This window comes from Pseudoduganella flava (assembly GCF_007830495.1).
GTDB classification, from domain to species: domain Bacteria; phylum Pseudomonadota; class Gammaproteobacteria; order Burkholderiales; family Burkholderiaceae_D; genus Rugamonas; species Rugamonas flava.
Map to the genome: position 1 here is coordinate 56547 of NZ_VLKW01000011.1, position 114019 is coordinate 170565.

The following is a 114019-nucleotide window of genomic DNA, read 5'->3' on the forward strand; positions in this document are numbered from 1 at the left end:
GAGGCGCGCTACCTGTCGACGGTGCGCCAGCAATACGACTTCAGCTGCGGTTCCGCCGCTGTCGCCACGCTGCTGACGCACCACTACGGCTACCCGCTCAGCGAACAGCAGGCATTTGCCGGCATGTTCGCGCGCGGCGACCAGGCACGCATCCGGCGCGAAGGGTTTTCGATGCTGGACATGAAAACCTTCCTCGCCGGGCACGGCTTCATTGCCGACGGGTTCCAGCAACCGCTGGACAACCTCGTCAAGGCCGGCTTTCCCGCCATCGTGCTGGTGGCGGAGCACGGTTACCACCATTTCGTCGTCGTCAAGGGCGTGCGGGATGGGCGCGTGCTGCTGGGCGATCCGTCCGGCGGCACGCGGGCGCTGCCGCACGCGGCGTTCGAAGCAGCGTGGGTGGACCACCTGCTGTTCGTGATCCACGACCGGCCCGGCACGCCGCGCTTCAACGACCCGGCGGACTGGGCGGTGGCGCCGCGCATGCGCCCCGGCGACGCGCTCGAGCGCGACAGCCTGCAGCGCGTCACGCTGCCGAAGCTGGGCGCCGGCGAATTTTAAGGAGGAGTGATGACGAAGCCGTATCGAACCGTGGCCGCCGCGCCGCTATGGCTGGCGCTGCTGCTGGCCGTGCCGCACGCTGCGCCGCGAGCGGAACCGGCGCCGGCCATGCCGGTGGCGGCGCATCCGTTCGATGGCCAGCCGGCCGTCGACGACAGCATGCTGGCTGCGGCGCGCGGCGGCTTCGATGCGGGCAACGGCTTGCTCGTGTCGCTGTCCATCGACCGGCTGCTGAGCCTGAACGGCGATCCCGTCGCCAGCAGCAGCCTGGCGCTGCGCGACGTGGGCGCCGCCGTGCATGGCGGCCTGCCGGCCGTTGTTGGCGGGCAGGCAGCTGGTGCCGCCCAGCTGTGGCAGACGGCGTCCGGCCAGTTGCCGGCGCTGGTGCTGCAGAACGCGGCGAACGGCCAGCTGATCCGCAGCCTGACGACGATCGATGCCGCCGTCAACAGCCTGCCCGCATTGAAGAACCTGAATTTCGGCGACAGCCTGCGCCAGTCGCTGTCGACCGCCGTGATGCCGCGCTGAGCGGCTTACCTCGATTCGAAGGAGAAGAGCATGTGCGTGTCGGGAGCATTCGGGGCGGCATTCGGGGCAGGATTCGGGGCAGGATTCGGCCCCGCGCTGCGCGCCGGTTCCGCCGGCCTGTCGCTGTTCATGCTGAGCGCGCTGGCGCAGGAGTTGCCGCTACCTCAGGATGGCAGCGGTGGCGCGCAGCTGTCCGCCGAGCTGGAACAGCTGAAGCAGGAACTGGCCGAGCAGCGCGCATTGCTGCGCCAGCTGCGCGAGGAGCTGGCCGCGCAGCGCGCCGCGACGGGGCAGGGCAGGTTGACGGCTGCGGCTAATGTGCCGGACGTGCCGGACGTGCCGGCCGACTGGCCACAACGCTCGCTGGCGGGCGCCACGCCGGCGGTGGGCGTCGCGCTGCTCGACGCCGCCCGTGGCACGGGCCCGGACGCCCAATCCCAGCCGCAGCCGCAGCTGCCGCAACCGCAGTTGCCACCGCATCCGCCGCAGCCACCGGCGGCGCCCGCCGGCCGGGCCGCGGCGCGCGACTCGCGCCCGCCGGAGGTGGCGCCGCTGTTCGAAGCCCCCGGCGTGCTGACGCCGCGGGGCCGTATCGTGCTGGAGCCGTCGTTCCAGTTCGGTTACTCGTCCAGCAACCGGGTGGCGCTGGTGGGCTATTCGATCATTCCGGCGCTGCTCATCGGCCTCATCGACGTGCGCGAAGTGAAGCGCAATATCTTCACTGCCGCGCTGACGGGCCGGTACGGCGTGACCAACCGTACCGAAGTGGAGCTGCGCGTGCCGTATGTGTACCGGTCCGATGCGACCGTCAGCCGCGAACTGGGTACGGGCACGGCTGTCGAGCGGGTATTCGACACGAGCGGCAAGGCGGTCGGCGACGTCGAACTGTCGCTGCGCCACCAGCTGAACGACGGCGGCGCCGACAAGCCTTACTATGTGGCCGGCCTGCGCATCAAGACCCGCACGGGGCGCGATCCGTTCGAGGTGGTCACGGATTGCCAGAAGCGCTGTGTCGGCGAAAACGTCACGGGCACGGGGCTGCCGATGGACTTGCCGACCGGCTCCGGCTTCTACGCCGTGCAGCCGAACGTGACGTGGCTGTTCCCGTCCGATCCGGCGATCTTCTTCGGCAGCGTCAGCTACCTGTACAACGTCAAGCGCAGCAATGTTTCGCGGCGTGTGCGGGACGGGGAGTCCGAGCCGTTGGGCGAGGTGAAACCGGGTGCGGCGCTGGGCTTCAACTTCGGCATCGGGCTGGCGCTGAACGAGAAGGCGTCGCTGAGCCTCGGCTACGACCACAGCTCGCTGGGCCGGACCAAGCAGAACGGCATCACGGTGCCGGGCTCCGTGCGCACGCAGTTGGGCACGCTGCTGATGGGGCTGTCCTACCGGGTGAACGACCAGCGCACCATCAGCGTGACGGTCGGCGCCGGGCTGACGCGGGATACGCCGGACGTGTCGCTGTCCGTGCGCGTGCCGCTGAATCTGTAGGTGCCGCTGGACCTTCAAGTGCGGCGCCGAACCGGCGCATGCATCACATCTGGCGGCGGCGCTGGGCCTGTGGCTGCCGCATATGTGATGCGGCGGCGCGGGCGCTGGCCACGGACGGATATCGGCGCCGAATGGGAGACGGCAGAGTTGCCTTGTTTCGGTTAATCTTACGTTCCCAGGAAACATCAGAAAAGGAAAACAACGATGTCCAAATTATTCACGCTGCGCCGCACCGCGCTGGCTGCCGCGCTGTCCGTCGCCGCGAGCGCCGCGTTCGCGGCTGCCCCGATGGTCAAGACCCAGGCTCCCGGCTTCTACCGCACGATGGTCGGCGATTTCGAAGTGACGGTGCTGTCCGACGGCACGACCGACCTGCCGATGGATAAGCTGCTGCATGACAAGGGTGGTCGCGTGCAGCAGGCGCTGGCAAAAAACTTCCTGAAGTCGCCCGTTGAAACGTCGTTCAATGCGTTCCTGATCAATACGGGCAGCAAGCTCGTGCTGGTCGACACGGGCGCCGGCAACCTGTTCGGGCCCACGCTGGGCAAGCTCGTCACGAGCTTGAAGGCGGCCGGCTATCAGCCGGAGCAGGTCGACGAGATCTACATCACGCACATGCACCCGGACCACGTTGGTGGCCTGGGGAGCGCCGACAAGGCCGCCTTCTCGAACGCCATCGTGCGCGCCGACAAGCATGACGCCGATTACTGGCTGAGCAAGGCGAAGATGGAGACGGCACCGGAGGACAAGAAGGGCTTCTTCCAGGGCGCGCAAGCTGCCGTGGCCTCGTATGCGGGCGCGAACAGGTTCCAGCCGTTCGACGGCAATACGGAACTGGTGCCGGGCATCCGCGCCACGTCCAGCTACGGCCACACGCCGGGCCACACGAGCTATGTGGTGGAGAGCCGCGGCCAGAAGCTGGTGCTGATCGGCGACCTGATGCACGCGCAATTCATCCAGTTCGACGACCCGTCCGTGACGATCGCGTTCGACAGCGACGAGAAAGCCGCGCTGGCCTCCCGCAAGGCGGCATTCGCGGACGCGGCAAAGCAGGGCTACCTGATCGGCGCCGCCCACCTGCCGTTCCCGGCAATGGGCCACCTGCGCAGCAGCGGCAAGGGCTACCAGTTCGTGCCGGTCAATTATTCAGTGCCGCGCTAAGGCTGCGGCAGGCACAAAAAACCCGGGCACTGCAAGGTGCCCGGGTTTTTTTATGCGCCAACAGCCGAGCTCGTGTCCACTTCTCTCTACCTGGGGGCAGACCCGGACACCGGACACGGGCTCGGCTGTATCAGCGCCTAAATTGATGAGCTCGTGTCCTGTCCGGGTCTGACCCCAGAGGGTAAAAAAGGGACACGAGCTGGTCAGTTGGGCAGGGCGATCAGGCCAGTGCCGGATAGTCCGTATAGCCTTCGGGGCCCGAACCGTAGAACAGCTCGGGGCGCTGCGGGTTCAGCGGGGCGCCCTGGCGCAGGCGTTCCGGCAGGTCGGGGTTGGCGATGAAGTCCTTGCCCCAGGCGATCGCGTCGGCCGTGCCGTTGTTCAAGGCGGCTTGGGCTTCTTCCAGGCTGAACTTCTCGTTGGCGATGAAGACGCCGCCGAATTCCTTCTTCAGCAGGGGGCTGATGCTGTCCGGGCCGAGCGCTTCGCGGGCGAACAGGAAGGCGATCTTGCGCTTGCCCAGCTCGCGGGCCACATAGCCGAATGTGCCTGCCAGGTCGGAGTCGCCCATGTCGTGCGAGTCCGCGCGCGGTGCCAGGTGGACGCCGACACGGTCGGCGCCCCAGACGTCGATCGCCGCATCCGTTACTTCGAGCAGCAGGCGTGCGCGGTTTTCCACCGGGCCGCCGTACTGGTCGGTGCGCTGGTTCGTGCTGTCTTGCAGGAACTGGTCCAGCAGGTAGCCGTTCGCGCCGTGGATCTCGACGCCGTCGAAGCCCGCTTTCCTGGCGTTTTCCGCGCCGAGGCGGTAGGCGGCGATGACGCCGGGGATTTCATCCGTTGCCAGTGCGCGCGGCGTCGGATACGGGCGCATCGGGCGCAGCAGGCTGACGTGACCGTTGGCCGGGATCGCGCTCGGCGCCACCGGCGCTTCGCCGTTCAGCAGGCTCGGGTCGGAGATGCGGCCCACGTGCCACAGCTGCAGGAAGATCTTGCCGCCTTTCGCGTGCACGGCATCGGTGACGAGCTTCCAGCCCGCCACCTGCTCGTCGGACCAGATGCCCGGCGTGTTTTCGTAGCCGACACCTTGCGGCGTGACGGACGTCGCTTCCGACAGGATCAGGCCGGCGCCAGAGCGTTGCGCGTAGTACTCGGCCATCAGGGCGTTCGGTACGCGGTTGTCGACGGCACGGGCGCGCGTCAGCGGCGCCATCACGATGCGGTTTTTCAGCGTCAGGTCGCCAATGGTGATGGGGTCGAATAATGTGGTCATGGTGTTTTCCTGTTGAGAGTGCGGCCGGGCTCGGTGCCCAGGTCGGCTTGCAGTTGGTCGAGGAAGCGCGCAATGACCTCTTCGTTACGCTTGAACATATTCCACTGTCCAAGGCGCGTCACCGTGACGAGTCCCGCTTTTTGCAGGATCGCCAGGTGACCCGACACCGTCGATTGCGACAGCCCGCAGCGTTCGTCGATCTTGCCGGCACACACGCCCAGGCTGAGCGGGTGCAGCTGATCGGCGAAAAACCGCTCCGGCTCCTTCAGCCACGCGAGGATCTCGCGGCGGACCGGATTGGCAAGTGCCTTGTGGATGGCGTCGATGTCGAGTTCAGTCATATTCGGTTTCTACGATGCGTTAATCGCGTTGTTCCGATGCGCATATCGGTATTCTACGATATAAGTTCAAGCCTTGCAGGGAACGCTTCAACAGGAGAAAAAACGGCACGGTTTCGCTTTAAAAACAATGCGCGCTTGCAATGATATACTTCGGCTGCCCGAGGGGACGACCCCTTTTCGCCAGCGTTACGCGGGCGGCGGGCTTGTGCAGCGGCGGGGACGACCTTGCCATATTGTGGAGTTCTGACAATGTCGTGGATCGTCCTGTTGATTGCCGGCCTGCTGGAAGTGGGCTGGGCCATCGGCTTGAAATACACTGCCGGTTTCACCCGGCTCATTCCGAGCGCGCTGACCCTGGCCGCGATGGCCGGCAGCGTCGGCCTGCTGGGCCTGGCGCTGCGCGACCTGCCGCTGGGCACCGCCTATGCCGTCTGGACGGGCATCGGCACCGTCGGCACCGCCATCTACGGCATCGCCGTGCTCGGCGAGCCGGCCGAAGCCGCGCGGCTCGTCTGCATCACGCTGATCGTTGCGGGCATCCTTGGCCTCAAGATCCTCTCGCCACACTAGAACGTCTGGTTGACGCGGGCGATGTAGTACCACTCGTTGTTCGCCTTCGCGGCACTGTCCGGGAACAGGATCACGCCGTCCGCTTCGGCCAATACCGGCGTGCCATCGGCGCGGCGGCCGATCTCTTCGCCCTGGCGCACCCGGTCGAAGCTGGACCACGCACGGCTGAACGTGTCGCCGTCGTGCTGTTTGTCGTGCACTTCGGCCATCGACAGCACTTCCATCCGCTCGCGCGGCACGGGCTCCGGCCGCAGCGCATCGATCAGGCCCAGGTGCGCCAGCGTGTTCATGATGGCCCGGTACGCCACTTCCGGCGCCTGCGGGTCGGCGTGCTGGCCGCATTCGAGCGTCAGCGCGTAGCCGCCCGTCGAGCGCATGTATTCCGTCGTGCCCACGCCATAGCGCAGCACCGTTTCCAGCTGGCTGTCGTTCTTCAGCCGCCGCCGCACGCCCGCGCCATACGTGCGCAGCCAGCCGTCGACAAAGCGCCGCACGCCCAGCACGCGGGCCAGCGCGCGTTCCTCGCGCTCGTGGGCGAACGGCTCGAGCGGGCCGTCGTTGTCGCGCGGGCCCACCATCACGAACGGCTCGCTTTGCGCATTGAACGAGTGCAGGTCCAGCAGCACGTCGTGCGCGGCCAGCAGGGGGCACAGCCAGTTGGCGACGCGGTCTTCGAAGTCCTGCGGCGCATCGTTCGGGAACAGGTTGCGGTTCAGGTTACGCTCGCCCGCGCGGGTGCCTTGTGCATAGGCGAGGGGATTGGTGGCGGGGACGAAGGTCACGGTGCCGGCCGCGATCGCCAGTTCGCCGCGGTCCAGCTGCGCCATCACGCGCTCGATGCCGCGCGTGCCGGCCGTTTCGTTGCCGTGAACGGCTCCCGTGACGATCAGGCGCGGCCCGGCGCCCTGGCCGGTATACGTGACGGAGCGGAAGTGCAGGTGGCGGGTCATGCGGGTCCTCGGCAGTCGGTGATGGGCGCTATTCTAAAGCCAAGGCCCCGCCTGCCGGGCGGGTACAATGCGCCCCATGCACAGAACCTCCTCCCGCCAGTGCGGCCTCGACACGCTGCGCGCGTTCGCGATCGTGCTGGTGTTCGCCAACCATTACATGGGCTTCGTCACGCAGCGGCCCACGTTCGGCTTCGTCAGCGAAATCGGCTGGGCGGGCGTGGACCTGTTCTTCGCGCTGTCCGGCTACCTGATCGGCAACCAGATCCTGGCCGGCCTGCGTACCGGCACGTTCTCGCTGCCGCGCTTCGCCGCCCGCCGGCTGCTGCGCACGCTGCCGAACTACTACGTCGTGCTGGCGCTGTATGCGTTCTGGCCGCCGTTCGCGGACAGCGGCCGCCACGCGCCGTGGTGGCAGTACCTGACGTTCACGCTGAACCTCGACCTGAAGCCCGGCACGCGCTTTTCGCACGCGTGGTCGCTGTGCGTGGAGGAGCAGTTTTATTTCGCGCTGCCGCTGCTCGCCGTGCTGGTCGCGCGGCTGCGCGGCGCCGTCACCGCCGGCTGGCTGCTGCTGGCGGCAGGGCTCGCGGCCGGCATGCTGCTGCGGCACCAGGGCTGGCAGGCGGCGCATCCGCCCGCGTGGGGCAACGGCGCGTTCTACACGGAGGTGTACTACGCCACGCTGTGCCGCTTCGACGAGCTGCTGGCCGGCGTCGCGCTGGCCATGCTGCGCCAGTGCCATGCGCCGCTGTGGGCACGGCTGACGGCGTACGGCAACTGGACGCTGGCCGCCGGCATCGCCGTCACGGCATTCGCGTTCCGCCTGTTCCTCGACGATCATTTCGGCCATGCCGTCACCGTGTTCGGCTATCCGCTGCTGGCGGCAGGTTGCGCGCTGCTCGTGCTGGCCGCATTGAGCCCCGCCTCGCTGCTGGCGCGCGTGCGTGTGCCCGGTGCCGCCAGCATCGCCGTGTGGTCGTATGCGATCTACCTGACGCACAAGCAGCTGTGCATCCTGCTGGCAAAGTCGGGGATCGACGCGAATGCGCCATCGGGCATCGCGCTGCTGGCCGGCGCCAGCGTGCTGGCGGGGTGGCTGCTGTATCGCGTCGTCGAGACGCCGTTCATGCTGCTGCGCGAGCGCTATGTGCCGGCAGTGAAGGCGCAGCCGCTGCCGGTGGCGCAGGCTGCCTGACAAGCTTTCAGCGCATGTCGATGACGTCGAACGGCGCCGGCGTGTTTTCCAGGAAGTCGAGCAGGGCCTGCACCCGCACGGGTGCTTCCTCGTGCACCGTGGCGGCGATGGCATTGGCGAGACCGGGCATCGCTTCGACGATCTGCGGGCTGCGGTAAGCCTGGATCAGCAGCGCGGCCAGTTGCGCGGCTTCGCGCCGATGGCCGAGGCGCAGGCGCTGTTCCAGCACGCCGAACAGCGCGCGCTGCATGCGCGGCGTGGGGTTCACGATGTGGGCGAAGACGAGCGGGGTGTTGGCGATCGCGTCGCAGATGCGGCGCTCGATCTCGTCCGGCGGCACGTTCGACGCGATGTCGAAGTAGGCGGGGTTCCAGCGCGTGCGGGCGTGCACGTGGCCGGGCGGGAAGGAGTCGGCCGTGTCGAGCCCGAGGGCCCGGCTCAGCCGTTTGAACAGGTCGATCAGCGTGGTCATGCCGGCATTCTAGCGTGACCACGCCGGTTCGATGCAAGACGCGTCAGGCGTGGGCTTCCTCGCCCAAGAGGCCAGCGCGGAAGTCCTGCACGGCCTGGTGAATCTCTTCCTGCGTGTTCATCACGAACGGGCCGTATTGCGCGATCGGCTCGTTCAGCGGCTGGCCGGCGATCAGGATGAAGCGTGCCGGCGCTTCCGTGCGCACTTCGACACCATCCGCTTCCTTGTCGTTGGCCAGGATCGCCATGCTGCGCTCCTGCACCGCCTTGCCGGCCACCGTCACGCTGCCCCGGTATGGATACAGGAAGGCGTTATGGCCGGCGGGCAGCGCCTGCGTGAACACGGCGCCGGCGGGCAGTTCGACGTCGATGTAAATCGGCTGCGTGACGTCGCGCTGCACGGCACCGGCCACGCCGTGGCTGCTGCCGGCGATCACCCGCACGGTGGCGCCATCGACCGTCGTGAACGACGGGATCTCGGCCGCCTTGAAGTCCTTGTACCAGGGCTTCATCAGCTTGTCCTTCGCGGGCAGGTTCAGCCACAGCTGGAAGCCTTCCATCAAGCCTTCTTCCTGCTCCGGCATCTCGGAGTGGATCACGCCGCGGCCGGCCGTCATCCACTGCACGCCGCCATTTTCCAGCAAGCCTTCGTTGCCGGCGCTGTCGCGGTGGCGCATGCGGCCTTCCAGCATGTACGTTACGGTCTCGAAGCCGCGGTGAGGGTGGTCCGGGAAGCCGGCGAGGTAGTCGCTGGCTTCTTCGGAACCGAAATTGTCCAGCATTAGGAACGGATCGAGGCGGCGTTGCAGCGGCTGGGTCAGCACGCGGTTGATCTTCACGCCGGCGCCATCCATCACGGCCTGGCCCTGGATCACGCGCTCCACGGTACGGGAGCGGGTTACGGTATCTGCGTTCATACGTTTCTCCTCGCTGGTGCCGCTCAGGCCGCCACGTCGGCGAGCACGGCGTTGATCTGTTCATCCGCATCGGCGCGGGCGCGGGCCACCGCGTCCGGACCCAGGCCATGGCCCTCGGAAAACACGAACTGTACATCAGTCAGGCCGACGAAACCGAGGAAGGTCTTCAGGTGCGGCAGCTGCGTATCCGTCGGGCCATCCTTGTGCATGCCGCCGCGGGTCACGGCCACGATCACTTTCTTGCCGGTCAACAGGCCGACCGGGCCCGTCGCCGTGTACTTGAACGTGACGCCGGCGCGGGCAATCGCGTCGAACCAGCTTTTCAGTTGCACGGTGATGCCGAAGTTGTACATCGGTGCGCCGATCACGATCACGTCGGCCGCCTGGGCCTGGGCGATCAGCGCGTCATCCAATGCCACGCGGGCCGCCTGTTCCGGCGTGCGTTGCTCGGCCGGGGTGAACAGGGCCTGCAGCGCCGTTTCGTCCAGTACCGGGTGCGGTTGTGCGGCCAGGTCGCGGCGCACGACGGTGGCGTTGCCGTCCGCGTTCAGCTTGGCGACGATCGCGTCGGCCAGGCGGGTGGATTCGGAACCGTTGCTGCGGGCGCTGGAATTGATTTGCAGGATGTTCATGGTGTGCTCCTTGTTGTCGGTTGATTGCTGCGATGGGTGTACTTTACGCGTTCCATTTCGAACTAAAAAGCCAGTAAAATGGATAACATTCGTCCATCAATGGAACAATCAAGAAAATCATGGAACTCGATCCCGCCGACCTGCTGCTGTTTGCCCGTATCGTCGAGACGGGCAGCTTCAGCCAGGCCGCCGAACGGCTGAAACTGCCGAAGTCGACCGTGTCACGCCGGCTGTCGCAGCTGGAAGGGGCGCTTGGCGAGCGGTTGCTGCAGCGGACCACGCGGCGCCTGGTGCTGACGGAATTCGGCGCCAGCCTGCTCGAGCATGCCCGCAAGGTGGCGGAGGAAACGGAAGCGGCCGGCGCGCTGGCCCAGCACCGGCAACTGGCGCCCAGCGGCCTGTTGAAGGTGTCGATGCCTGCCGATTTCGCCAACGAGGCGATGGGCAGCCTGCTGCCGGCCTTCATGGCGAAGTACCCGGCGATCTCGGTGCAGTTCGACCTGTCGCCGCGCCGCGTCGACCTGCTGGCCGAAGGCTTCGACCTGGCGATCCGGATGGGCGCGCTGCCGGACGATGCCACCCTGGCGGCCCGCCCCGTCGTGCACAGCACGTGGTCGCTGTATGCGGCGCCGAGCTACGCGGCACTGCGCGGCTTGCCATCGCACCCGGACGAGCTGTTCCGGCACGACCTGCTGAGCCTGAACCGGACGCCGTCCGGCATGACCATGTGGAAGCTGCTGCGTGCGAAGAGCACGTGGGAACGCGAGTTGCCCGTGCGGATGACGGCCAATTCGCCGGAGCTGCTGGCGCGGCTGGCGGCAACGGGCGCCGGCATCGCGAGCTGCACGGACCGCTTTGCGGCACCGTGGGTGCAGACGGGAACGCTGGTGAAGGTCCTGCCCGAATGGCATTTCCCGGCCGTGACGGGGTGGGCGGTGTTTCCGGGGCGGCGGCTGATGCCGGCCAAGACGCGGGCGTTCCTCGACCTGCTCGAGGAACACTACAACCGGACTATCGCTTCGTTGCCATCGGCTCGCCCAGCCTGACGGGGCCGGCCGGCTGCCAGGCCGGATTGAAGGTGAGGGTGTTTTGCGGGAACAGCATGACGACCGTGGAGCCCAGCAGGAAGCGGCCCAGTTCCTCGCCTTTTTTCAGCACGATGTCGCGGTCCTCATACGTCCATTCGCAGATATTGGGCTGGCGCGGCGGGTTGACGACGCCGTGCCACACGGTGGCCATGCTGCCGACGATCGTTGCACCGACCAGCGTCATCACGAACGGGCCGTGCGCCGTGTCGAACACGCACACGACGCGCTCGTTGCGGGCGAACAGGCCAGGGATACCGCGCGCCGTCGTCGGATTCACGGAGAACAGGCTGCCGGGGATGTAGATCATCCGCGTCAGCTTGCCGTCGCACGGCATGTGGATGCGGTGGTAGTCGCGTGGCGACAGGTACAGGTTGGCGAAGTGGCCGTGGCGGAACTGGTCCGCCAGCGCGCGGTCGCCGCCCACCAGCGCCGTCGTCGTGAAGCTGTGGCCCTTGGCCTGGAAGATCTGGTCATCCTCGATCGCGCCGAACTGGCTGATGCGGCCATCGACGGGGCAGACGAAGTCCGTGTCCGCGATCGGGCGCGCGCCCGGTTTCAGCGCGCGCGTGAAGAATTCGTTGAAGCTGTGGTAGCTGGCGATGTCGGAATTCGCCGCCTCGTCCATGTTGACGTCGTATTTCCCGACGAACCAGCGGATCAGCCAGGTCGTCTTCGCGCCGCCTTTCGCGCCCGCCACGCGGCCGGCGAAATTGGTCAGCGCCCCCTTCGGGAGCAGGTATTGCGGCAGCACGGCAAGACGATCGGACACGGTGGTGATTCCCTTTCAATTATTTGGCTGCATTATAGCCGTGCGGGACGGCTGGCAGGGAGCATGAATATTTCTGCTGAGCTAACACATCAGGGGCGGATACAGGCAAAATAGCGCTATCATTTTTTCCATTGCCACGATGTCACCACGTCTTACCGCTGTCGCCGGCGCTTTGCTGGCCACGTTCTCCGCCCGCGCCGAACCACCCACCACGGCCACCGAAACGGCTCCCGCGCCGTTGCAAACCGTCGAGATCAAGGGCGCCGCCACCGCCTACGACCCGCGCCGCGACGACACGGCCAGCAAGATCGTCGTCTCGAGCGAGGAGATCCGCCGCTATGGCGATACCTCCGTCAACGACGTGCTGAAACGCCTGCCCGGCATCACCGTGAGCGGCGCGGCGGGGCGCAGCGGCGGCGAGATCCGCATGCGCGGCCTGGGCAGCGGCTATACGCAGATCCTGCTGAACGGCGAACGGGCGCCGGCCGGCTTCTCGATCGATACGCTGGCGCCGGACGTCATCGAACGCATCGAGATCGTGCGCGCCGCCAGCGCCGAGTTCTCCACGCAATCGATCGCCGGCACGATCAACATCGTGCTGAAGAAGGCCGTCAGGACGGCGCAGCGCGAAGTGAAGATCGGCGCGGCGAAGAGCGCGGACGCGAACAATCCGAACGCCAGCGTGCAGCTGTCCGACAAGGATGGCCGCATGTCGTATTCGCTGGGCGCGAATTTCTGGCGGGGCACCTATGCGCGCGAATCGCCGACGATCGAGACACAGGTCGATCCGCTTGGCGCCTTGCGGATGCTGCGCGCCAGCTCGCAGCGCGACGACGGCCGCTGGGAAGGCATGAACATCGCCCCGCGCATCAACTGGAACCTGGCCGATGGCGACACGCTGACGTCGCAGACGTTCGTCAACGTCAACCGCAACCGCTATCACGGCTACCAGGAAATCGACACGCAGCTGGGCAGCCCGCCGCGCTTCGACGTGCGCGACATGCGCCAGACCAACCGCAACGCGTTCGGCCGCACGGACCTGAACTGGGTGACGCAGCTGACTGGCGGCGCGAAGCTGGACGTCAAGGCCGGCATCAGCGGCATGCGCGCGGAGGGCACGTGGCATGAACTCGACTACCGGGCCGGCACGCTGGGCCGCGATGCGACGATCACCAGCGAAACGACGGAACAGGGCTTCTCCACGCAGGGCAAATACGCGGTGCCGTGGCTGGCCGACCATGCGCTGGCGCTGGGCTGGGATGCCGGCGCCACGCGGCGCGACGACAGCCGCGTCGAACGCGATGCAAACCTGCCGGGCAGCGTGCCGGAAAACACGGACGAAGGCTACGACGCGAAGGTCAACCGCCTGGCGCTGTATGCGCAGGACGAGTGGAATATCACGCCGCGCTGGTCGGTCTACGCGGGCCTGCGCTGGGAAGGGCTGGAGACGACCAGCTCGGGCAACACGTTCGACACCGTGACGCGCACGAACAGCGTCTTCAGCCCGCTGGCGCAGACGCTGTACAAGCTGCCCGGCAGCCGCGACCAGCTGCGCCTCGCGCTGACGCGCACCTACAAGGCGCCGAGTGCCGCGAACCTGGTGCCGCGCCGCTTCACGTCGACGAACAACAGCCAGACGGAGCCCGACCGCCGCGGCAACCCGGACCTGCAGCCGGAGCTGGCCTCGGGCATCGACGCATCATACGAGCACTACTGGGGCAAGGAGGGCGCCGGCGCGCTGCTGTCGGCAGCGGCATCGATGCGGCGCATCAGCGGCTATACGCGGCAGGGCCTGCTCCTGGAAGCGGGGCGCTGGATCGCGACGCCCGTCAACGACGGCAGCGCCGTCACGCGCAGCGTGGAGCTGGAGGCGAAATTCCCGTTGGAGGCCGTGCTGGCGGGCGCGCCGGCGGTGGACCTGCGCGCCAGCGTGTCGCGCAACTGGTCGCGGGTCGACGCGGTGCCGGGGCCGGATAACCGCCTGGACCAGCAAACCCCGCTGTCGGCGACGCTGGGCGCCGATTACAAATCGCGCGACGGCAAGCTGACGACGGGCGCCAGTTTCGCATTCAAGAACGGCGGCCCGGTGCGCATCGACGTCAACCAGACCGGCTACCAGAGCGTGCGGCGCGACCTGGATGTGTATGCGCTGTGGAAGTTCAATCCCCGCTACCAGTTGCGCGTGGCCGTGTCGAACCTGCTCGGCCAGGATTATGTTTCGGACAGCGCATATCTTGACAATAGCGTCGACAACAGCGTCGGCAAAAGCGTGGACGAAAGTGGTACGCGCCGCCGTACCAGCATCTACCCTGGATATACGCAGGGCAGGGCGACCCTGGAAATGCGTTTCTGACGGCATCCCCGCCGGCCGCCGCGATCGATGCACCGTGGCGGCAATCCTCTCCGAAATTCTTCAGTTCGAATATATCCACCTGGCTGCCGGTGCTGCCGGCATTCGCCGGAGTGGACCGCTTTGTTGGGCCGGCCCCATTGCCGGCGTTCCTCCGGTATTCGGCGTCCGCCATTAAGCGTGACGAAATTTATTCTCGCGTAAGTTTTCGCGACATTTATTGCGAATAAATGTGGAATCCCTTGCGGGTCTTATGGTAAATTGGCGGAACATTGAATTCTCACAGATTGTAACACCCGATTTTTCACTTGCGAAGGACAAGAGATGACGACTTACCAGGAATACCAGGCAAAGATCGCCGAATTGCAGAAGCAGGCCGAACTGGCCCGTAAAAACGAAATCGCCCAGGCCAAGGAACAAATCGCCAACATCATGCGCGAATTCGGCCTGAGCATCGCCGACCTGGGCCCGGCCGTTAAAGCGGCCAAGCCCGTCAAGCCGCGCGCACCCGTGCCGATGAAATACCGCGACGACAAGACTGGCCAGACCTGGACCGGCCGCGGCCGTGCGCCGAAATGGCTGGAAGGCCGCAAAAAGGAAGACTTCCTGATCAAGCAATAAATGGGTGGCCGCGGCGGCACTGCCGTCCGCGCGCGTGGGGCTTATTTGCATTTGCAGCATGAGTCCGCGCACACCCTTGCCCATGCATCGATCCCGCAGCCGCTCCCGCACCCTTAGCGCCCTTAGCGCTCCATAGGACTTAAAGACGGCGCGCCTCTTCGCAGCGCGCCGATTATGTCGGACATGCTGTCCGATGTGTTGTCGGGGCGGATTCGGGAGAGCATGATGCTATTGGCCGATACCGATCCCCACGCGCGCCGGCACGCAGCCGATAGCGCCGCCAGCCAACTTGCGCTGGTCTTTCCTATCCCTGTGGCATTCGGTCCCGCTATCTTGCCCGATATCCGCCGTATTAGCAGCGCCACGCGTTGCTTTCCGCCGACATTCATCCTGCTGCCAGCCTCGTCAACGAATGCATGCCAGTGAGCGTACTCGCTTGCAATGGCATGCGTATCCCTGCGCTTTAGCGCGCGTTTAGCTTTCCGGTACTCCGGCTATTTCGACTTGCCGGCGCTTATTTACAGCCGATAAGACGGCGCTTTGTCGCTGCGATTGCACAGGTTTAGCGCGCATCCCCTGTATGATGTTGCTTTTTGAACACAGGGAGGTGTCATGCACGCAACACTGATCCGTCGGGCGGCCGGAGCGGCGGCTGCCTTGCTGTGCGCCGTCGCGTGGTCCGCGCCGGTGCTGCTGGTGCCCGAGCGCGTCTGGACGGGGGAAGGCCGGCCGCACGCCGGCTGGGCCGTGCTGGTGGATGACGGCAAGGTGCAGGCGGCCGGTCCGCTGGCGCAGGTGCCGGCGCGGGCCGACGTGGAGCGCATCGCGCTGCCGGGCCGAACGTTGATCCCCGGCCTGATCGACATGCACTCGCACGTGCTGCTGCACCCGTATAACGAAACGAGCTGGGACGACCAGGTGCTGAAGGAAAGCGTCGAGTACCGCGTGCTGCTGGCGGCCCGCCATGCGGCGGCCCAGCTGCAATCGGGCTTCACGACGTTGCGCGACCTGGGCAGCGAAGGCGCCGGCTATGCGGACGTGGCGATCAGGAAGGCGATCGACGATGGCGTGATACCGGGCCCGCGGCTGTTCGTGGCCACGCGGGCGATCGTCGCGTCGTCCAGCTACGGCCCGAACGTGCGCGCCTACCGGCCGGACATGGTGCTGCCGGGCGGCGCGCAGGAGGCGACCGGCGTCGACGAGGTCGTCAAGGCCGTGCGCGAGCAGTCCGCCCGCGGCGCCGACTGGATCAAGGTATATGCCGACTACCGCACCGGCCCGGACAACGCCGCGCATGCGACGTTCACGCAGGAAGAGTTGAATGCGCTCGTGAAGGCGGCCCACGAGTCGGGCCGCAAGGTGGCGTCGCACGCCAGCACGGACGAAGGGATGCGCCGCTCGGTGCTGGCGGGCGTCGACACGATCGAGCACGGCTACGGCGGCAGCGAAGCGACGTTTCGGCTGATGGCCGAGCGCAAGGTCGCGTACTTCCCCACGCTGACGGCACCGGAAGCCAGCGGAGAGTACTTCCAGAAGCACGTGCGCGGCGGCCCGCCGACGCCGGCGATGCAGGCGGCCGCGCGCGCGTTCGCGCTGGCGCGCAAGGCAGGCGTAACGATCGGCCTGGGCAGCGATGTCGGCGTGTTCGCACACGGCACCAGCGCGCGCGAGGCGCAGTGGCTCGTCAAGCTGGGCATGACGCCGCTGGAAGCATTGCGCGCGGCCACCGTCGTCAATGCGGCGGTACTGGACCGGGCCGGGCAGCTGGGGCAGGTGAAGCCCGGCTTGCTGGCGGACCTGGTGGCCGTCGACGGCGACCCCACCGAGGACATCGGCGCGCTGGGCCGCGTGGCGTTCGTGATGAAGGGCGGCGTGGTCCATCGCCGGCCCTGACAGCCCGGCGGCATGGGGGCGCCGGGGCGGCGCGATGTATGCGAAGATGGGCGCATGACTCCACTGTTCCCGCTAAATACCGTGTTGTTCCCGGACGGCCGGCTCGCGCTGCAGGTGTTCGAGGTGCGCTACCTGGACATGGTGAAGCGTTGCATCGCCAATGCCGAGGAGTTCGGCGTCGTCGCGCTGGCGCACGGCGACGAGGTGCGCAAACCGGGCCAGCACGAAGCGATCGCGCCGATCGGCACGTTGGCCCGCGTCGTCGACTGGACGGCGCCGCTGCCAGGGCTGATGCACGTGACCTGCATCGGCACGCAGCGCTTCCGCGTCGAGTCGGCCGAGCAGTTGAAGCATGGCCTGTGGATGGCCGACATCGAACGCCTGCCGGACGACTTGGCCGTGCCGGTGCCGGCGGACCAGCAGGACGTGGCCAATGCGCTCGGCGCGTTGATCCGCTCGCTGCAGGAGCGCGGCGTGACGCCCGCGCAGATGCCGATGCAGGCGCCGTACCGGCTCGACGAAAGCGGCTGGGTCGCCAACCGCTGGTGCGAGCTGCTGGAGCTGGACCTGCCGCAGAAGCAGCTGCTGCTGGCGCAGGACAATCCCGTGCTGCGCCTCGAGCTGGTGCAGGATGCGCTGGACGACAGCGGCTACCTCAATTAGCGGTTCCATCCTGGTGGTTCCATCCTGGTGGTTCCATCGCGACGGGCGGCGCTGGCTCTGTGACGGAGCCACGCGCGCCGCTACACTGGCTCCACGCCACCTTGGGGAGCCATGCATGTACACGCCATCCACCTTCGCCGAAGACCGCCTCGACGTGCAGCATGCGCTGATCCGCGCCCATCCGCTCGCGACGTTGATCGTGGCCGGCAGCATGGAACTGACGGCCGACCTGATGCCGTTCGCGCTGTACCCGGATGAGGGGCCGCACGGCACCCTGCGCGCCCACGTGGGGCGGGCCAATCCGCTGTGGCGCGAGCTGCGCGCCGGGGCCGAATGCCTGCTTGTGTTCCAGGGACCGGAAGCGTACGTGAGCCCCAGCTGGTATGCCAGCAAGGCCGAGACGCACAAGGTCGTCCCCACGTGGAACTACGTGGTGGTGCAGGTGCGCGGGCCGGCGCGCGTGACGGAGGATGGTGCATGGCTGCACCGCCAGCTGCGCGACCTGACCGATGCGCACGAGGGCCGGATGGCCACGCCGTGGCGCGTCGACGATGCGCCGGCGGAGTTCATCGATGGATTGACCCGCGCGCTGGTCGGCATCGAGGTGCCGATCGCCCACATCGCCGCGAAATGGAAGGTCAGCCAGAACCGCGGCGAGGCGGATCGCGCCGGCGTGGCACGCGGCCTGGACGCCGCGGCGCCGGCGATGGCGCAGCTGGTGCGGGAAGCCGTTGCGCGCGCTTAGGCGGGCGCGATCTCGTCTTCGGCCGCGTGCACCCGCACCGACCACATCACGCCCAGCACGAGCAGCGCGATCGCTGCCGCTTCCAGCGGGCGTGGCCACGCCTGCCGGTACAGGAAGCCGTACAGCAGCGCGAACAGCGTCTCGAAGAGGATCAGCTGGCCGGACAGCGTGACGGGCACGCGCCGGCTGGCGACATTCCATAACTGGTTGCCGATCACGGATGCGCCCAGCGCGAGCACGGCATTGCAGGTCCAGAACAGCCCCCAATCGCGGCCGCTCGCGGCGCCCGCCGCGCCCGTCACGTCCTGATGCCACAGCGCGAACGCGACACTGCCGACAGCGACTGAAATGATGCCTGTCGCGAGCCCGTACAAGGCGGACCACTCGGCGCTGGAGAAGTGCGCATTCGTCTTCAGGTAGCGCGCGTTGTCGACGGCATACCAGGTCCAGCACAGCAGCGCGCCGGCCGCGCAGGCCAGACCCGCGACCGTCTGCCACAGCGGGCGGCCGGTATCGCGAGCATGCAGGAACACGTCCAGATTGATGCAGGCGATGCCGGCCGCAACGACCAGCAGGGGCAGTGCCAGCTGGCGCAGCGGCACGGCGCCGTGATCATGCCGGCCCAGCAGCGTGACGGTGATCGGCAGCACGCCGATGATCAGCGACGTGGGCGCGACGCCGGCCAGCTTCACGCCGAATGCCAGCAGCATGTAGTAGACGAGGTTGCCGGCCAGCGCATGGCGCAGCAATGCGATGCAGTCGCCGCGGTCGAGCCGGTGGGCGAGGGTGGTCAGCTTCGGGGACAGCAGCAGCAGCGCCATCGCGCCATACGCCGTGTAGCGGCCGAGGGCCAGTTCCAGCGGCGAGAACGCCGTCAACAGCGCGGGCGCGATGAACACCATGCCCCACAAGGCCCCCGCGGCCAGGCCGCACAATACGCCAATCCACATCAGCTCTTTCCAGTGATTAAGGTTGCGACAGTGTCGCACGGAGTGCGCTATCGTGACCACCACAGAGCCACCCTACGTATCTGGCAGGAGACCCATCATGACAGACCGGAGCATCATCGCGGCGCTGCGCCGCGAGGCCCGCCCGTTCGCGGCAAACGAGGATGTCGATTATCTGCTCGAGTGCATCGGCGACGCCTCGATCGTGCTGCTCGGCGAGGCCACGCACGGCACGCGCGAGTTCTACAAGCTGCGCGCCGAGATCAGCAAGCGGCTGATCGTCGACAAGGGTTTCGACGCGATCGCCGTCGAAGCGGACTGGCCGGACGCGCTGCGCGTGTCGCGCTACGTGCAGCACGGTGGCGACGACATGACGGCGGAAGGCGCGCTGTCCGGCTACAAGCGTTTCCCGCAATGGATGTGGCGCAATCACGAGATCGTCGACCTGGTGAACTGGCTGCGTGTGCACAACGGGCACGTGGCCAGCGCGGCGCGGCGCGTGGGCTTCCACGGGTTGGACCTGTACAGCCTGCGGCAGTCGATGCATGCCGTGATCGCCTACCTGGACGACGCCGACCCACAGGCCGCCGACCGGGCGCGCCAGCGCTACGCGTGCATCGACCACATGGCCGAGGACCCGCAGCGCTACGGCTATGCGACGACGTTCGGGATGAAGGAGGATTGCGAGCAGGAGGTGGTGCGCCAGCTGACGGAGCTGACGCGGCAAGCCAGCGACCACCTGCAGCAGATGGGCGGGCAAGTGCCGGACGAATTGTTCTATGCGCAGCAGAACGCCCGCGTGGCGCGCAATGCGGAAGTGTATTACCGCTCGATGTTCCAGAGCCGCGACGAGTCGTGGAACGTGCGCGACTCGCACATGGCCGAAACGCTGGAGGCGCTGCGCGAGCACATCAGCCAGCGCACGGGCCGCCCCGGCAAGATCGTCGTGTGGGCGCACAACTCGCACCTGGGCGACGCGCAGGCCACCGAGATGGGCGAGCACGGCCAGCTGAACCTGGGCCAGCTGGTGCGCGAACGCTACCGGCCGGACGACGTCTTCCTGCTGGGCTTCACGACACATACGGGCACGGTGACGGCGGCCACGGAATGGGACGGTCCGGCGGAACTGAAGCAGGTGGTGCCGTCGCGCACGGACAGCGTCGAACGGCTGATGCACGACACGGCGGTGGCCACCGGCATGGGCCAGTTCCTGCTGCCGATCCGCGGCCACGCCAGCGTGCTGGCCAAGCTGCCGTCGCGCTACCTGGAGCGGGCGATCGGCGTCATCTACCGCCCCGAATCGGAGCGCTACAGCCACTACTTCCATGCCGACGCGGCGAAACAGTTCGACGCGCTGATCCACGTCGACCGCAGCACCGCACTGCGCCCGCTGGAACGCTCGGCGCTGTGGCGGATGGATGAGGTGCCGGAGACTTATCCGAGTGGGTTGTAGTTCCCGCTCGCGCGCCGGGAGCGCATGCCGTCAACCCAGCGGCAAGGGCCGGGGTCAGGAAGGAGTGCTGGCATGCATGCCAGCACCGCTTTGCAGGCGGAGAGCAGTGCTCTCCGAAACCCCTGCAAAGCCCCGCCGGGTCTGACCCCAGGGTTTGCCTTGGGTTTTGCGCTGGGGTCGGCGGCCCCTTGGTGCTTACACCACCAGCAGCACCGCCAGGTTCGCCACCACCGTGATCCAGAACTTCACCTGGAACGACATCTTGCCCGTCTTGTGCCGCACGAGCCGTTGTGCCAGCAGGCCGCCGGGCCAGCCGCCGATCAGCCCGAGCAGCAGCAACGTGCGTTCGGGTGTGCGGCGGCGGCCCGTCTGGGCGGCGCGCTTGTCGCGGGTGTAGGCGAGGTAGCAGGCGATGCTGGTACACGCGTACCAGCCGCCCGCCACCGCCGGCAACGTGGCGATCAAAAATAGATCAGAAGTAGTTCAGGCCGAGCGCGGCCTTCACTTCGTCGGCCGTCTTCGCCGCCACCTCGCGGGCGCGTGCGGTGCCTTCCTTCAGGATCTGCATCACGTAGCCCTTGTCCTTTGCGTATTCCTCGCGGCGCGCGCGGATTGGTGCCAGCAGCTCCTGCAGCACCGCGTCGAGGCGCTTCTTGACGACGGTGTCGCCCAGGCCGCCCCGCACATAGTGCGCCTTCATTTCTTCCAGCGCGGCCTTGTCGGTATCGAACGCGTCCAGGTAGATGAACGCGACGTTGCCTTCCAGGTGGCCCGGGTCCTGCACGCGCAGGTGCAGCGGGTCCGTGTAGACCTTCTTCACGGCGGCCGCGATCTCGTCGGCGGAAGCGCCCAGGTTGATCGTGTTGCCGAGCGACTTGCTCATCTTCGCCTTGCCGTCGATGCCCGGCAGGCGGCCGATTTCCGGCACCAGCGCCTTGCACTCGACGAGGATGTCGCGGTTCGCGATGCGGTTGAAGCGGCGCACGATCTCGTTGGTCTGCTCGATCATCGGGATCTGGTCTTCGCCGACCGGCACGATCGATGCCTTGAACGCCGAGATGTCGGCGGCCTGCGAGGCCGGATACGTGAGGAAGCCGGCCGGGATGTCGCGCTCGAAGCCGCGCAGCACGATTTCCGCCTTGACGGTCGGGTTGCGCTCCAGGCGGGCGACCGTGACCATGTTCAGGTAGTAGAACGTCAGCTCGGCCAGTTCCGGGATCTGCGACTGGATCAGGATCGTCGACTTGGCCGGGTCGATGCCGACGGCCAGGTAATCCAGCGCCACCTCGACGACGTTGCGGTGCACCTTGTTGATGTCGTCCATATTGTCCGTCAGCGCCTGCGAGTCGGCCAGCATGATGAACTGCTGGTACTCGTGCTGGTACTGGACGCGGCTGCGCAGGCTGCCGACGTAGTGGCCCAGGTGCAGCGGCCCGGTCGGGCGGTCGCCCGTCAGGATCACGGCGGGGGAGGGAGTTTTTTCTGGCTGGCTCATCGGGGTTCCTTGGAACTTGCCCCCATCGGTTGCGCCATGAAAAACGCCACCTGGCGGAGGCGGCGTTGAAATCACATCTTTGTCAGAAGCGGCCGCACGACGTCGAGCGGCGCCACCACAGTAAGACAGAACGATGCGATTGGGTAATAGTCATCCCGCAATGGTTGCAGGTTCGTGCCGGACTGTCAAGCCGGCACGGTGCGGCGCTCAATGCCGGCGCGGGTTGTCGGGCCGGTCGTCGTGGCGGTTCGGCACGCCGTCGTTGTCCCGGTCGCGGTCGTAGCGGTTGGGGACTCCATCGTTGTCGCGATCCCGGTCGTACCGATTCGGCACGCCGTCATGGTCGCGGTCGCCCCGGCGCCATTCGCCGCGGGTGAACTGCCAGCGGCCGTCGCGCTCCTGCCAGGCCGGCGCGCTCCAGTGGTAGCCGGCGCGGGCCCGCACGTAATGGCCGCCGACCCAGACGTAACGGTGGCCGTTCCAGTTCCAGTAGCCCGGCGCCCACACGTAGCCGTGGCGCGGGGGCGGCATCGCTTCGTGGCGCGGCGCCGGGGGCGCGGTGCGGACGACGATCACGGCCGTGCCGGCAGTGGCGGGCAGGGTGGCGGCGCCGAGGGAACCGGCAAGCATCGTGGCAATCAGCAGTCGTTTCATGGTGTGCTCCTTTGTTGGTACGGTTCCATTATTGGCTGCGAGTTGTAACGGCAATATTCCCCACTCGTTTTTCTCTGTAAGCAATTGTTTCGTTGCCTTCAAGGAAACTGCACGGTACTATCTTGCGATTACTACCATGGAGGAACCGAATGCCGCTGCGTCCCGTTGCCCTTGCCCTGTCCCTGATCGCCGCGTCCACGTCGGCTGCGCTGGCGCAGACCGCGCCGATGGCGCCGGACATCCCGTCGAAGTTCACGACGCCCGTGGCGGCGGCCGATTACGTCAAGCGGGTCGTCGAGATCCCGATGCGCGACGGCGTCAAGCTGCACACGGTGATCGTGGTGCCGAAGGGAGCGAAGAACGCGCCGATCCTGCTGACGCGCACGCCGTACAATGCGAACGGCCGGGCCAGCCGGAGCACGAGCCCGCGCATGCTGTCGATCCTGCCGCAGGGCGACGAAACCTATGTCGCGGAAGGCTACATCCGCGTGTTCCAGGACGTGCGCGGCAAGTACGGCTCGGAAGGCGACTACGTGATGACGCGCCCGCTGCGCGGCCCGCTGAACAACACAAAGACGGACCACGCCACCGATGCGTGGGACACGATCGAGTGGCTGGTGAAGAACGTGGCGGAATCGAACGGCAAGGTGGGCATGCTCGGTTCGTCGTACGAAGGCTTCACCGTGCTGATGGCGCTGGCCGACCCGCACCCGGCGCTGAAAGTGGCCGTGCCGATGAGCCCCATGGTGGACGGCTGGCGCGGCGACGACTGGTTCCACAACGGCGCGTTCCGCATCCCGACCTTGCCGTACATCGCCAGCCAGACGACGGTACGCGGCCGCGGCGAGCCGCTGGCGACGGGCGTCTACGACGACTACGAAGGCATCCTGCGCGCCGGCTCCGTCGCGTCGTATGCGCAGCAGTTCGGCCTGGACAAGCTCAATTTCACGAAGAAGCTGTTCGAACATCCCGCCTACGACAGCTACTGGCAGCACCAGGCGCTGGACAAGGTGCTTGGCGCACGCAAGCTGAAGGTGCCGACGATGACGGTGGTGGGGCAGTGGGACCAGGAAGACATCTACGGCGCCTACGCGCTGTACGAGGCGCTGGAACCGCAGGACAAGGACAACAAGCTCAATTACCTCGTCGTGGGACCATGGCGGCACAGCGGCGTCAATTACGAAGGTTCGTCGCTGGGCGCGCTGAAGTTCACCGGCGACACGGCACTGGAATTCCGGCGCGACGTGCTGACGCCGTTCCTGAACCAGTACCTGAAGGATGGCGCACCGGTGGCCGACACGCCGCCCGTGCTGTCGTATGAAACGGGCACGAACCGCTGGCGCCACCTGCAGCGCTGGCCGCTGGCGTGCGCGTCCGGCTGCCCGTCGCCGGTCAAGCCGGTGTACCTGCAGGACGGCTTCAAGCTGTCGTTCGACGGCGCCGCCGCGGCGGGCAACGCGTACGACGAATACGTCTCCGACCCGGCCAAGCCCGTACCGTTCGTGCCGCGCCCGGTGCGGATGAACGATGCGGAAGTGTGGAAGCCGTGGCTCGTGAGCGACCAGCGCTTCGTGTCGGACCGGCCGGACGTGCTGACGTACGTCTCCGAACCATTGAAGGCGCCGCTGCATCTGGCCGGCGCACCGGTCGTCAACCTGTTCGCGTCGACGTCGGGCACGGATGCGGACTGGGTGGTGAAGGTGATCGACGTCTACCCGGACGAAGTGCCGTCGCAGCCGGAACTGGGCGGCTACCAGCTGCCGCTGTCGATGGACATCTTCCGGGGCCGGTATCGCAACAGCCTGGAAAAGCCGGAACCGGCGACGGCCGACAAACCGGAACGCTACCGCTTCGCGCTGCCGAATGTGAATCACGTGATCGCCCCGGGCCACCGCCTGATGGTGCAGATCCAGTCCAGCTGGTTCCCGCTGTACGACCGCAACCCGCAGCGCTACGTGCCGAACATCTTCCTCGCGCAGCCGGGCGACTACATCAAGGCGACGCAGCGGGTGTACCACGCGGCGGGGATGCAGAGCGCGATCGAGTTGCCGATCGTGGAGGCGGGGCGGCAGTAATCCAACGGATCAGCTCGTGTCCACCGTGGGGTCAACCCCGTTTTCGGACACGAGCTGAGCAGTAATGTTGCAGAGCTCGTGTCCGTTTTCGGGGTTGACCCCAAGGTGGACACAGGCTCGGCAGTAGCGGCTACTGCGCGCTGACGTAGCGCCCCTCGCGCGCCCCCGGCGCTTGCGCCAGCAGGTTGCGCATCTCACGGGCCTCCTCGAGGGGCGTGCGGCCGAAGAAGCGTTTGAATTCGCGGGAGAATTGCGACGAGCTTTCGTAGCCCACCCGGCCGCTTGCGGTGGCGGCGGTCAGCCCGTCCTGCACCATCAGCAGGCGCGCCTTGTGCAGCCGCGTCGTTTTCAGGTACTGGATCGGCGACGTCATCGTCACCGCCTTGAAGCTGGCGTGGAACGCGGCGGGGCTCATGCCCGCTTCCTGCGCCAGGGTGGCGACGTCGATCTGGCGGTGGTAGTCCATGTGGATGCGGCGCAGCGCCTTGCCGATCTTGCCGAACTGGCTCTGGTGCGCCAGCGCGGCGCGCAGCGCGCCACCTTGTTCGCCCGTCAGCACGCGGAACAGGATCTCGCGCAGGATGCCGGGGCCCAGCAGGCGCGTCTCGACCTGGCAGGTCAGCGCCTGCAGCAGCCGCAGTACCGCGTCGCCCAGCGCGTCGTCCAGCTTCGACGCCATGATGCCGCGCGGCGCTGCCGGCGGTGCGATGCCGCTCTGCGCTTCATCGACGGCCAGCGCCAGTTCCGCCGCCAGTTGCAGGTCGATCGGGATCGAGATCGCCAGCAGCGGCTCGGCCGGCGTCGCGCGCAGCGTTTCGCCTTCGAACGGCAGCGGCACGGACAGCACGAGGAATTGCTGCGAGTGGTAGTCGAACGCCTGGTCGCCCAGGTAGCCGCGCTTGTGCCCCTGGCAGACGATCACGATGCATGGTTCGTACAGCACCTTGCCGCGCGGCCGTACGGCATTGGCGCGCATGAACTTCACGCCGGGCAGCCCGCACAGCGTGTAACCCTCGTTGGGCGCCAGCACGGCCATCAGCCGCACCATGCGTCCCTGGCGTTCGGTTTCCGTCATCGTCATCCTCCTTCCATCCCACCTTCATCCCATTACGGCAGCGATTATGCCGCCATTCGCGCGTAAATAGGTCAGCCGTGGAGGATCAGGCAATGATTTGAAAATATTGCGCAACCCGCGCCGCGCGCGAGGCCCTACACTGCGATGCACTGCAACATAACTCGTGGAGGAGCGGCAGATGGTACAGCAGAAAATCGTCCTGGTCACTGGCGCCACCGGCGCCATCGGCGCGGCCGCCGCGCGTAAGCTGGCTGCCGCCGGCTGCCACGTGGTGCTCGGGGCACGGGGTGTTGCCAGGCTGGCGGCGCTGGCCGCGTCGATCCGCGCCGCCGGCGGCAGCGTCGAATACCGCGCCGTCGACGTGACGGATCCGGACGACGCGCAAGCCTTCGCGCTGGCGGCGTACCACCGCCTCGGCCGCATCGACGTGCTGGTCAACGCGGCCATCCTGACACCGCAGGCGCGCCTCGATACGCTGAAGCTGGGCGAATGGGACCGGATGCTGGACGTGAACGTGCGCGGCGCGTTGTACATGATCGCCGCCGTGCAGCCGCTGATGCGCATTGCGGGAACGGGGCAGGTAGTGAACCTGGCGGGCGAGACGGGCCTGCAGGACGCCGCTGTACTGGGCGCCACGCATGCCGCCGTGCGCGCGCTGTCGGACAGCTTGCGGCAGGAGGAAAAGCACCTGCGCGTCACCGTCCTGTGCCCGTCGTGCGGGGCGGACGCGGTGGCCCGCGCGATCGTCTGCGCCGTGCGCGCGCCCGATTACGCGGCCGCCGTGCGCCGGCCGCTGCGCCAGGCGCGCCGGCTTACATGGGCCGGTGATGGACGCGGAACCAATGCCGCGCCACCAGGATCGCGATCACCTGCATCGACGCGCTGACGAAGAACGTGACGCCGATGCGCCAGTCCGTCGGTGCCAGGTGGCTGACCTTCGCCAGCAGGAAGCCGCCCAGCAGCGGCATCACGACGACGCCGAAGCTGTTGATCGACTGCAGTGAGCCCATCAATTCGCCCTGTTCGGTGGGCGGCGTCGCCTTCGAGATGATGCCCTGCAGCGCCGGGCCGGCAGCGAACGCCAGCAGGTTGCACAGGATGAGCACATACATCATCCAGCCGTGCGTGGCCAGGCCGTACAGCAGGTAGGTGAGGGCGCCCGAACCGAGGCCCAGCAGCGACAGCCGCACCTCGCCGAAGCGCTTGATGAACACGCCCAGGAGGCCCGCCTGCACGACCACCGCCGCGACGCCCACGCAGAACAGCGCAATGCCGTTTTCCGTCGTCGTCCAGTTGAAGCGGAACGTGGTGTACAGCACCCACGTCGTGTGCAGCATCATCTGCGCCAGCGCCACCAGCGTGAACACGACGACGAGGCCGCGCACGTCGGCGCGGCCCCACAGCTTGATCAGACCCGCCAGCGGGTTCACCTTCTGCAGGCGGAAGCTGCCGCGCTGCGCGGCCGGCAGCGACTCGGGCAGGAAGAACCAGCCGTACACGAAGTTCGCCGCGGACAGCCCGGCCGCCACGTAGAACGGCAGGTGCAGGTCGATCCCGCCCAGCACGCCGCCCAGCACGGGGCCGGCGATAAAGCCCATGCCGAACGCGGCACCGATCTTGCCGAAGCTCTTGGCCCGGTTCTCCGGCGTGGAGATGTCGGATGCGAAGGCCGAGGCCACCGACATGCTGGCCGACGACAGCCCGCCGATCACGCGGCCCAGCACCAGCCAGGCAAGATTCGGCGCCAGCGCCGTGACGAGGAAGTTCAGCGCCATGCCGCCCATCGAATACAGCAGCACGGGGCGGCGGCCGACGCGGTCGCTGATCGCGCCCAGCATCGGCATGAACACGAACTGCATCAGGCCGAAGACGGCGGACAGGATGCCGTACCACTGCGCCTGCTCGTCGCGGCCGGGCAGGAATTCGCCCACCAGCACGGGAAGCACGGGGATGATCAGGCCAACGCCCAGCATGTCGATGAACACGCACAGCAGCACGAAGTTCAGGTTGACGGGGCGGGTCGCGACGGCGGGGGATGAAGCGGAATCGTTCATGGCTTGACGGCGGCCGCGGCCACCTCGGTATCGTTCAGCACGAACACCAGCCGGCCGTGCATGGCGCGGCTGATGCGGTTCATGGCGGGCCGCAGCGCCTGGTATTCCTGCGGCGTGCACCAGCCGCGCGGATTGCTGGCGCGGGCCCGGCGCAGCAGGTGATAGCGGGTGCCGTCGCGCGTGTACGTCGCGTCGTACGCGAGCCCTTCCTGCCGGATCGACAGGTTCTTCGGCACATACAGCACCTGCATCGCGGCGGGCAGTTCGATCGTCATCGTGTCCTCGACGGCGAACGGTTCGCAGCGCGTGTCGTACTGCCGCTCGCGCTCCGTGAAGCGGCCCGCGAAGCCGGCCAGCGGCACCGGGCCGTTCACGCCGGGCAGGAACGACAGCACGCCCGCTTCCGGCTGGCTCACGTAGTTGCGGATGCGTTCCGTGAAGCGCACGGCCAGCACGTCGGCGCGGGCCTGCGGCAGCACGTCCAGGCTGCCGTCGCCTTCGTAGCCGTTGGCCGCCATCGTCCGGCGCACCCAGTCTGCCGCGCCGCCCGGGCCCACGCTGTCGAGGAACTGGCGCACCGACACGGCGCTGCGGCCATGGCCGACCACTTCCGTGACGCGCTCGGCGGAACCGTCCAGCGCCACCTTCAACGTCACGCGGCGCTCGACCCGGAAGCTGTCCGGATCGGGCAGCGGCGTGCGGCGCAGCGCGGAGCGCAGCCGCGTGGCCAGCACGGGTTTGCCCGCGTCGCCGTCCGGCAGCAGGCCGAACGGCATCGAACCTTCCGTCGAATCGAGGTAGATGTCGAGTGCCGGCAGGTAGCTGATCGCATGGTCGAACCACATCACGGGAATGTCCGGCAGCGTGTAGTTTTCCTGGTCCGCGCGCAGCAGCACCGGCGAGGCCTCGATGCCGCGCGCGGCCAGCAGCGCTTCGAGCAGCGCCACGTGGTCCTTGCAGTCGCCATAGCGGCGCTCCAGCACGGTGGCCGCGTCGTTCGGCACCCAGCCGCCGTCGCCCACGTAGCTGGCCACGTAGCGGATGTTCGTGCGCACCCAGTCGTACAGCAAGCGTGCCTGCTCGCGCGGTTCCCCCGCCTGGCCGGCGACCTCGCTGGCCAGCGCGCGGATCGCCAGTGTCACCGCGGCCTTCGGCGCGGCGCCCCGTTCATAGGCGTCGGCGATCGCCTGCCAGCTGGCGAACGTGGACAGCATCAGGTAGGGCGTGCGCCGCCAGCTGTTGGCGGCGTTCGGCTCCGGCAGGCCCGTGTCGCGGCTGTGGTATTGCCAGCGCAGCACGCGTTCGCCGCTAACGCTGCTTTCCTCCTTCTGCAGCAGCCCGTTGGCCGCTACCTTCACGTCCAGCGCGCGCGGGTGACGCACGGTGATCGCGCTGTCGTCGCGGATCATGTCGCCCTGCAGGAACATCACGTGCGACATCCCGCCCGGCAGGTCCGGCACCTTCTGCACGAGGCGGTAGCGGATGCGGATCGCATCGCCCGCGGCCAGCTTCGGGAACGTCACCTGCAGCAGCCGCTTGTCCGGGAACGACACGCCGCCCAGCATGCCGTCCTGCACCTGGATGCCGGACGGGTCGACCGGCACCGGCTCGCCGCTGGCGGGAATCGTCTCGGCGGCCAGCAGTTCCAGCGTTTGCCGGCGCGCGTCCCAGTTCACGTATTGCTGGCCCAGCGTTTCGGCGCCGGCCGTATCGATCGCGCGCCACGTGTAGTCGACGGTCTGGTCGACCGTGTGGTCGGCGCGGATCACGATCTCGGTGCGTTCGCGCAGCGCCCGCACATGGCCCTCGCCGGCCGCCCGCGCATCCCCCATCGCCAGCAGCACGAGCAATATCGGCAGCACGAGCAATATCGGCAGCACGAGCAACTTCGGCAGGGCGGGCAGCAGCGGGCGGGCCGGCGTGAACGTCATCGTAGCGTGTCCGGCACAGCCCATTCGGCCACGAACAGGTCGCGAAACGCCGTCAGCGCGGCCAGCCTTTGTTCGCCGAGCCGGCGCCCGGCCTCCGTCTGCATCGTGCCGGGCAAGGTCGCCAGCTTGACGGCGATGTGGTCGAGCGAATAGGCCTTGTCGTCGAGCGGGCGGTCCACGCCGGCCGGATCGGTGGGGTGGGCCAGGCCCGACCCCATCCGCCCGGCCGTATAGAACATGCGCGCCAGGCCGACGGCGCCCAGCGCGTCGAGCCGGTCGGCGTCCTGCACGATCTTTGCCTCGATCGTCGTGGGCACGAGCCCGGCCGAAAAACTGTGGGTTTCGATCGCGTGCGCCACGCCCGGCAGCAGCCCGGCCGGGAAGCCCGCCTCGGCCAGCTCGCGCACGGCCTGCGCCGCCGCGTGGCGCGAGGCGAGGTGGCGTTCCGGGTGGTTCTTCGGCAGGTTGACGATGTCGTGCAGGTAGCACGCGGCGAGCACCACGAGGGCGTCCGCTTCCGGATGGTCGCGCAGCAGTTCGGCGGCATTGCGCCAGACGCGGTGCAGGTGATTGGTGTCGTGGGCGCCATCGTCTCCCGGGATGGCGGCCGCGATGGCGGCCAGCTTGGGTTGCCAGCTGGTCAGCGGCGTCGTTGTTGTCGTCATGTTGTTTACTTACGGTGTACCGCCCATTGTGCCACGAATGCGACGGATTCGCTGTAAGAACGGCAATACTTTGTACGTCTGGATGTTGCTTTGCAGAATTTTAGATGCCAAAAAACTTGGCCTGCGGTAACATTCGGCATCGTCAGACGGCGCTTCGCCGTACGCTCAATAAGGAAAATCATGACTGATAACGCCAGCAACGCGAATCCCGCCGAATACCTTGCCTTCACGTTGGGCAAAGAGGAATACGGCATCGACATCCAGAAGGTCAGCGAGATCCGCAATTATGAAACGCCGACCCGCATCGCCAACGCGCCGGAGTTCGTCAAAGGCGTGATCAACCTGCGCGGCCTGATCGTGCCGATCGTCGACATGCGCATTCGCTTCGCGCTGGGCACGCCGGAATACGGCCCGTTCACCGTCGTCATCATCCTCAACATCGGCAACCGCACCGTCGGCATGGTCGTCGACGCCGTGTCGGACGTCACCACGCTGACGCCGGAGCAGATCAAGGCGGCGCCGGACATGGGCTCCACGCTGAACACCGAATACATCGTCGGCCTGGGCACGATCGACGAACGGATGCTGATCCTGGTGGACATCGACCGCCTGATGTCCAGCGAAGAGATGGGCCTCATCGAGAAGATGGCCGCCTGACATAACTGGAACTACCGCAATGAACATGCTGCGCAACCTCGCCATCGGCAAACGCCTCGCGCTCGGCTTTGCCATCACCATCGCACTGGCGATCATGATCGCCGTGATCGCCCTGTGGCGCCTGAACGACGTGGCGCAAGCCACCCAGGCCATGATGGCTTCGCCGCTGGCGAAAGAGCGCATGATCAGCGACTGGTATAGCAAGATCGACAGCGCGATCCGCCGCACGACGGCGATCGCCAAGTCGAGCGACCTGTCGCTGGCCGCGTATTTCGCGGCGGAGGGCAAGCAGTCGACCGCGATCTCGGCCGAGCTGCAGAAGAAGATCGAGGCGCTGCTCGTCACGGACGAGGAGAAGGCGCAGTTCGAGAAGATCATGGCGCAGCGTAAGGTGTACCTCGCCTCGCGCGACCAGGTGGCCAAGCTGAAAGGCGCGGGCCAGCTGGACGAAGCGGCAAAAGTGTTCGAGACCGTGTACGTGCCCGGTGCGGCGACCTACCAGGGCCTGATCCAGGACCTGCTGAAGATGGAGCGCGCCAGCATCGACGCCACCGGCACCGAGATCGAAGCGATCAACGCGAAGAGCCGCCAGATCGTCATCACGCTGGCCGTGCTGGTGCTCGTGCTGGGCACCGCCAGTGCATGGTGGCTGACGGTGGGCATCACGCAGCCGTTGCACGTGGCGGTGGACGCGGCGACCCGCGTCGCATCCGGCGACCTGACCGGCCACATCGAAGCGAAAGGCAACGACGAGACGGGCAAGCTGCTGCGTGCGCTGGGCGACATGAACCAGGCGCTGTACAACATCGTTACCGAAGTGCGCAGCGGCACCGAAAGCATCAAGGTCGCATCGACCGAGATCGCGGCGGGCAACCACGACCTGTCGTCGCGCACCGAGGAGCAGGCCAGCGCGCTGGAGGAAACCGCGTCGTCGATGGAAGAACTGACGTCGACGGTGCGCACCAACGCGGACAACGCCCGCCAGGCCAACCAGATGGCCGCTGCCGCCGCATCGGCCGCCGCGAAGGGCGGCGACGTGGTGCAGCAGGTGGTGGGCCGGATGAATTCGATCGATGCGTCGTCGAAGAAGATCGTCGACATCATCGGCACGATCGACGGCATCGCGTTCCAGACCAACATCCTCGCGTTGAACGCGGCCGTCGAGGCGGCGCGCGCGGGCGAGCAGGGACGGGGCTTCGCCGTCGTCGCGGGCGAAGTGCGCAGCCTGGCGCAGCGCAGCGCGGCCGCCGCGAAGGAAATCAAGGAGCTCATCGGCGCTTCCGTGTCGGAAGTGGCCGAAGGCAGCCGGCTGGTGACTGAGGCCGGCAGCACGATGGAGGAAATCGTGGCCAGCGTGCGGCGCGTCAGTGACGTCATCGGCGAGATCACGGCCGCCAGCGTCGAACAGAGCGCCGGCATCGAGGAAGTGAACCAGGCGATCGTGCAGATGGACGCGGTGACGCAGCAGAACGCCGCGCTGGTCGAGGAATCCGCCGCGGCGGCCGAATCGATGCAGCAGCAGGCGGCCAGCCTCGCGGAGGTGGTCAGCGTGTTCCGTACGGGTGAGGTGGTGCGGCCTGTCGCAGCTGCGGCACCGCGGCCGGCGGTCCGTAAGCCGGCGCCGGCGATGGCGGTGGCTGTGCGCAAGCCTGCCGCGCGGGCGGCAGCGCCAACGGCGAATACGGAGTGGGAAGAGTTCTGACGCCGTGTGCGGTATGATCGAGAGACCCGGCCGTGTGCCGGGTCTTTTTTTTGTTCTTTCGCGGGGTTTGTGGACAGCCGCGTTTTTTACAAATGCGATTTCAAAAATGTTTCGCGCGCGGTGCCGTCGTGTTGGCGTTTGCGCTGCCGTGCACCACGTTCGCAGGTCCGCCATCCCCGCCGGCCCCCCCGGAACCCGGCGCCACCCTCGAGCAAGTGCACGCGCTGGCCGAGCAATATTATGACGCGACGCCGCGTTCGCGCCCGAACGCCTACCAGCGCGCGAGAGAGACAGCGCCGACCTGCTCGACGCCGCGCTATCCGTAAGCCGGCATCCGCAACGAGCTGATGGGAACAACCGAACTGACGTTCAATTACGGGCCGGATGGGAAAGCGGTCAACATCCGCTTGCGCAAAAGCTCGGGTTACGCGGTGCTGGACGAGGCGGCATTTGAAGCGCTCGCCCTGTGCGTTTTCAGGCCGGACTCCACGGACACCCAGTCCGTCTCGTACCGCTTTCATATGCAGTAAAGGCGGTCAGCGGACCGGCATCTTTGATGCGGGTGCCAACGCCCGCTGCGACAACGCATCCGCCTCCTGATTCCGATGCCGCGGCAGCCAGCGCACATGCACGCTGCCCAGTTGCGCCATCAGCGCATGCACGCGGGCGCGGTGCGCTTCCAGGCCCTTCGCGCCGGGCACCCCGGCCAGCAGCACGTCCTGCACGACGGCCTGGCTGTCGCCATACACCAGCAGTTCGGAAGCCTGCGCTTGCACAGCCGCTTCCAGCAGCGCGATCAGCGCCAGGTATTCGGCGTCTCCGCTGGTGCCGTGGCCGGCGCCGCGGCTGATTTCGATGCGTTCGCCGGCAGGGCCGAGCAGCAAGGCGCCGATGCCGATGCGGCCCGGGTTCGGCGTGGCGGAGCCGTCGAACCACGCGCGCCAGCCGGACGCGGACTGCGGCACGTGGCGGCGGGCGAGTTTTTCCGCGGCGGCGCGGGCTTGCGCCAGGGCGCGGGGTGTGACGGTGTTCAAATGCGGCTCATCGGCTGAAACTGGCGAGCGCGCATTGTACCGTCACCGTCAGCGGCGGTACGGGTTCTCCGGCCGGCGGTCGTAGCGGTTCGGCACGCCGTCACCGTCGCGATCGCGGTCGTAGCGGTTCGGGATGCCGTCGTGGTCCTGGTCACGCCGGCCGCCGCCGTGGCCGTAGTAGGCGTGGCCGCGGTCTTGCCAGCCGCGGTCGCGGTTGTAATGGTTCGGATCGCGGTCGGCCCAGTTCGGGCGGCCGTCGCCGTCGCGGTCGCGGTCATAGCGATTCGGGATACCGTCGTGATCCAGGTCGCCGCGCGGGCCGTAGCGGTTCCAGCGCGGCCCTTCGTAGCGCCAGCGGCCGCCGTACTCGACCCAGCGCGGTGCCGCGTACGCATAACCCGGCCGCTCGGCCACCCAGCCGCCGCCCACCCACACGTGGCGGTAGCCGTCCCAGCCCCAGTAACCCGGCGCCCACACATAGCCCATGCGCGGCGGCGGTACCGCTTCCCAGCGCGGCGGCGGGGGCGGGGTGCCGATGACGATATCGACCCCGACCTGCGCCTGGGCTGGCGCCAGCGCGGCCGAGCCGAGCACGATGGCGGTGGCGATGAAGGCAGTCCTGATCATGATTTCTCTCTCCGTTGTGTAGGCAGGGAGCGGTGCCGCCCCCGATTGAGGCCACTATATCGCGCACGATTTGCGGCACGAACGGCGATTGCAGATTTTTACAAACGGCGCCAGGTTTGTACCGCTTGTAACGCCCATGTATCCAGACTGTTTCCATGGCCCCCCGCTAGACGGCGGCATCATGGCCTATCCATTAGCTGATCTATTCGTCAACCAGCACCGCGCATGGCGTCGCGGCCGTGCCTTGCGGCCGCGCCGCGTCGTTCCTTGGGGATGGCTGGGCGGCGCCGCGCTGGCGCTGCTCGGCGGCGGCCTGATTGGCGCGCATGCGCTGCGGATGGGTGCGCAAGGGGCACCGGACGAGGGCGCCGATGCGTTGCGCGCCGCCGCGCTGCTGCAGCCGGTGGTGCCGGGCGCCGTGTTCGCCGTGCCCGCGACGCCCGGCCTGACGATGCTGGCGCAACCCGGCGGCGCGATTGCGATCGCCAGCAAGATGCGGCCGGAGAAGGCTGTGCGCATCGACCTGTGCACGCAGGCGGTCGACGCAGCCGGGCGCTTGCTGCCGCTGCGCCTGGGTTATCGGGATGCGGATCTGGCGCGTTGGGCGGGCAGCGGCGGCATGCGCAACGTGCTGCTCGTCGCGCAAGGTTCGCCGGTCACCGCGGCGATGCCGGTGCTGACCTTGACCGGTCGCGGCGCCGAGCCGCTGGGCGTCGCATGGTCCGGTCATTCCGCCCGCTGGCTGGGCGACGGCGCCACGCTTGTGCAGGGCAGTACCGGTACCGCCACGTTGCGCGATGCGGGCTGGCTGGCCTGGCAGGGCGGCGCGCTGCAACTGACGCGCCGGGCCAGCGCGGCTTGCCCGCGTGGCGGCGAGCTGGTGGCCCGCCTGTACACGCCCGATGCGGCGCAGCGCGGCAATGCGCTCGTCACGGCGTTCTCGGTGGCCGGGGCGACGGCGGCAGCATGGCTGGCCCCCGGCAACTACGCGATTCCCGCCGTCGCCGCGCCTGAGCTGGAGGACGAGGCGCTGTTCGCGGGCCTGCAGGCCCGCGGCCTGGTGCGCCTGTCGGCCCAGGGCGCGATCGAACTGGCGCCACCCGACCTGCCGGAATGGCGCCGCGCGCCGGCGGACGCGCGTGCCGTCGACCTGGCGCAATGGCGCCACGTGCTGGTCGACGACACCACGCGCAAACTGCTGCGCCGGTTGTACCGCCAGGCCGACGGCGCCTACGTGCGCCAGCAGGTCGCGCTGTACAACAGCGAACGGGCGCTGCTCGCGTGGCGAGTGCGCGCCGGCGATGCGTCGCGCTGGCAGGCCGATGGCGCCGTGACGGCGGCCATGCCCCCGCATGCGGCACGCCTGACGGCCGCGCTGCCGCAGGGCTGGCAGCCGTGGACGCGGCTGGAAGCCGTGCCGCGCGGCGGCCGGGCGGTACCGCTCACGCTCGATCTTCCCGGTCCGGCGACAGGCCAGGAACGCTACGCGCTGCTGCTCGCTGGTCACCTGGCCGGTACGCCGCAAGGCGCGCTCGTACAGACGCGCGATGCGTGCGACGGCCGCGCATGCGCATCGCCCGCCGACCTGCGGCAATTGCTCGTGCAACCGCTGCCCGGCGCGCGCCGCGTCGTACTGCCCGTGACGGCGCTCGATGCGGCTGCGCTGGCGCGCCCCGGCGAACTTCAATATCGGCACCTACGCGTGGTTGCCGATCGCATCGTCTGGCAGCCGCTGCCGCGCACCGCGCCGGCCGCCCCGGCGGCGCAGCGCGGCGCCGCCAACGCGATCCTGCTGGCGGACCGCAACGGCACGCCGCTGTGGGCGGATGGCGTTACCACCCAGCCGGCCGCGCAGGCAGGGCTCGCGCCGCTGCTGGGCATCGGGCCCGATCACGCGAGCAGCGTGGCCGGCATGCTGGCCCGCGCCGGCACGGCAGGTCACGCCCGCCTGTCGCTCGACCTGCCGCTGCAGTCGCTGGCGCAGCAGGTGCTCGACTGCCTGGGCTGGCGCCAAGGGCACTGGTCGGGGCAGCGTTGCGAAGGGGGCGCGCCGGCGCCGCGGCGTAAGGCCGGCATTGTCGTGCTGGACGCGGAAAACGGCGACATCCTGGCCGCCGCAGGGGCCGGCCAACCGCACGTGGACGCGGGCAATTGGCGCGAGGCGCGCGACCTGGACCGCGCCAGCCCGGCCGACAGCCCGCTGCGCCTGCCCGCGTGGCAGCACGACGGCGGCGCCCACAACAGCCCCGGCTCCACGTTCAAGGTCGTCAGCGCACTGGGCCTGGAACTGGCCGCGCGCAGCGACAAGGACCTCGATGCGCTGCTGGCCGGCCAGCCCCTCGACGCCATCAACGGGCAGGCGCGCAGCCGCGGTTACGACTTCACGACGGCCGCGCCGACATATCCGGCGTCGGCGCACGGCGCCTACGTCACCAACTACCGCGAAGTGGGCATCGATGGCCGCGCCCAGCAGGGCCGGCTGGGGCTTGCGCAGGCGCTGACGTACAGCCTCAATACGTGGTTCGCCTGGACGGGCGAATGGTCCGACCGCACGTTGTTCGGCCGCCCGAGCGGCGGCATGCCGGATGCCCAGGCCCTGGAAGCCGGCGCGCTCGATGCGGCGCGGCCGATCGTCGCGGCCGCGCGCCGCCTCGGTTTCGAGCGCGTGCAGCGGCTCGATGGCGGCCTGCTGCCAGCCACGTTCCGCTGGAATGCCTACGATGCGCTACAGGCCACGCCGGCCGCGATCGACCCGGTGCACACCCGGCACGAGCTGCGCCAGATGAGCATCGGCCTGCGCATGCAGGCGACGCCACTGCAGATGGCGCTCGCTGCCGCCGCGGTCGGGCAGGGCGCCAGTGTGGCGCCGCGGCTGCTGCTGGAACTGGACGGCCGTGCCGCCGCCGCGCCGGACCTGGAAAAGCTCGACGTGCGCCTGGACCGCATCCGCGCCGGCATGAAGGGTGTGATCGACCGCGGCACCGCGGCGGGTGCCTTCCGCGCCTTGCCGTCGCAGGTGCGCGCGGGGCTGTACGGCAAGACGGGGACGGCGCCCGTCAGCGACGACAGCGCAACCGTCTGGTTCACCGGCTGGCTGGAACCGGGCAGCCTGCCGGGCCAGCGGCACAGGCTCGCATTCGCCGTCTATGCCAGCCATTCGGACGGCACCGGCGGCAGCCATGCGGCCCCCGTGATGGCGGCGCTGCTGGCCCGGCTGGCCGGCCAGAACGGTGAACAGAAGGGTAATCCGGCCTGTCCAGGGCCGAATGGTTCCTGCTCATCCATGCCATGATGGCATGTGCCCGTGGTTTGCCCGCCGATTTCCGGCGCGCGCGCGGGCACGGAGATATCATCGTGTCATGAGGCTGCCAGGAACGCGCTACCAGGAACCGGGTTGGGAACAGGTGAGGAAACTCCTCGGCCACGTGTCGCTCGTCGCGTTCCGGCAGTGCGACCTTGCCCAGCTGGGCGACGCGGCACAGCATGCGCCGATGCTGGACTGGTACACCGATGCGCTGGCCCATGCGCTGCGCGGGGCCAGTCAGTCGTTGCGCGGTGCGGCACCGGGCAACAGCTATGGCGACAGCGTCGGCGACCTGGCGCTTGGCCTCGTGTTCGAGCTGCAGGCGCAACCCGCGTACTTCGCGGCGTTTGCCGCGGCGGTGGCGGGCGAACACGCGAAGGCCGGGCCGTTCTGGCAGCACACCACCGGCGACGCGCTACTGCGCAAGAAGGTCAACGACATGTACGCGACGCTTCGCGACAAGGTCGATGCTGACAACTACGTGGCCGCCACCGGCCAGCCGTGCACACCGAACCGCATCTACACCTACCGCATGCTGGACATGGCCCATGCCGCGATCGCCCAGGTGTTCAACGGCTGGCCCGGCACGGCGCCGCAGGTCGCCGCGATCCTCGGCCGCCCGGCGGACGGCTTTCCGATCGAAGTGCGCCGCCTGAAGGGCGCGGCCACCTGCAAGGCCGAATGGGTGATCAACTGGAGCGCCACGCTGGAGCAGTTCACCGGCGCGCCCGGCCCGCTGCACACGAAGTCGAAGCGTTTCGCAAGCCTGCGCAACAGCCCCGAAAAGATCGGCGCGATGCTGGCCGAGATCGGCGACTACGAGGAGCTGTCGGCGAACCTCGATGGCGACGACTGGCGCCACGACCAGGAAGATGCCGCCGCGTGGCTGGACGACCTGGCGCGCGTGTCGCTCGAGGCCCGCGCGGGAGAGGCGGACCGCATCCTGCCGCCGCCGGAGGATGAAGCTGACGAAACCGACGAGCTTTGCGCCGCCCCCGGCTATGATGTGTTGCCGGGCTCCGCGTCCGCGCTGGCGGCCCTGCGTGACGAGGCGCTGCCGGTGCGGCTGGCCGTCTTCCTGAAACTGCTGGGGCCTGCGGACGACAGCTATCCGGACGAATGGCTGGACCGGGACACGGGCGAACTGCCCACCTTGCAGCGGCTGGCGCAACAGGGTGGCATGTCCGTGCCCACGCTGCGCAAGCGGCGCAACGCGGCGATCGCGCGACTGTACGGCGCCCGCCCCACTGGAGACGATGATGAACCCTGAGGCCAAACTGCAAGCCAAATTGCAAGAGCGCCTGCTGCTGGCCCGCGCGGTGCCGGGCGACCGGCTGCTGCTGGCCGATGCGACGCTGCAGGCCGCGCTGGACGGCACCCGTCCTTTGAGCCCGGCCGAACTGGCCGCGCTGAACGGCTCGCCCGTCACGCTGCGGCGCTTTCGCACGCTCGCGCTGGCGCGGCGCCAGGGCGCGTGGCAGACCAGCAGCGGCATGCTGCGCGCGGCCGACAGCGGCGCGCTGCCCATGCTGGCGACCGATGACGGCCTGTGGGCGCTGCACTTCGTGCCCGACGGGGAAGGCTGGCAGGTGGTGTTGACGCTAGACGCTGCCGCGCCGCCGGCAGCAAGCCTGCTGCGCGAACGCCCGCTGCTGCGCGTGACGGACGGCGCCGGCGCCATCGTGCTGCAAGGGCGGCTCGATGCGGATGGCGAGTGCGAGCGCCCCTGGCCGTTCGCGCTGGCGCCGGCCCGCCACTTCCAGCAGCATGGCGCCACGTTCGCCGTGACGGCGTTGCGATGAAACGCGAACCGACGCTCGGCGATGCGGCCCTGGTGGCCGCCCGCAGCGACGACGCGGCGCCGCCGGCCGGTGCCACGCTGGTGCTGTTCGCCCAGGACGGCCAGGCCCGCCGCCCCGTGGCGTTCGGCAGCCGGGCGGTCGTCCGTGCCCAGGGCGAGACGGCGTGGTGGTTCAAGCCCGGCCCATACGCGGTCGAAGTGGTGCCGTTCGCCGCCGCCCCGGAAAGCGGCCTGCGGCTGGACTTCGTCGTCGATGCGCCGGACCCGCGCCTGGCGCGCCAGCGTTTCGACCTGTTCCTGTTCAGCGAAGTGGCGGGGCAGGCCGACACCCTGGCGCTCGACGTGCTGACGGCCCGCATCGAACAGGCGCTGCGTGCCGCACTGGAGCAGGGCACGCTGGAGCTGCCGCCTTGCACCTCGCTGGCCGAGTGGAACGCGTTCCGCGCCGGCGTCAATGAATTGCTGTACACCCGCTTCGGCCTGACGGTCGACGACTGCGTGCCTGTCGACCTGGCGGACGTGGACTATGCCGATGTGCTGCGCCGCCGCGGCACCGCGGCCGCCGACATCGAGCTTGTCGTCGCGTCCGCACCGGTGCCGCCAGCACTGCCCGCCGCACCGCCCGACAATGCGCCGGCCGACGATGCCGCCGCGCTGCGCCGGCTGTTCCTCGAACTGCCCGAAGCGTCGCGCGCACTGCGCCAGCTGGACACGCCGGCCTTTGCCACGCGCCAGGCCTTGCTGCAGCGACTCGCGCTGGCGGCGCTGGACGTGGGTACGATGCCCGCCCTTGAATGGTCGGCGCCACGGATCGCGCGACCGGCCGAGGAACGCCGGCAGCTGGGCGCGGCGAGTGCCGCCGCGGCGCACGCGCTCGATGAGCTATGGGCGCTGCTGGCGCGCTTGAAACAATGCGGCGACGGCGGCGAGGAACTGGACCGCATCGTCGCGAATCTCGAATACCACCTGGCCGCGCGGCGCGGCACGCGGCCATGAAGGAGCACCGGATGCCCGCCACCACCGAATGCCGCACCGCGCTGCGCGATGGCCGCGTGCTGGGTGTGACCGCCACCGTGCGCCCCCGCGCCAACCGCGCCGAAGTGAAATGCGTCGTGCCCTGCGCACCGCAGTTGGCCGAGCGGATGCAGGAGGTTGTGCGTCTCGCGCGGCTGACGGAACACCGCTTCGACAGCCGCGTACAGGTCGTGCTGGGCCTGGACGTGGCCCCTGAACCGGGCGACCGCAACTGGGAACTGGCGGCCGTGCTGGCCGACCGCGTCGCGCGTGGCGTGTGGGCGCCGCCGCCCGGTGCCGAGCTGTATGCGCTGGGCTGGTCCGACGCATGGCAGCTCGGCCGCGTGGACGGTTACGACGCGCCGCCCGCGCTGCCCGCGCTGCTTGATACGGACGTGCTGCTGCTGGGCGGTGCCGACCTGACGCACCTCGGCGCGCTGACGGGCCATGCCGATCCGGCCGCCGCCGTGTCGTCCGTGCGGGCGTGGTTCCCGCTGCACAGCGGCGGCATCAACGATGCGCTGTCGTGGGTCGAGGTCAGCGTCTTTCCGCTGGACGGCGCGGTCGTCGATGAAGAGGAGACGATCGCCGTGCCGGGCGTGGATGCGGACGTGCAGGCCGCGGTGCGGCAGGCGCTGGCCGGCGCGCGGCATTTCGACGGCCGGGGCCTGGGCCGCTGGCGCACGGCGGTACGCTTCGGCGAGCCGCGCTTCGCCGGCGACTCGTACCAGCTGGCACTCGTGATGGCCGACCGGCTGGCGCGCGGGCGCGACTTCGTGCCGCGCGGGCGGCTGATCGCCAGCGGCACATCGAAGGCGTGGCATGCGGGGCGGGTCGATACGGTCGAGGGTTGCGCGGCCAAGACGGCGCTGATCCTCGCGCAAGCCGGGCAGGGTGACCGGGTGCTGCTGCCGGCCGCGTGGGAAAGCGAACTGCCCACGGGTTACGCGGCCGCGCTGCGCTCGCTGGGCGCGACGGTGGCCTGCGTGGAGCGGATCGGCATCATCTGAAAAACGCAAGTGCTGTTAGAATCGGCAGGCGGGCGATGTATAAAAAGCAAGGAGTGTGACATGTTCAAGATGTTCGGTATCGGCGGGGTGAAGTGCCCCCGCTGTGGCCAGCGCAACGGCGCGGACGGCTACTGCGCGCAGTGCGGGCTGTCGCTGGGCGCGCCGCGCAGCGAACCGGTGCTGGTCGATAACCGCTGGGTGCCCGCGGCCGACGAGCTGGCCGTGTACTTCGGCGTGCGCGAACTGTCCGGCATCTTCACGAAGACGCTGCGCGTGCCGCCCACCTCGCGCGCCTACATCCTGCAGGGCAGCACGGCCACCGAAGTGCCGCAGGGCGAGTACGAGCTGGAAGGCTTCTTCCAGCGCCTGAACAACCTGCTGCGCGACCAGCATGCCGAGATCCTGATCACCCGCACCACGCCTCTGCCGGTGGCGTTCGCGCTGGAGGACCTGGCCACCGCCGAGCACCTGAAGGTGGCGGCCAGCTTCACCGTCGGCGTCAAGGTCGAACACGTGGCCGCGTTTGCCCAGCATTTCATGACGGCGCCCGGCACCGTCACCACGCGCCACCTGCAGGAACTCCTGGCCCCGTCCGTGCGGCAGATCGCGGCGGAATTCGTCGGTGCCCGGTCGATCCGCGAGATGAGCACGAACCACGAGCTGCGGCTGCAGCTGGACGAGCGGCTGCAATCGGCGCTGAAGCTGCGCCTCGCCGAGTTCGGCCTCGCGGCCGTGCAGGTCGAGACGCTTGCGCTGCGGCACGACAAATACGACGCCAACCGCGCCCGCGTGGGCAGCCTGTGGCTGGTGGCGGACGAGCGCCATGCGCAGATCGAGCACACGAAGCACCTGGACGAGCTGTACGACGAGGAGGAATGGCAGGCCTTGCTGCGCGAAGAGCAGAAGGCACGCAGCGAGTACCGCCGCGCCGAGCTGCGCCAGGACGCTACGGTCGACAAGGCCGAGCTGTCGCTGCGCGAGGCGGAGCGGATGCAGGCGGTCCGCGCGCGCGAGATCGACCTGTATGCCCGCATCGTCGAGTCGCGCACCCGCAAGCAGGCCGTCGAGCGCGGCGCCGGTGCGGCGGCCGCCGAGCTGGAACACGAGCTGGCGCAGCGCGCCGCCACGCACGCGGGCGACGCGGCCGAATGGGAGCACGTGCGTCGTCTCGCGCAGATCCGCATGCGCACCGAGATGGAAGTGGCGCAGCAGCAGGCGGTGGAAGAGCGCGCGTTGGCCAAGCAGCGCTTCACGCACCAGCTGCACCTGCAGCAGATCCGCAACCAGATGGAACAGGCGCTGGCGATCGAGGATGAAACGCTGCGGCGCGGCGAGGCGCAGCGGCTGCGCCAGGCCGAGCAGGATGCGCAGCGGCGCGAGGCCGAGATCGAGGCACAGCATCACGCGGGCCGGCTGCACGCCGTGGAGCTGGCGAACCTGGCGCGCCGGCGCGAAGTGGAGCGGCTGCGCGAATGGGAAGAGGAGCTGCACGCCGCCCGCACCCGCGAGCTGGCGCGTGGCGAGGCGTTGAAGGATGCCGGTTCCCAGGTCGACGTGGCGCAGGTGACGGCCCGGCTCGACGAGTTGCGCCGCAGCGGCGCCAGCGCGGAAGCGCTGGCCCAGCACGAGAAGCTGCTGCGCACGATCGAAGCGGACGGCATCGCGCAGCGTCAGGCCCAGGCCATCGCGCACGAGGCGGAAGAAAACCGCGTGCTGCTGAAGCTGCGCGAGCACGAGGCGCAGTGGCAGCAGGAGCTGCGCCGCCTGGAGCTCGAGCGCGAAGAGCGCTATGCCAGGGCGCGCAGCGAATACGAGACGATGGTCGCGCAGCAGAACCATGCGGCCGAACTGGCGCGTATCGAGATCGAGCGGATCGAGGCGATCGGCAACCTGTCCGACACGGGCAAGGTGGCGTTGGCGCCGACGGCCAACGCGCAGGCGCTGGCCCAGCTGCTGAAGGTGCAGACGCATTCCGGCATGGGCGCCGACCAGCTGCAGGCGCTGGCATCCGTCGTCGCGGCCGAGAACAGCGTCAGCCCGCTCGAGGCGATGCGGCTGGCGCAGCAAACCGTGGCCGACGAGCGCGCCCGCGCCGACGCGCAGCAGGACAAGGACCGCCAGCACCAGCTCGAGCTGCTGAAACTGCAGAATGCGACCCATGCGAACGCGCTGGCATCGCAGATGCAACTCGGCGTGGGCGTGGCCCAGGCAGGCGCTCCCGTGCATCACCATCACGCGCCCGCGCAGGCCGGCGTGCGCTGCTGCGTGAACGGCCACCCGGCCCCGGCGGACAAGCCGGAAGCCAAATTCTGTGCGGAATGCGGCGTGCCGCTGCAGCGCTGAGGAAGCGACAGCGAATCGATGCAGACGGCAAGGGAAAAAATCCGCGAATTGCGTGCTCTCCACGAAGACGGGCTGCTGTCGGCGGACGAATTCGAACGGCGCAAGAACGCGATCCTGGACGCGGAGTACACGCCCGGCGGCACCGCGCCGCCATTGCCCGCCAAGCAGGGCACGGAACTGGGCCTGATGGCTGGCCAGGAAATCGGCCCGCAGAACCGGCGCTATCGGCTCGAACGGCTGATCGGCATGGGCGGCACGGGGCAGGTGTGGCAGGCGGTCGACCTGGCCACGCATGCGGAACTGGGCCACAGCGAGCTGGTGGCGCTGAAGGTGCTGCCGCCGGCGCTGACGCAAAGCCCGGCCCACGCCCGCCTCCTCGTCGAGGAGGCCACGCAAGCGCGCCGCCTCGCGCACGACAACATCGTCCGGGTCTACGAATGGGCGCAGGACCCGGCCACCGGCAGCTACTTCATCATCATGGAATGCCTGGAAGGCCAGGACCTCGATGGGTGGCTGGCCGCGCACGGCCCGGTGCCGTTCGGCGAGGTCGAACGCATCCTGCGGCCTGTCGCCAGCGCGCTGCAGTATGCGTGGGACAAGCACCGGCTCGTCCACCGCGACCTGAAGCCCGGTAACGTATTCCTCACGGTTCACGACGAAATCAAGCTGCTGGACTTCGGCATCGCCGCGCGCCAGCGCGACGCGGGCGCCGGCCTGCCGCAGGTGCCGAATGCCGGCACGGCGGGCTACCGCGCACCGGAGACGGGCACGGAGCAGGGCACGCCGACGCCGAAGCTGGACGTGTATGCGGTGGCCGTAATGGTCTACCAGATGCTGGCCGGCGCAATGCCGTTCGACGCCACGCGCTCCGCGCAAATCCCCGTTGCTGCGCCGCCGGGCCTGAACGACGATCAATGGCGCGTGCTGCAGAAGGGCTTCGCGTTCGACGCGGACGAGCGCTTCGACTCGGTGACGGCGCTGCTGGACGCGCTGCGGCGCGCCGCCGGCCCATCGCCGGAGGAGCTGGCCGCGCAGGCCGAGGCGGCGCGGCTGGAGGCGGAGCGGCGCGAGCACGAGCGCCAGCGCGCCCAGCTGAAGGAAGCGCAGGAACGCTTGCATGCGGAGCAGCGTGCGATGGAGCAGGCCAAGGCTGCCGAGGCGGCCGAGCAGCGCTGGCTCGAAATCCAGCGGCAGATGGAGCTCGTCACGCGGCGCAAGGCCGAGGCGCAAGCTGCCGCGCTGCAAAAGGCGCGCGACGACGAGGCAAGGCGCGAGCTGGAACGGCAGAAGAAGCGCGAAGCGGAGGCGGCGGCCGCGGCGCGCAAGGAATCCCTGCGCCAGCAGCTGATCGCGCGGCGCGATGCCGATGCGGCCAAGGCGCGTGCGCTGGAAGAGGAAAAGCAGCGCAAGACGGCGCTGCTGCGCGCGCAGGCGGCCTACAAGGCGGAGCAGGACCGCGAACGGCTGCGCCAGGCCGCACGCAACGCGGCCGAACTGGCGCGGCTGATGCCGACGCCGGCCAGCCCCGTGGCCGACCCGAGCGGCGTGCTGCGCGACCGCTTCGTCGACGGCAGCGGCGTCGCGCCGGACCTCGTGTTGATCCCGACGGGCGAATTCCTGATGGGCGGCACCGACAGCGAGCACGCGGTGGCGTTGAAGGCGGGCTCGCAACAGGCCTGGCTCGACCGCGAAAAGCCCGTGCACCGGGTGGCGATCGCGCAGCCGTTCGCGCTGGGCCGCTACCCCGTCACCGTCGGCGAATGGCGCCGCTTCGTGAAGGCCACCGCATGGGAACCGGCGCTGGACATCGACTGGAAATCGCCCGGCTTCGAGCAGGACGACTGGCATCCCGTCGTCGGCATCAGCTGGCACGACGCGCAGCAGTACTGCCAGTGGCTGACCTTGATGACCGGCGCGCACTACTGCCTGCCGTCCGAAGCGCAATGGGAATACGCGTGCCGGGCCGGCACGGCGACGGCGTTCTCGTTCGGCGACGAGATCGGCGCCGAGTACGCGAACTACGACGGCCACTTCACGTACGGGAAGGGCGTGCGCGGCGAATTCCGCGGCGGCACGACAAAGGTGGGCAGCTTCCAGCCGAACCCGTGGGGCCTGTACGACATGCACGGCAACGTGTGGGAATGGACGCAGGACGTCGCGCACGAAAGCTACGAAGGCGCGCCCACGGACGGCTCGGCGTGGGAAGACCGCGGCGACCAGGCCCGCCGCATCGTGCGCGGCGGCGCATGGCTGTACCAGCCGCGCTACCTGCGCTCGGCCGTGCGGAACGGTTATTCGGCGGTGCTGTCCAATGACGTTGTCGGGTTCCGGGTGGTGCGGAGGCTGGGATGAGCGATCGGCTGACGATCGTGCGGCATGGCAGTGGCGACGATGTGCTGCTCGAAGCGGCAGCCGCGCGTGCGCCGCTGTACTTTCGCACCGGCGTGCACTGGAGCGAGGCCGATCTGCTGCGGCAGGCCGCGCAGCTGCGCGCTTTCCTCGCGCAGGTGCCGGCGCCGGCCGGGCAGACGCGCTTTGCGCTGGCGTTCGGCGTGGACGACTATCGCTACTTGCGGCTGACATTCGACGTCCACCCGATGGGGCAGGTGGACGTGACCGTGTCGATGCAGGACAACTTCGGCGACACGGCGCGGCCGCGGTTCGATCGGTGCACGCTGCACTTGGACACCGATGTGGCGAGCCTGGACCGCTTCGCCGCGGAGCTGGCCGGCATCATGGCGGACGAGGCCCCTCGCGCGGAGTTGGCTGTCCGCTAGCGTACTCCCCATTCCGGGAGTAGGCAGCCCGCCCGGAACGGTGTACATTCCGCAAAGATTAATCTCACTGCAAGGAATGCCATGCCGATCATCGTCCGCCGCGACCATACCCAACCGATGCGCCACCTCGTCCACGTGCGCAACCACCTGATTCCCGCCGACGTGTCCGGCGAAGAGGGTGGCGCGGACGCGGGGCCGTCGCCGCACGACCTGTACGATGCGGCGCTCTCGTCGTGCAAGGCATTGACGGTGCTGTGGTACGCCAAGCGCAAGAACATCCCCGTCGACGACATCCAGGTCTCCACCCAGCGCGACGACAGCGAAGAGCGCAAAGGCGTGTACCGCCTCGCCGTGACCCTGCACCTGACGGGCGACCTCACCGACGCGCAACGCGAAGAGCTGCTGGCCGTGGCCGAGAAGTGCCCGGTGCACAAGCTGATGTCGACCGTGAAGACCGAAGTGACGACCACGCTGGAGTGAAGCCATGAACATCGCGCACCTGATCAAGGGCCACGACAAGGACCTGGGCGGCGGCTTCATCGTGCGCCGCTACCTGCCTTCCGTGATCAAGCAGGCCGTCGGCCCGTTCATCTTCTTCGACCACTTCGGTCCGATCGACGTGCCGCTGGACGCGAACCACGACGTGCGCCCCCATCCGCACATCGGCCTGGCCACCGTCACGTACCTGTTCGAAGGCGCGATGGACCACCGCGACAGCCTCAGCACGTTCCAGCGCATCGAGCCGGGCGCGATCAACTGGATGACGGCCGGGCGCGGCATCGTCCATTCCGAACGGGCGCCGGTCGACCTGAAGGGCAAGCCGCACCGCATGCATGGCCTGCAGCTGTGGGCGGCGCTGCCGAAAGCGAACGAAGAGGACGAGCCGCATTTCTCGCACACGCCGGCTGCCGCGATCCCCGAATTCGCCGTCGCGGGCGCCACCGTCCGCGTGTTGATCGGCAGCGCGTTCGGCCAGACGTCACCGGTGCCGACGTACATGGAGACGCTGTACCTGGACGTCGAACTGCCCGCCGGCGAGGAAATCGAACTGCCCGCATTGCCGGCGGAGGCGGCGATTTATTGCGTCATCGGCAGCGTGGAGATCGACGGCGTGGCCGTCCCCGTCAACACGATGTCGCTGCTGGACACGGCGACCCCGCCGCGCGTCAAGGCATCGCAAGCGGCGCGCTTTGTCGTCATCGGCGGCGCGCCGCTCGATGGGCATCGTTTCATGTTCTGGAACTTCGTGTCGTCGTCGAAGGAGCGGCTGGTGCAGGCGGCGGAAGACTGGGAGGCGGAGCGTTTTCCGCAGGTGCCCGGCGAGACGGAGCGCATTCCGCTGCCGAACAAGCCGAAGCCGCAGGGGACATATTTGTGACGGCATGCGCCGCATAATCCGTCGCATGCGGGTGCCCTGGAAGGCCGTGCTTGCCGCGACGCTGTTGTTGGCGGCGAGTGCCGCCCGAGCGGGCTCCCCGCACGACGTTTATACGTTGCCATGGCCGGACAAGAAGCTCCAGCTGACGTACCACACCTGCGGCTGCGCCGATTCGTGCTGGGTTGCCGAATTGCGGGAGCGGCGCACGAAGCGGCTGATGGCGAAGCTGCGGTGCGACTGCGAGCGGCTGCTGTTCTCGCGCAGCCCGGCCTTCCAGGAGACGGTAGTGGCACCTTCCTGCGATGCCTTCAATGACGGCAGCGACAAGAATGGCAGGATCGTTGCCGAGATGAAGCGGCTGGTCGACGCCGAACCGGCCAGTCCGATCGGGTCCGTGATGATGCTGAAAGATCGCACACTCGTGATGGATCTGCGCGCGGAAACGGGCGGTGCGGTCGGTCATGGCCAGTTCGTCTACACACCGAACGATGCCGAGTACGCCGGGATCGTCAAACACGTCGGAGGCTTGAAACCCGGTGAGGAAAAGCCGGTTCCGCCGTTCGTCGACGCGAAGTGACGTCGTCACCCGATGCGTGGAAGGACGTTGCAGGCGCCGCGGCTCTTGCTTCCGGTCGGGCCAGGATCGCCCTGCAGGGAGTTGTCACCACCATCTATCGTAATACACCGCCGTCACGGTAAATGGACCAGGCAAGGGCCAAGCCAAATAAAACACATCGTACAAGCTCAATACAACGAGCGTCAGGAGGCCGATGACGCAGCCGCCTGCGATCAGCGCGGCAGCGCACCGCCGCGCCGCCCGTCCCGGCAGGCGTTCCATCAGCTTGACGAGGTGGCGCGCGACCCAGCCGTACAGCAGCAGGTTGACGCCCAGCGGGACGAGGAACACTTCTGTTGCGAGCGACGCGGCCGGAAGCCGCGCGTGCCATGGCAACGGGAAGCCGGCATACGTCGTGTCGGCGCCGTCCAGGGCCAGCTCGTAGCGCAGCGAAACGAATGCCAGCAGCATCACCATTGCCGCGGCAAACGCGAGCGTCCTGAGTGGTTTCGGCATCATCGAGGTCTCCTGACAGAGGCGATGCCGTCAACGGCGTGTCGCACGTGATGGCAATGCTCGCCGGCGGCGACGAGACCGTGCGCAGCGCGCGCTGGGCGGCCGGCGCATGCTCCCGTCATGCCGTCGCTACACATGGGCTCTCCGATCGAATTGCATTCTCGCTGCCTCCACCCGGCCGCTATTCTCGATCGCCCAGCGCGCCAGCACCTCCACGGGCCCCAGCACGTCCTGGCCCAGCTTCGTCAGCTCATAGTCCACCCGCGGCGGAATCGTCGGCGTCACGGTGCGCAGCACATAGCCATCCCGTTCCAGTCCCCGCAATGTGGACGTCAGCACCTTTTGCGAAATGGATCCGAGACTGCGTTTCAACTCGCTGAAACGCATCGTCCCCCGCGACAGCATCGCGATCGTCAGGATGGACCATTTGTCGCCGACGCGTGCCAGCACGTCGCCGACGGACTGGCATGCATCGGCCGGAAGATCGGCGAAATCCGTCACGCATCGCGTGCCGGCGGTGACTTTGAGGTGACTTGGTTTCTTCAAGGTGCTTTCTTGTGCAAATGGTTGGTCACTCATAGTATCTCAGTTTCCAAAAGTAACCGCCATTTGGATGTCCCGGTGGCGGCATGCGACGAACCGATGGGAGGTGCAGTGATCGACGTGGAAAGCAAGGACTTGGTGCTGGTAACAGGGGGAACCGGCTATGTGGCGGGGTGGATGATCGCGGGGCTGCTGCGCAACGGATACCGGGTGCGCACGACGCTGCGCGATCCCGGCAAACAAGGCGCGGTGAAGAAGGCGGTCGAGGGTGCGGTGGGCGACACGGGCAATCGATTGACCTTTGCCACCGCCGATCTGCTGCGGGACGACGGCTGGACCGGAGCGGCCGATGGCTGCCGGTATGTGGTTCATGTCGCATCGCCGATGGGGCAGGGTGCGTCGCGGGGCACGGATCTCGTCGGTCCGGCACGCGATGGCACGCTGCGCGTGCTGCGGGCCGCCGCGGCCGCCGGTGTGGAACGCGTGGTGTGCACGTCGTCCGGCCTGGCGGCGCGAACACCCACGGTGCCTGGCGAGCGGCAGCCGCTGGCGGACGAGAACACCTGGACCGATCCCGCGGAACCGGGCCTCGACGAGTACGCCCGCTCGAAAGTGCTTGCCGAGCGGGCCGCGTGGGACTTCATCCGCGGCGACAAGTCCGGCATGACGCTGACGACCGTGCTGCCCGGCCTGATCGTCGGCGCGGCGATGACGCGGCATGTTTCACCGTCGCTGGAGCTGGTGGCAAGGTTCATCACGGGGAAGGTGCCGGCAATCCCTCATGTCGGCTTTTCCATCACGGACGTGCACGATCTCGTCGACCTGCACATCCGGGCGATGAGCCACCCCGCGGCTGCGAACCAGCGGCTCATCGCCGCAGGCGATTTCCTGTGGTTTGCGGATATCGCGCAGGCGCTGCGCGAGGCGTTCCCGGACCGTGCACACGCTATCCCGAAACGGCGCTTGCCCGACTGGATCATGCGGGCGTCGGCCCTGTTCAGCGCGGAGGCGCGGTTCATGGTGCCGCTATTGGGCAAGCGGCGCGAGTTCGATACGGGGAGGACGGCGCAGCTGCTGCAATGGCGCCCGGCGCCATCGCGGGACGCGGTGATCCGGTGCGCACGCAGCCTAGTCGAGAACGGGATCGTGTAGCAGTCGACAGCTCGCCGCGCCCTGGCGGTGCGGGCGGCCGGCGTTACGCCGTCTGCATCTCCGCCACGGTGCGATGCTCGACACCGCTCGTGCGAATGATCCAGCTCTCCGGATATGCCTCGCTGGCAAAACGCGTGTGCTGCGGGATGCGCGCCAGCTTGTCCAGCTGCGCCTGCGGGCCCAGCGCCGTTTCCTTGCCCGTCACGGCGTCCAGCTGCCAGAAGCCGCCGTTGTGGTGGAACAGCAGCGGCAGCGCGGCGGCGATCGGTGCGGCCTGCATGCGGCGCAGCGGGTAGCCGGGGTGAGTGTCAGGTGCGAGCACGACGAAGCACTCGGCGCGCGCGCCGTCGTCGATGCGGTGCAGGATCACGCCGTGCGGCATCAGGGCCGTCACTTCCAGCACGACGATGCCCTTGATGTTGGCCGACAGTTCGATCTTCATGCCGAGGCGCAGCGCGACCGGCTTGTGCTTGCCGGGCCAGACGCCGTCCAGCAGCAGGCCGTAGCGCGACACGTCCTCGATCTCGAAGCCGTGCGCGCCGCGTCGGATCACGGCGTGGCGGCCGGACAGGCGGCGCGTCAGGCCCGCGGCATCGATGCCGTCCGGGCCGTAGTGCGACAGCAGCGCATGCGCTTCCGGGTCGACGATTTCCATCCGGCCGAACACGCATTCGTCCAGCGCGAACAGGCGGATGTGGCGCTGCGCGCCGGCCTCCGGTGCCGCGTTGACGAAGCTTGCGCTGCGGCTCGGGTGCGGGTGGGCAGGGCCCGTGTGCGGCATGTCGATCTCGATCAGGTCCTCGTCCCACGCGATCGTCGAGAAGCCCAGGTCCACCTTGCCCTGCGGCGCGCCCAGGTCCAGGTGGGCGATGCCGGCGTTGCGGGCGGTGACGTCGATGTCCATGCTGCCGCCGCCATGGCCGCTGCGGTCAGCGACCCTGGCGATCGACGCGTCGTCGGCCATGACGCGCACGTTCTTGTGCGTCGACAGGAAGATGCGGTGGATTTCCGTCAGCGTCGCGTCCAGGCGCGGCACCAGGATCACGAACGTGCATTCCCATTTGCGCGCGGGCTGGCCGGGCACTTGCGACAGGACTTCCGTGTGGATCTGGTATTGGCCGTGCTCGCGGTCGCGCGACGAGAATTCGACGAACACGGGACGCCAGTCGCCGTCCACGGAGCGGACGAACTGCTGGCGCGACGCGCCGTTCGGGATCAGTTCCGACGACAGCTTGATGGCCAGCTGCGGCGCGCACTGTTCGGGCATGCCGCGCAATTCTATCTTCAGCGTCTGGCGGCCGCCGGCGGCGCGCGGGTCGAAGCCGCTGATGTGCAGCTGCGGGCGTACGCGGATCGGCGTGGCGTAGTTGGCGACGGGAGCGGCTTCCTGCACGGCCGCGGGACCGGGCACGCGCGCGTTGCGCATGGAAGCCAGCAGTTCGTAGCTGGACTGCCCGGTGGCTTGCCCCGGCTGTGCCGCGTCCACCTCTGGCGTTGCCGCGGGCTGGCCATGGCCCGCCTCGCAGACGTGCCGACCCGGCGCGACCCAGTAGGTGCAGTGCGGGTGTTCGGGGTTACGGCATGTATTCATGGGAGGCCACGGACGAGATAAGCAAGACTTTACGCGCTTTTCCCTGCCGTTGGCAACTCGGCGTTGCCCGAAACAGCACTGCTTTTCTGCCCGTATTCTCCGGCGGCCGCCTGCCGATGTCGAACCCTTAATCTTGTCTAGATGGCCATCATCGTTCCGCGGCGGCGCGCAGCCACAGGCTGCTGGCCCAGCCCAGCGCCGGGCCGGCCCCGCCGTCATAGCGGATCTGCCACCAATCGCCCTGGCGCTGGCCGGTCGGCGTCACGTAGGCACCCGCCGGTACGACGCTCAAGCGCGCCGCCGCGACGCCCGCACCGTCGCGTACATTCAGGTCGCGGTGCACGCGATAGCGCTGGCCCGGCCGCGGCAGCTCGGCGGCGATGTGTTGCGCCGGCACGTCACCTTGCATCATGCTGCCGTTGGTCAGCGCGCTGGAAAAGGGCAGCGGCGCGGCCGCCGCGAAGTACAGCAGCAGAGCACCGCACGCCCACGTGCCGCCGCCGACGATGACGAGGCCGCGTGCGGTCGGGCGGCGCCACCAGTGCGCCGGCGTCAGGAACGACGCGAGCACCAGCGTCATCGCCAGGCCGATCAGGTAGGCGAGGGCGCCGCCGTATTGCGTGATCATCGGCGTCTCCATCACGCGTCGAAGCGCAGCACGTAGTGGCCGGCGACGATGTGGTGGCCCGGCGGCAGCACGAACGGTTTATCCTCATCGAGCGCGCCGCCGATCGTGCCGATAAAGCGCAGCTGGGCATCGAGGTGGTACAGCGCCTGCGTGGCGGACTGCCGGGTCACGGTCAGCCCCTGCGCGCTGGCTTCGAACGCGAACGCGGTGCGCGACAGGCCGATGCGGTCCGGGCTGGCCGGCACCGTCGCATCGTCGCGGCCCAGCAGGCGCGGCACGTCCAGCACGCGCAACGTCGCCAGCGCCGCGCTGCCGCGCCCGAAGCTGCCCTGCGTGACGGGCGCCGCGATGGGCACCGGCAGCATCACCAATGCCGCGTAGCGTTCCGCCATCTGGGGCGGCACTTGCGCGAGCTTGATGCTGCGCTCACCGGCAGGTGCGAACGCGGCGGGGACGTCGATGCGTTCGCGGCCCGCGGGTGTCACGGCGTGCAGCGTGTCGTCCGCCTCCACGACGAACGTCAGCGCGGCGTCACCGGCGGCGGACAGCGTCAGCGTCTGGTCGAACGGTACGGACAGCGACGTCGCGCCGGTGCTGCGGTAGCGGGACAGGCGCGGCAGCGCGATCGCGGCCAGCGTCATGCGCTGGCGCGCGCCCGGTGCGAACGTGGCGTCGCTGCCTTCGGGCCGGAAGGCCGGCCGGCTTGGGGCCAGCGGCACGGCCGTCGCTTCGTCCGGCGCGATGGCCGGGACATGCGCGGCGGGCCGGGCGGCGCGCGGCTGCCAGACGGCCGGCGGCGCGGGCATCGCGGCAGGCGCCGGGGGGGCCTTCGCAGCGCTGCCGCTGCGCGCCACCTTCAGCAGCAGCCGCTTGCCCTGCGGGTCGTGCTTGCGCGTGATGACGTAATAGCCGAGCCGCTCGTCGAGCCGGCAATCGAGTGCATCCTTCGGCCGCACCTGCAGCACCGGCTGCGCGTCGGGCCCTTCGTTGATGAGTAATAGCGTGCCGTGCGAACCGAACGGCCAGAACGGCGCCGTGCTCTCGTCGATGACGGCCAGCCGCTGGTTCGGGTAGACGGGGCAGACGGGCTTCCACACGGCCGAGTCGGACGACGCGCTGACGTGGAACAGCACCTTCTCGTCCGGCGCCGGAAGGTACACGGCATGGCCGAAGCGCACTTCGATCTCGCCCGGCTGCAGGTCGTCCGCGCCGGTGACGTGGTAGCGCACCTGGTCGGCGCCCAGCAGGTCGCCGAAGTCCTTCTGGTGCAGCGTGGCCAGCGTGTCGGCCAGCTCGCGGGCGCGGTTGCCGCGCGTGAGGTGGTAATCGTCGTCGACGTCTTCCTGCGGCAGGCGCAACGTCACGTGGGCGAAGCAGCGCGTGGCGGCGCGGCCGCGGTGTTCGCGCGGGCAGCGTTCCAGCAGGTCGCGCAGTAGCGGGCGGCGCGCGAACAGCGCCAGCCCGGGCGCCTGCCAGATCGCCTCGGCGTTGAAGACGTCGGGAATCCGGCCCAGGACTTCGTGTTGGACATAGATCGGCATGGCTTACTCCGGGTTATTCGTGCGTTGGATCGGGCTGCGTGGCAGCGGCGTGGATGCCTAGCAGGGGGAGGAGGAAAAACAGCAAGTGGCTGCCGCCGGCGGAAAGAAAACTCATCGGCTGGCCCATCACGGGCAGGATCGCCAGATTGGTCCCCCACGACAGCAGCAGGTGGCCGGCCACGAACGCCGCGCCGCCGCACAGCGTGAACGCCTGCAGCCGCAGCAGCCACGCGTGGCGGAAACCGCGTGCTTCCGCACCGGCCCGGGCGCGGCCCACCGCTGCGTGGACGAGGCCCGCGACCAGCGCCGCTTGCGCAGCCCACAGCACCAGCGCCGCCGCCAGGCCATGCCGGTGCAGCAGGAAGGACGGCGCGAAATCGTCCTGCACGGCCGGCAGCGCCATCACGCCGCCGCCGGCCTGGCCCAGCGACACCACGCCGAGCAGGCCGTCGGCACCGAGCCAGCCGCCGGCCGCGATCGCGGCGGCACCTTGCTGCAATTGCTGGCCCGTGTGCGGATGGCGCGCCGGCTCCAGCCAGACCTGGAAGCGGTCGGCATAGAACGACGACGGCAAGCCGTCCGGCCCCGCCTCGCGCAGCGCGGCCACGCCGGCAATGCCCGCCAGCGCGACACTTGCCAGCAGCGCGGCGGCCAGCCAGCGCCGCGCGGCGAGGGCGTAGGCAAAGGCCATCGCACCGGTCCACAGCGCCAGCAGGATCAGCGGCGAGTAATCGTCCACCTGCACCAGCGCCGCGCCCAGCAGCGCGAGGAACAGCAGTGCCGGCGCGATCAGCCGCAGCCAGCGTGCGCCATGGCCCGGCTGCTCGCGATGGTCGGCGCGCCAGCCCATCCGCAGCGCCAGGCAGTGCGCCGTCAGCAATGTCAACACGAGCTTGGCCGGTTCGACGGGCTGCATGTCGAACACGCCCGTCTCGTCGCCCCACAGCACCTGGGCGGCCAGCAACAGCAGCGCGCAGCCGGCCGCCCCAAGCAGCAGCCATTCGATGCGGCGTTGGGATGCCAGCACGCCGGCACCATACTGCCGCCACAACGCGATCGCGCCGCTGCCTGCCGCCAGCAGTGCCGCCGTTTTGCGGTAATAGCGCAGCCAGTCCGTGTCGAGGCCACCGAGCCCCAGGTCGAGTTGGCACAGCAGGCCGGCCGCGATCAGCAGCAGCGCGGCACCGGCGCCGGCCGAGACGCGCCCCGGCTGCACGAGCCACGTGCCGATCGCCGCTGCGGCCAGCAACAGCGCGCAGCCCGCCGATGGCGGATCGCCGCCGCGTTGGGCCAACAGTGCGGCGGTGCCAGCCAGCAGCACCGCGGCGGCGGCCGGGCCGCGCAGCAGGCCTGCCAGCGGAGCAATGCGGGAATGCAGGCGGGAGCGCAAGCGGCGCTCTTCCCGCAGGTCGTGGACGGGATGCAGGATATTGCCGCGCCGCCGGCCGGGCCGCGGCGCAAGGCGCGCAATGGCGCCCAGGAGCACCGCCGCGAGCACGGTCAGCGTCCACGTGAACGGACTGCCTTGCCACAGCGTGCGCTGGCGCCAGTCCCACGCGACCTGCGGGGGCAGCTTGTTTTCCGGTACGGCGTACAGCGCGATGCGGCGCGCCGGTGTCAACGTCAGCGCGCCGCCGTCGACGGCCACGCCATAGCGCGTGCGGCCCAAGGTCAGCGCCTGCACGCCGGCCAGCGGGCGCTCGTCGTCGCGCAGGTTGGCGCCGCCGGCCAGCACGGGCACGGCGCTCCCTGGCGCGGCGGTCAGCTGCAGCCCGGCGGCGCCGCGGGTTACCTGCGCGCTGCCGGCATCGACATCGGCCAGGCCGATGCGATTGCCGCAATGGAGGTTGCCACCAAAGACGAGCGGCCGGGCGATCGTCAACGCTGGCGGAACAATGCGGTTCCACAGCGCGGCAACCGTGGCGGCCAGCGGGGCATCCGGGCAGGATGGCTGTGCAACGCCGTCGCGATGGACGGTCGCGCCGTCGTAGCGCCACTGCGCGCGGCCATCCGTGAATGCGATCGTGCGGTCGTCCGCCTGCCGCACGGTGAAGGCCTGTGCGCCGATGCGGAAGGTGCGCAGCGATGCGACGGGCACGGTGCCAGGCCGGACCTCGCTGCCGTCGCGCCGCAGCAAGGGCGGGCGGCCGGCACCGGTAGCACGCAACGTCCAGCCGCCATCCGGACGGCGACCCAGCACGACGCGGCTGGCATCGGCCTGCACGGCCGCCAGCTCGGCGCCGCCCAGCGTGACCGACGCACCGGGCGTGAGCCGGACCGCGATCGACGCGGGCAGCCACATCGCCGGGGCGCGCAGCAGCGCAAACAGCTGCAGCCCGAACAACGCGGCCAGCAGGGGCACCAGCAGGGGCACCAGCGGGCGGCGGCTCATGCCCATCCTTCCAGTGTGGCGGCGCTGCTGCGCACCAGCGCTGCGCGCCCGCCCAGGCCCGCGCGCACGGCGGCCAGCAGGCGGCTGATGTGCAGCGCATTGCGGGGGCGTTCCTCGGGCGCCGCGGCCAGCAGGGTACGCAGCAGGTCGAGGGCGGGATGGCATGCCGCGGGCGGCACCGCGGCGGCGAACAGCGCGGCCTCGTCGTCGGCCAGCACCGGCGGCAGCGGGCCGCGGTCCAGCAGCGCGAGGGCGCCGTCCGACAGGTGCTCGCGGTACGCATCGCCGCACGCGGCGCACCAGCGCAGCGGCGTGCCGGTGGCGAGGAAGTAGCACAGCGCGCCGAGGGCAAAGTAATCGCTGTGGCGGCCCGTCGCGTAGCCGCCGCCGGCCGCCGGGAAGAACTGTTCCGGCGCCTGCCAGTTCGCGGTGCCGCAATAGCTGTGCGCCTGCGCGGCTTCCAGCAGACGGTTGGTGCCGAAGTCGGCCAGCTTGACGGTGCCGGATGCCGCGTCGACCAGCACGTTCGCCGGTTTCAGGTCCAGGTAGCGCCAGCCGTATTGATGCACTTTCGCGAGCGCCTGATTCAGTTGGCCCACCCAGTCGAGTACCTGCTCGAAATCGGGGCCGTCGACCTGGGCGCGACGGCGCGCCACGTGGCGGCCCAGGTCACCATCCATCAGTTCCAGTGCCAGCACGGGCAGGCCGTCATGCCAGCCGGAGTCCACCAGCCGGACGATGTGCCGGCCATCCCACGGCTGCAGCGATTGAAGGAACGTGATCTCGTTGCAGGCGCTGGCGATCCACCGTTCGCGCTGGCCGGGCAGGGCGCGCCCCATCTGCTCCTCGTTGATGCGCTTGATGGCCACGTCCGGCGTTCCGGGCGGCCCGGACGCGCGCCAGATCGTGCCGTAGACGGACGCGCCGATCTGGTCTTGCAGGCGGTAGTGGCCGCGTTCGAGGGCGAGGGTGGTTTCGGAAGCTGGCATCGTTGTTCAATGTGGATGATCCGATGCGAGCTAGCGGGGGGAGCGGGAAACGGCAGCGGGTGAGAAGAGTGGCCGCCACAAAATGTTCAACTTGCGCAATGCGCTAACGGACTCGTACACTTAACCGTTCAATACATTTGACCTTCGCCCGGAGCCGGCTTGCCCGACATTCCCCCAGCATGTTTAACGCACGCTTCATATCGAAATTCATCTTTGGCACAAGCGCGAGAGCTTTGGCCCGCACAGGACGCCAGCTCGCTGCGCAGTTGGATCGTGTGGCGGCGGATCTCCCGGTAAAGTCCGATGAGTGCACGACTCTGCTTTGGGAAGCTGATGTGGTTCGCGCGAAATCCGACGATGCCGAGCGCAAATGCGGTGTTTCCCCTTCTCTTCGCGAGTCAGTGCTACTGCGTACCCGTGTTAATGGCATTTATGCGAATTATCCCGAGCTGATCGATCAATTGAAGGCGTTCCATGCTGCATACGACGAGCAAGCGGGGCAGCATAGGTAATCTCATCGACGGCTGACCTCCTAGCGATAGCATCAAGTAAATGGTGATCGATTCGGGCTGGGTTGCAGCCGTTCCGATGTCGCTCAAAATGAAAAAAGCCCGGCATCGCCGGGCTTTCCAACATCAACAGCGTGGCCGCATCAACGATAGTGGCCGTAACCATGGCCGCGGCCATGGTGGTGATGATGGTAGCGCGGTTCCTCGTAGTAGTACTCGCGCACGACCGGGCGGCGCTCGACGACGTACACGGGTTCCGGGCGCACATAGCGTACGCGCGGCGGTTCGTAGTAGACCGGTGCCGGTTCGTAGTACACGGGCTGCGGCTGCGCGTACACGCGCGTCTGGGCATAGCCATAGCCGCGGTCGCGGTGGCGGCGGTCGTCCGAGCTGATCGCGTTGCCGACGGCTGCGCCGACGACGCCACCGACGACGGTGCCGGTCGTCCCGTTACCCGTCTGGCTGCCGATCGCCGCGCCGATCACGGCGCCGGCGGCGGTGTTGAAGGCGCGGTCGCCGGCGGCAAGGGCGGCGGAAGACGTCGTGACGGCGGCACCCAGCAGCAGCACGGTTGCGATGTTCTTGATCATGATATTTCCCCCTTTTTTGCGTGGCGGACCGGGATTCGGATGTAACTCGGTCACAAGGCCGTTTCGTATGGAGGAACTGTACCCGAGCACAATTGAAGCGCTAAGCGCGCATACAGATTTTTACAAACGGGACCGTCAACGTCACAAAAATCGTGTCAACCAAACAAGGGGGTCATGCGTACAGCCGCTCCCACTCGTGCCGCAGAAGGCTCATCACGGTCACGTCCTCGTAGCGGCCGTTGATGAAGAACGCCTCGCGCAGCACCCCCTCGGCCGTGAAGCCGCATTTCTCGGCAACCCGCACGGAGGCGATGTTGCGGGGCGCGGCCAGCACCTCCAGCCGGTGCCACGTGTGCACGCGGAACAGGTAATCGGCCAGCATCCGCAGCGCTTCCGTCGTGTAGCCGCGGCCCGCCAGGTCGCGGTCGAACAGCCGGTATCCGATTTCGCGGCTGGTCGGCGTGCGCGACTTGAAATGGGTGATGACGCCGACGATGTGGTGGTACTGGTCCTCGACGACGAACAGTTCGCTGTCTTCCGTGACGAAGCCGTTCTGCACGAACTCCTTGCGCATCGCTTCAGGCGACTTGAAGTGGCTGGAAAAGTAATCCCCTCGCGACGGCAGGTCGTTGACCAGCGCGATGAACGTGTTCAGGTCCGTGTTCAGCAGGTGCCGCACGGTGCAGAGAGGTCCCTTCAGCATACCTTCATGCTATGCGATGCAAAGCGCAAGGTCAAACAACGGCCGGGCGGGGTAGTTGCTGCACAACATTAACAAATGCGCTATCGTTGCAGGTTCCACGAACCCCTTTTGTCAGGTAGACCGCATGAACCTTCGCAAGCCCGTCCTGTCCGTCCTCGCTGTCAGTCTCTTCGCCATCGGCGGCGCCCAAGCCGCCGAAGCCATCGATCCCGCCACCCTCGCCACGATCCGCGATACCGCCCTGCAAAGCGACTGGGCCTACCAGCGCCTGGAAGACATGACGGACCTGATCGGCCCGCGCCTGTCCGGTTCCGCCGGCGCCGCCGCCGCGGTGGAGCAGGTGGCCGACGCGATGCGCAAGCTGGGTGCGAAGGTCACGCTGCAGCCCGTGAAGGTGCCGCACTGGGTGCGCGGCGAAGAGAAGGCGCAGCTGGTCGAGTACGCGGGCCGGCCGAAAGGCGTCACGCAGAACGTCGTGCTGACGGCGCTGGGCGGCTCGGGCGCGACGCCGGCGCAGGGCCTGACGGCTCCGGTGGTGATCGTGCGCGACTTCGACGAGCTGAAGGCGAAGGCCGCGGAAGTGAAAGGCAAGATCGTGCTGTTCGACGTGGCGTTCGACCAGGGCATGGCCGACCGTGGCCTGGCCGGCCCCGCGTATGGCCGCGGTTCCGCGTTCCGCACGCGCGGCCCGGCGATGGCCGCCGAACTGGGCGCGGTGGCCGCGCTGGTGCGCTCCGTCGGCGGTGCCGACTTCCGCCTGACGCACACGGGCCTGACGCGCCTGGAGGACGGCAAGCGCATTCCCGCCGCCGCCGTCACGGCCGAGGATGCGATGCTGATGTCCCGCCTCGCGAAGCGGGGTCCGATCACGATGAAGCTCGTGCTGACGCCGCAAACGCTGCCCGATGCGGACAGCTACAACGTCATCGCCGACATCCCCGGCACCGACAAGGCCGATGAAGTGGTGATCGTGTCCGGCCACCTCGATTCGTGGGATCTCGCCACCGGCGCGAACGACGACGCCACGGGCGTGACCGCGTCGATGGGCGTGCTGGAGACGCTGAAGAAACTGAAGCTGCAGCCGCGCCGCACGATCCGCATGGTGGCGTGGATGAGCGAGGAGGTGGGCGGTGCCGGCGGCGCCACGTACCACAAGGCCAACAAGGCCACGCTGGACAAGCAGTTCGCCGCGATCGAGACGGATGGCGGCGTGGCCGGCCGCACGTTCGGCGTGCTGGCCGGCGTGCGCCCGCAGTACGAGAAGCTGTTCGCGCCGCTGCAATCGGCGCTGGTGCCGATCGGCGCGGGTGTACTGCAACGGCGCGACGTGCTGGGCGCCGGCGACCTGCATGCGATGGAAGCCGATGGCGTGCCGACGTTCGAGCCGCTGATCGACACGAGCGCCTACTTCAACTACCACCACACGCCGGCCGATACGTTCGACAAGGTGAAGCCGGAAGACCTGAAGCGCCACGTCGCCGTGCTGTCCGCGTTGACGTGGTACCTGGCGAACATCGAGCAGCCGATCGGCCGCGCGCCGGAACAGTTCCGCTGATCGGGTTGCCCCGGTCGGCGGTCAGAAGCCGTCGATCGGGATCTTCAGGTAGCGCACGCCGTTCGCTTCCGGCTCCGGCAGCTTGCCCGCATTGATGTTCACCTGGATCGCCGGCAGGATCAGCGTCGGCATCGCCAGCGTGGCGTCGCGCTGCGTGCGCAGCGCCACGAACTGCTCTTCCGTCACGCCGTCGTGCAGGTGCACGTTGTGGGCGCGCTCGTCGGCCACCGTCGTTTCCCAGCTGGCTTCACGCCCGGCCGGCGGGTAGTCGTGGCACATGAAGAGGCGCGTCTCGGGCGGCAGTGCCAGCAGGCGCCGCACGGAGCGATACAACGTCGCCGCGCTGCCGCCGGGGAAGTCGCAGCGGGCCGTGCCCACGTCCGGCATGAACAGCGTGTCGCCGACGAAGACCGCGTCGCCGATGTGGTAAGCCATGTCCGCCGGCGTGTGGCCCGGCACGTGCAGCGCGTGCGCCGTCAGCGTGCCGATCGCGAACTCCTCGTCCGCGGCGAACAGGTGGTCGAATTCCGGCAGCGGCCGCGGCTTGCCGAACAGGTGCGAAAACGCCTTCTGCACTTCGCCGATCTGTGCGCCGATGCCGATGCGCCCGCCCAGCCGCTCGCGCAGATAGGGCGCGGCGGACAGGTGGTCCGCATGGGCGTGCGTCTCCAGCAGCCATACGGTGTTCAGGTTGTGCTCGCGCACATAGGCGATCACGCGGTCCGCCGACGCGGTGGACGTGCGGCCCGACTTCGGGTCGAAGTCGAGCACCGAGTCGATCACCGCGCAGGTCGTGCCGTCGTGGACGACGTAGGTCACGGTCGAGGTGGTCGGATCGAAGAAAGCCTGGATCTGCGGTGTCATGGCAAGCCGGTTAGTTTGGATGCCCTTCATTATAAGGAAAAAGCATAAGCTTATGCATTTTCCGCCCTTGTGTCGGTTGCCACTTGTGCAAGCGTATGTGAGAATGCCGCGACCTTCACGACCGACCCGACACCATGCATGCACTGAACCTCGTTGCCCTCGTCGCCACTGCCGCGCTGCTGGCCGCCTGCGGCAATAAAGTGGACCCGCAACTGGTCGCGGACCAGATGACGCTGTCCGACGCCACCTGCGCGCCGGCCGAAATCGACAAGATCGTGGATGCCGACGTGCGCCGCGCGTTCGTCGGCCGCTGCGAGCGCCGCAACCAGTTCCAGCAGGGCACGCCGGCCCGCTGACCTAACTGGGCTTGGACCCGCGCCCGCTCATCGCCGCCCCGACGGAGGACACGATGATCGCGCCGATGGCCAGCCACTGCACGACCGTCAGCCGTTCGCCCAGCAGGGCAAGGCCCATCAATGCGCCGATCGCCGGCTCGGCGCTCAGCAGGATGCTGAACGTATTGGCGGGCAGCCGGCGCAGCGCCACGATCTCCAGCGAATAGGGAATCGCGCTGGAGACGATCGCCACGCCGAGGCCCAGCAACAGGATGTGCGGTGCCAGGATCGCCGGGCCAGCCTGGGCAAAGCCGATCGGCGCCGCGACGATCGTGCCGATCCACATGCCGCACGCCGATGCGGCCGGGCCGTGCTGCGTGCCGGCCCGCTTGCCGGCCAGGATGTAGACGGCCCAGCAAGCCCCCGCGCACAACGCCAGCACGATGCCGCGCCAGTCCAGCGCCGCCGCCGACTGGCGCAGCGGCAGCAGCATCGCGAGGCCCGCCATCGCCAGCGCGATCCACACGAAGTCGATGCGCCGGCGCGACGTCCACACGGCCACCGCCAGCGGGCCGGTGAACTCGATCGCGATCGCGATGCCCAGCGGGATATAGGCCAGCGACGAATAAAAGCACAGGTTCATCACGCCCAGCGACACGCCGTACAGCGCCAGCGCGCGCCATTGGCCCGCCAGCCGGATGCGCCACGGCTTGAACACGGCGGACAGGATCAGCGCCGCGAACGTCAGCCGCAGCGCCGTCGCGCCGGCCGCGCCGATCACGGGGAACAGCTGCTTGGCCAGCGAGGCGCCGGCCGTCATCGAGACGAGCGACAGCAGCAGCGCCGCGTACGGAACGAGGTTGGATGCCGCCGGCGCGGGCAGGCTGGAGGTGCTGGTCATAAGGGCAAGGCTGGGAGCGAAGCGTGGAAGATACCACCGATCGGCCCGTCCCGTGGCAGGGAAATGGATCGCGTCGTGCTACCATAGCGGCGATGAAAGCGCTGTTTCGTTCCTTGCTGCTGTGGTTCCTGCTGGCCGGCATCCCGTTCCAGGGCTTTGCGTCGGCCACGATGCTGCTGTGCGCGCCCGCCGTGCCGGAGAACGCCGCGCCGATGAAGCAGGGCACGCACCACGATCACGCGGCGATGCTGGCTGCGCAGGCGCAGCCCGATGACGGCGCCGCCGCGCACCATGCCGCGGCCGGCCATGCCAAATGCGCCAGCGCCGCCGCTTGCTGCACCGGCGCGCCGCTCCTGCCGTCCCTGCCCGCCGCGCCGCCCGCGCTGGACGGCCGCTGCGCCATCGTTCCCTTCGTCCTCACGGCGCCTGCCGCCGTCGACCTGGCGGGTTTCGACCGGCCGCCCAAATCCCAGCTCGCCTGAACCATCGCTCCGGTCGCATGACCGGTTCAAGCCCGCCCACGCGGGTCGTTCACGCACGAGGTAACCATATGAAGAAGTACCCGATCGCGGCGGCGCTGAGCGTCGCTTCCGCCCATGTATTCGCGCAGCCGGGGGCGCAGCCGGCCGCCGATCCCGCCACGGCCGGGCAAGCCGTCCCCGCCACGCGCTACGTTTCGCCGCTGGCACAATATCGTCCCGCCCGGGACCTGGCGCAGCCGCCGGCTGCCACGTGGGCCGCCACCAACGCCGCCGTCGCGCGGCAGGACGGCATGGCGGGCATGTCGCATGAAGGGCATCAGGAGCATGCCGGGCACGCGCGGCAGCAGCCCGCTGCGCAGCAGGACCATGGCCACCACGGCCACGGACACGGCGCCGGCGCGCAGAAGGAGCCGCAGCGATGATGGCCTCCACCGCATTCCGGCTGGGCGGCGCGGCCGCGCTGGCGCTGGCGCTGTCCGGCTGCGCGACGTTCTCCGCCGATGGCGGCATGGCCACCGTGCGCGGCGCCACCGAGGCCAAGGCTGGTGCCCCCACCGCGCTGCTGAAGACCGATGCCGACCGCACCGCGCTGGCGGCGCAGTTGCGCACGATGCTGGCCCAGCCATTGACGCCTGACGACGCCGTGCGCATCGCGCTGCTGAACAACCGCGGCCTGCAGGCCACCTACTGGGAACTGGGCGTCGCCGAGGCGGACCTGGTGCAGGCGGGCCGCCTGCGGAATCCGGCGTTCGGTTACCAGCACAAGCGGGGCGGCGGTGAAACGTCGATCGAGCGCACGCTGACGTTCAATGTGATCAGCCTGATCACGGCACCGCTGGCCGGCCGCATCGAAGGGCGGATGTTCGAGCAGACCAAGGTGCGCGTCACGTCGCAGGCATTGCAGGTCGCCTTCGATACGCGCCGCGCGTATTACGAGGCGGTCGCGGGCGCCCAGGCCGTCGAGTATGCGCGGCAGGTCAGCGCCGCCGCTGATGCGAGCGCCGAACTGGCCGAGCGGATGCGCAAGGCGGGCAACTGGAGTGCCTACGACCAGGCCCGCGAACAAGCCTTCTATGCGGAGGCGATGGCCGACGTGGCGCGCGCCACGAAGGCCGCCACCGCGGCGCGCGAGCGCCTGACCCGCCTGCTGGGCCTGTGGGGCGAGGATGCGCAATACCGGCTGCCGGAGCGCCTGCCGGAGCTGCCTGCCGCGGCGCGCGAGCTGGCGGATATCGAACAGACGGCGCTGCGCGAGCGGATGGACGTGCAGGCTGCGCGGCTCGATACGGAGCACACGGCAGCAATGTTGGGCCTGACGCGGGCCACGCGCTTCATCAACGTGCTGGAGCTGGGCGCGGTGCGCGAACGCGATGGCGGCGCGCCAAAGCAGCGCGGCTATGAGCTGACGCTGGAAATCCCGCTGTTCGACTGGGGCAGCGCGCGCACGCGGCGTGCCGAGGCGGTGTACATGCAATCCGTGAACCGGCTTGCCGACACGGCCGCGCAGGCGCGCAGCGAGGCGCGCGAGGCGTATCTCGCCTACCGCACGTCGTACGACCTGGCGAAGCACTACCGCGACGTGGTGATCCCGCTGCGCAAGCGGCTGTCCGATGAGACGCTGCTGCGCTACAACGGCATGCTGGTCGGCACCTTCGAACTGCTCGCCGATGCGCGCGAGCAGACCACGGCCGTCGCCGCCGCCATCGCGGCGTTGAAGGAATACTGGATCGCGGACGCGGACCTGGAAGCCGCGCTGGGCGGCCGCGCGACGCAAGCGGCAGGCGCCGCGCAAGCACACGAACACGGAGCACACCAATGACCACATCCATCAATCAGCGCAGATCGTTTCTCGCCGGCGCCACCACGTTGCTGGGTGCTGGCCTGGTAAGCCGCGCCGGTGCGGCATCGCTGCCGGAAGCGCCGGTGCAATCGGCGGCCACCACGGCCGCGCCGCTGATGCCGCCGAACGGGCGGCCCTACAACCCCGTCGTCACGCTGAACGGCTGGAGCCTGCCGTGGCGGATGAAGGACGGCGTCAAGGAATTCCACCTGGTCGCCGAACCCGTCGTGCGCGAGGTGGCGCCCGGCATGCAGGCCAATCTGTGGGGCTACAACGGCCAGAGCCCCGGCCCGACGATCGAGGTGGTGGAGGGCGACCGGGTGCGCATCTTCGTCACCAACAAGCTGCCCGAGCACACGAGCGTGCACTGGCATGGGCAGATCCTGCCGAACGGGATGGATGGCGTGTCCGGCGTGACGCAGCCGTCGATCCAGCCCGGTAAGACGTTCGTCTACGAGTTCGTCGCGAAGCATGCCGGCACGTTCATGTACCACCCGCATGCGGACGAGATGGCGCAGATGGCGATGGGCATGATGGGCTTCTGGGTCACGCACCCGAAGGACATCCGTCAGCACGCCGTCGACCGCGACTTCGTGTTCCTGCTGTCGGCCTACGACATCGACCCGGGCAGCTACACGCCGAAGGTCAACACGATGCTGGACTTTAACCTGTGGACGTTCAACAGCCGCGTGTTCCCGGCGATCGACCCGATGGTGGTCCGGCAGGGCGACCGCGTGCGCATCCGCGCCGGCAACCTGACGATGACGAACCACCCGCTGCACGTGCACGGCCACACGTTCGAGGTGACGGGCACGGATGGCGGCTGGGTGCGGCCGGCGGCGCGCTGGCCGGAGGTGACGACGGACATCGCCGTCGGCCAGATGCGCGCCATCGAATTCGTGGCCGACAATCCGGGCGACTGGGCCTTCCACTGCCATAAATCGCACCACACGATGAACGCGATGGGCCACGACGTGCCGACCTTGATCGGCGTGGACCACCGCGGCGTGGCCGAGAAGATCAACAAGCTCGTGCCGGGCTATATGGTGATGGGCGAGAAGGGCGGCTCGATGGGCGGCATGGAAATGCCGCTGCCGGAAAACACGCTGCCGATGATGACGGGCACGGGCCAGTTCGGCGAGATCGAGATGGGCGGCATGTTCACGCTCGTCAAGGTGCGCCAAGGCCAGGCGCGCGGCGACTACCGCGATCCGGGCCATTACAAGCACCCGAAAGGCACGGTGGCCTACGAATGGACGGGCGAACTGCCGCCGGCACCATCCGCCCCCGGCATGACGCCACTCGCCCCCGCGCAAGGCAAGCCGGTGGACGTGCGGCGTGGCGGCGGGCACGACCACCACTAGGAAACTTTCCTGGAAAATGGGTAAAGACCCTACTGCCGTTAAGTTGGCAAGCTGCGTGCGCTGAAGACGCTTGCTTTCACCCCCAACGGCAACGGCTGGGGTCAGACCCGCCGGGGCGCAGCAGGGGTTTCGGAGAGCATCGCTCTCCGCCTGCGTAGCGGTGCTGGCCTGCAGGCCAGCACTCCTTCCTGACCCCGCGGTTTTGGGTCTCGGGTTTGCCTTAACTGAACGGCATTAGCGGCGGCCGCCGGTTCTTTTGGCCGTGCTATATTGCCGCGCATGACACGCCTGTCCGACCCTGCGCCGCTGCGCGCCTCGATACTCGACTCCTTGCTCTACCTCGCCAAATGGAGCTGCCTCGCCGTGCTGGTCGCCGCGCTGGCGGGCAGCGCGTCGGCGCTGTTCCTGTTTGCGCTCGACGCGGTCACCGGCTATCGCATCGTTCATCCATGGATCATCTGGCTGCTGCCGCTGGCCGGCTTCGCGGTCGGCTGGGTGTACCTGCGCTGGGGCAGCCGGGTCGAGGCGGGCAACAACCTGTTGATCGACGAGATCCACGATCCGCAGAACGTGGTGCCCCTGCGCATGGCGCCTCTCGTTCTGACGGGGACCGTGATTTCGCACCTGTTCGGCGCCTCCGTCGGCCGCGAAGGGACGGCCGTGCAGATGGGCGGCACGTTGGCCGACCAGCTCACGCACCTGTTCCGCCTGCAGCCGGAGGACCGGCGCATCGTGCTGATGGCCGGCATCAGCGCCGGCTTCGCGTCCGTGTTCGGCACGCCGCTGGCCGGTGCGATCTTCGGCCTGGAGGTGCTGGTGATCGGCCGCATGCGCTACGATGCGATTTTCCCGTGCATCGTCGCGGCGATCCTGGCGGACCAGGTGGGCCTGGCGTGGGGCGTCCACCATACGCATTACGCGGTGCACACCGTGCCGGCATTGACGGCGTGGACGGTCGCCGGCGTCGCCGCCGCCGGCATCGCCTTCGGCCTGGCCGGCATGCTGTTTGCCGGCGCCACGCACCGCCTGTCCGCCTGGATGAAACGGCACATCGCCTACGCGCCGCTGCGCCCGCTCATCGGCGGGTCCGTCGTCGCCTGCGCCGTGTGGGCACTGGGCACGCAGCGCTATGTCGGCCTCGGCATCCCTGTCATCGTCGAGGCGTTCGACCATCCGCTGCCGCTGTGGGATGCGCTGGGCAAGTTCGTCTTCACGGTCGGCTCGCTCGGCACCGGCTTCAAGGGCGGCGAGGTGACGCCGCTGTTCTACATCGGCGCCACCCTGGGCAACGCGCTGGCGCCGCTGCTGCACCTGCCGTTTTCGCTGCTGGCGGGCGTCGGCTTCGTCGCCGTGTTTGCGGGGGCCGCGAACACGCCGCTGGCATCGACCGTGATGGCGCTGGAATTGTTCGGCCCCGCCATCGGGCCGTACGCGGCGCTGGGCTGTGTCGTCGCCTATCTGTTTTCAGGCCATATCGGCATCTACAAGGCGCAGCGCCAGGCGCGGAAGATCCGTTACCGCGAACGTGACAATGTGTGAATTTTCGCGCCTTTGAATTTGCTATTCTCCCCGACGCGCCGGACATCGGCGCGCAACTTCAACCACCTTCGAGGGGAATAATAATGATCGTATGGCGCGGATATGGGATTCTGGTGATTGTGATGGCCGTCGTCGGCATCCTGGTAGGCGGGTATGCCGCGGAAAGCATCTGGGGCACGCCGCTGCCCACGGATCACAAGGCGGCGTCGGTCCTGATCGGCCTGTTGCTGGCTGCGGCGATGGTGTTCGGCCTGCATATGGCGCTGGAGCGCAACGCGTCCGGACGCACCTACATCGACAAGGCCACCGGCCAGGAAGTCGAAGTGAAACCGAAGCACGACCTGTTCTTCATCCCCGTGAAATTCTGGCCGTACCTGCTGGCGGCCATCGGCCTGTTCGCGTTCTTCAAGCAGTAAGCGTCAGCGCCGCGTGACCACGGCAGCGCGTGTTCCGGCAGCAGCCATGGCAGCGCGCCGCTGGCCAGGTGGGGCCGGGCCGGCGGCGCGAACAGGCAGGCCGCGCGCGCCCGGCCAGCGCCAGGTCCAGCGCAAACAGCCGGGCGCATACCCGGCAGGTACCGCGGATCACCCGCGCGGATCGGTCAGCGGCGCCAGCCCGTCGTCCGCGCCGAGGCGGGCCAGCAGCCGGCGCGCGTCGAACGGCGCATGCACCTTGATGTCGTTGTCGAAGTAGCAGAAGATGTCGCGGCTGGCCCGCTTCGGCGGCGCGCTGTCGACGATCAGCTTCGCGTCGTCCGGCTGGCCGCCGGCGCTCCATGCGCGGATCTTGCGCTCCCAGTCGTCCAGCGCGTCGTCCGTGTAGCCGCTCGCGTACAGCTCCTTCTCGCCATGCAGCCGCAGGTACATGAAGTCGGCCGTCACGTCTTCGTAATCGGGCCATTTGCCGGCCGTGTCGGCAACGACGAGGGCCACCTTGTACTTGCGCAGCAGCTTCACGAACGCCGGGTCGTTGAAGCTTTCGTGGCGGATCTCCATTGCGTGCCGCATCTTGCGCTTGGCGTCGATCTCCAGCCAGGCGCGGCCCTTCATCCGCTCGTCGTGGCGCACCGCCATCGCCAGCGCGGCTTCGGTATCGTGCGGCAGCAGGCTCAGAAAGCCTTCGACCAGGTCGGCGTCGAAGCGGAAGCTGGGCGGGAACTGCCACAGGAAGGGCCCCAGCTTTTCGCGCAGCGCCAGCACGCCGGAGGCCAGCACGTTGCACAGCGGCTGTTCGGGCTCGCGCAGGCGCCGGATGTGCGTCAGGAAGCGGTTGCCCTTGTGCGAGAAGACGAAGCCGGGCGGTGTCGCGTCATACCATTCCTGGTAGCTCTTGGGCCGCTGCAGCGAATAGAACGAGCCGTTGATCTCGATCGTCGGCAGCGCGCGCGACGCGAATTCGAGCTCGCGCGCCTGGGTCAGGTCGTCCGGATAGAAGACTTTGCGCCACGGCTCGTAGCGCCAGCCGGAAATGCCGATACGGTAGTGTGCCATGGCCCGAGTATAGGCGGGCGCTGCGGTGGGCGGCGCATGAATGGCCGCGCCAGGGCAGTGGAGGATGCCTCAGTGGCGGGTGAACAGCTCGCGCACGTCGCCCATCGTGCCGCTTTGCTGGGCATGCTGGTGCCAGGCCCGCAGCAGTTGTTCCACGCCCTGCGGCGGCAGCGCGGAGCTGAAGTACCAGCCCTGCACGCAGTAGGCATGCTGGTGGCGCAGCCAGTCCAGGTCCGCCTGGCGCTCCAGGCCTTCGCACAGCAGTTCCGCATCCGACACCTCGGCCACGCCCTGGATCAGCCGGAACAGGCTCGCGGTGACGGCGCTGTCGGCCACGCCATGCACGAAGCGGCGGTCCACCTTCAGCCGGTCGAACGGCAGGGTGCCGATCGCATCCAGGTTCGAATAGCCGATGCCGAAGTCGTCGATCGCGATGCGCAGGCCCAGGTCGCGCAGCGCGGAAATGCGCTCGTGCAGCGCCTCGGGCGCTTCCAGCAGCTGGCTTTCGGTGACCTCGACTTCCAGCAGCGCGCCAGGCAGGCGCCATTCCTCCAGCAGGTCAGCGATCGCTTCCGGCAAGCCGGGGTGCAAGAGCGACGCGCGCGAGAAGTTCAGCGACACGGGCACCTGGGGCAGGCCGGCGTCGGCCCAGTGGCGCATGTCGCGGCACACCTCGCGCATCACAAGCAAGTCCAGCTCGTAGCTGCGGCCGGAACTCTCGGCCAGCGGCACGAACGTCGACGGCAGCACGGTGCCGCGCAGCGGATGCACCCAGCGCACCAGCGCCTCGAGCCCGATCAGCTTCTGCTTGGCGAAGTTCACCTGCGGTTGATAGTGCATCGTCAGCGTGCCGGCGCCGGGGCTGCCCTGCAGCACTGCCAGCAGGTCGTGCAGGATGCCGGAACGTTCGCGCAGCTCGCTGCCGTATTCGCGGACGACGGAAAAGCCATCGAGGTCGCCGATGCTCGATGCGGCCGTTTCCGCCATGTCCAGCAGCGCGGCCGCCGCGAACTGCGTCGGCAGCGGCTGGCGCACGTAGCCGATGCGCGCGCGCAGTGCCTGCATGCGGCTGCCGGGCAGCGTGATGGGGACGTCGATCATGCGGGTCAGCGCGGCCAGTTCGTCGCCTTCGGCAGGGCCCAGCAGCGCAAACGCGAAACGGTCGCCGCCCATGTGGGCGACGGGATTGTCCGTACCGGCCCAGCCGGTGATCCGCGCCGCCACTTCGGCCAGCGCGGCGTCGCCGGTGCGGCGCCCGAACACCTCGTTGATCTGGTGGAAGCCGGACATGTCGATATAGCCGACCGTCAGTTCTTTCGCGCCGTCGGCGCACTTGGCCTGCTGCAGATGCTGCACGAACGCGTTGCGGTTGTACATGCCGGTCACCGCGTCGCAATAGCGCAGCTCGAGCGTATCGACGACGAGGCGCCCCAGGCCCTGCAGCATCGTGCGCTGCGCCGCGTTGAGCCGGCCCGGCAGCAGCCACATGACCCACAACGTGCCGAGCAGGTACCCGCGGCTGCCGTGCAGCGTGACGCCGGCATAGTGCCGGTAGTGCGGCGCCGTGCGCACGACGGGCTTCTTCGCCGACCAGTCTTCCGTGAACGCGTCCTGCACCTCGAAGAAATCGGCCTCGGACGCGACGGCGTCGCTGCAGAACGTGTCGTTGCGGTCGAGCTCCGTCAGCGTGAAGCCGACGGTGACGGGCAGCCAGATGTGCGATTGGTACACGAGGCTGATGCCGCCCATGTCGGAGCCCATCGTCTGCACGGCCAGCTCGACGATGAAGCGCAGCTGCGGATCGGGCTTGTCCTGCGCCAGCACGTACCGCGACAATTCCTGCACGCGGCGCTGTTCCGATTCCGTGTCCCGGCTTTCATCCGTCCGGCCGCTGTCGAGGCTCATGGTGTGACTCTCCGTCATCCGATGAAAGTAGCTTACGAAGCTTTTGATGGGGGCGCAAGCCTGTGTGGCGTGGCAACTGCCGTGTCCGCCACGCAGCCGTGCCCGCGCGGCTGGGCCGCAACGCTGCGAGCTCTGCCATAGTGGCGAGGTGCCGCGCCGGAAAACCCACTATGATGGCGAGCCGCCGCGTGGCGGGTATCGACAGGAGGACACATGCAGCACGACAGCGAGACCGGCCGGGGCATGGGCAAATCGCGCCTGGAAGCATTCAGCGATGGCGTCATCGCCATCATCATCACGATCATGGTGCTGGAACTGAAAGTACCACACGAGGCCACGATCGACGCGCTGCTGCCGCTGTGGCCGCTGTTCTTCAGCTATGTGCTGAGCTTCGTCTACGTGGGCATCTACTGGAACAACCACCACCACCTGCTGCAGCTGGCCACCCGCGTCGACGGCCGCGCGTTGTGGGCCAACCTGCATCTGCTGTTCTGGCTGTCGCTGCTGCCGTTCGCGACGAACTGGCTGGGCGAGCACAGCCTGGCCGCGATGCCGATGGCGACGTATGGCGCGGTGCTGCTGATGTGCGCCATCGCGTACGAAATACTGGTGCGCTCGCTGGTCGCCTTGCACGGCCCGCAGTCGGGGCTGGCGCGGGCGATCGGCCGCGACGTGAAGGGTTGGGTGTCGATCGTGCTGTACGCGGCCGGCGTGCCTCTGTCGTTCTGGCTGCCGTGGCTGGGCGCCGCGTTCTACGTGGGACTGGCGCTGTTGTGGATACGGCCCGATCCGCGCGTGGAACGGCACGTGGCCAGCACCGGCGGGTAATCCATGGCGCAGCAGGCAAGCTGTTGTCCGGCTGGCCATGACGCAGTGCCAACTGTGTGGGCCGCAGCCTACATTCGCGCGCCGGCAACGCAGGTGGCGGCAGCGTGCGCTGGACAGGCTTGTGAATGAAGCTACTGTTGACTACGGGCATTCTTCACCGTTTTCACCAGCGAGTCCTTCATGCGTCACCTGTCCATCAAACAAGCGTTCATCGCCACCTTCCTTCTTACCCTGCTGCTTGCGGCGCTGACGTTATGGGCGCTGCTGCGCGTCTCCGATAAACAGGCCGCCGCCACGGCGGCCAGCCAGGCGCGCTATCACTCCTACCTGCTGGCCGACGAACTGCGGCAAAGCTCGGACGACCTGACCCGCCTGGCCCGCACCTATGTGGTGTCGGGCGACGCCGCGTACGAGCGGCAGTACCTGGACATCCTCGCGATCCGCAACGGCGAGAAGCCCCGGCCCGCGCACTACGAGCGGATCTACTGGGACTTCGTGGCCGGCGGCATCGCCGTGCCGGCACCGGCCGGCCAGCCTGTTTCGCTGCAGCAGCTGATGAAGGAAGCGGGGTTCACCGAGCCGGAGTTCGCGAAGCTGAGGCAAGCGCAGGCCAACTCGGACGGACTCGTGAAAACGGAAGTGATCGCGATGAACGCCGTCAAGGGGCTGTTCGACGACGGCAAGGGCGGCTTCACCCGCAAGGACGCGCCGGACATGGAGATGGCGCGCCGCATCATGCACGACGCCACCTACCACCAGAACAAGGCGCGCATCATGCAGCCGCTGAACGAGTTCCTGGCGATGCTCGACACGCGCACGTCGGCGGCGGTGGCCCAGGCCGAACAGGAGACGCGCACGGCGTTCGTCGTCGCCGTGGTGCTGCTCGCGTTGTCCGTCGGCGCCACCGTACTGTGCCTGCTGCTGGTGTACCGCTACATCGTGAGCAACCTGACCCGCGCGATCGTCGCCGCGGACCGCATCGCCCAGGGCGACCTGACCGGCGAGATCGCGGTCGCGCACGACGACGAAGTGGGCAGCCTGATGCGCGCCATCGCCACCATCAACGGCAACCTGGCCGGCATGATCGGCAAGATCCACGCCAGTACCGGCGAGATGGCCGTGGCGACGGGCGAGATCGCCCGCGGCAATGCCGACCTGTCCGCACGCACGGAGTCGCAGGCCGGTTCGCTGCAGCAGACGGCAAGTTCGATGGAAACGCTGACGCACACGGTGCAGCGCAACGCCAGCGACGCGGGCGAGGCGAACCGGCTGGCCGCCAGCGCGTCGTCGATCGCCGTGCGCGGCGGCGAGGTGGTGTCGAAGGTCGTCAGCACGATGGGCGCGATCCGCGAAAGCTCGACCCACATCGGCAATATCACCAGTGTGATCGACGGCATCGCATTCCAGACCAATATCCTCGCGCTGAACGCCGCCGTGGAAGCGGCCCGCGCCGGCGAGCAAGGGCGCGGCTTTGCCGTGGTGGCCTCCGAGGTGCGCAACCTCGCGCAGCGCAGCGCCGCGGCGGCGCGCGAGATCAAGGAACTGATCGGCGACTCGGCGGGCCGCGTGGAGCAGGGCACGCTGATGGTCGACGAAGCCGGCCGGACGATGGAGCAGGTGGTGCAGGCCGTGCGTCAGCTGGAAGGCATCATGGCCGGCATCACCAATGCCAGCGCCGAGCAAAGCACCGGCATCGCGGAGGTGAACCGTGCCGTGACGATGATGGATGGGATCACGCAGCAGAACGCCGCGCTGGTCGAGGAGGCCGCCGCGGCGGCCGAGAGCCTGCGCGAACAGGCTGCCGGCCTGGCGCAGGCGGTGGGCAGCTTCCGCCTGCGCGGCGACGCGGGAGGGATGCCGCGCCGGGCGCTTGCCGCCTGAGCGGACCCGCGCCCGGCGCAAGGGTACTGAGGGCGGGTCAGGCTGCGACGGGCTTCGGCCAGGGCGCCAGCAGCAGCATCGCGATGGCGCCGATCGGCAGCAGCAGGCACCAGAAGCCGGCCGTCACATAGGCGCCGCCGCCGGCGATGCAGCCGACCGCGAATGCCAGCACCGGCCACACGAAGCGCACGAATTTTTCGCGCGCGGCCGGCGTGCCGTGGCCGCTGGCGAGGTCCGTCATGTCGATCAGCAGTTCGGTGACGTTGCCCGTCATGACGGTCGTCGGCGCGATGCGCGAGAACTGCAGCTTGCCGGCCGCGTTCTGCACACCCATCGCCGCGGCGCCCAGCATGCCGGCCACCAGTACCAGCGGTGCCTCGGGGCTGACGATCGGGGCAGCCAGCAGCGCCACCACCATGAAGCTCGTCAGCAGCGCCAGCTGCAGCGCCAGCATCGGCCGCACCGGCGGCGTGCCGCGCCGCTCGCAGGCATTGCCGAGCAGGCGCGTGCCGACGACGCCCGCCGCGAAGGCGGGGAACGCGAGGCACTTCAGCAGCAGCGTGGCGTGGGCCGTGCTGGCCAGCGCGGCGCCGATCAGCACGAAGTTCCCCGTCACGTGGGCCGTGAACAGCCCGTACAGCGCGACGAACCCCGCCGTGTCGACGTAGCCGGCCAGGCTGCCGAGGCAGATGCCGAGAAAGAGGTCGCTGGGCGGAACCTTCATCAGGACTTCAGGAAGGCCAGCAGGTCCGCGTTCAGGCGGTCCTTGTGCGTCGTCGGCAGGCCGTGCGGCGCGCCTTCGTACACCATCAGGCGGCCCTGCGGCAGGATCTCGGCGGCACGGCGCGCGGTGGCGGCGATCGGCACGATCTGGTCGTCGTCGCCGTGGATCACGAGCGTCGGGATGGTCATCTTCTTCAGGTCTTCCGTGAAGTCCGTTTCCGAGAACTGCTTGATGCACGCGTAAGCGCTGCGGATGCTGCACTGCATGCCCTGCAGCCAGAAGGTTTCGCGCACGCCCGCCGATTCCTTGGCGCCGTCGCGGTTGTAGCCGTAGAACGGGATCGTCAGGTCCTTGAAGAACTGGGCGCGGTCGTTCTTCACGCCGGCGCGGATGCCGTCGAAGACTTCCATCGGCACGCCGTTCGGATTGTCCGGGCCGACCAGCATGCGCGGCGTGACGGCACCGACCAGCACGGCGCGCTTGACGCGGTCCGTGCCGTGGCGGCCGATGTAGCGGGCGACTTCGCCGCCGCCCGTCGAGTGGCCGACCAGCGTGATGCCGTGCAGGTCGAGCGCTTCGATGACGGCCGCCAGGTCGTCGGCATAGTGGTCCATGTCGTTGCCATGCCACGGCTTGCTGGACAGGCCATGGCCGCGGCGGTCGTGCGCCACCACGCGGTAGCCGTGATCGGCCAGGAACATCATCTGGTCTTCCCACGCATCGCCCTGCAGGGGCCAGCCGTGGCTGAACACGACGGCCGGGCCGTCGCCCCAGTCGGTGTAGCGGATGATGGTGCCGTCGCGGGTGGTCACAGTGTTGATGGTGCGTTGTACGGTCATGGCGTTCCTCTCTGAACGTTGGTTGCGATGACTGGCATTGTCGGCAATGCACGCCGCGCCCACCACTGCACTAAGGGAGAGGCAGGGGCGCCACGGCAGGGGGTTCTGCAGGCGCCCGCTGGGCCCCACACTGCGGGCCATTGGCCGAGGTTGCGGCCGCAACCCTGGAGTCCCGATGCCATCGTCCATCCTGTCTCGTTCGCTGATTGGCCTTGCCCTGTGCGGCGCCCTGGCCGCCGCCACCGTCGCGCAGGTGCATGCCGCCGCGCCGTTCGCCGCCGCGCAGGCGCCCGGCTGGTACCGCATCGCCGTCGGCCGCTATGAAGTCACCGCGCTGCTCGACGGTACCCATCCATTCCCCGCCCACGACGTGCTGACGCGCGGTCCGGCGAGTCTCGACACGACCGATCCGGGCCTGACGGACCGGCTGCTGGCCGCGTCGTATCTGAAGGCGCCGGTGGAAGGCTCGATCAATGCGTTCCTCGTCAATACGGGCAAGAAGCTGATCTTGATCGACAGCGGCGCCGGCGCCCTGTACGGCGCCGACGGCGGCCACCTGCTGGGCAACTTACGCGCGGCTGGTTACACGCCCGAGCAGGTGGACGAAGTACTGCTGACCCACCTGCACGCCGACCACGTGGGCGGCGTCGCGCTGGGCACCGCCGCCGCGTTCCCGAACGCACTGGTGCGCGTGAACCGGCGCGATGCCGTCTATTGGCTGAGCAGTACAGAACGGGCACAGGCCCCGGCCTTTCTGCGCGGGATGTTCGACGGCGCGCAGGCGTCACTGAAGCCATATCTGGACACTGGGCGTTTCAAGCCTTTCGATAGGGAAGGGCAGCTGGAAGAAGGCATCGCCGCGGCGCCGTCGCCCGGGCATACGCCGGGGCACACCACCTACCTCGTCGAAAGCGACGGCGAGCGGCTGCGCGTGTGGGGCGACACGGTGCACGTGGCGGCCGTGCAGTTTGCCGATCCCGGCGTGACCGTCAAATACGACAGCGATGCAGGGGAGGCGGCGGAGCATCGGCGCGCATTGTTTGCCGACATGGCGCAGCGTGGCGATTGCGTGGCGGCGGCGCACGTCGCGTTTCCCGGGCTGGGGCATGTGCGCCAGGGACCGGATGGGTATCGCTGGGTGCCGGTGAATTATGTGAGCAGGGAAGGGGCCCCGCACGTTTGCGGCCGCGGCTGATATCGGGGCGAGCCGCCCCGTCAGGTTGACTTCTCAGGCATGCGGCGTGGGGAGTCCGTCAAGCGGCGCTGCCGCTGCGGAGGCCCGGTTCGGTATCACGCGCGCCGTCATCGCCTGGATCCGGCAGCACAGCAGCGCAACGGTCACGGGAATGAAGGCGTCGAATTGCCGGGCCTCGTTCAGCTGGCCAACCACGAAGGTCATCAGCAGCAGGCAAGGCAGGATGATCGTCACCCTGCGCAGCATGGCCGATGCCTGGGACCAGCCGGTCAGCGCGATCGCGTACCAGATCAGCAGCGGCCCCAGGCTGGCCACGACCCTTGCCGGAGTGTGCAGCAGCATCGCCACGTTCTTCGCCAGCTTGCCGCCTTCCCAGGCCGCGTGCGTGGGAAGGAAGTAAAACAACGACCAGCGGACGAGCACATACAGCACCAACTGCGCCGCCAGCAATGCGGCCAGCTTCGGCAGCGGCATCCGCCGCCGCAATCCGAAGAGGCTGGCGACGACGAGGAACAGCGTGATCTCGTGGTTGTACGTGCCGACCGCGAACACGGCGAGATAGAGGGCGAACCTGGCGTGGAACAGCAGATACAACGCCGCGGCATAGACGGCGATGATGCCGACGTCGTAGAACGTGTAATAGCTGACGGTCGGCGCCCATATGGCCAGCGCGAGGAATTGCGCCGTGAACGCCAGGTCGCGCCGGATGAACAGTGTGGCGAACAGGCGCACGGCGATCAGTGCCAGCGCGAGGGCGACCACTTGGGTGGCGAGATAGGCGGTCAGGATGGTGGTGCCCGGCGCCGCCCACAGGAGCACGTGTGCGAGCCAGAGGAACAGCACGCGATGCTGGAAAGGCGGCGCACCGGTCCAGCCGAGCATTTGGTCGAGGCGGTACCAGTCGCCTTCGTAGCCATACAGGCTGAGGAACGCGTAGCCGATTGCCAGGTAGAGCGCTCCCAGCGCCCAGTCGAGCACGGTAACCGTTGCGGCGGGTTGCCTCAGACGGCCAAGCTGCACGAGCAAGGTGCAACAACCGGCCAATATCACCATGCCCCACGCGGCCACAAACCGGTCGGTTTTTTGCAAATAGAATTCGAGCGGGTGAGCGCCGCCAAATACGCCCCGCAGTGCCGGCGCCAATTCGCCCGCATACAGCGCACCGATGAGCTGGTGGCCAAACGCCATGTAAGCGCCGAGCATCGCGCAGAAAAGCAGCGCCGTCAGTAATGTTGCTTTGGACAGCCGCGAGATGGGAGTCGTATGCATGAAAGCTCCTTGGGGTGGTTCGTGGAGGCCTTGCTGGGTGTGTATCCGGCGCCGTTGAGTGCGGCTGTTTCTATCGATGCGATCGGAGAGGGTGCAGAGTTCGCTGGAGAGGCCCTTGACGTGCACGGAAGGCATCGTCGGGTGACGCAAGGCGCTACCAAGCACCATCAGCCACTATCGTGCACCATGGCTTTTACGATATTGCAGGGTTTGAAGAAGACGTTAGCACAGCAGTATCAAATGAAATTGATTGCGGTCACGCTCACAAGAAGTAGGCCCGGGAGACGGTGCCGTTGGCCGTGATCGGCGTGGCGGGCAGGGCGGTCAGACGCGCAACGCCAATCAGCCAATTGGCGCCGTTGCCGTCGCTGAAGGTGGATGTGCGTTACAGGTGCGGTGAGGGCCACGTGATGCCGCGCGCGGCCAGGAAGTCGTCCGTATTCTGCAGCGTCAAGTTGCCGTTGAAGACGTATCCCAGTGTGGCGGCTGCCATTTGTGATAGCATTATGTAAAGTTTTTCGCTCACTCATGGAGGATTTGATGGCTAAGCGTCTTCCTGCTCGACCATTTTTGCTGCTGATGCTTGTTCTGGGCACAGCCCAAGGTGAAACCCGGGCCGAGGGCGTCGGGCCAATTTCGGTAGACGCAAAAACCATTTCGGTAGGCGGCAATGGCTATCATCGTTCGTTTCCCTGCAACGGACGCAAGCTCATCGTTGAAGGCAGCGATCACGTCATCACCACTTCCGGGGTCTGCTCCGATGTTGAAATCACAGGGGCGAAAAATCAGGTCGATGTCGCGATTGCTCCACAAGGCACCCTTGACGTGGCGGGAACGCTGCATGTCGTGAGATGGAAATCGTCTGGCGAACCAAAACAGGAGATCAGCGGGATCGATAACAAGGTTACCCGCGTCCGATAAGCCGGGGAAAGCGCTGCAGCTTTCGCAACACGGCGCGGCAATGGCCTGTTCAGGGGAACGAAGGATCAAGCACGATTGGCAGCGGCGGCGGATTCCGCGCACGCCATGAGCCGACTTGCACACGGCACGCTGTCCTACAGCCCACTGCTGAGCCGGATGCCAGAATGATGTTGTCATCAACGCCACGGGCTCGCACGTTGGACGTGCACGAGACCAGGGAGACCATCATGCAACTGAAACTGATCGTTATCGCCGCCGCGCTCACGCTGGCGGGCACCGCTTCGGCGCAGAGCCACTCGGTGACGAATATGGGCAACCCGCCGCAGACGCAGGCCGACACGAAGGCCGGTACCGAGGCCACGCCCGGCCGTACCGCGACCGCGCATCGCAACACGAACAAGCAGAAGGACAGCAACGCGGGTCACAAGCCTTCGAAGGACAAGTCGGCGCAGCACAAGCCGTCGAAGGACAAACTGGAAACCAGCGGCAGCTCGGAGACGGGTGAACGGGTCAGCGCAGGCTCCAGCGCGACGGCGACGACCGGCATGGGCGCCGGCAACGGCGACCGCGGTGCCGAGGGTGCGATGGAAATCAAGCCATCCGAGGATTACGTGAATCCGTCCGAACGGCACGCGCTCGATCACGCGCCGAAGAGCGGCAAGAAGTAAGGCCGGCCGCCGCGCCGGCTGCGAGATCGGGCGGCCGGAGCGTGTGATACGATCGAGCACGTCGTTCACACCGCACGCCATGCCACCGATCACAAAACCCATCGATACGCCGTCGGCTCATCCGCGCCCGGCCGTCACCGGCGCCGCCGGCGCTTACCGCGTCGACGGCGCGGCGGTGCCGCCGGCCAGCGCGGCGCGGCCCGACGTGCAGATCTCCGCCATCGGCGCGCGGCTCGGCAAGGCCGAGGGCGCGCAGGCCGGGACGCTGTCCGGCGACCAAGTGCGCGCCAACATCGACACGATCAATTACCCGCTGACGCCGGAAAACAAGGCGCGCATGGCGCAACAGGTGCCGCAACCTGCCGATGCCGCGGCACTGGCCTCGGCCGCCGCGGCCAATGCCTACGTCGACAACCTGGGCGGCCCCAATCCGTTCGCCGGCTTGTCCCGCGAACAGCTGTGGACCGTCGCCAACGACGACAGCGGCACGTTCACGACCAACGAGCGCTATGCCGCCTACCGCCAAGCCTACGACGAGGAACAGGCGTGGCGTACGAAGGCGGTCGCGGACGCGATGCGCGAGTATCACGAGACGGGCAAGCTGACGGATTTCTTCAAGTCGGCGCTGGCGCACTTCGACACGTTGCCGGCCGCCGAGCAGGCGCTGTATCCAAGCGATTACGCGGCGGACCTGGGCGGGAAGATCGCGCTTGATTTCAACTACTACACGCATCGGCCGCACGGCGAGCCGGGCGCCGCGGCGGGTTCGATCGCCGCGCTGCACGGCAACGACGACGGCGTCAAGGGGATGCTGGGATTGCCGGACGTCTTCTGACGGCGGGTGGCACCGTATCGCGCGTAGGCGGGGGAATTGGCGGAAGGCAGAAAGAGTCGAACTTACAGAGGAACGGCTGACGCCCCTCACCGGGTTTGAAGCCCGGCCCCATCACCGGATGAGAATGCCTTCCAGAGTAGATGAACCGTCATCCAGCGGCAGGAACATAAGCGGGCCAACTCGCGTTGGGGCGGACCAGGTGGCTGTTGCGGACGCGCCGAGTATAGCCGACGCGGTCGAAAAACTCCAGGATCTGGATGGCGCGCTTGCGGCCCAGGCCTGTCGCATCGCGGAACGACGCCGCTTGCGTATCGGGCAGCTTGGCGACGATGCCGGCCATCTCGGCCAGCGGGCCCGGATGATAGAACAGGTCCGGCACCACCTGCGACAACTGGCCCGCGCGCGCCAGCTTGCGCAACAGGCGGCGCACTTCTTCCTCCTGCACGCGGTGCTCCCTGGCCAGGTCGCGCACCCACGGCGGATCGAAGCGGCCTTGTTCCAGCGCGGCCAGCAGCGGGGCGGCCAGCGCCTGTTCCTCGGCCGTCAGCTCGACGCTATGGCCCGGCAGGTGCAGGCTGTGGCCGCGCTGCGCGAGCGTGCCGTTGGCGAGCATGCGCGCGACGAGCGCCGACCACAGGCCATCCTCGGCATCCGGCTGCGCCATCCGCTTCAGGCGCCACAGCTCGGGGCCGGCGTCGTCCGGGTGCTTTGCATGGAAGCCGGTGAGCGCATCCAGCACCGATTGCTCCAGCGCGGCCAGTGCGCCCTCCATGATCCACAGTTCCTCGCCACCGGCCAGCGGCAGGCGCAGGCAGCCCGGGGGCAGGGGCACCGCATCGGGCGGCAATTGCGTCAGGCGCACCAGCGTGGCAGCGCGCACGCCCAGCGGGCTTTGCGCCAGCAATGCCGACACGTCGCCGCCGTCGACGTACGCCTGCAGCGCGGCCAGCCATGCCAGGCGCGCCGGGCTGCGGCGCTTGCGCGCGGCGCCGAACGGATCGAGCACAGTGCCGCCGCCAATCGTCTGCGTCGCCTGCGCATTGCGCACGACGAAGCGGTCGCCCGGCACCGCGTGCACGGGCGCGTCGAACACGAGCTGCACGCGGCCGGGCTGGCCGGGATGCAGCGTATCGCCATCGAGCGGGACCACGTGCGCCGTGTGGTGCGCGGCGCCCAGGTGCACGTGCACGGGCGACCATGCCTTCAACGTGCCGGTGGCCAGCGACAGCATCGCATCGACCCGTTCGGAACAGGCGGCAAGGGCGGGCGCGACGACCCACGTGCCCCGTTCGATGTCTTCCTTGGCCACGCCGGCCAGGTTCAACGCGAGGCGCTGGCCGCCAACGCCTTCGCCGGCGCTGCGGTTCTGCGCATGGATGCCGCGCACGCGGGCCTGCTGGCCGCCGGGAGCCAGCACCAGCGTGTCGCCGATGGCCACGCGGCCGGCCAACGCCGTGCCGGTGACGACCGTGCCCTGGCCGGCCAGCGTGAACACGCGGTCGACGCCGAGGCGGAACAGCCGTCGGTCGGCACGCGCGGGCAGCGCCGCCGCCACGTCGGACAGGTGGGCCAGCAGAGACGCGACGCCGGGATCGCCCGGGTTGGTGGCCGCCGTGCGGAATACGGCAGCGCCGGCCAGCGGTGTCGTCGCCAGCAATGCGGCGATGTCCTCTTCGACCTGGGCGATGCGGGCGGCGTCGGCGCGGTCGATTTTGGTCAGCGCCACGGCGCCGCGCCGCACGCCCAGCAGCTGCAGGATCGCCAGGTGCTCGACGGTCTGCGGCATGATGCCGTCGTCTGCCGCGATCACCAGCAGCGCGTAGTCGATGCCGGTGACGCCGGACGCCATCGTGCGGATGAATTTCTCGTGGCCGGGCACGTCGATCACGCCCAGCACGTCGCCGCTCGCCAGCGGCGTGTAGGCGTAGCCCAGTTCGATCGAGATGCCGCGCGCCTTTTCCTCTTTCAGGCGGTCGGTGTCGACGCCCGTCAGCGCGCGCGTCAGCGTGGTCTTGCCATGGTCGATGTGGCCGGCGGTACCGACGATCATGCGGACGTGCTCTCCAGGTGGGCCAGCTGCGCAGCGAATTCGTCGGCATGCGCATCCTCGAGGCAGCGCAGGTCGAGCCAGAACGTGTCGTCGGCGATGCGGCCGATGACTGGCACCGGCAGCTGGCGCAGGCGCCGTTCCAGCACGCCCAGCGGATTGCCACGCGTGCGCGCATCGGCGCGGACCGCGAGACCGTAGCTGGGCAACTGGTCGACGGGCAGGGCGCCGCTGCCGATCTGGCTCGACATCGGCTCGGCGCTCACCGTGTAGCTGTCGCCCAGTGCCCGCTGCAGCAGCGGTTGCAGGCGTTCAGCCAGCGCGCGCATCGCCCAAGCGGGGCGCGTCAGCAGGCGCAAGGTCGTCAGGCGCTCGGTCAGCAGGTCCGGCGCGTGGTACAACGCGAGCACGGGTTCCAGCGCCGCCAACGTCAGCTTGCCGACGCGCAGAGCGCGCTTCAGCGGGTTTTTCTTGATCGCGGCGATCAGGTCCTTGCGGCCGGCGATGATGCCGCACTGCGGGCCGCCCAGCAGCTTGTCGCCGGAGAACGTTACGAGGTCTGCCCCGCCTTCGATCGTTTCGCGCACGGTCGTCTCGTGCGGCAGGCCGTACTGCTCCAGGTTCACCAGGGTACCGCTGCCCAGGTCCACGGCGACGGGAATGCCGCGCTCACGCGCCAGCGGCACCAGTTCCGGCAACGTGACTTCCTTCGTGAAGCCCGTGATCGCGTAATTGCTGCAGTGGACCTTCATCAGCAGCGCCGTATTGTCGGCGATGCCTTCGGCGTAGTCCTTCAGGTGCGTGCGGTTGGTGGCGCCCACTTCGCGCAGCGTGGCGCCGGCGCGCGTCATCACGTCGGGAATGCGGAACGCGCCGCCGATTTCCACCAGCTCGCCGCGCGACACGATCACTTCCCGGCCGCTGGCCAGGGTGTTCAGCATCAGCAGCACGGCGGCCGCGTTGTTGTTGACGACCGTGACGGCTTCGGCGCCCGTCAGTTTCAACAGGTGCTCCTCGACGAGCGTATCGCGGTCGCCGCGCTTGCCCGTCTCCAGGTCCCATTCCAGGTTCATCGGCCAGCGTAGCGCGTCGGCCACGGCCTGCACGGCGACGTCGGGCAGCAGCGCGCGGCCCAGGTTCGTGTGCAGTACGGTACCGGTCAGGTTGAACAGGCGGCGCATCGTCGAGCGGTTGGCGGCCTTGAGGCTTGCGGTGAGGGCGGCCAGTACGGCTTCGTCGGAAGTATCGGCGGCCTCGCCGGCCAGCAACGCCGTGCGCAGGGACGCCAGCACGTCGCGCAGCGCGTTGACGGTCTGCTCGCGCCCGTATTCGGCCAGCAGCGGCGCGCACGCGGGCGCCGCCAGCAGCACGTGCACGGCCGGCAGGCGGAGGTTCGACGCCGGCTGCGTCATGCCGGGCTGCCGAGGCGCAGCAGCGGGTTGCCGCTGGCGCGCGCGTAACCGAGTTCGGATACCAGCACGTCAAGCACGAGGCTCGCCAGATCGTCGGCCAGCGGGTCGACGTTGTAGTCGTGCTCCTGGTTGAAGATCTTGCGGTACGTGTGGCACTCGTCGCACGTTTCGGCGCGTGCCACGCGGGTCGGGTCGTTGGCCTTGTTGAGCGTCTTGCCTTCCTTCGCCGCGGCGACGTTTTCCGCCACCGGATCGGCATCGGCCGGGGTCAGGCCCTGGTACGCGATCTTCGCGTTCGACTCGCAGCACGAACACTTCACGCGCACCATATGCCATTCGCTGGCGCAGACGGCGCAGTGCAGGTAGCGGTAGCCCTGCGACTGGCCGCCGATGCGGATCACGCTGGCGACGGGGTGCGAGCCGCACACGGGGCACAGCGTGCCGGTCATCAGCGGCTGGGCCCAGCGCTCGTCCAGCTGCGCGGCCATCACGCTCCACGTCACCTGCAGCGCGGCGGCAACGAACGGCGCGTGCAGCGGGTCGATGCCTTCGGCGAAGTCGCCCAGCACGGCGTCGGCGGCGCCTTCCAGTTGCGCATCCGTCAATGCGCGCAGCGCAACCAGCGCGTTCGTCAACTGCGGCTGATCGGCGGCCTGCGCGTCGAGCTTGTCGAGGATGGCCGCGAACACGGCGCGCCACTCGGCCGGGCGCTTGCCCGTGGCCGGCAGCACGGGCATGTTGTGCTCGTGGGCGACCTTCATCTCGTCATCCGGCGGCAAAGGAATCCCAGCCGGCAGCAGCGTCTTGACGACATCGGCCTGCGCCTGCACCAGCTCGGCCATCAGCTTCACATAGCTGGCCAGCGCTTCGTCGACGGGGATGCCCTTGATGTTGTTGGCCGCCAGCTGGCGCAAGCGCTCGGCGCGGGCGGTGTACAGGGAGCCCGGCTGCGGCAGCAGCAGGCGGGGGATGGCGGTGTGATCGAGCGCCTCGATCTCGCCGGGTTCTAGCAGACGCTGTACCAAGATAACTCCAATTCCGGGTCTGTGAAGCATGCGCGTCGCTCAGCAGGAAGCAACCCGAATGCAAACCCTGGGGTCAGACCCGCCGGGTCTGACCCCGGCTTCACGCCGTTGGGTTCAAGACTGCCAGCGGCATTCTGAGAAAACAATAAAAAACCGGGCCACGAGGGCCCGGCCAATTTTAAGCGATTACGCAAATTCGCGTACTTTAGCCTTTCGTCTTGCGGATCTCTTCCTCGAACCAGCGCGGGTGGTGCTTGCGCGCCCAGCCGTAGGTCACCGTGCCGCGGACCATCGCGCCGATCGATCCCTTTACCCAGATGCCGGCGTAAATGTGGATGATGATCGAGACGATGATGCCGAACGCGCAGACCGCGTGCAGCAGCGAGGCCAGGCGAATCAGGCCGACGGGGAACAGGTACGAGAAGTACGCGCGCCACATCACGATGCCGGTCAGCAGCAGCCCGACCATGCACAGGATCAGCACGTAGAACAGTACCTTCTGGCCCGCGTTGTAGCGGCCGACGCGCGGCAGCTTGTCTTCGCGGTGGGCCAGCACGTCCGGCAGGTGGGTGAACCATTCGCGGTCGCCCGGTTCCAGGTAGTTGTGATGCCAGAAGCGGATCACCATCACCATGAACGAGACGAACATCACGAGGCCGATGAACGGATGCAGGATCCGCGTCCACTGGCCGCCGCCCAGGAACACCGCCATCCACGACGTGGCGGGGTGGAACAGGGCGAGCCCGGATACGGCGAGCAGGATGAAGCAGATCGCCGTGATCCAGTGGTTCGAGCGCTCGTTCGGCGTGTACCGGTCGAGCAGCGGATTGCCGTCCTTGTCGTGCTTGATTTTCTGATCACCGCGCGCCATGGTTTTCCTCCCGAATCTGCTCGGCCGCCTTCAACGCGGCATCCTCGTCGCGCTTGGAGACCTCGTTCGGGCCCACGCGCGAGTAGTGGAACCAGCCCACCACCGCGGCCGCCGCCATGCCGGCCAGCGCCAACGGTTTCGTCAAGCCCTTCCACAGGCCCACCATCGGGCTGATGGACGGGTTCTCAGGCAGGCCATGATACAGCGCCGGACGATCGGCGTGGTGCAGCACGTACATCACGTGCGTGCCGCCGACGCCAGCCGGATCGTACAGGCCCGCGTTCGCGTAGCCACGCGACTTCAGGTCTTCGATCCGCTCTTCGGCGTGCTGCTTCATGTCTTCCTTCGTGCCGAAGACGATCGCACCGGTCGGGCAGGTCTTCACGCAGGCCGGTTCCTGGCCGACGGCCACGCGGTCCGAGCACAGCGTGCACTTGTACGCGCGGTTGTCCTTCTTCGAGATACGCGGCACGTCGAACGGGCAGCCCGTCACGCAGTAGCCGCAGCCGATGCAGTTCTCTTCGTGGAAGTCGACGATGCCGTTGGTGTACTGCACGATCGCGCCAGGCGACGGGCAGGCCTTCAGGCAGCCCGGTTCCTCGCAGTGCATGCAGCCGTCCTTGCGGATCAGCCACTCGAGGTTGCCGTCTTCCTTCTCGTGTTCCGAGAAGCGCATCACGGTCCACGATTGCGGCGTCAGGTCGATCGGGTTGTCGTACACGCCGACGTTGCCGCCGACGTCGTCGCGCAGGTCGTTCCACTCGGAGCAAGCCGTCTGGCAGGCCTTGCAGCCGATGCACTTCGACACGTCGATCAGCTTCGCGACGGTACCCGTGATCGGCTCGCGGGCCGCCGGCGGCTGCACCGTCGTCGCCGAGATGCGTTTGATGTCTAGAGATTGTAATGCCATGATTAGTCCTTAACCCCGCTTATGCCTTCTCGACCTTCACCAGGAACGACTTGAATTCCGGCGTCTGGGAATTGCCGTCGCCCACCGATGGGGTCAGCGTGTTGGTGAGGTAGCCAGGCTTCGTCAGGCCCTTGAAGCCGAAGTGCAGCGGAATGCCGACCGTGTGGGTTTCCTTGCCTTCGATCTTCAGCGACTTGATCCGCTTCGTCACGACGGCTTTCGCCACGATCGTGCCGCGCTTGGACGTCACCTTCACCTTGCCGCCGGCGACCACGCCGATTTCCTTCGCCAGTGCCTCGCCGATTTCCACGAACTGCTCCGGCTGCGCGATCGCGTTCAGGCGGGCGTGCTTGGTCCAGAAGTGGAAGTGCTCGGTCAGGCGATAGGTCGTCGCCACGTGCGGGAAGTCCTCATGCTTGCCGAACTGCGCCCGGTCGCCCGGGAACACGCGCGCGCCAGGATTGCTCGTCGCCTTCGGGTTCTTCGGGTGCAGCGGGTTGTAGCCCAGGGGGTTCTCGAACGGCTCGTAGTGCTCGGGGAACGGACCTTCGTTCATCTGACCACGGGCGAAGAAACGCGCCACGCCTTCGGCATTCATGATGAACGGGTTCATGCCGTTGGCCGGGTCTTCGTCCAGCTTGAAGTCAGGCACGTCCGCGCCGCTCCACGTGGTGCCGTTCCAGGCCACCAGCTTGCGGGTCGGGTCGAACGGCTTACCCTTCGTGTCGCACGAAGCGCGGTTGTACAGCACGCGGCGGTTCGCCGGCCATGCCCACGCCCAGCCCAGCGTATTGCCGATGCCGGTCGGGTCGCTGTTGTCGCGGCGGCCCATCTGGTTGCCCGCGGCCGTCCAGCTGCCGGCGAAGATCCAGCAGCCGGAAGCCGTGGAACCGTCGTCCTTCAACTGGGCGAACGATGCGACTTGCTCGCCTTTCTTCAGCAATACCTTGGTCGGGTCCTTCGGATCCGGGATTTCCTTCAGCGCCTTGCCGTTGAACTCCATCGCCAGTTCTTCCGGCGTCGGGGCGTGCGGCTTCGCGTACGGCCACGTCAGGTTCAGGATCGGGTCCGGGAACTTGCCGCCTTCCGTCTGGTACATCTTGCGCAGGCGCAGGAACAGGCCGGACATGATCTCCACGTCGCCCTTCGCCTGGCCCGGCGGCTCGGCGCCTTGCCAGTGCCACTGCAGCACGCGCGACGAGCTGACCAGCGAACCGCGTTCCTCGGCGAAGATCGCCGTCGGCAGGCGGAACACTTCCGTCTGGATCTTGGTCGGATCGACATCGTGGAATTCGCCATGCGACTTCCAGAATTCGCCCGTCTCGATCGCCAGCGGGTCCATGACCACGAGGTACTTCAGCTTGGACAGCGCCTCGGTCACTTTCTGCTTGTTCGGCGCGGACGCCAGCACGTTGAAGCCCTGGCAGAAGTAGCCGTTCATCTTGCCCTGGTGCATCAGTTCGATCGTCTGCAGCAGGTCGTACGGCTTGTCCAGCTTCGGCAGGTAATCGAATGCCCAGTTGTTTTCTTCCGTGGCGGCGTCGCCCCACCAGGCCTTCATGAAGCTGACGTGGAACTTCTTGTAGTTGCTCCAGTAGGACAGCTGGTTCGGACGCAGCGGCTTCGGTGCACGCGCATCGATGTACGCGCCGAAGTCCTGCTCCTTGTCGAACGGCAGGGTCATGTAGCCCGGCAGCAGGTTCGACATCAGGCCCAGGTCGGTCAGGCCCTGGATGTTCGAGTGGCCGCGTAGCGCGTTCATGCCGCCGCCGGCGATACCGATATTACCCAGCAGCAGCTGGACCATCGCGCCCATGCGGATCGTTTGAGCGCCGGTCGAGTGGTGCGTCCAGCCCAGTGCGTACAGCACGGTCGCGGCGCGACCCGGCACGGCCGTCGACGCGAGCGTCTCGGCAACCTTGTGGAACTGTTCGGACGACACGCCGCACACGCGCTCCACCATTTCCGGCGTATAGCGTGCGTAGTGCTTCTTCATCAGCTGGTACACGCAACGGGGGTGCTCCATGGTCGGGTCGACCTTGGCAAAGCCATCCTCGCCGATTTCGTAGTTCCAGCTCGACTTGTCCGCGTACTTGCCGGCCTTGTCGTCGTAGCCCGAATAGATGCCGTCGTCGAACGCGAAGTCTTCGCGGACGATGAACGACATGTCCGTGTAATTGCGGACGTATTCGTGCTGGATCTTATCGTTCGTCAACAGGTAGTTGGCGATCGCTCCGAGGAACACGATATCCGTGCCGGTACGCGTGGCAACGTAATAGTCGGCCACGGAGGCGGTACGGGTGAAACGGGGGTCGACGACAACGAGCTTGGCCTTGTTATGTGCCTTCGCTTCGGTGACCCATTTGAAACCACAGGGGTGCGCTTCGGCGGCATTACCGCCCATAACCAGAATCACGTCGGCATTTTTAATGTCGACCCAGTGATTCGTCATCGCACCACGGCCAAACGTCGGGGCAAGACCTGCCACCGTCGGACCGTGTCAAACACGCGCCTGGTTATCGAATGCGAGCATCCCGAGACTGCGAACAGTCTTGTGCGTCAGGTAACCGACCTCGTTCGAGGCGGCCGAGGCTGCCAGGAAGCCGGTGGTGAGCCAGCGGTTGACGGTCTTGCCGTCTTCCGTTTTCTCGATGAAGTTGGCGTCGCGGTCGGCCTTCATCAGCTTGGCGATGCGGTCGAGCGCGTCGTTCCAGGAGATCTTCTGCCATTCGGTGCCGCCCGGCGCGCGGTATTCCGGCTCGGTCAGGCGGTTCGGCGAATGGATGAAGTCGATCAGGCCGGCACCCTTCGGGCACAGGGTGCCGCGGTTGACGGGGTGGTCGGCATCGCCTTCGATGTGGATGATGCTGGAGGCGGCGTTTTTCGCGCCGTCACCGAGGCCATACATCAGGATGCCGCAGCCGACGGAGCAGTACGGGCAGGTATTGCGGGTTTCGGTCGTGCGCGCGAGCTTGTATTGCCGGACTTCGGCCATGGCCGTAGCCGGCGCAAAACCCAGCGCCGCGATGCTCGAACCCGCGATGGTAGCGCCAGTTACCTTCAGGAACTGGCGACGTGACATCTGGTTCATAAGAATCCTTTGTGAGGAGTTATTGCTTTCAGCGAGGTGATCTTATCACCGCGCTGAATGTATTTTCGCAGCGAAACTCAAATTAATGGGTCAACTGTGGCGCCAATACGTGTTATCCCTTATCAAAAAGTCTCGAGATCTTTCAAAGATTTCCATGATTGAGATCAAGCGTTAGCGATTTATTCATTTACTTAAATGAGAATCATTCTCGGCTGATTTAATGGCTGTAACCGGCAATATGTCGATCTTGCTAAATGTTCAAAAAGACGAGCCGGGCAATTCCGCCCCTTGCGATGCGACGGCGGCGCTTGTGGCATCATGGCTGCCTTGCCAGAAAGTGTGCTCCATGATCCCGACACCACCCGCCGCCTGTCCTCTCCCGTCCAGCCAGGAACTGCCTCCCGCAACGAGGCCGCACGACGTGCTGCGCGTGCGCGACGGCATCCCGGAAACGGTGGCCGACGTGCTGGCCGAGGAAGTGCCCGTCGCGCTCGTCTACAACGGCATCTCGCATGCGGTGATGATGGCCACGCCCGCCGACCTGGAAGACTTCGCGCTGGGCTTTTCGCTGACCGAGGGCTTGATCGACCATGCGGGCGAGTGCTACGGCATCGACGTCGAGGCGGGGCCGGCCGGCGTGACCGTGCAGCTGGAAGTGGCCAGCCGCGCCTTCATGGCGCTGAAGGAACGGCGCCGCACGCTGGCGGGCCGCACCGGCTGCGGCCTGTGCGGCGTGGACAGCCTGGACCAGGTGTATCGCACGCTGCCGCCGGGCCATGGCCGAGCCGTGCTGGCCGGCAGCGCCGTGCGTGCCGCGCTGGCCGCGTTGCCGGCCCGGCAGGCGTTGAACCGCATCAGCGGCGCGACCCACGCGGCGGCCTGGTGCGACATGGACGGCACGCCGGCCGTCGTGCGCGAGGACGTGGGCCGCCACAACGCGCTGGACAAGGTGATCGGCGCGCTGGCCCGCACGCCGGCGTCGCGGGCCGGCGACGGCTTCGCGCTGGTGACGAGCCGGGTCAGCGTGGAGATGGTGCAGAAGGCCGCGATGGCGGGCGCCGTCGCGATCGTCGGCGTGTCCGCGCCGACGGCCGCCGCCGTACGCATGGCCGAGAATGCCGGCATGGTGCTCGTCGCCTTCGCGCGCGGCAGCCAGTTCGTCTGCTACGCGGGGCAGGACCGGCTGGCGCCCTGACGCTCCATTGCAGCCTGCAAGAGGCTGCCTGCAGGCCGGCATGCGGCGTAGGCTGACACGAGGCCGGGAAGTATGCTGACGCAAGCGCGCTGCCGTTCTTGGTTTAATGGCGGCGAGGACGCATACCATGGACAAACAACACGCAAGCGGCGCAGTGCCGCGCATTACGCTCGGACTGGAGAAAGTGGAGATCGACGCCGTGCTCGAAGCCTGCGAGCTGGTCGGGCAAGTGCTGCAAGCCGTCGTGCCGGATGCGAACGCCAGGGCCGCCGCGCGGCTGCTGGCCGAGGCCACGCGCGACGAGCACCACGACGAACCGTTGACGCGCTCGATCCTCGTGCAGGTCGCCCGCGCATTGCAGCGCCGCGGCCTGCAATAGCTGTCCGCTTCCGGACACCCGGCTGTACGATCGCGATCACCGCCGCCGCCGGCCACGCGGCAGGCCGTGCCGTGCCGGCCTGGCATGCTCATTGCAACGTTTTCATCCTTTCATTTGCTACAGTGAAGGGATGGAGACGATGACGACAAGGATCACGCAATGACCGCGCGCCTGCCGCGCCACGTATGGCGCAGCCTGGCGGCCGACCCGTGGCACGCGCTGGCCGCGCTGGCGACACTGGCGCTGGGCCTGGCCGCGTTCGCGCTGCTGACGGCATTCGTGCGGCACGCGTGGAACGTCGATGCCGAAGTGCCGGAGCACGTGTACATCCTGAAGCAGCGCGACAACACGGCGCCGCAAAGCCCGTGGTACGACCAGGCGCCGATGGCGCTGGCGCGCAGCGCCGCGGCCGTGCCCGGTGTGACCGCCGCGACGGCGTTCGTGCCGCTGCGGCCGGAACTGCAAGGGCTCGTCGTGCGCGCCGGCGGCAGGCTGGCACCGCTGACCGGCCTGACCGTGCTGCCGGGCTTCGGCGCGATGCTGGGGCTGGCGGCGGGGCAGGGCGACCTGGAGACGGCGCTGGCACGGCCGGACGGCATCGTGCTGACGGCCGAAGCGGCGCGCCGCCTGTTCGGTACCGAGCACGCGCTGGGCCGTACGTTACGCGCCGAAGGCCAGGTGCTGAAGGTGGCGGCCGTGCTGCCGCCGCGCCGGCACGGCTCGACGATCGCGTTCGATGCGCTGGTCGGCGTGCAGTGCGCCATCGTCGAAGCGGCAATCCGCGAGGAATTGCTGACGGCCCGCCAGGGCTGGCCCGGCAAGGTGCTGCTGCGCCTCGCGCCAGGCACGGCACCGCAGGCGGTCCAGGCGGCGCTGCAGCAAGCCGTCGGCCGCATCCCCGGCCTGCAGCCGCACGATGCGGCGACGCTGGCGCGGCTGGGCGGACGCCCGCCTTTGGCGCTGGAACTGGCGCCGCTGCGCCATGCCTACTTCGATGACGACATCGGCAGCAATTTCCTGTGGAGCGCCGGCGAGCGCGCCAACCCGGTCCTGGTCGGTGGCCTGGCCGCGGTGGCGCTGCTGATCCTGGCGCTTGCGGCCAGCAATTACGTCAACCTGGCCGCGGTGCGCGTGCTGCGGCGCCAGCGCGAGATCGCCGTGCGCAAGGTGCTGGGGGCCCGCGCCCGCGACGTGGCGCTGCACTGCGCCGCCGAGGCGGTGGGCATGGCGGCGCTGGCCAGCGCGCTCGGGTTGCTCCTGGCGTGGCTGGCGCTGCCCGCGTTCGCCGCGCTGGCCGGCCGCCAGCTCGATGCCGCGTTCGATGCCGGCCACGTCGCCGGCCTAGTGGCCACCGGCCTGCTGCTGGGCGCCGTGGCGGCCGTCTACCCGGCCTGGCTGGCGGCACGCGTACGCCCGGAACGGGCGCTGGCCGGCAAGCCCGGTACCGAAGGGCAGGGGGCGGCACGGATGCGGCGCGCGCTCACCGTGCTGCAACTGGCGGCCGCGATGGGCGTGGCGAGCGTCGCGCTGGCGATCGCCTGGCAGGCGCGTTTCGCGGCGCAGGCGGCACCGGGCTTCGACCCGGACCCGTTGACGCTGGTGGACCTGCCCGGCCAGGTGCGCGCCGATGCGCGGGCGCGCGGCTACATGGCGGCGCTGGCGGCGCAGCCGGGCATCGAAGGCGTCACCGTGTCGCTCGATGCCGTCGGGCGCAGCGACGATCCGATGCACCGGCAGTACCAGCGCCCGGGCGGGCAGGGCGTGGCGCTGGACGCGAAATGGGTCGGCGCCAACTACTTCACGCTGTACGGCATCCGCGCGCGTGCGGGCCGGCTGTTCGACCCGCGCACCGACCGCGACGACGATGGCACGCCGCTGGTCCTCAATGCCGAGGCGGCGCGCGCCCTCGGCTTTGCCGATATGGCGCAGGCGCTGGGCCAGACGGTGCTGTTCCACGACTGGGACGGCAAGGTGGCGCCGCGCCGCATCGTCGGCATCGCGCCGCCGCTGCGGTTCCAGTCGTTGCGCGAGCAGCCGCACCCGGTCGCGTTCGAGCTGTCCACCGCGGGTGCGACGTTGACGGTGCGCTCGCAGCTGCCGCTGGAACGGGTCGACGCGCTGCTGCGCCAGTTGTGGCCGCGCTGGTTCCCGGACGCGCTGCCGCGCATCCACCGCGCCGGTGCCGTCCTGGCGCGCAATTACGCGGACGATGCGCGGCTGGCCCGGCTGCTGGCGCTGGCCACCGGCGTCGCGCTGGCGCTGGCGGCGGCCGGCTGCTACAGCCTGTCCGCCCACACGGTGCAGCGGCGTGCCGCCGAGATCGTGCTGCGCAAGCTGCACGGCGCGCGCGCCGGGGCGATCGGCTTGCTGGTGCTGCGCGAGACGGGCACCCTGGCGTTGCTGGGCGCCGCAGCCGGGCTGCCGCTGGCGGCGGTGGTAATCGAGCGCTACCTGGCCGGCTACGTGGAACGCGCGCCGCTGCAGCAGTGGGCATTGCCGTGCGCGCTGGCGGCCACGGTGGCCGTCGCCCTGGCTGCCGCGGCGCGGCAGGCGTGGCTGGCGATGGGGGTCACGCCGGCGCAGGCGCTGCGGAGCTAAACCGGGGCGCGCTGCGCCAGTGCCGCCGCGGCGGCCCGCACCAGCGCCGCCGGGCCCACCGGCTTCGGCAGGTGGTCCGTGTAGCCGGCATCGAGGGCCCGCTGGCGCTCGCGGGCGCCGGCAAACGCCGTCAGCGCGAGCGCCGGCAGGTGTTCGCAGCCGGGCAGCGCGCGCACCTTGCGCAGCAGTTCGAAGCCGTCCATGCCGGGCATGCTGATGTCGCTGATCAGGAGGGCGGGGCGCACCCGCGCGACCAGCTCCAGCGCGGCGGCGCCGCTGCCGGCCGTGTGCACGCGCGCGTGGGCACCGACGAGGGCGCGGCGCAGCACGTCCAGCGAATCGGGCTGGTCGTCCGCCGCGACGATCACGGCGCCGCCCAGGTCGGGCATCGCGCCGCTGCGCTCGCGCTCACGCGGTATGGGCGGCCGGGCATGCGCCGCCACCGGCAGGCAGATCGTGAACGTGGCGCCGTGGCCCGTGCCGGCGCTGTCCGCGCGGATCGTGCCGCCTTGCAGTTCCACCAGCTGGCGGGCGATCGACAGGCCGAGACCGAGGCCGCCGTGCCGCCGCGTCGTCGACGAGTCGGCCTGGCGGAAACGGTCGAACACGTGCGGCAGGAAGCCGGGCTCGATGCCGATGCCCGTGTCCGTGACGCGGATCGTCACGTGGTCACCGTGGCCCGCCAGCGTGACGCCGACGCGCCCGCCCGGCTCGGTGAACTTGACGGCGTTCGACAGCAGATTGCCCATCACCTGCTGCATGCGCGCGGCATCGGCCAGCACCGGCCCGGCGCCGCGGTCGATGTCGGCACCCAGCACGATGCGGCGGGCCAGCGCGGCGGGGCGGATCGCTTCCACCGCCGCCGTCACGAAGTCGGCCGGCCAGGCCGGCGCCGGGTCCACCTGCACCTTGCCCGAGACGATGCCGCTCATGTCGAGCAGGTCGTCGATCATCTGTGCCTGCGCGCGCGCATTGCGCTCGATCGCCGCCAGGCCGCGCCGCAACGTGGCATCGTCGCGGGCACCCTGCTGTTGCAGCAGCTGGGCCCAGCCCAGCACGGCGTTCAGCGGCGTGCGCAGCTCGTGCGACAGCGTGGCCAGGAATTCGTCCTTCAGCACGGCCACCCGTTCCAGTTGCACGCGGGCCTCGTGCTCGCGGATGAACTGGGCGCGGCGTTCCTCGGCCGTCGCGAGCGACGCGGCCAGCACGTGGGTGCGGGCCTCCAGGCGGGCATCGTAGACGGAGACGATCAGCGCGATCGTCAGCACGGCCGCCGTGGCCAGCATCACAAGCACGGCGAGGTTGACCTGGTCCATGCCGCGCTCGGCGGCGAGGCACACGCTGCCCGCCGGGAAGGCGGCCGCCGCCATGCCCGTGTAGTGCATGCCGGCGATCGCCAGGCCCATCACGACGGCGGCCGCGCCCTGGATCAGCGTGGCGCGCGGCGTGCGCTGGCGCAGCCGGTAGGCGATCCACAGCGCGCCGGCGGAGGCGCCGATCGCCAGCAGCAGCGAGACGGCAAAGACGACGGGGTCGTAGACGATGCCCGGCCGCATCCGCATCGCCGCCATGCCCGTGTAGTGCATGCCGTTGATGCCCAGGCCCATCAGCAGCGCGGCCAGCACGAGGCGGCGCGTGGGCACCACGCGGTGGCGCAGCTGCCACAGCGCGAGCCCCGTGACGGCGACCGGAAGCAGCAGCGACAGCGCCGTGATGCCCAGGTCGTAGCCGACCGGGATCGGCAGCTGGAACGCCAGCATGCCGATGAAATGCATGGCCCAGATGCCGATGCCGAGCGCCAGCGCGCCGCCGGCCGTCCACATCGCCGCCGCCGTGCCGCGCGCGCTGCGCACCCGGTCGGCCAGGCTGAGCCCCGTGTAGGACGCGAACACCGCGACCAGGATCGACACGAGGACGAGTCCCGGATGGTAATGGCCGCCGAGATAGACGCCGGCGGATGGGCCGACGTACGGGCCAAGATAGGTGCTGAGGTCTCCGCTCTGCATGATTCGATCGTGCCGTTGGGCTGTGCTCACTATACCGGAGTCCGCCGGGCGGTGAAGCGCGCGTGGCGTGCGCCTGCTACCATGGCGCCCCGGAAGGAGAACCCGATGTGCGTGAATTACGTGACGGTCAGGCGCGACAGCCTGGCCACCTTCGCCGTACCCGTGCCGCCGGCCGGGCAGTGGGAACACGAGGTGTGGCAGGACTATGCAGCGCCGATCGTCGTGGCGGCGCCCGATGGCGGCCGGCGCTGCCTCGTCGCCACGTACGGCATGCTGCCGCAGCACCGCCTGCCGCCCGGCAGCCGCGCCTACTCGACGATGAATGCGCGCAGCGAAACGGCCGATACGCTGCCCAGCTACCGCGATGCGTGGACGCGCTCGCGCTTTTGCCTGGTGCCGATGGAACGCTGGTTCGAGCCGAATTATGAAAGCGGCCGGCACCAGCGCTGGGCGATCGGCCGTGCCGATGGCCTGCCGCTGGCCGTGGCCGGCCTGTGGCGCGCATGGGAAGAGCCGGATGGCCGGCGCGTCTGCTCGTTCACGCAGCTGACGGTCAACGCCGATGCGCACCCGCTGCTGGCGCGCTTCCACAAGCCCGGCGACGAGAAGCGCGCGCTGGTGCCGCTGCCGCCCGAGCGCTGGGACGCATGGCTGCGCTGCCGCGACACGGCGCAGGCGCGCGCGATGCTCGTGCTGCCGGATGCCGCCGTGCTGACGGCCGAGCCGGCACCGCAGGACGGCATCGGCGAGCGGCAGGTGGCGCTGTTCTGACGCCCGCCAGCTGAAGGCGGACTGCGCCTTGCTGGCGCCGTGAGAACTTAGTATTATGGCAATGCGACGCGATACCGCGCCGCCGGGCGCGCCGCGCCAGCCACTTACTTCATTCTTGCCATGCTAGATACCCTCCAGGCCGCACGTGCGCTGGCCTCGCTGTGCGTACTGCTGTTTCATCTCTCGATCATGATGGGCGTGGCGCGCTATGGCGGCGTGGCCGCGTTCAGCGACGTGACCGCCTCGCTGGGCGGCGTGCGCTTCTTCTTCGTGCTGTCCGGCTTCATCCTGCTGATCGCGCACGCGCGCGACATCGCGCCGGTGGCCGCGCCGCTGCGCACGCGCCTGGCCGCATGGCGGCACTACCTGTGGCGCCGCTGCATCCGCATCTATCCGCTGTACTGGCTGTACACGCTGGTGTTCACCGGCCTGGTATTGCTGGGCACCGGCACCGAGGCGCGCATTCCGGACAACCTGGCCGACTGGGTCACGTCGCTGACCTTGATCCGCTTCACGCCGGCGCAGCCGCCGTTCCCGGTGGCGTGGAGCCTGTTTCACGAGATGGCGTTCTATGTCGTGTTCTCCGTACTGGTGCTGAACCGCCGCGCCGGCATCGCGTGCTTTGCCGTGTGGAGCGTGATCTGCCTGGCGTTCTATGGGTATGCGCCGGTGGAAGGGCGCACCGCGTGGGCCGTCTACACGGGAGCCTACAACCTGTACTTCGTGCTCGGCATGGGGGCATGGTGGCTGTGGCGCCGCGGCGGTACTGGCACGGTGGAACTGCTGGCCGGCGCGGGTGTCGTGGCGGTTGCCGCCGTGCTGGTGCGGATGCATCAGCCGGGCTACCTGCTGATGATGGGCGGCTTCGCACTGCTGCTGGCCGGTGCCGCGAAGCGCGAGCGGGCCGGCCGGGTGCGCGTGCCGCGCTGGCTCGTGGCGATCGGCAATGCATCGTATTCGCTGTACCTGATCCACGAACACGTGGCCGGCGTGCTGCTGAAGGTGGCGATGCGCTCCGGCCTGTACCAGTACGCCGGGCCGCATGCCACCTACCTGGTCGTCGTCGCCGGCACGACGCTCGGCGGCATTACCGCCTACCGGCTGATCGAGCGGCCCTTGCTGTCCTTGCTGCGCCGGACCGAGCGCAAGCCGGTCCCGGTGGTTGCCGCGCCGGCGGCGGCGGGCGGCAGCGCGCTGTAGTACAGCTCGCGATAGCGCTCGTGCAGCTTGCGCAGCACGGCGGGCGCCGTATAGGGTGACGCGAATTGCACGCAGGCGGCGCGGTCGCGCGCCTGCGCCAGCGTTTCGGCGATCGCCGCGGCCAGCGCTGCCGGCGTGCGCTCGGCCACCAGCCGGCCCGCCGCCGGCCCGGGCACGAGCCGCGCCGCTTCCCCGACATCCGTGCTGACGATCGGCAGGCCGCAGCTGAGCGCCTCCAGCAACGTCACCGGCATCCCTTCCGTGATCGACGACAGGCACAGGCAGTCCGCCACGTTCATCCAGCGCGCCACGTCGCAATGGCCCAGCGTGCCGGGCAGCCGGACGGCGTCGCTCAGGCCGTGGCTGCGCACGAATGCCTCGATCGGCGGCAACAGGTCGCCGGTGCCGATCATCACGAGCACCGCGTTCGGATGCTGCTGGCGCAGCGCCACGAAGGCTTGCAGCAGCAGCAGCGGGTCCTTGACGGCGGCGAAGCGGCCGACGAACAGGATCAGCGGCTGGGCCGCATCGAAGCCGTGCTCGCGTGCCAGGGCCGTCCGCAGCGCCGCGCTGGCGCCCGCGGGGGCGGGCGCGAACAGATTGCTGTCGACCCAGGTCGGCAGGAAGTCGACCGCTACCCCATGGGGCGCGAAGCGGCCCCGGTAGCGGGTCGCCGCATCCTCGCGCACCATCCATACTTGCCGCATCGGCCGGATCAGCTGGTCTTCCAGCCAGCCGTACGTGGCCGGCAGGTGACGCCATTTCGCTTCCCAGCGGCGCCCCAGCAGATCGCCGGCCGGGTCGCAGTGCAGGAACAGCGTGCGGGTGGCGGGGCGCCGCAGGAACACGAGGCTGGGTTCGATCCGGTGGAACTCGAGAATCGATCCGTCCGTCTCGATCATGTGCCGGTGGCGCCACAAGCCGAGCGCGAAACGCAGCGTCAGCGGAATGCGGCTTGGCACGCGGCGATCCGCTTCCAGCACCGGCATGAAACGCAGCGCCGTGCCGTCGACCTCGACCTGCGACCAGCGGCCGAGCGGATGCTGGTGGCGGTCGTGCGTGATGCCGACGAGGCTGATGCGGAAGTCGGGCGGCGCGAACCTGATGAGGCTGCGGATAATCGAACCGATGCCGCCGGCATTCGGTATCGTCGGGTCATAAGGATGAATCTGGATGACGGCAGGCATTTCGCGATCCGCGTTGACGGACGACCATGAATGAATTGCAGCAATTTTAACACCGCAAATTAGAAAATAAACAACGGTGAGGTCGCTGCAACAATATCAAGATGAAATTTTTAACGGAAATTTAACTGTAAACCTTTTATATCGTTTCTTCTGAACCGCTGATAAATCGTCATGTGCCTGTTGATTTGTCCATGCTCCGCCTGCATATCTGGCGGGTAGCGATCAACAAGGAGAATATGATGGAACCTCTACATAACAGTGGTGCGCAGGATCAGGACGTCGGCGTATACAACCCCGGCCGCCTGCTCGATGCGCTTGCCGAACGGCTGGGAGCGAAGAACGATGCGGCACTGTCGCGGGCACTCGAAGTGGCGCCGCCGGTGCTGAGCAAGATCCGTCACGGCCGCCTGCCCGTCGGTGCAACGATCCTGCTGCGCATGCACGAGGCCAGCGGTATCGGCATCCGTGAACTGCGCGACCTGATGGGCGATCGCCGTGCACGCATGCGCATGAGTCCGCAAGAATTCCGCCCGAAAACGGGGACGCAGGGCGACGAACAACAGCCTGCCCGCTGAACTGCCGGGCATTGCCGGCCCCGTTTCAGCCAGCAGGTGCGGATCGGCGCGTCCGTCGTGCATGCGCACGCCCGTGGCCGCGTACAGCGTGTCGGTGACCGCGGAGACCTGCTGCGCCATCGCCGTAGCTCAGCATTGCGCCCCCCGAATGGGAGAGCGGCAGCGTCATTGCCGCACCGCCGGCTTCGCCTCTACAATCGTGTGATGACGAGAACGGGCGAGCTGCGGCAATACCATTACTTCCTGACCCTGGCGCAGGAGCTGCACTTCGGCCGTGCCGCGGCGCTGTGCTTCATCACGCAGCCGGCCCTGAGCCAGCAGATCGCCCGGCTCGAGGACTCGGTGGGCGTGCGGCTGTTCGTGCGCGAGCAGCGCCAGGTCGCGCTGACGCCGGCGGGCGAGGTGTTTCGCGACGGCGTGCAGCAGTTGTTCCGGCTGATCGAGGACACGACCCGGCGCACCCGCGCCGCCGGCGGCCTGCCGGAAATGAAGCTGTCGATCGGCCTCGTCGAATATGCCCACGTGCCGATGCTGCCGGCCGCATTGAAACGCCTGCGCGCTCTGTACCCGGACGTGAAGGTGGCGCGCCACGAGATGGATGCGGCCACCCAGGTCGACGCGCTGCTGCGGGGCCGGATCGACGCCGGCATCGCCGTCATCGTCGACGACCCGGCCACGCTGCTGCCGCATGACGGCACGATCCGCGCCCAGCGCCTGCTGGCGGCGGGCTGGCAACTGCTGGTGCGCGACGACCATCCGCTGGCCCAGGCCACCGAGGTGGCGCTGCCACGGCTGGCGCAGGAGCGCATCGTGATGTTCGCGCGCGACGTCAACCCATCCGTCTACGACCGCGTGCTGGCCGCCTGCCGCGACGCCGGCGCGGCATTGGACATCGTCTACGAGACGAGCCAGGTGCAGACCGGCGTGCAACTGGCGCGCGAAGGCCTGGGCTGCATGCTGTGTACCGCGTTCGCGGTGGCCGATGCGCTGCCCGGCATGCGCGCACTGCCGGTGCCGGCGCTGGCGCCGCTGGCGATGCATGCATTCTGGCGTTCGCGCGAGCCGCAGCCGCCGGTGCTCGATTTCCTCGCCATCACCGCGGAGGAAGCGCGCCGGGTCGAAGTGACGCGCTTCCAGCGTTAGCTTCCCTGGGGCCCGCGGCGGCGCAGCGTGGCGCTGCAGGCCTCCAGCAGCAGCGCGATGCCGAACGCCCCCGCGCAGGCCAGGAAAATGACGTGGTGCCGCCCGCCGCTGTATGCGAACAAGTACGAGAATGCATAGCCGGCCAGCGCCTGGAACAGCGCGAACACGGTCGTCGCATGGCCCCAGGCCGCGTGCTGCGCATGGGCGTCGCCGGGCAGCAGTTCATGCAGCCGGCCGATCATCAACGTGACGACGCCCGGCGTGAACGCGCCCAGCAGCACGCTGGCTGCGGCCAGTGCCGGCGCTGCGGGCCGCCACGCCAGCAGCAGCGCGGCGGCGCCGGACAGCACGAGGCCCAGGCGCAGCGCGCGGCCGGCGCCGATGCGGTCGGCAGCCAGGCCGTACAGCATCGGCCCGCCCAGCGCGCCGGCGCCATACAACAGCCAGTACACGGCACCGGTGCCGCTGCCCTGGCCCAGGCCGCGCGCGACGTAATCGACGAGGAACACTGCGGCGCCCAGCAGGCCGACCGCAACCAGCGCATATGCGCCGTACAGCAGCCGCACGGCAGGCGGCATCGGTTGTCCGCCCGCTTGCGGTGGCGCGACATGCGTGTATGCCGGCCAGGCGCGCCACGTCAGCGCCGTCAGCAGCGCGGCCAGCGCGGCGAGGCCCAGCCAGGTGGCCGCCAGCCCCGCGGCCAGCAGCAGCGGCACCAGCGTGGCCGATGCCACGATGCCGGCGCCGATGCCCATGAAGATGGCGCCACTGGCCAGGCCGCGGCGCGCCGGCGGCACCGCCGGCAGGACCGTCTGCGCCACCAGCACCATCACGACGGCGCCGGCAAAGCCCGACACGAGGCGCCAGGCGAAATACCACAGCAGCGAAACGGGTACCGCGCAGGCGGCGAACGACGCGGTGGCCAGCGCCATCATCAGTCGCAGCATCGTGCGGTTCGACCAGCGTGCGCCGAGACGGCGGGCCGACAGCGCGCCTGCGAAGTAGCCGGCGAAATTGGCGGCGCCGAGGTAGACGACGTCGCTGGCCGCGAACCAGTGCGCCCCGATCAATGCCGGAATCAGCGGGGTGTAGGCAAAGCGCGAGAGGCCGATCGCGACGAGGCTGGCCGACAGGCCGGCGCAGATCTCGAACCAGGGCGTGGCGGGCTGCCCGGTGTGCCGCGGCAGGGTGCCTTCGTGGGATGGGGGCATGGCGAACTCCTTTCTTTGCCCCATGGTAGGGGCGCCGGCGGCCGGCGACCAATTGGAAATGGCGGGGTGATCGATAAGCTGCGGCTTATCGACGATGAGCAGGATCCTGTCCTGGACGTTACAATTGCCGGGTTGTCACCTCCACTTCGCACCACGCATGTCCCTCCCATCCAGGCGACTTTCCGCCATCGCCTTCAGCCTTGTCTCGATGTGGGCCGCCCCGGCCGCGCGCGCGCTCGACCCGAGCGTGCCGCTGGCCGCGCTGCACCACGACAGTTGGACGGCGAAGAACGGCGCGCCGGGCGAGGTGTCCGCGCTGGCGCAGACGCGCGACGGCTGGCTGTGGGTCGGCACCGCCGAAGGCCTGTTCCGCTTCGACGGCATCCGCTTTCGCCGCTTCGAGCCGCAACCAGGCGACGCCGCACCGCGCCCCCTCGTCACGGCGCTGACGGCGCTGCAGGATGGCGGCCTGTTGATCGGCTACCTGCGCGGCGGCGTCGCGCTGCTCAAGGATGGCCGGCTGCGCGGCTTTCCGACGATGGGCCCGGACGGCAAACCGCTGGGCCCCGTGTTCAGCACCGTCATCGACACCGACGGCGCGCTGTGGATGGCGACGACGCGCGGCCTGCTGCGGCTCGACGGCGCGCGCTGGACCAATGCCGGTGCCGCGCTGGGGCTCGGTGCCGGCGCGACGAGCAATCTCATGCTGGACCAGTACGGCCAGCTGTGGGTGGCGGAAGGCCGCAAGCTGTACGTGAAGAAGCGGGGCGCGGTGCGTTTCGTACCCGTGCTGGACGGCGTCGATGCCGTCAACCTGATCGCGTCGCCGGATGGCCGGCTGTGGGCCGACACGCACGAGCGCCTGGTGCCGGTGCCGCCCCAGCACGAAGGCCCCGTGCGGCCGGTGCCCGACTGGCTGGCCCGGGCGAACGGCCAGGAAAACGGTCTGTTCGACCGCGACGGCAATTACTGGTCGCTGGGCTGCCCGGTGGGCATCTGCCGCGTGGCCGGTGTCGGCGCCGGCCCGGCGCGGGAGCTGCGGCCGAACGCCGGTCCGCGCGAACGGCTCGACCAGCCGTGGCAACTGAACAGCACGACGACCAACGTGCTGTTCGAAGACCGCGACGGCAACCTGTGGGTCGGCAGCCAGGCGGGGCTGGAGCGCTTCCGGCACAATCGCGTCCAAGCCGTCGCGCTGCAAGGCGGCGAGCGGGTGTTCAGCTTCGCCAACGCGCCGGACGGCAGCCTGCTCGCGCTGGCGACCCCGACGGGGACGATGTGGAAGCTGACCGCGCAGGGCGCGCAGGCGCTGCCGGAGCGCCTGCCGCCCGGACCGATGGGCGCGCTGGCCAACGCCACCGACGGCGCGCTGCTGGTCGCGCTGCCCGATGCGATCGAGCGGCGCACCGCGGCCGGCGTGGAGCGGATCGCTTACCCGGCGATGCCGGACGGCGCGCGGCCGTGGACGCAGCGCATCGTCGACGACGGCACGGCGCTGTGGATACGCGTCGGCAGGGTGGGCCTGTTCCGGCGCGATGCCGCCGGCTGGCGTGGCGAGGCCGAACTGGGCCTGCCGCCCGCCGCCACGGTGTCCGAGCGGGGCAAGCCCGGCGAGATGTGGTTCGGCTATGACGGCGGCGTGATCGTCCATTACGCGGCGGGCCGCGTGACGCGCTATGCACTGGCCACCGGCACGGGCCTGGGCGCCATCACCTACCTCCATGTGGGAGAGCATGTCATTGCGGCGGGCGACAGCGGCATGGCGATCCTGTCCGGCGGCCGGTTCCGCTACCTGAGCGCCGCCGACCCGGACGTGCTGGCGAACGTCTCCGGCATGGTGGTCGTCCCGAATGGCGACCGCTATTTCAACGGCAAGCGCGGCATCGTGCACGTGACGGCGGCCGATTGGCGCGCCAGCGTGGCGCAGCCGGAAGTGCCGCTGCGCTACACGCTGCTGGGCGCGCTGGACGGTTATCCCGGCGCGGCGGCCACCATCGGCCGGCAGCCGACCGCCGTCGCCGGCCCGGACGGCCAGCTGTGGTTCGCCGCATCCACGGGACTGGCGCGGGTCGACCTGACGCGTCCCGAACCCCGGCCGGCACCGCCGCGCGTGCGCATCGAAACGCTGGTGGCGCGGCGCGAACGGCATGTCGACCTGCCGGAGCACCTGGCGCTGCCGGCCGGCACCAGCTCGTTCCGCATCGAGTACACGGCGCTGAGCTACCGCACGCCGGAGACGGTGCGCTTCCGCTATCGCCTGCAAGGCGTGGACGCGGACTGGCAGGAAGCGGGCACGCGCCGCGCCGTGTCGTACACCAACGTGGGGCCCGGCACCTACCGCTTCGAGGTCGAAGCCGAGGACGAGCTGGGCCAGCGCGATACGGCGCCCGCGGCGCTGACGGTGGATATCCCGCCTACATTCACGCAGAGCCGCTGGTTCGCGGTACTGGGCGCCTTGCTGGCCGGCGGGGCCGTCTACCTGCTGTACCGCCTGCGGCTGCGCCAGGCCACGCAGCGCATCGCCGAGCGGCTAGCCGAACGCGAGCGCATCGCGCGGGCGCTGCACGACAGCTTCCTGCAAAGCGTGCAAGGTCTCGTGCTGACGTTCCACGCGGCGCTGTCGGAGCTGCCGGCCGGCTCGCCCAGCCGTGCCAAGCTGGAACGGGCGATGCTGCTGGCAGAACGCGTGATCGAGGAGGGCCGCGACGAGGTACAGCGCCTGCGCTCGCCGGACGGGCCGGAAGGCGACGTGGGCGCGGCGCTGGCGCAGGTGGGTGCGGTGCTGCAGGAAGGGCACGACGCGCGCTTTGCCCTGCACGTCGAAGGCGAGCGCACGGCGCTGCGCGGGCCGCTGAACTGCGAGGTCTATCACATCGGCCGCGAAGCGCTGATCAACGCGTTCCGCCACGCCGGCGCGCGCCACGTCGTCGCCACGCTCGATTACGGCGCCGACGCATTCGTGCTGCGCATCGCCGACGACGGCCGCGGGCTGCCGCCCGAAGTGGCGCTGTCCGGCCGGCGCAGCGGCCACTGGGGCATCCCCGGCATGCATGAACGGGCCGAGCGCGCCGGCGGCACGCTGCGGCTGTACGGGGGCGACGGCGGCGGCACGGTGGTCGAACTGACGGTGCCGCGCACCGCCGCGTACGAGGACGCCGGCTGGCGCCTGCCGCGGCTGTGGCCTGCCGCTCAGGGCGCCCGGTAGAACTCGATCTCGACGATCGACAGCACGCCTTTCGGCGTCTGGTTCGCGCCCGTGTCGGCGATCGCCTGGTTGGCCACCTCGGTCAGCCGGATCGCATTTGCCTCGTCAGCCTCGCCATTGAGTTCGACGCGCACGGTGCTGCCGCGGCGCGGCGCCAGCGGCAACGTCACGTAGCCGAGGCTCTTCGGCGTGCTGCCGCTCCAGACCTGTTCGCCGTCGACGAATACGCGCAGCGGATAGCTGCGTTCGCGCCAGCCGGCCAGCTTCAGCGTCATTTCGGTCAACGTGGCCGGTTCCGTCAGCCGGTAGGTCACCGCGGGATTGCGCTCGCCCGGATTGCTCGACCATTTCGTCGTCTCGTCGTCGTCGAACGTGGCGCCCGCATCGCCGCCGCCGGATGCCTCGGCCGCCGCGATAGGCACTGACACGCGGCTGACGCGGTACGACGGCGTCGCCGGGGTCGGGCCGCGTTCCAGGTTCGATGGCAGGCCGTCCGCCGGGAACTCGCGCGCCAGGCCGCCCGTCACCTTCACGGCCAGCGTATCGAGCGTCACCACGGCCGGCGCCAGGCCGTCGGCCGTGGCGCGCAGCACGACGCGGCCGGCCTCGGTGGTGCTGCGCACCAGCACGCGGTTGACGCCACCCTCGACGGGCAGCGCGCGCGCCAGCACGTGATTGCCCGGCCCCTGCGCGATACCGCCGCGCCATTCGGCCGGCCCGTGCAGGTCGAAGCGCACCGTGTCCAGCGCGACGGGGTTGCGCCGCCCCTGGGCGTCCACCACCTCGACCTGCACGAGCGCGAGGTCGGCGCCGTCGGCGCGCAGGCCGCGCGGGCCCGTCAATGCCGTCAGCTTCAACGCCGCGGGCGCGCCTGCCGTCGCCAGCCTGGCCTCGCACACCTGGCGGCCGCCGGCATCGTAGCCCACCGCCCGCAGCTCGCCAGGCTGCCACGCCACGTCGTCGAACGTGAACAGGAAGCGTTCGCTCTGCCGGCCGGCGCCGAGCTTGACGCCATTGAGGTAGAGATCGACCCGCTCGGCGCTGGAGATCACCGTCACCGGTTTCACGGTGCCGGGCGCATAGTTCCAGTGGCCGACGATGTGGGCACGGGGCCGTTCCACGTCGACCCAGCCGTCCCACATCACCTGGTGCGCGTAGTAGCCGTCCTTCGGGATGCGCATCGCATCGACCTCGCCGCTGCGGCGGTAGTTCTCGGCGCCGCGGTGGTGCGTATTACTGTCCGAGAAAACGATGTTGACGCCACCGGACGACACCCGCGTGCCGGTGCCCGGGCGCTCGCGCCAATAGTCGTACCAGCGCTTCACGTTCTCGATCGCGTGGCTGTCCATGTTGCGGTTGTAGGCGGCCGCGCTCTGGCCCTTGTGCGGCGGGCCGTCGCCGTCCTTGTGGAATGGCGGCGTCCAGTCGTCCCAGAATTTGCGGGCCGCCTCGTCGCGCGAGTACTCCATCGCCCACATCGGCATGCGCGCGCTCTTATTGATGTATAACATTTCGCCGCCATACTCGGCGATCCGCTGCAACTCCGCCGCCAGCATCTCGCGGCTGCCGGCGGCGCGGCCGCCATGCGGATCGTAGCGGTCGCGCAGCGCCTTCATCTCGCGCATGTGCTCCGCGCTGACGCCGCGGTTGCCGGCCTCGAAGAACACGATGCTGGGGTTGTTGCGGTAGTAGACCATCGCATCCGTCATCACGGCAATGCGCTGTTCCCAGCGGCGGCCCGTCACGTCCGCCTCCGAATCGCCGGCCGGCATCGCCTGTAGCATGCCGACGCGGTCCAGCGATTCCACATCCTGCCGCCACGGCGCGATGTGCATCCAGCGGATCAGGTTCGCGTTGCTCGCCACCGCGAGGCCGTTGCTGTAGTCGCTGAGCCAGGCCGGCACGGACATGCCGACGGCCGGCCATTCGTTCGATGTGCGCTGCGCATAGCCCTTCAGCTGCAGCGCGCGGCCGTTCAGCTTGACGATGCCGTTATTGAACTCCGTCTGCCGGAAGCCCGTGCGCGTGACCACCGTGTCGACCGCCTTGCCATCCACCTTCAACGTCGTCGCCACGTCGTACAGGTAGCCGTAGCCCCAGCTCCAGAAGTGCAGGCCGCGCACCGGCGCGGCGGCGTGCAAGGTGGTAGTGGCACCGGCCGCGATCGTGCGCGGCGGGGCGGCGAAGCGCGCCACTTCCTTGCCGTCGCGGTCGCGCAGCCGCACCTCGTACGTGACCGTGCGTGCCTTGCCGGATTCGTTGCGCACCTCGGACTCCGCGTGGATCGTCGCGCGGCCGGCCGCGATGTCGAATTCGCGCGCGTACACGTAGACGCCTGTCGTGCCCAGCGTTGAGTACAGCGGCAAGGTCTGGTACAGGCGGTCCGTCACGTGCAGCCGCACGTTCTTCGGCAGGCCGCCGTAGTTCGCGTTGAAGTTGCGGTCGGCCCATTGGTAGCGCTGGCCGGTGGCGGCTTCGCGGTAATCCCAGCGGTTGTCGGTGCGCACGGCCACCACGTTCTCGCCGGGCGCGAGGGCCGCCGTGATGTCGAAGCCGAACGCCGTGACGCCGTTTTCGTGCAGCCCCAGGCGCTTGCCGTTCACGTACACCTCGGCGGCCTGGCGCGCGCCCTCGAACTCCAGGAACACTTTGCCGCGCGCAGCACCGGCCGGCAGCGTAAACCGCTTGCGGTACCAGGCGATGCCGGTGCGGTGGTCGACGATGTCCCTGCCGAATGCATCGTCCTCGTTCCATGCGCGCGGCAAGGTCACGGCTTGCCAGCTTGCGTCGTCGAAGCCGGGGCGCATCGCATCGGGCGGGTCGGCAACGGCCAGGCGCCAGCCGGGGTTGAAGTTGTAGACGGTGCGTGCGGCCTGGGCCGGCAAGGTGCCGCATGCCGCCAGCAGTACGGCGCACGCGAGGAGGCGCGAGGGGGAGGGCGTCATGGTCTTCCTGGCTGGAGCGCCGCGCTCGAATACTAATATATCAGCGCGGACGAGGGTGGATGGGGAAGTCGTGCACGGGAACATGGCTTGTCGGGCGAAGTCGCGTTACCGCCGCGCGGCGGGCGGCAAAGGTTGGTCGGTGTGGAACGGCAGCGCCGGCAGGCCGGCGCCGTTGACGAGGTTCGGCTGCGCCGCCTCGTCCCAGCCGAAGCGCACGGCGCGCGGCTGCGCCACCTGCGGGCTGGCGACGGCCACCATGCCGCGCTCGATCGTCGCGGTGGCCGGATACCAGCGGCCGTCCGCGCCGGCCACATCGAACCACGACAGCGCCTTGCCATCGCTGGCGAACAGGCCGTCCGCATGGTCGAACGCCAGCAGCGCGCGCCGGTCCCGCACCTGCATCGCCCGGAACACCGGGCCGTATGGCTCGATGTCGCGGCGGCCATAGGTGCCGGCCAGCGCCAGGTTCGCCAGGCGCTGGCCGACCGTCTTCTTGTCGCGCGGGTGGATGTCGGCAAGGTCGTCGGCCAGGTCCGTCGTCACGACCATGCCGGTGCCGGGGATCGCCAGCGCGGCCGCCTGCGCCTGGCGCAGCCGGGCCGCGCTTTCCGGATCGATGACCTTCGCATGGCGCACCACGTGGTACAGGTGCGGCGCGATCTGCACGTAGTAGAACGGCAGGTCGCGGCCGAACGCGGCGCGCCAGCGCTCGATCAGCGCCGCCATCTTCGGCGCGTAGGCCGCACCGTCGTCGCTGTCGATCACGTTCGATTCGCCCTGGTACCAGATCACGCCCGTCAACGCGAACGGGGCCAGGCCGGCGACCATCGCGTTGTACAGCACCCCGTGCTCCGGTGCGGCTGGCGCCTCGCCCGGCGTCCACAGTTCGATGCGGGTGCCGCCGACGCTGGCGTCGATCAGGCCGATCGGCCGGCCCAGCTCGCGCTGCAGGCGGCGGCCGAAGAAGTAGGCGGCCGCCGAGAATTGCGTGGCCTGCACGGCCTCCGGGCTGCAGCGCACCCACTCGCCGGCCACGTCGTCCGCCGGCCGCGTGGCACGGTTGCGGGCCACCTTGAACAACCGGAGTTCGGGCGCGTCCGCCGCCGCGATCTCGGCGACGTGGTCGAACGTGGGCCGCTCGCCGCGCCGTTCGCCCAGTGGTTTTTGCATGTTCGACTGGCCGGACGCGAGCCACACGTCGCCCAGCAGCACGTCGCCGACGGCGATCTCGTTGGCGGCGCCGCGCACCCGCAGCGTGTCGGCACGCACGGCGCGTAGATCGAGGCGCACCTGCCAGCGGCCGTCCGCGCCGGCGCGCGTGCCGGCGGTGGCATCGCCGAAGCTTACCGACACCGCCTCGCCCGGCGCGGCCCAGCCCCACACGGGCGTGTCAACGGCACGCTGCAGCACCATGTGCTCGGAAAGGATCGCCGGCAGGCGCACCGCCGCCGCGCAGGTTAGCGGGATGAACGACGCGGCGATGAACGACGCAGCGACGAACGACGTGGCGATGGCGGCAAGGAAGGGCAGGCGCATGGGCAGGTCCATAGATGCGGCGATTATCCGGTTCGCCACGGGGCTGTCCAGCGGCCGCGGGCCGGCCGGCGCAAATGCTCACGAAGTTGATCCGGCGTGCCGGGCCCCTCCCGCGGCGGCGCCGCCGTGCGTACAATCGCAGCCATGAGTGAACACAGATTGCCGGGCACGTTCCGGCTGGACCGGTCCAGGAACGCCGCGCTGCAGGTGTACGAACACCTGCGCGAACTGATCGTCACGCTGGCGCTGCCGCCCGGCGCCGTGCTGTCGCGCACCGAGCTGGCCGGCTACTACGACGTGTCGGTGACGCCAGTGCGCGATGCGCTGGCGCGGCTGGACGACGAGAAGCTCGTCGAAGTCTTCCCCCAGCACGCGACGCGGGTGCGCGCGGTCGACCTGGACTCCGCGCGCGAGGCGCATTTCCTGCGCCTGTCCGTCGAGCTGGAACTGGTGCACGGCCTGGCCCAGCGCGCCGACGCCGAGCTGGCGGCCCGGCTGCTGGCCCTCGTCGCAAGCCAGCGCGAGCACCTCGCGGCGGGCGACCTGGCCCGCTTCACGGCGGTCGACATGGACTTTCATCGCACGATGTACGAAGCGGCGCTGCTGACGGGCCTGTGGCAGCGGCTGCGCGAAGGCAGCGGCAACCTGGACCGGCTGCGCCGCCTGCACCTGCCGCTGAACGGCAAGGCCAGGGCGATCCTCGACGAGCACGCGCAGATCGCCCGGGCCATCGCCGACGGCGACCCGGCGCGCGCGCAGGCGTGGGTGCGCAAGCACCTGTCCGGCACGTTGTCCGAACTCGATGCGCTGCGCGCGCGCTACCCGGACTTCGTGCTGCCCGTGCAGTGACGGCGGAGCGCCAACAATCACGAAGTCGAGCGCAAACGCCGCCGGCGTGGCGCTACCATCGGCTGGCCCATCCCACGACAAGGAGACTTCATGAAAGCCTGGTACAGCTTCGCACCCGTCCTGTTCACCGCGGCGGCCGGCCTCGCGTCGCATGCGGCGGCCGCCACGTATTACGTCGCACCGAACGGTAACGACAACGCACCTGGCACCCTGGCCGCGCCATGGAAGACGTTCGCGCAAGCGCAGGCCATCGCCGCGCCCGGCGACACCGTGTACTTCCGCGGCGGCACCTATGCGTACGCGGCGGGACTGAACGCGTGCGCGAGCCGTACTGACACGGTCAACGCGATCACGCTGAACAAGAGCGGCCAGGAAGGCAAGCCGATACGCTACTGGGCCTATCCGGGCGAGAAGCCGCGCTTCGATTTCGCGCGGATGAAGGACGACTGCCGCGTGAAGGCTTTCAACGTGGTGGCCAGCTGGCTGCACCTGAAGGGCCTGGAGATCACGGGCGCGCCGCAGCAGCCGGGCAATACGCTGAACAACGAGTCGTGGGGCGTATGGGTGCGCGGCAGCCACAACGTGTTCGAGGCGCTGGACACGCACCACCACATGGGCCCCGGCTTCTTCCTCGCCGACGGCAACAACAACCTCGTGCTGAACGTGGATTCGCACCACAACTACGATCCGTACAGCCGCAGCGGCGCAGGCCAGAACGCTGACGGCTTCGGCGCCCACATCCGCGCGAATCAGCCAGGCAACGTGTTCCGCGGCTGCCGCGCGTGGTCGAACACGGACGACGGCTTCGACCTGATCAACGCGCAGTCGAGCGTGCTGATCGAGCATTCGTGGGCATGGCTGCACGGCTACCTGCCCGGCACGACGACGCCGATCGCCGCAGGCAACGGCAACGGCTTCAAGATCGGCGGCTTCGGCGGCGCCTGGGCCGCGGACGCGCCGGTGCACGTCACGCGGTTCAATGTCGCGCTCAACAACAAGGTCAACGGCTTCTACGCGAACCACCACCCGGTGGCCAGCCAGTTCCACAACAACACGGCCGTCAACAACCGTACGGGCTTCAACCTGCTGGGCGTGGACGAATCGGGTGCCGCGGTGGCGCGCGGCGTGGCGCGCAACAACCTGGCCTACGGCGGCACGCCGGCCGCCAACGTCGACGGCGCGGACGTGGCCCGCAACAGCTGGAATCTGCCCGTGACGGTGAGCGCCGCCGACTTCCAGAGCGTCGCCACGACGGGCTGGGATGCGCCGCGGCTGCCGGACGGCAGCCTGCCCGAACTGCCGCACTTCCACCTGGCGCAGGGCAGCGACCTGGTCGATGCCGGCGTCGACGTCGGCCTGCCGTACACCGGGGCGGCGCCGGACCTCGGTGCGTTCGAAGGCACGGCGCCGGTGCCGAAGTTCGCCGACGTGACGGCCAGCGTGCACATCGTGCGCACCGGCCTCGTGCTGGACCGCGTCACGCAACGCCAGCAAGGTACCGTGACGTTCACGAACACGGGCATCGAACCGCTGGCCGGCACGCTGTACCTGCGCCTCGATCACGTGACGGATGGCGTGACGCTCGCGAACGAGAGCGGCGCGCAGGGCGGCGCACCCGTGCTGGAACTGCCCGTCACCACGCTGGCGCCGGGCGCAACGGCGACCGTGTCGACGGTGTTCGCCAACCCGGCCGGCAGCACCGTGGCGTACACCCCGAAGCTGTTCGCGGCCACGCCCTGACTGACGCCATCAGATCGCTCGCCATCCCATCGGTCGCCATCCCATCGCGCCATCCCATCGGGTGCGCTCATGCCGCGCGTACGCGCAGCAACGTGGCGACCAGATCGTCCTCGTCGATCGGCTTGGCGATGAAGTCGACCATGCCGGCCACCACGCAGGCGTCGCGCTCTTCCTGCGTGACGCCGGCTGTCATCGCGACGATCGGCACCGTCAGGCGCAACGCGTCGCGGATCGCACGCGCCGCGGCCAGGCCGTCCATTTCCGGCATCTGCACGTCCATCAGCACGGCGTCGTAGCCATCCGGCTGCCGGCCCAGCAGGTCCAGCGCTTCGCGGCCGTTGCCGGCCACGGTGACGGTGGCGCCGGCATAGTCGAGCAGCGCCATCGCCACGGTCTGGTTGATCGGGTTGTCCTCGGCCAGCAGCACGCGCAGGCCCGCTAGCGGCTGCGCCGCGCCCGCATCGCCGGCCGCCTGCGGCGCCGCGCCGGGCCGCCGCACGTCCAGCACCGCGGCATGCAGCGCCGCCCGCGTGGCCGGCGCATGCACGATGGCGGTGGGGAAGGGCAGGAGCACGTCGCTGCCCGTCACGTCGAAGCCGGCAGCGATGCGGATCACGGCAAAGCCGGCGGGCAGATACGCCTGCCGCGCGGCCAGCGCCGCCAGGATGGGGCCGTGCCCGATGCCCGCGCCGACGATCGCCAGCGCATATGGGAGCGCCGCACCGGCGTCAAACAGTGCCGCCACGTGGGCCTCGTCCTGCGC

At 68.7% G+C, this 114019-nt stretch carries 99 protein-coding genes and 1 tRNA gene (2 of these 100 only partly in view); 54 read left to right on the forward strand and 46 right to left on the reverse strand.

Translation table 11 applies throughout. From position 1 onward, the window contains the following. The 4 genes from IP92_RS23620 to IP92_RS23635 form a co-directional block, all read left to right on the forward strand. A protein-coding gene (locus IP92_RS23620; protein WP_145879873.1) for a C39 family peptidase crosses the window boundary here: on the forward strand, positions 1 to 561 show its 3' portion. Its footprint begins 147 nt before the window's first position; the window shows 561 of its 708 coding nt (coding positions 148-708); the start codon falls outside the window, past its left edge; its stop codon occupies positions 559 to 561. Positions 562 to 570: 9 nt separating this feature from the next. Then, positions 571 to 1089, forward strand: coding sequence for a hypothetical protein (locus tag IP92_RS23625; RefSeq protein ID WP_145879875.1), 519 nt, complete (start codon positions 571 to 573; stop codon positions 1087 to 1089). 30 nt (positions 1090 to 1119) lie between these two features. Continuing rightward, entirely contained in the window at positions 1120 to 2580 is a 1461-nt protein-coding gene (locus tag IP92_RS23630; RefSeq protein WP_229418941.1) for an acetate kinase, read from the forward strand. Between the two features lie 204 nt (positions 2581 to 2784). Then, positions 2785 to 3741 (forward strand): MBL fold metallo-hydrolase, encoded by a 957-nt coding sequence (locus tag IP92_RS23635; protein ID WP_145879877.1) that lies wholly within the window; start codon positions 2785 to 2787, stop codon positions 3739 to 3741. Between the two features lie 220 nt (positions 3742 to 3961). Here IP92_RS23635 and IP92_RS23640 read toward each other — a convergent pair whose 3' ends face one another. Both IP92_RS23640 and IP92_RS23645 read right to left on the reverse strand, forming a co-directional pair. Then, complete coding sequence (locus tag IP92_RS23640) at positions 3962 to 5014, reverse strand: alkene reductase (RefSeq protein ID WP_145879879.1); 1053 nt, start codon at positions 5012 to 5014, stop codon at positions 3962 to 3964. Then, positions 5011 to 5355, reverse strand: coding sequence for an ArsR/SmtB family transcription factor (locus IP92_RS23645; protein WP_145879881.1), 345 nt, complete (start codon positions 5353 to 5355; stop codon positions 5011 to 5013). The genes IP92_RS23640 and IP92_RS23645 overlap by 4 nt, the downstream gene beginning before the upstream one ends. 249 nt (positions 5356 to 5604) lie before the next feature. Between IP92_RS23645 and sugE the strand changes: the two genes are divergently transcribed. Further along, entirely contained in the window at positions 5605 to 5925 is a 321-nt protein-coding gene (sugE, locus tag IP92_RS23650) for a quaternary ammonium compound efflux SMR transporter SugE (protein WP_145879883.1), read from the forward strand. Here sugE and IP92_RS23655 read toward each other — a convergent pair. After that, positions 5922 to 6875, reverse strand: coding sequence for a succinylglutamate desuccinylase/aspartoacylase family protein (locus tag IP92_RS23655; RefSeq protein WP_145879885.1), 954 nt, complete (start codon positions 6873 to 6875; stop codon positions 5922 to 5924). The two genes, sugE and IP92_RS23655, sit on opposite strands and share 4 nt — an antisense overlap. A gap of 76 nt (positions 6876 to 6951) precedes the next feature. On the opposite strand from IP92_RS23655, the gene IP92_RS23660 reads away from it, so the two are divergent. Continuing rightward, positions 6952 to 8070 carry an acyltransferase family protein gene (locus IP92_RS23660; RefSeq protein WP_229418942.1) on the forward strand — a complete coding sequence of 373 codons (1119 nt, stop codon included), beginning with the start codon at positions 6952 to 6954 and terminating at the stop codon, positions 8068 to 8070. Between the two features lie 7 nt (positions 8071 to 8077). On the opposite strand, the gene IP92_RS23665 is transcribed toward IP92_RS23660, so the two are convergent. Genes IP92_RS23665 through IP92_RS23675 form a run of 3 tightly spaced genes read right to left on the reverse strand, consistent with a single transcriptional unit; the run spans position 8078 to position 10090 of the window. Next, on the reverse strand, positions 8078 to 8542 hold the full coding sequence (locus IP92_RS23665; RefSeq protein ID WP_145879889.1) for a hypothetical protein: 465 nt from the start codon (positions 8540 to 8542) through the stop codon (positions 8078 to 8080). A 43-nt stretch (positions 8543 to 8585) separates the two neighbouring features. After that, positions 8586 to 9458, reverse strand: a complete 873-nt coding sequence (locus IP92_RS23670) for a pirin family protein (protein ID WP_145879891.1) — start codon at positions 9456 to 9458, stop codon at positions 8586 to 8588. A gap of 23 nt (positions 9459 to 9481) precedes the next feature. Continuing rightward, positions 9482 to 10090, reverse strand: a complete 609-nt coding sequence (locus IP92_RS23675; RefSeq protein ID WP_145879893.1) for an FMN-dependent NADH-azoreductase — start codon at positions 10088 to 10090, stop codon at positions 9482 to 9484. A gap of 119 nt (positions 10091 to 10209) precedes the next feature. On the opposite strand from IP92_RS23675, the gene IP92_RS23680 reads away from it, so the two are divergent. Next, a complete protein-coding gene (locus IP92_RS23680; protein WP_145879895.1) occupies positions 10210 to 11136 on the forward strand; it encodes a LysR family transcriptional regulator in 927 nt (308 codons plus the stop codon). Here IP92_RS23680 and asd read toward each other — a convergent pair. Further along, complete coding sequence (asd, locus tag IP92_RS23685) at positions 11102 to 11947, reverse strand: archaetidylserine decarboxylase (protein WP_145879897.1); 846 nt, start codon at positions 11945 to 11947, stop codon at positions 11102 to 11104. The genes IP92_RS23680 and asd overlap by 35 nt on opposite strands. 139 nt (positions 11948 to 12086) lie before the next feature. On the opposite strand from asd, the gene IP92_RS23690 reads away from it, so the two are divergent. The 5 genes from IP92_RS23690 (at position 12087) to IP92_RS23710 (ending at position 18219) form a co-directional block, all read left to right on the forward strand. After that, the gene (locus IP92_RS23690; RefSeq protein WP_145879899.1) at positions 12087 to 14300 is read left to right on the forward strand and encodes a TonB-dependent receptor plug domain-containing protein; all 2214 of its coding nucleotides are present in this window, start codon (positions 12087 to 12089) and stop codon (positions 14298 to 14300) included. A gap of 321 nt (positions 14301 to 14621) precedes the next feature. Further along, positions 14622 to 14918, forward strand: coding sequence for an H-NS histone family protein (locus IP92_RS23695; protein WP_145879902.1), 297 nt, complete (start codon positions 14622 to 14624; stop codon positions 14916 to 14918). Between the two features lie 612 nt (positions 14919 to 15530). Further along, positions 15531 to 16811, forward strand: coding sequence for a metal-dependent hydrolase family protein (locus IP92_RS23700; RefSeq protein WP_145879905.1), 1281 nt, complete (start codon positions 15531 to 15533; stop codon positions 16809 to 16811). 54 nt (positions 16812 to 16865) lie between these two features. Then, entirely contained in the window at positions 16866 to 17474 is a 609-nt protein-coding gene (locus IP92_RS23705) for an LON peptidase substrate-binding domain-containing protein (protein WP_145879906.1), read from the forward strand. Between the two features lie 115 nt (positions 17475 to 17589). Further along, complete coding sequence (locus IP92_RS23710; protein ID WP_145879908.1) at positions 17590 to 18219, forward strand: FMN-binding negative transcriptional regulator; 630 nt, start codon at positions 17590 to 17592, stop codon at positions 18217 to 18219. Here IP92_RS23710 and IP92_RS23715 read toward each other — a convergent pair. Beyond that, positions 18216 to 19169: a DMT family transporter gene (locus IP92_RS23715; protein ID WP_145879910.1), complete on the reverse strand. Its 954-nt coding sequence runs from the start codon at positions 19167 to 19169 to the stop codon at positions 18216 to 18218. The genes IP92_RS23710 and IP92_RS23715 overlap by 4 nt on opposite strands. Positions 19170 to 19266: 97 nt before the next feature. On the opposite strand from IP92_RS23715, the gene IP92_RS23720 reads away from it, so the two are divergent. Continuing rightward, positions 19267 to 20619: an erythromycin esterase family protein gene (locus IP92_RS23720; RefSeq protein WP_145879912.1), complete on the forward strand. Its 1353-nt coding sequence runs from the start codon at positions 19267 to 19269 to the stop codon at positions 20617 to 20619. A 195-nt stretch (positions 20620 to 20814) separates the two neighbouring features. Here the strand turns inward: IP92_RS23720 and IP92_RS23725 are convergent, their stop codons facing one another. The 3 genes from IP92_RS23725 to IP92_RS23735 form a co-directional block, all read right to left on the reverse strand. After that, positions 20815 to 21084: a DUF1294 domain-containing protein gene (locus IP92_RS23725; protein WP_145879914.1), complete on the reverse strand. Its 270-nt coding sequence runs from the start codon at positions 21082 to 21084 to the stop codon at positions 20815 to 20817. Positions 21085 to 21091: 7 nt separating this feature from the next. Further along, positions 21092 to 22114, reverse strand: coding sequence for a tryptophan--tRNA ligase (gene trpS / locus IP92_RS23730; RefSeq protein WP_145879916.1), 1023 nt, complete (start codon positions 22112 to 22114; stop codon positions 21092 to 21094). Positions 22115 to 22321: 207 nt separating this feature from the next. Beyond that, positions 22322 to 22768, reverse strand: a complete 447-nt coding sequence (locus tag IP92_RS23735) for a YXWGXW repeat-containing protein (RefSeq protein ID WP_145879918.1) — start codon at positions 22766 to 22768, stop codon at positions 22322 to 22324. Between the two features lie 149 nt (positions 22769 to 22917). On the opposite strand from IP92_RS23735, the gene IP92_RS23740 reads away from it, so the two are divergent. Beyond that, on the forward strand, positions 22918 to 24843 hold the full coding sequence (locus IP92_RS23740) for a CocE/NonD family hydrolase (protein ID WP_145879920.1): 1926 nt from the start codon (positions 22918 to 22920) through the stop codon (positions 24841 to 24843). A gap of 130 nt (positions 24844 to 24973) precedes the next feature. Here the strand turns inward: IP92_RS23740 and IP92_RS23745 are convergent, their stop codons facing one another. Continuing rightward, a complete protein-coding gene (locus IP92_RS23745; RefSeq protein WP_371860967.1) occupies positions 24974 to 25924 on the reverse strand; it encodes an AraC family transcriptional regulator in 951 nt (316 codons plus the stop codon). Between the two features lie 172 nt (positions 25925 to 26096). Here IP92_RS23745 and IP92_RS23750 point away from each other — a divergent pair, with 172 nt between their 5' ends. After that, positions 26097 to 26804: an SDR family oxidoreductase gene (locus tag IP92_RS23750; protein ID WP_145879924.1), complete on the forward strand. Its 708-nt coding sequence runs from the start codon at positions 26097 to 26099 to the stop codon at positions 26802 to 26804. On the opposite strand, the gene IP92_RS23755 is transcribed toward IP92_RS23750, so the two are convergent. Genes IP92_RS23755 through IP92_RS23765 form a run of 3 tightly spaced genes read right to left on the reverse strand, consistent with a single transcriptional unit; the run spans position 26731 to position 30568 of the window. Continuing rightward, the gene (locus tag IP92_RS23755; protein WP_145879927.1) at positions 26731 to 27972 is read right to left on the reverse strand and encodes an MFS transporter; all 1242 of its coding nucleotides are present in this window, start codon (positions 27970 to 27972) and stop codon (positions 26731 to 26733) included. The two genes, IP92_RS23750 and IP92_RS23755, sit on opposite strands and share 74 nt — an antisense overlap. Next, the gene (locus IP92_RS23760) at positions 27969 to 29903 is read right to left on the reverse strand and encodes a DUF3857 domain-containing transglutaminase family protein (protein WP_158206859.1); all 1935 of its coding nucleotides are present in this window, start codon (positions 29901 to 29903) and stop codon (positions 27969 to 27971) included. Before IP92_RS23760 ends, IP92_RS23755 begins: the two co-directional genes overlap by 4 nt. Continuing rightward, entirely contained in the window at positions 29900 to 30568 is a 669-nt protein-coding gene (locus IP92_RS23765) for an HD domain-containing protein (protein ID WP_145879931.1), read from the reverse strand. Before IP92_RS23765 ends, IP92_RS23760 begins: the two co-directional genes overlap by 4 nt. Positions 30569 to 30748: 180 nt before the next feature. Here IP92_RS23765 and IP92_RS23770 point away from each other — a divergent pair, with 180 nt between their 5' ends. The 3 genes from IP92_RS23770 (at position 30749) to IP92_RS23780 (ending at position 33457) form a co-directional block, all read left to right on the forward strand. After that, entirely contained in the window at positions 30749 to 31225 is a 477-nt protein-coding gene (locus tag IP92_RS23770) for a chemotaxis protein CheW (RefSeq protein ID WP_145879934.1), read from the forward strand. A 19-nt stretch (positions 31226 to 31244) separates the two neighbouring features. After that, complete coding sequence (locus IP92_RS23775) at positions 31245 to 32927, forward strand: methyl-accepting chemotaxis protein (protein WP_145879936.1); 1683 nt, start codon at positions 31245 to 31247, stop codon at positions 32925 to 32927. Positions 32928 to 33274: 347 nt separating this feature from the next. Next, positions 33275 to 33457 carry an energy transducer TonB gene (locus IP92_RS23780; protein ID WP_145879937.1) on the forward strand — a complete coding sequence of 61 codons (183 nt, stop codon included), beginning with the start codon at positions 33275 to 33277 and terminating at the stop codon, positions 33455 to 33457. Positions 33458 to 33463: 6 nt separating this feature from the next. Here the strand turns inward: IP92_RS23780 and IP92_RS23785 are convergent, their stop codons facing one another. Both IP92_RS23785 and IP92_RS23790 read right to left on the reverse strand, forming a co-directional pair. After that, on the reverse strand, positions 33464 to 33961 hold the full coding sequence (locus IP92_RS23785; RefSeq protein ID WP_145879940.1) for a ribonuclease HI family protein: 498 nt from the start codon (positions 33959 to 33961) through the stop codon (positions 33464 to 33466). A gap of 48 nt (positions 33962 to 34009) precedes the next feature. Further along, positions 34010 to 34588 (reverse strand): YXWGXW repeat-containing protein, encoded by a 579-nt coding sequence (locus tag IP92_RS23790; protein WP_145879942.1) that lies wholly within the window; start codon positions 34586 to 34588, stop codon positions 34010 to 34012. 181 nt (positions 34589 to 34769) lie between these two features. Here IP92_RS23790 and IP92_RS23795 point away from each other — a divergent pair, with 181 nt between their 5' ends. From IP92_RS23795 to IP92_RS23845, 11 genes are all read left to right on the forward strand, one after another. Continuing rightward, the gene (locus tag IP92_RS23795; RefSeq protein WP_145879944.1) at positions 34770 to 37880 is read left to right on the forward strand and encodes a penicillin-binding transpeptidase domain-containing protein; all 3111 of its coding nucleotides are present in this window, start codon (positions 34770 to 34772) and stop codon (positions 37878 to 37880) included. Between the two features lie 67 nt (positions 37881 to 37947). Beyond that, positions 37948 to 39162: a hypothetical protein gene (locus IP92_RS23800; protein ID WP_145879947.1), complete on the forward strand. Its 1215-nt coding sequence runs from the start codon at positions 37948 to 37950 to the stop codon at positions 39160 to 39162. Continuing rightward, positions 39149 to 39694: a hypothetical protein gene (locus IP92_RS23805; protein WP_145879949.1), complete on the forward strand. Its 546-nt coding sequence runs from the start codon at positions 39149 to 39151 to the stop codon at positions 39692 to 39694. Before IP92_RS23800 ends, IP92_RS23805 begins: the two co-directional genes overlap by 14 nt. Continuing rightward, positions 39691 to 40689 (forward strand): hypothetical protein, encoded by a 999-nt coding sequence (locus tag IP92_RS23810; protein WP_145879951.1) that lies wholly within the window; start codon positions 39691 to 39693, stop codon positions 40687 to 40689. The genes IP92_RS23805 and IP92_RS23810 overlap by 4 nt, the downstream gene beginning before the upstream one ends. An 11-nt stretch (positions 40690 to 40700) precedes the next feature. After that, the gene (locus tag IP92_RS23815; RefSeq protein WP_229418943.1) at positions 40701 to 41717 is read left to right on the forward strand and encodes a hypothetical protein; all 1017 of its coding nucleotides are present in this window, start codon (positions 40701 to 40703) and stop codon (positions 41715 to 41717) included. 60 nt (positions 41718 to 41777) lie between these two features. Beyond that, a complete protein-coding gene (locus IP92_RS23820; RefSeq protein WP_145879956.1) occupies positions 41778 to 44060 on the forward strand; it encodes a hypothetical protein in 2283 nt (760 codons plus the stop codon). A gap of 48 nt (positions 44061 to 44108) precedes the next feature. Beyond that, positions 44109 to 46412: a bifunctional serine/threonine-protein kinase/formylglycine-generating enzyme family protein gene (locus tag IP92_RS23825; protein WP_307724870.1), complete on the forward strand. Its 2304-nt coding sequence runs from the start codon at positions 44109 to 44111 to the stop codon at positions 46410 to 46412. Then, positions 46409 to 46837, forward strand: coding sequence for a hypothetical protein (locus tag IP92_RS23830; protein WP_145879959.1), 429 nt, complete (start codon positions 46409 to 46411; stop codon positions 46835 to 46837). Before IP92_RS23825 ends, IP92_RS23830 begins: the two co-directional genes overlap by 4 nt. An 81-nt stretch (positions 46838 to 46918) precedes the next feature. Beyond that, complete coding sequence (locus IP92_RS23835) at positions 46919 to 47317, forward strand: OsmC family protein (RefSeq protein ID WP_145879961.1); 399 nt, start codon at positions 46919 to 46921, stop codon at positions 47315 to 47317. A 4-nt stretch (positions 47318 to 47321) separates the two neighbouring features. After that, positions 47322 to 48215: a pirin family protein gene (locus IP92_RS23840; RefSeq protein ID WP_145879963.1), complete on the forward strand. Its 894-nt coding sequence runs from the start codon at positions 47322 to 47324 to the stop codon at positions 48213 to 48215. Between the two features lie 4 nt (positions 48216 to 48219). After that, complete coding sequence (locus IP92_RS23845; RefSeq protein WP_145879965.1) at positions 48220 to 48792, forward strand: hypothetical protein; 573 nt, start codon at positions 48220 to 48222, stop codon at positions 48790 to 48792. 84 nt (positions 48793 to 48876) lie between these two features. Here IP92_RS23845 and IP92_RS23850 read toward each other — a convergent pair whose 3' ends face one another. Together IP92_RS23850 and IP92_RS23855 are read right to left on the reverse strand one after the other, a co-directional pair. Then, positions 48877 to 49290 (reverse strand): hypothetical protein, encoded by a 414-nt coding sequence (locus IP92_RS23850; protein ID WP_145879968.1) that lies wholly within the window; start codon positions 49288 to 49290, stop codon positions 48877 to 48879. A gap of 126 nt (positions 49291 to 49416) precedes the next feature. Further along, positions 49417 to 49866, reverse strand: coding sequence for a winged helix-turn-helix transcriptional regulator (locus IP92_RS23855; RefSeq protein WP_145879970.1), 450 nt, complete (start codon positions 49864 to 49866; stop codon positions 49417 to 49419). A gap of 75 nt (positions 49867 to 49941) precedes the next feature. Between IP92_RS23855 and IP92_RS23860 the strand changes: the two genes are divergently transcribed. Continuing rightward, positions 49942 to 50982 carry an NAD-dependent epimerase/dehydratase family protein gene (locus IP92_RS23860; RefSeq protein ID WP_199271859.1) on the forward strand — a complete coding sequence of 347 codons (1041 nt, stop codon included), beginning with the start codon at positions 49942 to 49944 and terminating at the stop codon, positions 50980 to 50982. A gap of 43 nt (positions 50983 to 51025) precedes the next feature. On the opposite strand, the gene IP92_RS23865 is transcribed toward IP92_RS23860, so the two are convergent. The 7 genes from IP92_RS23865 to IP92_RS23895 form a co-directional block, all read right to left on the reverse strand. After that, on the reverse strand, positions 51026 to 52573 hold the full coding sequence (locus IP92_RS23865) for an FHA domain-containing protein (RefSeq protein WP_145879973.1): 1548 nt from the start codon (positions 52571 to 52573) through the stop codon (positions 51026 to 51028). A gap of 148 nt (positions 52574 to 52721) precedes the next feature. Then, on the reverse strand, positions 52722 to 53201 hold the full coding sequence (locus IP92_RS23870) for an SH3 domain-containing protein (protein WP_145879975.1): 480 nt from the start codon (positions 53199 to 53201) through the stop codon (positions 52722 to 52724). Positions 53202 to 53212: 11 nt separating this feature from the next. Continuing rightward, the gene (locus IP92_RS23875) at positions 53213 to 54742 is read right to left on the reverse strand and encodes a hypothetical protein (protein ID WP_145879977.1); all 1530 of its coding nucleotides are present in this window, start codon (positions 54740 to 54742) and stop codon (positions 53213 to 53215) included. Positions 54743 to 54755: 13 nt separating this feature from the next. Next, on the reverse strand, positions 54756 to 57134 hold the full coding sequence (locus IP92_RS30745; protein WP_371860968.1) for an FtsW/RodA/SpoVE family cell cycle protein: 2379 nt from the start codon (positions 57132 to 57134) through the stop codon (positions 54756 to 54758). Further along, on the reverse strand, positions 57131 to 58123 hold the full coding sequence (locus IP92_RS23885; protein WP_145879979.1) for a serine/threonine-protein kinase: 993 nt from the start codon (positions 58121 to 58123) through the stop codon (positions 57131 to 57133). The genes IP92_RS30745 and IP92_RS23885 overlap by 4 nt, the downstream gene beginning before the upstream one ends. 652 nt (positions 58124 to 58775) lie before the next feature. Beyond that, positions 58776 to 59222: a glycine zipper domain-containing protein gene (locus tag IP92_RS23890; RefSeq protein ID WP_145879981.1), complete on the reverse strand. Its 447-nt coding sequence runs from the start codon at positions 59220 to 59222 to the stop codon at positions 58776 to 58778. Between the two features lie 172 nt (positions 59223 to 59394). Further along, entirely contained in the window at positions 59395 to 59925 is a 531-nt protein-coding gene (locus tag IP92_RS23895) for a GNAT family N-acetyltransferase (RefSeq protein WP_145879983.1), read from the reverse strand. A 124-nt stretch (positions 59926 to 60049) separates the two neighbouring features. Here IP92_RS23895 and IP92_RS23900 point away from each other — a divergent pair, with 124 nt between their 5' ends. Beyond that, positions 60050 to 61480: a M20/M25/M40 family metallo-hydrolase gene (locus IP92_RS23900; RefSeq protein ID WP_145879985.1), complete on the forward strand. Its 1431-nt coding sequence runs from the start codon at positions 60050 to 60052 to the stop codon at positions 61478 to 61480. A gap of 21 nt (positions 61481 to 61501) precedes the next feature. Here the strand turns inward: IP92_RS23900 and IP92_RS23905 are convergent, their stop codons facing one another. Continuing rightward, on the reverse strand, positions 61502 to 62344 hold the full coding sequence (locus IP92_RS23905; protein ID WP_145879986.1) for an MBL fold metallo-hydrolase: 843 nt from the start codon (positions 62342 to 62344) through the stop codon (positions 61502 to 61504). A 134-nt stretch (positions 62345 to 62478) separates the two neighbouring features. Between IP92_RS23905 and trbK the strand changes: the two genes are divergently transcribed. Beyond that, positions 62479 to 62700 carry an entry exclusion lipoprotein TrbK gene (gene trbK, locus IP92_RS23910; RefSeq protein WP_145879988.1) on the forward strand — a complete coding sequence of 74 codons (222 nt, stop codon included), beginning with the start codon at positions 62479 to 62481 and terminating at the stop codon, positions 62698 to 62700. Position 62701: 1 nt separating this feature from the next. Here the strand turns inward: trbK and IP92_RS23915 are convergent, their stop codons facing one another. After that, positions 62702 to 63580 carry an EamA family transporter gene (locus IP92_RS23915; protein WP_145879990.1) on the reverse strand — a complete coding sequence of 293 codons (879 nt, stop codon included), beginning with the start codon at positions 63578 to 63580 and terminating at the stop codon, positions 62702 to 62704. A 92-nt stretch (positions 63581 to 63672) separates the two neighbouring features. On the opposite strand from IP92_RS23915, the gene IP92_RS23920 reads away from it, so the two are divergent. The 6 genes from IP92_RS23920 (at position 63673) to IP92_RS23945 (ending at position 69221) form a co-directional block, all read left to right on the forward strand. Further along, positions 63673 to 64062: a hypothetical protein gene (locus tag IP92_RS23920; RefSeq protein ID WP_145879992.1), complete on the forward strand. Its 390-nt coding sequence runs from the start codon at positions 63673 to 63675 to the stop codon at positions 64060 to 64062. A gap of 68 nt (positions 64063 to 64130) precedes the next feature. Next, entirely contained in the window at positions 64131 to 64484 is a 354-nt protein-coding gene (locus IP92_RS23925; protein ID WP_145879994.1) for a hypothetical protein, read from the forward strand. After that, positions 64481 to 65881, forward strand: a complete 1401-nt coding sequence (locus IP92_RS23930) for a TolC family protein (protein WP_229418944.1) — start codon at positions 64481 to 64483, stop codon at positions 65879 to 65881. Before IP92_RS23925 ends, IP92_RS23930 begins: the two co-directional genes overlap by 4 nt. A gap of 8 nt (positions 65882 to 65889) precedes the next feature. After that, on the forward strand, positions 65890 to 67266 hold the full coding sequence (locus IP92_RS23935; protein ID WP_371860974.1) for a multicopper oxidase family protein: 1377 nt from the start codon (positions 65890 to 65892) through the stop codon (positions 67264 to 67266). Between the two features lie 279 nt (positions 67267 to 67545). Beyond that, entirely contained in the window at positions 67546 to 68805 is a 1260-nt protein-coding gene (locus tag IP92_RS23940) for a voltage-gated chloride channel family protein (protein ID WP_145879998.1), read from the forward strand. A 122-nt stretch (positions 68806 to 68927) separates the two neighbouring features. After that, the gene (locus IP92_RS23945; RefSeq protein WP_145880000.1) at positions 68928 to 69221 is read left to right on the forward strand and encodes a hypothetical protein; all 294 of its coding nucleotides are present in this window, start codon (positions 68928 to 68930) and stop codon (positions 69219 to 69221) included. Between the two features lie 168 nt (positions 69222 to 69389). Here IP92_RS23945 and IP92_RS23950 read toward each other — a convergent pair whose 3' ends face one another. Together IP92_RS23950 and IP92_RS23955 are read right to left on the reverse strand one after the other, a co-directional pair. Continuing rightward, positions 69390 to 70295: a DUF72 domain-containing protein gene (locus IP92_RS23950; protein ID WP_145880002.1), complete on the reverse strand. Its 906-nt coding sequence runs from the start codon at positions 70293 to 70295 to the stop codon at positions 69390 to 69392. A gap of 69 nt (positions 70296 to 70364) precedes the next feature. Then, positions 70365 to 72200 (reverse strand): putative bifunctional diguanylate cyclase/phosphodiesterase, encoded by a 1836-nt coding sequence (locus tag IP92_RS23955; protein ID WP_158206860.1) that lies wholly within the window; start codon positions 72198 to 72200, stop codon positions 70365 to 70367. 243 nt (positions 72201 to 72443) lie between these two features. On the opposite strand from IP92_RS23955, the gene IP92_RS23960 reads away from it, so the two are divergent. Together IP92_RS23960 and IP92_RS23965 are read left to right on the forward strand one after the other, a co-directional pair. Then, positions 72444 to 73028: a TMEM175 family protein gene (locus IP92_RS23960; protein WP_145880238.1), complete on the forward strand. Its 585-nt coding sequence runs from the start codon at positions 72444 to 72446 to the stop codon at positions 73026 to 73028. A 180-nt stretch (positions 73029 to 73208) separates the two neighbouring features. Next, the gene (locus tag IP92_RS23965; RefSeq protein ID WP_145880006.1) at positions 73209 to 74909 is read left to right on the forward strand and encodes a methyl-accepting chemotaxis protein; all 1701 of its coding nucleotides are present in this window, start codon (positions 73209 to 73211) and stop codon (positions 74907 to 74909) included. Positions 74910 to 74946: 37 nt separating this feature from the next. Here IP92_RS23965 and IP92_RS23970 read toward each other — a convergent pair whose 3' ends face one another. Together IP92_RS23970 and IP92_RS23975 are read right to left on the reverse strand one after the other, a co-directional pair. Beyond that, positions 74947 to 75633 carry a YoaK family protein gene (locus IP92_RS23970; RefSeq protein ID WP_145880008.1) on the reverse strand — a complete coding sequence of 229 codons (687 nt, stop codon included), beginning with the start codon at positions 75631 to 75633 and terminating at the stop codon, positions 74947 to 74949. Further along, entirely contained in the window at positions 75633 to 76454 is an 822-nt protein-coding gene (locus IP92_RS23975) for an alpha/beta fold hydrolase (RefSeq protein ID WP_307724873.1), read from the reverse strand. The genes IP92_RS23970 and IP92_RS23975 overlap by 1 nt, the downstream gene beginning before the upstream one ends. Positions 76455 to 76647: 193 nt before the next feature. On the opposite strand from IP92_RS23975, the gene IP92_RS23980 reads away from it, so the two are divergent. Continuing rightward, the gene (locus IP92_RS23980; RefSeq protein WP_145880012.1) at positions 76648 to 77667 is read left to right on the forward strand and encodes an MBL fold metallo-hydrolase; all 1020 of its coding nucleotides are present in this window, start codon (positions 76648 to 76650) and stop codon (positions 77665 to 77667) included. A gap of 33 nt (positions 77668 to 77700) precedes the next feature. Here IP92_RS23980 and IP92_RS23985 read toward each other — a convergent pair whose 3' ends face one another. After that, a complete protein-coding gene (locus IP92_RS23985) occupies positions 77701 to 78936 on the reverse strand; it encodes a hypothetical protein (protein WP_145880014.1) in 1236 nt (411 codons plus the stop codon). 540 nt (positions 78937 to 79476) lie between these two features. Between IP92_RS23985 and IP92_RS23990 the strand changes: the two genes are divergently transcribed. The 3 genes from IP92_RS23990 to IP92_RS24000 all read left to right on the forward strand — a co-directional run bounded on the left by IP92_RS23990 (position 79477) and on the right by IP92_RS24000 (position 81360). After that, positions 79477 to 79857, forward strand: coding sequence for a DUF3060 domain-containing protein (locus IP92_RS23990; RefSeq protein ID WP_158206861.1), 381 nt, complete (start codon positions 79477 to 79479; stop codon positions 79855 to 79857). Positions 79858 to 80084: 227 nt separating this feature from the next. Then, complete coding sequence (locus IP92_RS23995; protein ID WP_145880018.1) at positions 80085 to 80525, forward strand: hypothetical protein; 441 nt, start codon at positions 80085 to 80087, stop codon at positions 80523 to 80525. Between the two features lie 79 nt (positions 80526 to 80604). Further along, positions 80605 to 81360 (forward strand): hypothetical protein, encoded by a 756-nt coding sequence (locus tag IP92_RS24000; protein WP_145880019.1) that lies wholly within the window; start codon positions 80605 to 80607, stop codon positions 81358 to 81360. 37 nt (positions 81361 to 81397) lie between these two features. Here the strand turns inward: IP92_RS24000 and IP92_RS24005 are convergent. From IP92_RS24005 to fdnG, 7 genes are all read right to left on the reverse strand, one after another. Next, positions 81398 to 81493: transfer RNA gene (locus IP92_RS24005), tRNA-Sec, on the reverse strand. Positions 81494 to 81508: 15 nt separating this feature from the next. Then, on the reverse strand, positions 81509 to 83410 hold the full coding sequence (gene selB, locus IP92_RS24010) for a selenocysteine-specific translation elongation factor (protein ID WP_145880021.1): 1902 nt from the start codon (positions 83408 to 83410) through the stop codon (positions 81509 to 81511). After that, positions 83407 to 84819: an L-seryl-tRNA(Sec) selenium transferase gene (selA, locus tag IP92_RS24015; RefSeq protein ID WP_145880023.1), complete on the reverse strand. Its 1413-nt coding sequence runs from the start codon at positions 84817 to 84819 to the stop codon at positions 83407 to 83409. The genes selB and selA overlap by 4 nt, the downstream gene beginning before the upstream one ends. Beyond that, complete coding sequence (gene fdhE / locus IP92_RS24020; protein WP_145880025.1) at positions 84816 to 85844, reverse strand: formate dehydrogenase accessory protein FdhE; 1029 nt, start codon at positions 85842 to 85844, stop codon at positions 84816 to 84818. The genes selA and fdhE overlap by 4 nt, the downstream gene beginning before the upstream one ends. Positions 85845 to 86049: 205 nt before the next feature. Then, complete coding sequence (locus IP92_RS24025; RefSeq protein ID WP_145880027.1) at positions 86050 to 86715, reverse strand: formate dehydrogenase subunit gamma; 666 nt, start codon at positions 86713 to 86715, stop codon at positions 86050 to 86052. Further along, the gene (gene fdxH / locus IP92_RS24030) at positions 86702 to 87625 is read right to left on the reverse strand and encodes a formate dehydrogenase subunit beta (protein WP_145880030.1); all 924 of its coding nucleotides are present in this window, start codon (positions 87623 to 87625) and stop codon (positions 86702 to 86704) included. Before fdxH ends, IP92_RS24025 begins: the two co-directional genes overlap by 14 nt. Positions 87626 to 87644: 19 nt before the next feature. Beyond that, positions 87645 to 90716 carry a formate dehydrogenase-N subunit alpha gene (gene fdnG, locus IP92_RS24035; protein WP_145880032.1) on the reverse strand — a complete coding sequence of 1024 codons (3072 nt, stop codon included), beginning with the start codon at positions 90714 to 90716 and terminating at the stop codon, positions 87645 to 87647. A gap of 346 nt (positions 90717 to 91062) precedes the next feature. Between fdnG and fdhD the strand changes: the two genes are divergently transcribed. From fdhD to IP92_RS24050, 3 genes are all read left to right on the forward strand, one after another. Then, positions 91063 to 91911 (forward strand): formate dehydrogenase accessory sulfurtransferase FdhD, encoded by an 849-nt coding sequence (gene fdhD, locus IP92_RS24040; RefSeq protein ID WP_145880034.1) that lies wholly within the window; start codon positions 91063 to 91065, stop codon positions 91909 to 91911. A gap of 127 nt (positions 91912 to 92038) precedes the next feature. After that, positions 92039 to 92290 (forward strand): hypothetical protein, encoded by a 252-nt coding sequence (locus tag IP92_RS24045; RefSeq protein WP_145880036.1) that lies wholly within the window; start codon positions 92039 to 92041, stop codon positions 92288 to 92290. Between the two features lie 159 nt (positions 92291 to 92449). After that, positions 92450 to 94888: an ABC transporter permease gene (locus tag IP92_RS24050; RefSeq protein ID WP_145880038.1), complete on the forward strand. Its 2439-nt coding sequence runs from the start codon at positions 92450 to 92452 to the stop codon at positions 94886 to 94888. Here the strand turns inward: IP92_RS24050 and IP92_RS24055 are convergent. Next, the gene (locus IP92_RS24055; protein ID WP_145880040.1) at positions 94885 to 96894 is read right to left on the reverse strand and encodes an MHYT domain-containing protein; all 2010 of its coding nucleotides are present in this window, start codon (positions 96892 to 96894) and stop codon (positions 94885 to 94887) included. The two genes, IP92_RS24050 and IP92_RS24055, sit on opposite strands and share 4 nt — an antisense overlap. 105 nt (positions 96895 to 96999) lie before the next feature. Between IP92_RS24055 and IP92_RS24060 the strand changes: the two genes are divergently transcribed. Both IP92_RS24060 and IP92_RS24065 read left to right on the forward strand, forming a co-directional pair. Next, positions 97000 to 97665, forward strand: a complete 666-nt coding sequence (locus tag IP92_RS24060; protein WP_145880042.1) for an SOS response-associated peptidase — start codon at positions 97000 to 97002, stop codon at positions 97663 to 97665. A gap of 120 nt (positions 97666 to 97785) precedes the next feature. Continuing rightward, complete coding sequence (locus tag IP92_RS24065) at positions 97786 to 98865, forward strand: acyltransferase family protein (protein ID WP_145880044.1); 1080 nt, start codon at positions 97786 to 97788, stop codon at positions 98863 to 98865. On the opposite strand, the gene IP92_RS24070 is transcribed toward IP92_RS24065, so the two are convergent. Continuing rightward, complete coding sequence (locus tag IP92_RS24070; protein ID WP_145880046.1) at positions 98760 to 100052, reverse strand: glycosyltransferase; 1293 nt, start codon at positions 100050 to 100052, stop codon at positions 98760 to 98762. The two genes, IP92_RS24065 and IP92_RS24070, sit on opposite strands and share 106 nt — an antisense overlap. 236 nt (positions 100053 to 100288) lie before the next feature. Here IP92_RS24070 and IP92_RS24075 point away from each other — a divergent pair, with 236 nt between their 5' ends. Both IP92_RS24075 and IP92_RS24080 read left to right on the forward strand, forming a co-directional pair. Continuing rightward, positions 100289 to 100627 carry a hypothetical protein gene (locus IP92_RS24075; RefSeq protein ID WP_145880048.1) on the forward strand — a complete coding sequence of 113 codons (339 nt, stop codon included), beginning with the start codon at positions 100289 to 100291 and terminating at the stop codon, positions 100625 to 100627. A 204-nt stretch (positions 100628 to 100831) separates the two neighbouring features. Next, entirely contained in the window at positions 100832 to 101770 is a 939-nt protein-coding gene (locus IP92_RS24080) for a LysR family transcriptional regulator (RefSeq protein ID WP_145880050.1), read from the forward strand. Here the strand turns inward: IP92_RS24080 and IP92_RS24085 are convergent. Beyond that, positions 101767 to 102981 carry a YbfB/YjiJ family MFS transporter gene (locus IP92_RS24085; protein WP_145880052.1) on the reverse strand — a complete coding sequence of 405 codons (1215 nt, stop codon included), beginning with the start codon at positions 102979 to 102981 and terminating at the stop codon, positions 101767 to 101769. The two genes, IP92_RS24080 and IP92_RS24085, sit on opposite strands and share 4 nt — an antisense overlap. A 157-nt stretch (positions 102982 to 103138) precedes the next feature. On the opposite strand from IP92_RS24085, the gene IP92_RS24090 reads away from it, so the two are divergent. Beyond that, positions 103139 to 106186: a sensor histidine kinase gene (locus tag IP92_RS24090; RefSeq protein ID WP_145880054.1), complete on the forward strand. Its 3048-nt coding sequence runs from the start codon at positions 103139 to 103141 to the stop codon at positions 106184 to 106186. Here the strand turns inward: IP92_RS24090 and IP92_RS24095 are convergent. Then, positions 106171 to 109131, reverse strand: coding sequence for a glycoside hydrolase family 2 protein (locus IP92_RS24095; RefSeq protein WP_145880056.1), 2961 nt, complete (start codon positions 109129 to 109131; stop codon positions 106171 to 106173). The genes IP92_RS24090 and IP92_RS24095 overlap by 16 nt on opposite strands. A gap of 105 nt (positions 109132 to 109236) precedes the next feature. Then, positions 109237 to 110667: a sialate O-acetylesterase gene (locus IP92_RS24100; RefSeq protein ID WP_145880058.1), complete on the reverse strand. Its 1431-nt coding sequence runs from the start codon at positions 110665 to 110667 to the stop codon at positions 109237 to 109239. A 144-nt stretch (positions 110668 to 110811) separates the two neighbouring features. On the opposite strand from IP92_RS24100, the gene IP92_RS24105 reads away from it, so the two are divergent. After that, the gene (locus IP92_RS24105) at positions 110812 to 111516 is read left to right on the forward strand and encodes a GntR family transcriptional regulator (RefSeq protein WP_145880060.1); all 705 of its coding nucleotides are present in this window, start codon (positions 110812 to 110814) and stop codon (positions 111514 to 111516) included. A 90-nt stretch (positions 111517 to 111606) separates the two neighbouring features. Continuing rightward, positions 111607 to 113256, forward strand: coding sequence for a right-handed parallel beta-helix repeat-containing protein (locus tag IP92_RS24110; RefSeq protein WP_145880061.1), 1650 nt, complete (start codon positions 111607 to 111609; stop codon positions 113254 to 113256). A gap of 67 nt (positions 113257 to 113323) precedes the next feature. Here the strand turns inward: IP92_RS24110 and IP92_RS24115 are convergent, their stop codons facing one another. Beyond that, on the reverse strand, positions 113324 to 114019 hold the end of the coding sequence (locus IP92_RS24115; RefSeq protein ID WP_371860975.1) for a PAS domain-containing hybrid sensor histidine kinase/response regulator. Its footprint extends 1584 nt past the window's final position; only the last 696 of its 2280 coding nucleotides appear in the window; its start codon lies beyond the right edge, outside the window — the gene reads right to left on this strand; it ends in the stop codon at positions 113324 to 113326.

Excerpts from the sequence above, each read along its gene's own strand:
- IP92_RS23625 (WP_145879875.1), top strand. The coding sequence starts at position 571 with ATGACGAAGCCGTATCGAACCGTGGCCGCCGCGCCGCTATGGCTGGCG.
- IP92_RS23630 (WP_229418941.1), top strand. The coding sequence starts at position 1,120 with ATGTGCGTGTCGGGAGCATTCGGGGCGGCATTCGGGGCAGGATTCGGG.
- IP92_RS23635 (WP_145879877.1), top strand. The coding sequence starts at position 2,785 with ATGTCCAAATTATTCACGCTGCGCCGCACCGCGCTGGCTGCCGCGCTG.
- IP92_RS23640 (WP_145879879.1), bottom strand. The coding sequence starts at position 5,014 with ATGACCACATTATTCGACCCCATCACCATTGGCGACCTGACGCTGAAA.
- IP92_RS23645 (WP_145879881.1), bottom strand. The coding sequence starts at position 5,355 with ATGACTGAACTCGACATCGACGCCATCCACAAGGCACTTGCCAATCCG.
- sugE (WP_145879883.1), top strand. The coding sequence starts at position 5,605 with ATGTCGTGGATCGTCCTGTTGATTGCCGGCCTGCTGGAAGTGGGCTGG.
- IP92_RS23655 (WP_145879885.1), bottom strand. The coding sequence starts at position 6,875 with ATGACCCGCCACCTGCACTTCCGCTCCGTCACGTATACCGGCCAGGGC.
- IP92_RS23660 (WP_229418942.1), top strand. The coding sequence starts at position 6,952 with ATGCACAGAACCTCCTCCCGCCAGTGCGGCCTCGACACGCTGCGCGCG.
- IP92_RS23665 (WP_145879889.1), bottom strand. The coding sequence starts at position 8,542 with ATGACCACGCTGATCGACCTGTTCAAACGGCTGAGCCGGGCCCTCGGG.
- IP92_RS23670 (WP_145879891.1), bottom strand. The coding sequence starts at position 9,458 with ATGAACGCAGATACCGTAACCCGCTCCCGTACCGTGGAGCGCGTGATC.
- IP92_RS23675 (WP_145879893.1), bottom strand. The coding sequence starts at position 10,090 with ATGAACATCCTGCAAATCAATTCCAGCGCCCGCAGCAACGGTTCCGAA.
- IP92_RS23680 (WP_145879895.1), top strand. The coding sequence starts at position 10,210 with ATGGAACTCGATCCCGCCGACCTGCTGCTGTTTGCCCGTATCGTCGAG.
- IP92_RS23690 (WP_145879899.1), top strand. The coding sequence starts at position 12,087 with ATGTCACCACGTCTTACCGCTGTCGCCGGCGCTTTGCTGGCCACGTTC.
- IP92_RS23695 (WP_145879902.1), top strand. The coding sequence starts at position 14,622 with ATGACGACTTACCAGGAATACCAGGCAAAGATCGCCGAATTGCAGAAG.
- IP92_RS23700 (WP_145879905.1), top strand. The coding sequence starts at position 15,531 with ATGCACGCAACACTGATCCGTCGGGCGGCCGGAGCGGCGGCTGCCTTG.
- IP92_RS23705 (WP_145879906.1), top strand. The coding sequence starts at position 16,866 with ATGACTCCACTGTTCCCGCTAAATACCGTGTTGTTCCCGGACGGCCGG.
- IP92_RS23710 (WP_145879908.1), top strand. The coding sequence starts at position 17,590 with ATGTACACGCCATCCACCTTCGCCGAAGACCGCCTCGACGTGCAGCAT.
- IP92_RS23715 (WP_145879910.1), bottom strand. The coding sequence starts at position 19,169 with ATGTGGATTGGCGTATTGTGCGGCCTGGCCGCGGGGGCCTTGTGGGGC.
- IP92_RS23720 (WP_145879912.1), top strand. The coding sequence starts at position 19,267 with ATGACAGACCGGAGCATCATCGCGGCGCTGCGCCGCGAGGCCCGCCCG.
- trpS (WP_145879916.1), bottom strand. The coding sequence starts at position 22,114 with ATGAGCCAGCCAGAAAAAACTCCCTCCCCCGCCGTGATCCTGACGGGC.
- IP92_RS23735 (WP_145879918.1), bottom strand. The coding sequence starts at position 22,768 with ATGAAACGACTGCTGATTGCCACGATGCTTGCCGGTTCCCTCGGCGCC.
- IP92_RS23740 (WP_145879920.1), top strand. The coding sequence starts at position 22,918 with ATGCCGCTGCGTCCCGTTGCCCTTGCCCTGTCCCTGATCGCCGCGTCC.
- IP92_RS23745 (WP_371860967.1), bottom strand. The coding sequence starts at position 25,924 with ATGACGATGACGGAAACCGAACGCCAGGGACGCATGGTGCGGCTGATG.
- IP92_RS23750 (WP_145879924.1), top strand. The coding sequence starts at position 26,097 with ATGGTACAGCAGAAAATCGTCCTGGTCACTGGCGCCACCGGCGCCATC.
- IP92_RS23755 (WP_145879927.1), bottom strand. The coding sequence starts at position 27,972 with ATGAACGATTCCGCTTCATCCCCCGCCGTCGCGACCCGCCCCGTCAAC.
- IP92_RS23760 (WP_158206859.1), bottom strand. The coding sequence starts at position 29,903 with ATGACGTTCACGCCGGCCCGCCCGCTGCTGCCCGCCCTGCCGAAGTTG.
- IP92_RS23765 (WP_145879931.1), bottom strand. The coding sequence starts at position 30,568 with ATGACGACAACAACGACGCCGCTGACCAGCTGGCAACCCAAGCTGGCC.
- IP92_RS23770 (WP_145879934.1), top strand. The coding sequence starts at position 30,749 with ATGACTGATAACGCCAGCAACGCGAATCCCGCCGAATACCTTGCCTTC.
- IP92_RS23775 (WP_145879936.1), top strand. The coding sequence starts at position 31,245 with ATGAACATGCTGCGCAACCTCGCCATCGGCAAACGCCTCGCGCTCGGC.
- IP92_RS23780 (WP_145879937.1), top strand. The coding sequence starts at position 33,275 with ATGGGAACAACCGAACTGACGTTCAATTACGGGCCGGATGGGAAAGCG.
- IP92_RS23790 (WP_145879942.1), bottom strand. The coding sequence starts at position 34,588 with ATGATCAGGACTGCCTTCATCGCCACCGCCATCGTGCTCGGCTCGGCC.
- IP92_RS23795 (WP_145879944.1), top strand. The coding sequence starts at position 34,770 with ATGGCCTATCCATTAGCTGATCTATTCGTCAACCAGCACCGCGCATGG.
- IP92_RS23800 (WP_145879947.1), top strand. The coding sequence starts at position 37,948 with ATGAGGCTGCCAGGAACGCGCTACCAGGAACCGGGTTGGGAACAGGTG.
- IP92_RS23805 (WP_145879949.1), top strand. The coding sequence starts at position 39,149 with ATGATGAACCCTGAGGCCAAACTGCAAGCCAAATTGCAAGAGCGCCTG.
- IP92_RS23810 (WP_145879951.1), top strand. The coding sequence starts at position 39,691 with ATGAAACGCGAACCGACGCTCGGCGATGCGGCCCTGGTGGCCGCCCGC.
- IP92_RS23815 (WP_229418943.1), top strand. The coding sequence starts at position 40,701 with ATGCCCGCCACCACCGAATGCCGCACCGCGCTGCGCGATGGCCGCGTG.
- IP92_RS23820 (WP_145879956.1), top strand. The coding sequence starts at position 41,778 with ATGTTCAAGATGTTCGGTATCGGCGGGGTGAAGTGCCCCCGCTGTGGC.
- IP92_RS23830 (WP_145879959.1), top strand. The coding sequence starts at position 46,409 with ATGAGCGATCGGCTGACGATCGTGCGGCATGGCAGTGGCGACGATGTG.
- IP92_RS23835 (WP_145879961.1), top strand. The coding sequence starts at position 46,919 with ATGCCGATCATCGTCCGCCGCGACCATACCCAACCGATGCGCCACCTC.
- IP92_RS23840 (WP_145879963.1), top strand. The coding sequence starts at position 47,322 with ATGAACATCGCGCACCTGATCAAGGGCCACGACAAGGACCTGGGCGGC.
- IP92_RS23845 (WP_145879965.1), top strand. The coding sequence starts at position 48,220 with ATGCGCCGCATAATCCGTCGCATGCGGGTGCCCTGGAAGGCCGTGCTT.
- IP92_RS23850 (WP_145879968.1), bottom strand. The coding sequence starts at position 49,290 with ATGATGCCGAAACCACTCAGGACGCTCGCGTTTGCCGCGGCAATGGTG.
- IP92_RS23855 (WP_145879970.1), bottom strand. The coding sequence starts at position 49,866 with ATGAGTGACCAACCATTTGCACAAGAAAGCACCTTGAAGAAACCAAGT.
- IP92_RS23865 (WP_145879973.1), bottom strand. The coding sequence starts at position 52,573 with ATGAATACATGCCGTAACCCCGAACACCCGCACTGCACCTACTGGGTC.
- IP92_RS23870 (WP_145879975.1), bottom strand. The coding sequence starts at position 53,201 with ATGATCACGCAATACGGCGGCGCCCTCGCCTACCTGATCGGCCTGGCG.
- IP92_RS23875 (WP_145879977.1), bottom strand. The coding sequence starts at position 54,742 with ATGCCGATCTATGTCCAACACGAAGTCCTGGGCCGGATTCCCGACGTC.
- IP92_RS30745 (WP_371860968.1), bottom strand. The coding sequence starts at position 57,134 with ATGAGCCGCCGCCCGCTGGTGCCCCTGCTGGTGCCCCTGCTGGCCGCG.
- IP92_RS23885 (WP_145879979.1), bottom strand. The coding sequence starts at position 58,123 with ATGCCAGCTTCCGAAACCACCCTCGCCCTCGAACGCGGCCACTACCGC.
- IP92_RS23890 (WP_145879981.1), bottom strand. The coding sequence starts at position 59,222 with ATGATCAAGAACATCGCAACCGTGCTGCTGCTGGGTGCCGCCGTCACG.
- IP92_RS23895 (WP_145879983.1), bottom strand. The coding sequence starts at position 59,925 with ATGCTGAAGGGACCTCTCTGCACCGTGCGGCACCTGCTGAACACGGAC.
- IP92_RS23900 (WP_145879985.1), top strand. The coding sequence starts at position 60,050 with ATGAACCTTCGCAAGCCCGTCCTGTCCGTCCTCGCTGTCAGTCTCTTC.
- IP92_RS23905 (WP_145879986.1), bottom strand. The coding sequence starts at position 62,344 with ATGACACCGCAGATCCAGGCTTTCTTCGATCCGACCACCTCGACCGTG.
- trbK (WP_145879988.1), top strand. The coding sequence starts at position 62,479 with ATGCATGCACTGAACCTCGTTGCCCTCGTCGCCACTGCCGCGCTGCTG.
- IP92_RS23915 (WP_145879990.1), bottom strand. The coding sequence starts at position 63,580 with ATGACCAGCACCTCCAGCCTGCCCGCGCCGGCGGCATCCAACCTCGTT.
- IP92_RS23920 (WP_145879992.1), top strand. The coding sequence starts at position 63,673 with ATGAAAGCGCTGTTTCGTTCCTTGCTGCTGTGGTTCCTGCTGGCCGGC.
- IP92_RS23925 (WP_145879994.1), top strand. The coding sequence starts at position 64,131 with ATGAAGAAGTACCCGATCGCGGCGGCGCTGAGCGTCGCTTCCGCCCAT.
- IP92_RS23930 (WP_229418944.1), top strand. The coding sequence starts at position 64,481 with ATGATGGCCTCCACCGCATTCCGGCTGGGCGGCGCGGCCGCGCTGGCG.
- IP92_RS23940 (WP_145879998.1), top strand. The coding sequence starts at position 67,546 with ATGACACGCCTGTCCGACCCTGCGCCGCTGCGCGCCTCGATACTCGAC.
- IP92_RS23945 (WP_145880000.1), top strand. The coding sequence starts at position 68,928 with ATGGCCGTCGTCGGCATCCTGGTAGGCGGGTATGCCGCGGAAAGCATC.
- IP92_RS23950 (WP_145880002.1), bottom strand. The coding sequence starts at position 70,295 with ATGGCACACTACCGTATCGGCATTTCCGGCTGGCGCTACGAGCCGTGG.
- IP92_RS23955 (WP_158206860.1), bottom strand. The coding sequence starts at position 72,200 with ATGAGCCTCGACAGCGGCCGGACGGATGAAAGCCGGGACACGGAATCG.
- IP92_RS23960 (WP_145880238.1), top strand. The coding sequence starts at position 72,444 with ATGGGCAAATCGCGCCTGGAAGCATTCAGCGATGGCGTCATCGCCATC.
- IP92_RS23965 (WP_145880006.1), top strand. The coding sequence starts at position 73,209 with ATGCGTCACCTGTCCATCAAACAAGCGTTCATCGCCACCTTCCTTCTT.
- IP92_RS23970 (WP_145880008.1), bottom strand. The coding sequence starts at position 75,633 with ATGAAGGTTCCGCCCAGCGACCTCTTTCTCGGCATCTGCCTCGGCAGC.
- IP92_RS23980 (WP_145880012.1), top strand. The coding sequence starts at position 76,648 with ATGCCATCGTCCATCCTGTCTCGTTCGCTGATTGGCCTTGCCCTGTGC.
- IP92_RS23985 (WP_145880014.1), bottom strand. The coding sequence starts at position 78,936 with ATGCATACGACTCCCATCTCGCGGCTGTCCAAAGCAACATTACTGACG.
- IP92_RS23990 (WP_158206861.1), top strand. The coding sequence starts at position 79,477 with ATGGCTAAGCGTCTTCCTGCTCGACCATTTTTGCTGCTGATGCTTGTT.
- IP92_RS23995 (WP_145880018.1), top strand. The coding sequence starts at position 80,085 with ATGCAACTGAAACTGATCGTTATCGCCGCCGCGCTCACGCTGGCGGGC.
- IP92_RS24000 (WP_145880019.1), top strand. The coding sequence starts at position 80,605 with ATGCCACCGATCACAAAACCCATCGATACGCCGTCGGCTCATCCGCGC.
- selB (WP_145880021.1), bottom strand. The coding sequence starts at position 83,410 with ATGATCGTCGGTACCGCCGGCCACATCGACCATGGCAAGACCACGCTG.
- selA (WP_145880023.1), bottom strand. The coding sequence starts at position 84,819 with ATGACGCAGCCGGCGTCGAACCTCCGCCTGCCGGCCGTGCACGTGCTG.
- IP92_RS24025 (WP_145880027.1), bottom strand. The coding sequence starts at position 86,715 with ATGGCGCGCGGTGATCAGAAAATCAAGCACGACAAGGACGGCAATCCG.
- fdxH (WP_145880030.1), bottom strand. The coding sequence starts at position 87,625 with ATGGCATTACAATCTCTAGACATCAAACGCATCTCGGCGACGACGGTG.
- fdhD (WP_145880034.1), top strand. The coding sequence starts at position 91,063 with ATGATCCCGACACCACCCGCCGCCTGTCCTCTCCCGTCCAGCCAGGAA.
- IP92_RS24045 (WP_145880036.1), top strand. The coding sequence starts at position 92,039 with ATGGACAAACAACACGCAAGCGGCGCAGTGCCGCGCATTACGCTCGGA.
- IP92_RS24050 (WP_145880038.1), top strand. The coding sequence starts at position 92,450 with ATGACCGCGCGCCTGCCGCGCCACGTATGGCGCAGCCTGGCGGCCGAC.
- IP92_RS24055 (WP_145880040.1), bottom strand. The coding sequence starts at position 96,894 with ATGCAGAGCGGAGACCTCAGCACCTATCTTGGCCCGTACGTCGGCCCA.
- IP92_RS24060 (WP_145880042.1), top strand. The coding sequence starts at position 97,000 with ATGTGCGTGAATTACGTGACGGTCAGGCGCGACAGCCTGGCCACCTTC.
- IP92_RS24065 (WP_145880044.1), top strand. The coding sequence starts at position 97,786 with ATGCTAGATACCCTCCAGGCCGCACGTGCGCTGGCCTCGCTGTGCGTA.
- IP92_RS24070 (WP_145880046.1), bottom strand. The coding sequence starts at position 100,052 with ATGCCTGCCGTCATCCAGATTCATCCTTATGACCCGACGATACCGAAT.
- IP92_RS24075 (WP_145880048.1), top strand. The coding sequence starts at position 100,289 with ATGATGGAACCTCTACATAACAGTGGTGCGCAGGATCAGGACGTCGGC.
- IP92_RS24080 (WP_145880050.1), top strand. The coding sequence starts at position 100,832 with ATGACGAGAACGGGCGAGCTGCGGCAATACCATTACTTCCTGACCCTG.
- IP92_RS24085 (WP_145880052.1), bottom strand. The coding sequence starts at position 102,981 with ATGCCCCCATCCCACGAAGGCACCCTGCCGCGGCACACCGGGCAGCCC.
- IP92_RS24090 (WP_145880054.1), top strand. The coding sequence starts at position 103,139 with ATGTCCCTCCCATCCAGGCGACTTTCCGCCATCGCCTTCAGCCTTGTC.
- IP92_RS24095 (WP_145880056.1), bottom strand. The coding sequence starts at position 109,131 with ATGACGCCCTCCCCCTCGCGCCTCCTCGCGTGCGCCGTACTGCTGGCG.
- IP92_RS24100 (WP_145880058.1), bottom strand. The coding sequence starts at position 110,667 with ATGCGCCTGCCCTTCCTTGCCGCCATCGCCACGTCGTTCGTCGCTGCG.
- IP92_RS24105 (WP_145880060.1), top strand. The coding sequence starts at position 110,812 with ATGAGTGAACACAGATTGCCGGGCACGTTCCGGCTGGACCGGTCCAGG.
- IP92_RS24110 (WP_145880061.1), top strand. The coding sequence starts at position 111,607 with ATGAAAGCCTGGTACAGCTTCGCACCCGTCCTGTTCACCGCGGCGGCC.